Genomic DNA, 115,343 nt, shown 5'->3' with positions numbered 1-115,343 from the left:
ATCCTATATCCTTGCGTTTGTTTGTCTTGCGCAAGCAATTGCATTGTAAAACACAATGTACAGAAGAAAATAATATGTGCTACATAGTTTTTCACGGTTCAAAGATAGGCGAATTGATGAAATATAGTTTTTCTTTTTGATAATTGATGATTGTCCGTTTGTATTTTAAAAATTCATACCCTAAAATACCATCTACGGAAGTACCATAAGCGTCCCGCATTTTTCGCAAATTAGTCACTATAGTGTACATTGGTCCAACGCCCAAACTATCATTTAAACGAAAGTCATACAATTTTCCTGCCAAGACACGTATTTTTTTGTTTCCAGCACCTACAAGAGATAATCGCTTAATGGGACGAAATTTTTCAAGAACTCTCGTATGAACACTTTTATTTAATTGGTTGAATTCTGCACCTGTATCTAATGCAAAGCGAACTTCTTGTTTATTAATAATACCTGTAAGTACAATCGTATGTTTTTTAAGTTGAAAATGAATGCTATCGTTGATGGTTTCTGCGTAGACTTTTTTATCGAAACGTTCTCCGTATTTGTCGACACGAGACAACGTAATTTGATTCAAATACAAATCGATAAAAACTTCATATTCTTTTAAAATATTATACCCAATTATGCCCAATAAATGCATTTTTTTGCTCTTTTCGATATGAGAAAGATCAATAATATCTGATTTTTTATTTTTTAAATTGAAATTATGAAGAATGAATTCGCTAAGATTTCGTTCGTATGGTTGGTCAATGATGCGAGTTACTCCTGAAGTATTGTTTCTTTTTTTTCCTAAATAATATCCTTTGGGAAAATGAACTTTATTTAAAACCAATCGTTCTGCGCCTGTATCAATGATAAAATTACCTTTTTGATTGAGAAATTCGGCTTCTACTACAATAAGTTGATCTATAATTTTAAAAGGAATTCTAGCTGTATAATCGTTGAGAAATTCGGCTTTAGGAAATGAAATTTGGATAGGATGCTCTTCATTACTCGCAAATGCAATTACGGAATAAAGGATGAGCATTGCCAAGGTAATGCCTTTTTTCATGGTTCATTTTTGATTGATGATATATTGTAATAGACGACTTAATCCTAATTTTGTTGCAGTTTTTACACAATTTAACAAAATGTAGCCTTGCTAAGAATCTTAATAGTAAACTTTCCAACGTTATAAATCTATATAAAATGATAAATTAACAACAAATACGAAGTTTCCAATTATCAATGATGTACTGCGGCAAATGCTTGAATTTTATTCCAAGTGTCTATTGCATTTTGACCGGTCCAACCATGTCCTTCTTCAGGATAAAAAGTAAACTCATGTGTTACACCCAGAGCTGTCAATCGATTGCTTAATCCACTTCCTTGCGAATTTGGAATTAAGGGATCTTGGCCACCATAAAATAATGCTGTTGGTAGCGCAGCAGACGTTACTTGATGATATGGACTAAATCCTTCCAAAAACGTAGTTACTACTTGTGTTCCGAGTAAATCTATATACGCTTGAATGGTAGGATCGGGATTATTTAAATATGCTTCGTCGGTTAAGTTTGTAGGGCCCACAATACTGACAACCATATTTACATCGCCAAAAGTATCGTATGCATAACTCCATAATAATGATAAATGACCACCAGCACTCACACCCAAAAAGGCATATTCTTCTGAAATAATATAACTTTCATTCTTCGTTTTCAAATCGTTGATTAATGCAGTAATATCATCCAATTGCATAGGAAAAGGAGACGTTGTACTGTTTGCCAAACGATAATTTATATTAACAATTGCATATTCAGGCATATCTTGTTGTATCAACTCAACAAATTCGTTCATATCAGCTTTATCACCACTTGTCCATCCACCGCCATGTACCAAAATCATTACTTTGGTGGCAAGAGTTCTATTTTGAGGAAGATAAATGTCATATACTTGTTCAGTGTCTGCACCATACGAAACATTTAAAAAAGTTTCTGCAACAATGGTTGATGGATTGTTTGGAGTGGGAGCAGTAAGTATATCTGAATCTTCTGTACTACACGAAAAATGTAAAAAAAGCAAAAAACATGTTACGACAGTTTGGAACGATTGTTTCATAATAAACGGTATTTTGTAATGCGAACGTAAGTTCGTAAAAAATAGTATAGTGCTTTCTTAATGTTTCTATAAAATTTAATCAAAACAAACATTCATAAGTATATAAATATCAGTCAACAAGGGAGATTGTGATTAGAATGTATATTTTAACTAAAAATAAATTACTTTTGTATACCTAAGAAGTATCGAAATGGCAGAGTTCATCAAACTATATAACGAAAATCCAAATCCACGAGAAATAAAAAAAGTCGTGGATATATTGCGTGATGGTGGATTGGTCATTTATCCTACCGATACCGTATACGGTTTGGGTTGTGATATTACTAATACCAAAGCGCTAGAGCGTATTGCTCGCATCAAGGGAATAAAGTTAGAAAAAGCAAACTTTTCATTTATTTGTAATGATTTGAGCCATATAAGTGATTATGTTCGTCAAATTGATACAGCGACTTATAAGATTCTTAAAAAAGCCTTACCAGGACCTTATACGTTTATTCTTCCAGGAAATAATAATCTTCCTAAAGCATTTAAAAAGAAAAAAACGGTTGGAATTCGTGTGCCAGATAATACCATTGCACGTACAATTGTTAGTGAGTTAGGTAATCCAATTGTATCTACTTCTATATATGATGAAGACGATGTAATTGAATATACGACCGATCCAGAATTGATACTAGAAAAGTGGGATAGCCTTGTAGATGCAGTAATTGATGGCGGTTATGGAGATAATGTAGCTTCTACCATTATTGACCTATCAGGATATGAACCTGAAGTAATTCGTGAAGGAAAAGGAGATATTGATGTAATTCTTTAAAAATTTTTAAAAAGTATAGTGAAAAAGAAAACCGTTAAAGCATTCTTACTCATCATTCTTGCATTAGGTGTAGTAGGTTTTATATTGATATATCCTAAAGGATCCATGTATTTTTATGGAAAAAAAACAGCTTCAATTCAGGAAGAAACAACTTTTTATGTTCCTACAGGTGCTACTTTCGAAGAAGTTTTGGATAGCTTACAAACTAAAAAGATGATAAGCGATATAGAAAAGTTTCGAAAATATGCCAACTTCCGAAACTTAAAACAAGCGACTCTTGAAGCAGGAAAATATGTTTTTCCAAAAAATGTTAGTTACGGTAAAATTGTTGAAGACCTACGTCAAGGAAATGGAGAAAAAGAAACACAAGTTACGTTTACTAATGCTCGAACTAAAAAAGAACTTGCCGAAAAGATTGCACTAACCGTTGAATTGACCGCAGAAGATATATTGCAACTGATTACAGACGAAACATTTACAAATAAATACGGATTTACTCCAACAACCATCAACACAATGTTTATCCCAAACACTTACAATGTATATTGGGACATTTCGGCAGAAGAATTAATTGCAAAATTAGCTAAAGAATACAAGCGTTTTTGGACTCCTGATCGTCAGGCAAAAGCGAAAGCAATGGGATTAACACAAACAGAAGTTTCTACTTTGGCTTCTATTGTGGTTTGTGAAACCATTATGATGGATGAAGCACCTAAAATTGCAGGTGTATATGTTAATCGTCTTAAACGTGGAATTCCGCTTGATGCAGATCCTACGTTGGTTTGGGTGTTAGGAGATTTTACCATAAAACGCGTTTTAAACAAGTACAAAGAATTAGATTCTCCCTACAATACCTACAAATACAAAGGTTTGCCTCCTGGACCAATTTATATTCCTTCCATACAGTACATTGACGCAGTGTTAAATTATGAAAAGCACGATTACATCTTTTTCTGTGCTAAAGAAGACTTTTCTGGTTATTCCAACTTTGCAAAAACCAATCGCCAACACGAGATTAATGCTCGTAAATATCACAAGGCACTTAACGAACGAAATATCTATCGATAATGTCAGCATACAATCGCAGAGATTTTACAAAATTAATAATGCTTGGTGGCATAGGTTATACGCTATTTTCCTGTGTTGATGATGACAAAAAACAAAAGAGTACAGTAGTTGAGGAAAAAGAAGAGGCATTTACAGTGTCCCAACTGCTTCCAGAAAATGTAAAACTTTACCAAAAAGCAGACGAAGGATATCAAGAATTAACCGTTCGTTTTAACAAACGTTTTCAGCAATCACCTACCTATATAGCCCAATGCTTTACAACACAAGGAGTTGCCGATGCTATCAAATTTGCTCAATATAAAAACCTAAATGTTGTTGTAAAAAGTGGCGGACATAGCTTTGAAGGCTTTTCAAGTACAAACAATGGACTTGTGGTTGATGTTTCTGCGATGAAAAAAATGGAGTGGAATCCTGATCATAGTGTGACTATTGAAGCTGGTTGTGTACTAAAAGAAATGTATGATGAATTGCTGCCAAAACAACGAATTTTACCTGCAGGATCCTGTGCAACTGTAGGTGTGGCTGGGCTTACACTTGGTGGTGGCTATGGTTTCTTTAGTCGTAAATATGGTTTAACATGTGACAGTTTGCAAGCAATCACTATAGTGGATGGAAACGGCAATATTCGTCATGAAAGTGGAAATTCGGCTATTTTAAAGGCGTGTAAAGGTGGTGGAAATGGAAACTTTGGCGTAGTAACAAAGATGAAATTTAGAACATACCAAGCACCAAATTTTTTCCAAGCATTTCGTTGTAAATCATATAAACTAACAACCGATAGGGCTAAAAAAATACTTGAAGAATGGTTTTATCATACTCAAAAACTACCTATTAGCGCTTTTTCAGCTTTTGTACTGAACGGAACTACACTCACTATTTTGATTACAAACTATACGGATGATGTAAAGAATGTAATGCCAATGTATGATGCTTTAAAGAAAATTTCAGACAAGGCTACTGTGGGAAGTAAGCGACCGCTAGCACGTGCACTGACTTCTTTTTATGGTGTACAACATCCTATATATTTTAAAAATGCTTGTGCTGGTATGTATAATGACTTTTCTAGTATTGAAGGATGTTTAGATAATGTATTGTCTAAAGTACTATCATCTAAAGGATTAATTTATCAGATTAATACTCTTGGAGGAAATATTAATTCTGAAACTGCCGAAAAGCAATCTGTGTTTCCTCACAGAAGTTATTCGTATTTATCAGAATTACAATCGTATTGGGAACAGCCATCTCAAGAGGCGAGTAGATTGGCAATTTTTCAAGAAGTGCAACAATTGTTTTATGATCATGGAATCAGAGCGCATTATCGAAATTATCCAGACAGTAACTTCAAAGACTTTGAAATAGCATATTATGGAAAATATTTATCTGAGTTAAAAGAAATTAAAAAACAATTAGATCCTGACAATCGTTTTCAACATCCGCAAAGTATTTCGTTATAATTTATTGAAATAGATTTTTTATCTCCAAAATAAAAAAGCACTCCCAAAAGGAGTGCTTTCTCTTTATAAGCCTAAAAACTATATTATTTTCCTTCTGCGGAAAGTGTTTTCATTTCTTTCTCAATCATGTCGTAAAACTGATCAATTTTAGGTAACACGATAATTCGTGTACGTCTGTTGGTAGCTCTATTTTCTGGTGTATCATTTTCAACCAATGGAACATGGTAACTACGTCCAGCAGCGATTAGTTTTCCAGGATCAACACCTAATTCTTGTAATACACGAACAACAGAAGTAGCACGTTTTACACTCAAATCCCAGTTGTCTTCTAATACACCACGATCGTAAGGAACATTGTCAGTATGACCTTCTACCATACATTCGAAATCAGGTTTGCTATTTACAACTTTTGCTACTTTTCCTAATACTTCTTTAGCTCTAGAAGTTACTTTGTAGCTTCCACTTTGGAACAACAATTTATCTGCAATAGAGATAAATACAACACCTTTTTCAACGTTGATTTCAATGTCTGGATCGTCAATTCCAACAGCTTTTTTCAAGCTAGAAACAATAGCAAGCGTTACGCTATCTTTTTTGTTCAATGCATCTTGCAAACGAGAAATTTTTAAATCCTTTTCTTTTAAACTCTCTAAGGATTTCTCAAGGTTTTCAGCACCTTTGGTTGTCAACACAGTCATATCTTTCGTGTTTTCAATCAATCCTTTATTTGCTTCTTTTAAGTCTTTTACTTGGTCTTGTAATGTTTCAGCTTTTGCTGTGGCAGAGGCTTTTTCTTCCAAACAAGCATTCAATTTAACAGTTGCAGAGTTTAATAAATCCTGTGTTTCTTTTTGTCTCGCTTCTAAAGCGGCATAGTCTTTTTTAGAAACACATGATGATAGGAGAATAGACGCTGTGGCTGCCAATAAAAAAATCTTCTTCATAAATGTTTTATTAAAACGGTTTTTTGAAATTATAACTCCAAAAATATTAAAAATACAGTTGATATAAGAAGTATTAACAAAGTTTTAAAACTCTTAAGTAAAGATTTTTTAACACCTAAAAAAAGAGGTCAATACGTTGATAAAAAAGAGGTCTTTAGTCTTTTTTTATGCATTTTTCGCAAAATAGGTGTATGCGGCTTTTAGGGTTGACACATCCACTAGAATTTATTTTTTCTCTTCAAAAAATAACAATATCAATTTGTAATGATATTACAGCCTCTATTTTATAAAATGGGCTTTGTATAAGTTGTTTTAACTGAAAATCCACTCTAGTTTTATGATAGTTTAACACATAAAACAAATTATTTATTATGAAAAAAAAGAGTCTAAAATTATTAAATGTTAATAAAGAAAAGATTTCGAATCTTAATAAGATTTCAGGAGGAATAGCTTCGTATTATAGTCCTTGTGAATATACACCTACGTACTTATGTGATTATAAGACAAACTTTCATGGTATGTGTAGGTATAATGGAACCTATGCTTCAGGATGCGGAAGCCCATGCTAATGAGTATAAGACGAACTTAGGTTCGTCTTTTTTAGCTATGTACGTCAGAAAATACTTTCTTTTCTTTTATAAAATAGCTGTATATTATTGATTTGTGGTTGAAGTAGTGTTTTTGCTGTGTTTTTCCTCGCTTTGCTAACATTTTAGAAATTCGTGCGTAAAAGTGAAAATGTGCTTTTAAGATGGCAAAAGTATGTTTAAATTTCAATTGAAAAGCAAATTGAATGCCCGCAATTCCGTCCAAAACCAAACGTGTAAAAATGATTGGGAAAATAGTGCCTTTAGGTAAATTTTTGACCAGCATACATAGCGAATTCCTAAAATTTAAGTAGGTTTTCCGAGGATGTAAACTGTCTAAAGTAGCGCCGCCAACATGATACACCACACTTTTAGGAATGCAAACCGTTTTGTAACCAAGGTTAAAAGCTCGCCAACACACATCAATTTCTTCTTGGTGGGCAAAAAAATCTTCATCAAAACCTTGTAATTCGTGAAATACTTCTTTTCGTATAAAAAAACACGCTCCAGAAGCCCAAAAAATATCTTGTGTTGTGTTGTATTGCCCCTTATCTTCTTCAAGTGTGGTAAAAATACGTCCGCGACAAAACGGATAGCCGTATTTATCTATAAAGCCACCGCTAGCACCTGCATACTCAAAATGAGTTTTTTTCTTAAAATCTAAAATTTTAGGTTGAATAATAGCTGTTTCAGGATGAGATTGAAAATGTGATTTAATAGGAGTAAGCCAATTTTCAGTTACTTCCACATCAGAGTTTAGCAAGCAAAAAATAGGTTCTTCTACAAAAGGTAACGCATCATTATATCCTTTAGCATATCCGCCATTTACGTCATTTTGGATAATTACTACTGATGGGAAATTTGCCTGGATATAGGCTACAGAATCATCGGTTGAGGCATTATCTGCTACATATACAGTCGCTTCTTTAGAAAATGCCACTACACTTGGGAGAAAATCTTTAAGTAATTTTTTCCCGTTCCAATTAAGTATGACAATGGCAATCTTCATGTTTGTACTGAGTTTTGTATCTTAAAATGATACATTTATGTTTTGCTATAATCTGGAATATTTCTTAAAAAATGATACTGTTTAGCTTCATAATCCATAGTACAATAATAATGATTTAGTCCGTTAGTGACCATTAAATATTGAGATTTTAGTACCATATTGTATCGCGCTATTTGATCAAAAGTATTTTGTAGAATTGGTACTGTACTTCGTTTGCATTCAACCACTAAAAAAATACTTCCATCTGAATTAAAAATGACGATATCGTATCTTCTTTTTAATCCGTTGAAGATGAGTTCTTTTTCAATATTTATAAGACTTGAAGGATATTTTTTTTCTTCAATTAAAAATTGAACTACGTGTTGCCGCACCCATTCTTCAGGAGTCAGCACCACAAACTTTTTCCGTATTGCATCAAAAATATAGATTTTATTTTCCCTATTTTTGAAGCGGAATGTATATTTTGGAAAATTCAATAGTTCCATAGCGCAAAACTAACGATTCGTACATCGAAAACCAATACAATTCCACATTTGTCACAACACATGGAAGAAGCAAAACAGATTGTTATTGATATACAGAAAGGAAATATAAAACCTATCTACTTCTTGATGGGAGAAGAATCTTATTATATTGATAAAATTGCAGCCTATATTGAAGATAATGTTTTAGCAGAAGAAGAGAAAGGGTTTAACCAAATGATTTTATATGGTCGTGATGTAACGATAGAAGATATTGTATCGAATGCAAAGCGTTATCCAATGATGGCTGAACGACAAGTTGTAATTGTGAAAGAGGCGCAAGATCTTTCAAGAACTATTGAGAAACTTGTTGAGTATGCTGAAAATCCGCAACCTTCTACAGTATTAGTTATTTGTTACAAGTATAAAAAGATTGACAAGCGCAAGAAACTTCATAAAGTAATTGCGAAAAATGGCGTGATGTATGAAAGTAAAAAACTGTACGAAAATCAAGTTGCAGATTGGATTCGTAGAGTATTGGCTGGGAAAAAATATCACATAACGCCGAAAGCAGCACAGATGTTGGTTGAGTTTTTGGGAACAAATTTGAGCAAGATTGATAATGAACTCGAAAAACTAAAACTCATTTTACCAAAAGGAAGTGAAATAACTGCTGAAGCTATTGAAGAAAATATAGGAATTAGTAAAGATTATAACAACTTTGAACTTCGAAAGGCGATAGGAGATGGCGATATTAAAAAAGCATTTCAAATTATTACGTATTTTTCTGAAAACCCAAAGGATAATCCAACAGTGGTAACGGTTTCACTACTTTTTAACTTTTTTTCTCAATTGTTGCAATACCATGGGTTGCGAGATCAAACCCCTAGAAATGTAGCTTCTGTGTTAAAAATCAATCCGTATTTTGTGAAAGAATATCAAACAGCAGCACGTAATTATCCTATGAAAAAAGTGAGTGCAATTGTAGCTACACTTCGTGAAATGGATGTAAAGAGTAAAGGAGTAGGAGCAAGTAATCTTTCTAATGGAGATTTGTTGAAGGAGTTGCTGGTAAAGATTATGAATTAGTTTTTTTCTGATAGATTAATGTAATTCTACATTTTGAAGATACTTTTATCTACGCTGCATTAATATCAATTTGAAAATTTTCCATTAAAAAAGTTCCAATCATCTGTTTGGCAAGTCCTACAAACTCTTCTTTTTCATTTAAAAAACCTTTAAGTATTGCTAATTCTTCTTGAAGACTTTCTACAAAAGTATGTGTATCAGGATTGTCGGGATCGTAAAATGTATTAACATTCCGTAATTCACGTTCTACACGTTTCATTTGTCGTGAAATATCCACTATCTTTTTTTCTCGTAAATGCACCAACGGAACACGTTGCAACGAATATATTTTGATAGAAGCCAACGCTCTTTTCTCAATCAAGTCGTTTGTTTTTTTAGCTCGAATTACACCCGATTCTATATCGTATTCAAAATAATCTTCAGGATCTTCTACTGATGGATTGATTAACAATCGTACATTTTCTTCATTCTCTAAAAGATCGGTATGCGTTTTTAAACGTAAGTTTTCATCTAACAAGGGAAATTGATTCATTTTTCCAACCGATTCTAATTCTACAGCATTCGCTAACAACTGTTTCGATTTCTGATTGCAATTTCTACACGATAAAAACAAATTATTCCAATCTGCCGCTAACCAATAATACCCTGGTTTAATCATTTTTTTCTTGGTTAATTTTGCAAGCTGTTTTTTACTACCTGTTGGCGCTTCCCCACAATGTGTACACACTTTATTTTCTACTATTCCATCACTGTATTTGGGATATTCTTGTTCGCAATGTTGACAAACTTTGTATTCAAATTCAACACCGCCTTTAGGTCTAAAATGCTCAATATCGCCTACATGAGCATGCAAAAAGATGCTTTCGCAATAGGCGCACTTGTTTTTGCTTAATTTTTTTAGTGCTTCTTTCACATTTTCAAGCTTGTAAGCGTTGTATTTGTCATACGCTTTATCTCTGTTTGCACTTGTATAATGCGCAATTGCTTTTGCGAGTTCTTTTTTTCCCGCACCATTTTCATCTATCAATTCTTCTGGTGCGTTAACCAAATTTCTATCAATGAAAATCATACACTACTTTTTAAGATCCAAATTTTTCCAAAGATCTTGTACTTTAGAAATAGTTTGTTGTTTAATATCTTTTGTCTCTATTTTTAGATGGTTTTGACGAATGTTTTTAGCGATTAGCTCATCTACAGCTTGATACACTAATTCTTCTCGTAAATCGCTTCCAAAACGCATATATTTTTGTTCATCAATTTCTTTTTTCAATCGAACGATTTCACTTTTCTGAGAATCTGTTCTATCTGTCTCTGAAATTGCTAATAAATCGTAGTACGATTTGAATAAATCTTCGGTAGCTGCATCAATCGTACTATTCAATCCAAAAAATTCGGACGTTAACAATTGATCCACACGTAAACTACTCGGATTAGGAAGGTCATTCAACGCTTCAATAGTATTCTCGCTATTTCGGCGTAACACTACCACTTCATTATTTTTTAAACCACGCAAACAGAGTGGTTCATGTGTTGTTATTATAAATTGAATTTTTGGAAACGTTTTGCGTAAACGATCTACAATTTCCATCTTCCAACGAGGATGCAAGTGCGTACCAATTTCGTCAATAAGAACAATTCCTTCTGCCAATTCATATACTACGTTTTCTTGGGAGAGTGTGTAAATCATATCAATCGCTACGGCAAAAATAGATTTATAGCCATCACTCAGATGTTTGATATTAATCCGATCGCCAGTTCGATGGTATTTGATGAGTATTTCCTTATTCTTGATACTTCGTTGAATAGAATCTAAGTCGTCAAGTAATAAAAGATTTTTAAGTGTTTTAGAAACTTGATCGAACGTTTTACGATCACTATTTAAAAACCATTCTTTTGCATTAGATAATGAGACTGACGCGTCAAATAAATTTTTAATTTTTATGTAACTCGGATGATTTTTTTCGGGTTCTAATTTGCCAATAGGCAATAGGCGAGTAGAGCCATATCCTATAATAAATGCTGGTGGTTTTTGAATATTAGCAATTAGTTTATTAGATTTTTTATTGTAGGTCACTTCAAAAAAATCGGCACTTCCTTTCCCATATACTCGTATATGTCCTTTTTGTTTCCCATATTTTAACACATCATTTACTTCAATTCCAAGCGCATCCAAATAATTTTGTCCCATCAAAGCCATAGCAATCGCTTTGAGTACAGAACTTTTCCCTACACCATTTTCTCCCAAAAAAACCAACCAAGGCTCGGCACTTGTATCTTCTGAATAGGCAGGCAATTCTAGAGTTAAGTCAGAAAAGCATTTAAAATTGTGCAATTCAATCTTGTCTAGATACACATTTTTTAAAATACTTGTAAAATATTGGTCGTCTTTTTTATTAAAAATAGTTTTGTCTGTTTTGGGAGCTTTGGTTTTATCTCTTTTAAAGCCTCGTGGCGTTTCTTCTAACGGAAATTCTAAAGATTCAAAAACATTATCACTTCCAGAAATTGGTTCTTGAGCAGCAAAGTCTGGAGGCATTTGTTGTTGTTGTTGTTGTTGTTGTTGTTGTTGTTGTTGTTGTTGTTGTTGTTGTTGTTGTTGTTGTTGTTGTTGTTGTTGTTGTTGTTGTTGTTGTTGTTGTTGTTGTTGTTGTTGTTGTTGTTGTTGTTGTTGTTGTTGTTGTTGTTGTTGTTGTTGTTGTTGTTGTTGTTGTTGTTGTTGTTGTTGTTGTTGTTGTTGTTGTTGTTGTTGTTGTTGTTGTTGTTGTTGTTGTTGTTGTTGTTGTTGTTGTTGTTGTTGTTGTTGTTGTTGTTGTTGTTGTTGTTGTTGTTGTTGTTGTTGTTGTTGTTGTTGTTGTTGTTGTTGTTGTTGTTGTTGTTGTTGTTGTTGTTGTTGTTGTTGTTGTTGTTGTTGTTGTTGTTGTTGTTGTTGTTGTTGTTGTTGTTGTTGTTGTTGTTGTTGTTGTTGTTGTTGTTGTTGTTGTTGTTGTTGTTGTTGTTGTTGTTGCTGATTAAGGTATGACTGTATTTGACTGGTAAGACCTGAAATAATTGAAGCAATTTCTTTATCTTCTAAATAGTTTTTAATTAATGCTTTTCGATATGCTAGATGATTTTTTTTAGAAGTTCCGGTTAGTATATCGTTCCACTCTTCAGCAATAGCATGCGAATTTTTGTTGTTTTTTCGTAAATTTTCTACGTCACGTTGTATATCACCTGCAACTCTTTGTCGTTCAGCAATCAAATCACGCCTATTGAGTCCTAAAATTTGAATAGTTGCTTCTGCTTTTTGCTTAATCATTTCACCAATAGTAGGTGTAAAAGTTATATTTGATACGGATACCGTATACTTTTCCGTTGCAGGTACGATTTCATGAGTGTCAAAGTTGAAATAAAAAAACTGACTTGGTTCATCAGTACAAGGATCAATCAAGTACGCATTTTCTTTTTTGAAGAGAGTTTCATGCGGAGTTTTTAGAGGAGCTCTTTTTCCTTGCACAGGAAATATATTCGATTTAAAACGTTGACAGCTATGACAAGCAGCATATAAATTCTCCCATTCATAGGTTAACCACCAATAATGATCGGCATCAATTTCTCTACTGTCAAATCCTTGCGAGTAGCTATCTGGTCGAAATCTATGAACATACGAATCGTATCCAGATTTTAAAGCCATTAAATGCGATTCGCAATAGGCACACTTATGATCAAACAATTCCATAACAGCAGTGATTACTTCAGTATGTAAATAACCCACTGAATAGGTGCGTTGTGCTCTCGTGTTTTTGTGTAAATTATAAAAATCACTGATTTCTTGCTGTAAGCGTTCGTATTCTTTAGAGTGAAAGAATTTGGGTTTAGGTATACGAGTTCTGTCAATTTTAATCACAACAATAAATTTTGGAGAATTAAGGTATTTGTTTACATAAAGTACGTGAATATTTCATAAAAACTAAAGAAAAGAGTGAAAATACAGTGTTTTTCCCCTATGTTCACTTTTGAAGAATTAATACTTTGTATACTCTAAAAAAGGCATGTAACATCTCATACAATTAGTAAATGAAAACCAAGAAGCAGACTGAAAATAAGGAGAAGACAGCACAAGTTACACAAAGAAAAAAACAAAGTGCCTTTGTAAAACCTAAAGCAGATGCAAATAGTTTTACACCTCCATCTACAGCTTCTAAACCCAATAATGGATTGCCTACTCATTTACAATCAAAGATGGAAAGTTCATTAGGGCAAGATTTTTCAACGGTTTCTGTTCATACCAATTCTCAAAAAGCAGTTCAGATGAATGCCCGTGCTTTTACACAAGGAGAACAAGTTCATTTTGCGCCAGGAGAATTCAATCCTAATTCTTCTCAAGGACAAAATTTAATTGGGCATGAATTTACACATGTAGCTCAACAACGAGCGGGTGTAGTAAAACCTACTAAAATTTTACAAAAAGGAATAGCTTTAAATGATAGTCAACATTTAGAAAAAGAGGCTGATTCTTTAGGGAAGAAAGCCATTAAAGGAGAAACAATTTCTAAGTATCGTGGTGTAAAAGCTTCTTCAACAACAACTGTGCAGTCAAAAGATGCTAATATGCCTATCCAACGCCTTATTAAATCGCCATATCCTTGGACGGGAATTGTAGAAAATGCTTTGCTTCTAGCTTTACGACATGCTCCAAGTGGTGATACTTTGGCAGACTTACCAGACGGAACGTTAGTTAATGTGATTGGAAATTCAAGTGGATGGTTGAATGTAGAAGTAGATACAAGTCAATCAGGTATTATTTTAAATGCTGAAGGCAGAAGGCGACTTTCAGGAAATATTCTTACTGGATTTTGTGGGCATAGCTATATAAATGACGCTACAGTTTCAGCAATGAGTGGAATGGTAGGTAATCAAGAATGGAAAAACCCAACAGCTTCAGATTTTTATCAATATTTTGTTGTTGGAGGAGGAACAGGAACTTTACCAAATACTGCGAGTATGAATTGTTGGGAAAGTATAATGTATGCAGCATATGTGACCAACCAAATTGATACTGCTTGGATTCAAGCTTTTTATGGTGCTGCTATGCCAACACCTAATCCAACGGCTTCTATATGGGCTGCTTTGGGTTGGCATGCAGGTTTACCTATGTTAACTTCTTCAGGAGGTGCTGCGCCAACTCCAAACGTAGGCGATTTGATATTTTATACGCCAAGTGGTGGGTCAATGCCAAGTCATGTTGCTTTGTACGTAGGAAATGGGGAAGTAGTGAGTTTGTGGAACCAACCAAATAATGATAAATCGGTACAACGAATTTCTATAACAGCACTTTCAGGTGATATTCAGTTTAATACACCACCTTGGTAAGATTTATACTCTTATATTTACCTATCTTACTACTATGAAGAAAACTATTTTATATTTATTATTGATTTTTAATTACAATTGCACGCAAATGGAAAAAGCAGCATGTTTTAGTACACAAACATTCACTGAAATTACCAAATTGATTCAAGAAAAAGGAAGTGAAATGATTTCTAAAGAACACTTGGTGATGGATAAAAGTATGAATGGAAAGGAATACTTAGTAGGAAACTTTTATTTGATTTTGATGACAACAAATGACCAAGATGTCATTATTATTGCTGACAAGAATCATCAAATTCCAAGCTTTACTTGTAGTGTAAACAATAATGAATTAATTTTTTCTGCATACGAATCTCGTTTAGATAATAAAAAAGATAGTGAACAGCGAGAAAAGATTTGGTGCGAATTAGCATCAGAACTTTTATAAACTAGTTTTTTAACTATTGATTAATGTCACAATAGCGTTGGCTAACTGTTCAGCGGCTTTTTCATGTTTTCTAAACCACAATTCAGGTTCTATCAACTCTAACTCTGAAATTGCCAGTGTATTTTCATTATCCCAAACCATATCTACACGAGCATAAATAGGTTTCTCTATACAAGCTTTCACCGCTTTTTCGGCAAATTCAATTTCTTGAGGTGTAGCGTTGTATTCATGCACACTTCCTCCAAAGTCATCTTGTACTCTGAAATCGCCGGGTTTGGCTTTTTTAAGTATTGCATGCGTATAGTTCCCATTGATAACCATAATAGATATTTCTCCTTTAGTAAGAATTTGTTCCATGAATGGTTGTAGCATCATTGCTTCATTGGCAATCAAATTTTTATGGATAGATTCATGTACAGCAATCGTTTCTGAATTTAATTTATATGTATGACGAGCAGCGCCAGAAATACACGGTTTAAGGACTGTTTTGCTCCAAGAAAGTTCATTGTGAATTTGTTGTAATGTGCGCGTATCTCCTTTTTCAATAAAATAGGTAGGAACAATAGGAATTCCCGCATTATGAAGGTCTTGTAAATAATGTTTATCTATATTCCAACGAATAATTTTTTCAGAATTTAAAAGTATTGTTTGCTGCGAAACCTTTTCCAACCAAGTAGAAAATTCTTTAAATCGATCAAAATAATCCCAAGTTGTTCTAAAAAGAATATATTTTGTAGTTCTCCAATCAAACGTAGAATCGTCCCAAGCTAGTCTTTTAACATATAAACCATCGTTTTTTAATGCATTTGTCACAAGTTGATCTTCTAATAAAACATTATTTACATAATCAGTACGTTCTGTAGGATTTATATAGCGTTTGTCAGTTAGTACCACAACATCAATAGGTTTCATAGCAGGAATTATTTTGATGACACAAATATAAAAAGCCTGTATTAAAAACAGGCTTTTGAATATAAGTTGTTATACTGATTAGTTGATAAATGGATTGGAAAATTTAGGATCAACAGTGATGTTTTCATCTGTTAATGTGCGCATAAAAGCAACTAAAGCATTTTTTTCAGTTTGAGTTAAGTTCATGCGTATTGGTTGTCCATTAGGTGTTCGGAGTCTATTGTCTAAAGCAGGACCATTTTGAATACCAGAATTGTAAAACTCAACAACTTCTTCTAAACTAGAAAATCTTCCATCATGCATGAATTGAGCAGATGAAGCCACATTTTTTAACGAAGGAGATTTGAATAGAGTTGTTTCTCCCGCATCCAAACCGTTACTTCTAGAATTGGCAGCTAGTGAAAAAGTTGGTAATTGATGACATGCCGCACAATTAATGCCACCTTGATTATTGGTGAAGAGTTGTTTTCCTAAATTTTCTTCTGCGGTAAATTGAGGAAAGTTTTGTCCAATTCCGTTGCCTGGAGCATTTGGGTTATATACTTGTGCAAAAGCTTGATCAAACTTGCTATCGGTTGAAACCATACAACGAATATACTGCGCTAAAGCTCGCTGCATTCGATCTTCAGTAATTGTAGCATCACCAAATACCATTTCAAACAATGCAGGATAATATTCAATCGAGTTCATTTTTGTAATCAGGGCAGCAATACCTCCATTGCTAGCATCAAAACCCATTTCAACACTATTTATCAAAGGCTCTGTAGTTTGATCTTCTAGAGTTGGCGCTCTTTTATCCCAAAAAAAAGAGATTCCTTGGTAAAATCGTGCGTTTACTAATCGCATTGAATGCGCACTTGTACTATTTACACCATCAAAACCAGTACTAAAACGCTCATTATCGGTAAAGGCAATTCCTTGTTGATGACAACTTGCACATGAAACCGCATTGTTGATACTTAACTGTTTATCAAAAAAAAGAATTCTTCCTAAAATTGCTCCAGTATCTGTTGCTTGATTAGTTGTAGGTTCATTATGATTATTGATGCTATTTAAGTAATGAATTGGATATTCTGGACTACTATAATTTGGTAAGTCGTCAAAATTAATTGAAAAATACAGAGACATGTCAACGCCATTCACATTAGAATTTACAGGAATTGTGGGATTATTAGTTTCTTCAGGAATTTCTGTATACACATCTTCATCAGAAGAGCATGCGCAAATTGACAATGCTAAGCAAACAAATACGTACTTTTTCATAAGAGGAAGGAATTTAAAATTAGCAAGTAGTATTTTTTCCATAAGCAGAAATTCACATTGGATTAGGATTTATTGATTGTTAGACCTTAAACTTATGTTTAGGTTTAATTTTCCAATCAAAAAATTACCACCAAACAATAAAAAACAGAGAGTAAACGTCTTTTCTTTTTTGCCAGCATAATACAGAACGATTGGTTTCTAATTGCTCTTTTAGAGTCGCTTTAATAGTAGGTAAACTGTGCCAAGTATTGTTTTCTGATGGTTCCATTCCCCACATTTTTTTAGGAGGAAAATAGTAAGTTGTATCAGGAGTATGCAATTCGATAAAAGTGGGAAAGTTTACATAATATCCTTTAATTGCTTTTTGATAATGAGGATGGATAGTGCCTGAAAAATGATATGGAATAAATAGATATGCCAACATGCACAATTTTTGAGAAATGTGTTCTATATGCAAATCGTGTAGAACAGTTTTAGTGTGTTCATGATAGAGTAGTGGAAATTGTTTTTCTTGTAGTTTTTCAATTTTTTCACGTAATGTATCTTTTCGATTCGGTCCAATCCAGTTATCATATTGATTAGAAGAAATAGTTGGGTCGAGCAAATAAAATTTGTAGGCAAACTCCACATGAAAAAAAGAATTAGTCGCTTTTTCTTGAATAATAAAATCTAACTCACCAATAGTTTGCTTGTTTTGGATAATTTGAACATTTTCATGTATTAATAAATAATTAGATGAAGAACGAATTAATTGCGCCACAATTTTTTCAATCAATTGTCCTAAGCGCACATTGGTTGCAATCTCAACTATATCAACCTGTACATTTTTTAATTCTGATATTGTAAAACTAGGGAAGTTGGTTACTTCTTCTTGTAAGTTTACCGCATGTAAGACAGATTGTATGCGTGCAGATTTTTTCACAAAAATAATCTTATTAAAAGAGGCTGTCTTTAGAGTTCGGTTTGATAAAAACGTCACTTCACAAGACAGCCTCTTTCATGTGCTTTTATAAAATAATGTTTAATACATTTTTGGGAAATCCGTTGGATTAGCTTCATGCATGATGGCATATATTTTTTCAAAAATATCTTCTGTAGAAGGTTTTGAAAAATAATCACCATCAGTTCCATATGCTGGTCTGTGTGCTTTGGCTGTCAGTGTTTGTGGTTTGCTATCTAAGTATTGATATGCATTTTGTTCGTCCAAAATATGTTGTAGGATGAAAGCAGAAGCTCCACCAGGAACGTCTTCATCAATAACTAACAAGCGATTGGTTTTTTGAACACTTTTTACAATATCGTGATGAATGTCAAAAGGTAATAGTGATTGACAATCAATGATTTCAATATCTATTCCGACAGTTTGTAATTCTTTGGCAGCTTGTTCAACAATTCGTAAGGTTGATCCATACGAAACTACGGTTATATCAGTACCTTCTTTGATAGTTTCAACAACTCCAACAGGTGTTTTAAATTCTCCTATATTTGTTGGTAATTGTTCTTTTAATCGATATCCATTTAAACATTCTACGATGAGCGCTGGTTCATCACTTTCAAGCAAAGTGTTGTAAAAACCTGCTGCTTTGGTCATATTTCTAGGTACTAGAACGTGAATTCCTCTTATGGAATGAATAATTGCTCCCATTGGAGAGCCTGAATGCCAAATTCCTTCCAAGCGATGTCCGCGTGTACGAATAATTACAGGTGCTTTTTGTTTTCCTTTGGTACGGTATTGTAAGGTTGATAGATCATCACTCATAATCTGCAACGCATATAATAAATAATCCAAATATTGAATTTCTGCTATGGGGCGTAATCCTCGCATAGCCATTCCAATTCCTTGTCCGAGAATGGTTGCTTCTCTAATTCCTGTATCCGAAACACGCAGTTTTCCGTATTTCTCTTGCATACCTTCAAGGCCTTGGTTTACATCGCCAATTTCTCCTGCATCTTCTCCAAAAATTAATACTTCAGGATATTTTGAGAAAATGGCATCAAAATTATCTCTTAAAACAATTCGCGCATCAACTTCTTCAGCAGCATCATTATAAGTTGGTGCTTCTTCTTTGATGTTCAACACACTTTTAGAAGATTCACTATATAAATGCGAACTGTATTTTGGCTGAATTTTATCAAAATAAGAAGAAATCCAATCGCTTAGTGCCTTTTTTTCAGCAGTATCTTCTCCAATTACCAAACGCAATGCTCTACGTGCAATTCCTGCAATTTGCTTTCGAATAGGTTCCGCAATTTTTTCAAGTTCTTCCGTAAGTTTCTGAATAAAAACCTTGTTAGAACTTGAAGCAGCCAACTTTTCTAGTAAATAAACAACTTCTGCTTGTTCTTCCTTCATTGGAGCTACAAAAGCAGTCCATGCTGCTTTTTTTCCATCACGAACTTGTTTTTTAATATCTTTTTCAAGTGCTTTTAAATTTTCATCAGTTTCAATACCATTTTCAACAATCCACTGGCGCATTTTAGCATTACAATCATATTCAGCTTCCCAAGCTAGACGATCTTTACTTTTATAACGTTCGTGTGAACCTGAAGTAGAATGTCCTTGTGGTTGTGTGACTTGTTGTACGTGAATCAATACAGGAACATGTTCTGCACGTGCAACATCTGAAGCTTTTTGATAAGTAGCAATTAATGAAGGATAGTCCCAACCATTTACGGTAAATATTTCATATCCTTTTTCAGAGGCTGTACGTTGAAATCCTTTTAAGATTTCAGAAATATTTTCTTTGGTGGTTTGATGTTTAGCATGTACAGAGATTCCGTATTCATCATCCCAAACACTCATTACCATAGGAACTTGTAATACTCCTGCAGCGTTGATTGTTTCAAAGAACAACCCTTCACTTGTACTAGCATTTCCTATTGTTCCCCATGCAATTTCATTACCGTTATCAGAGAATTTTTCAGCATTTATACCTTCAACATGTCTATAAATTTTGGAAGCTTGTGCGAGTCCTAATAATCGAGGCATTTGTCCCGCAGTAGGAGATATATCGGCGCTTGAGTTTTTTTGTTGTAATAAGTTTTTCCATTCGCCATTTTCATCCAAGCTATGCGTAGCAAAATGACCGCCCATTTGTCTTCCAGCCGACATTGGTTCTACCTCAATATCAGTATGAGCATATAAACCAGCAAAAAATTGTTGAATATCTAGTTCTCCTATTGCCATCATAAAGGTTTGATCACGATAGTAACCAGAGCGAAAATCACCATTTTGAAATGCTTTTGCCATGGCTAATTGCGGAACTTCTTTTCCGTCACCAAAAATTCCAAATTTAGCTTTTCCAGTAAGCACTTCTCTACGACCTAGTAAGCTACATTCACGGCTGATAACAGCTGTAGTATAATCTTGGATGATTTCTTCCTTGAATTGGTCAAAAGAAATGTCTTGTGTATTTTCAATTTTTGCTTGCATAATTCTCTGAATTGAAGTGTTGCAAATCTAACAAAAAGTGAGCAGTTTTACAATAGGCTAGTATGCTAAAAAAATGAAAATATTATAATAAAAGAGCGGTTTGATTGCGATTTATTCAATTTTACTTAGAAAATAACTTTTTGACTGATAATTGTTTAATTTTTTATTTTTTTGATTTTCAGTCTAGTTTTTTAAATAGTATCATTTTTTAAAACCACTTTCTAGTAAATAGTTTTGTGAGTGTTTTTGGACTTAAGGTCACGATGAAACGAATGCGTTGGTCAAAGTCAGGTTGCGCAATTTCCCAACCATTATTGGAATATACAGGAATGTATAATTCAAAATAGTCTGGGACTAAATTAAGACGAATACCAGAATCATACACAAAACGAGCATTTACCCCGTTATTTTTTAAGATTCCTACATCTCCATATGCTTCAATCCATCGCCATATACTGTAACTTGCATTGGCAGTTCCAATCCAGTCATTAGAGAATGGATCGGATAGTTTTGATTTGAAACCACCTTCAGCAACAATTAATTGTTGACTAAACAAACCAGAATCCTCTGAACGTCCGTAATAGTTATAATCGAATAAATAATCGGTAGGTCTATCAAGTGCAAAACTGAAAAAATCTGAGCTTGTATCGTTAAATAAAAATTTTCCAAAGAAGAATCGGACATTTAACTGACGATTGTCTTGAAAAAGTTTTCGGTAGTTTAAGTTGAAAGAAACTTTTGAGAAACGTTTGGCTAATTGGAAATCAGTAAACCAAGTAAAATGACGAATAGGGTCTGGATTAGAATATACATATCGTGCATTAAACACACTATAATTTGGTTCATTTTCAATAACTCTGTCTATTCGTGTAGGTTTGTCACGCTGTACGATGACATATCTTAAGTCGATAAATTCTTTCTGATTAGATCTGAAATCAGGATCTCTAAAACCAAAAGTAACTTTAGGAACCAATCGTGTGTATGCTAAATCTTCTGCATAATGGTAGTAATTTCCACCCATCGTAAAACGCACAAAATATAAATCGCTTCCCGCACTTTCAATATCATGACGATAAGATATACTACCAGATCCAACAAATTGTTTGGATCGTAAACCGTACGAAGGTTTAAAATCGTACAATAAACGTTTTGTTAGGAATGTTTTGTTGTAAAATCGCATTCCTGGTGTAAAACCATCATATAAGTTGAATTGGGCAATTGGCACAAAGAATATTTGATTGTAATGAGGGTTTTCAGCATCTTTAAAAAAGGTAAACTTTAATTTTTTATTGTTTGCAAAAAAACCATTTAGTGATTTCCAGTTATCTCTTTGATTAAATTCAGGGATAATTTTATCATAGTTTAATACCAATCGATCAATATTTTCTCGTGGAATCGTAATTGTTTTCTTTTCTCCAATATCTGTTACCCAATATTTAGAAACTACAGAATCATTTTGAAGTCCAAAGAGTGAAATAGGGAAGTTCCCATCATATTTATTTTTAATTGTTACCTGTAATGAATCGTCAAACTTTTCTACTTTTTTGATTTTGTAATCAATTCGTTTACGGGCATCCACATAATTATCAAAAAACCACTCAATATCTTTAGGAGCTCTAGCTTTTAAGAGATTTTCAAAATCTGAACGATTCGATTTTTTTAATCGGTTTTTTGCATAAAACTCTTTTATAAACTCATCAATGACTTGTTCGTTAAAATATGCTTTTAAATATTTAAGTCCGACACCTGCTTTGTACTTGTTTCCAATATTATTGTTGAATTTAATCAATGAATCTTTGGAAGTACTTAATGGTTGATCAATATTTTTGCGCGCCATTAACATGAATAGAAAAGGATATTGATCGTTGAATTCTAATTTTGCAAATTCATAAGAACGAACGCCCCAAATTTTTGACAATCCGCCAGCGAGCTTCATATTTGGGTAATAGGTTTCTGCATATAACATCAACATATACGTTTCTAATGCATCAGAAATCCATTGTTCTTTACGAGTATCCATCCATATTGATTCTTCAAGATTTTCTTCTAGGATGGCTTTTAATACTTTCATTTCATATTGAAAGTTATCTGTAAATGGTCGTATGAAAGAAGGTAATTGACCTAAACCGTATACTGGATTTTTTTTGTTGTCAATTTCTGTGATTAACATGTTTTTCCGTGGAAATTCTCCCAAGTTTTCATGAATAAATTGCACCACTTTATCGATAGCAATGGCTTGTTGTTTTTCGTCCAATCGATACGGATCTAGATTGGTTGTGATGGCAACTTTATTTGTTTCAAATGTTTTAAAATTCGAGTTCTGACGTAGAAATATTCGAATATCTTTTACATTTTTGGCAGAAAGTTGAATCATGCCGCTTCCATCATCTACGGAAGTGTCAGCACTTGAAATTACATCAAATTTTTCAGGATAAATTAGAGTAATATTGTGTTCTGCTTGTTCTGTGTATAAATCATCTAGATTTTTATTGCTATAAAGTTTCCAATCATTGTTATATGCAGCAGGAGTTATATACCAATAGCGCAAGCTATAATCTCCATTATTTTCATATCCGTAACGTGTAAATTCATCACTTGGAAGCTTGACTTCGTAATTCAAATCAAAAACAATAGATTCTCCTGGTTGTAGAGGCGTTTCTAGTATAACTTTGATAATGTCAACTTGTTCAGGGATTCGTTCCCATTTTAACGATTTTCCATTTACCTTAATCTCGTCAATAGTGGTATGTCCTCTTTTTTTCTTTCTCGCCAAATGAAAATTACGATGGTATTCTTCGGCAAAGCGTCTGGCTAGTGGCGTATTTTTATCAGAAAAAGCATGATTCCAATCATTTAAGTAAATTTCGGTAAGTGTTTTTCCTGTTTCATTGGGATACGTGATTTTTTGTATAACATTAATTCTGTTACTTTCAGCGTATAGGGTAGCAGTAACTGTATTTTTATGCTGTCCAAAAGCAAAAAAACTCAGTAATAATAGTAGGTAAAAGGCGGTAAGAGTTTGTTTTGGGTTCAATTATCTTTTAATAAATTTTTTAGTTTCTTTTAAGTTATCAATTTTTAAATAGTAAATGCCTTTTGGTAAAGTGGAGACATCTACAGTGGTAATATCGTAATTTTCTGCTTTTCCAGCGATCAATTTTCGTGCTAAAATATCATATATCACATATTCGTTATTTCTTTGGTTAGAATTTAACAAAAATGACAGCTCTTGATTGGCTATATTTCCTTGTATGAATTGAAAAGAGTGGTTCGCAGTATATTCATGTGTATGTAATAAAGACTCGTTTGTTTGCAATTCCATCACAACAGGCAAATGGTCGCTCATATTGTACAAAGCATCTCTAAGCGATTGCGAATAATTGATAGTTGCACCTGATAAAGCGGCGCAATCACTCGAATTGATTGCGCTGTTGAAACAGTTTGGATTTATATTATTTCCATACGATTTATACGAATCAGTCACATAATACAAATCTGTATTGGTGAGCATATTTTCAGAAGTTAGGATAAAATCAAAACGATCGTCAAAACCTCCAGAAGCACCGCCCAATCCACTTTGTGTTCTAGTAGATTGTGTAAAAACATCAATGAAAGAACTATTTGTATGCCAATCACCCAAACGATTAATAGGGTCTATAAGTGTTATAAAATTAGTTGGATCGGTAAGTTTATTGAATGTAATATCATTACTTGTATATAAATTCAAATCACCAGCAAAAATAACTTTACTGTTTACATCAAGTGCAGAAAAATATGAAATTAACTGTTCTACCATCAAGAAACGACTGATTTCATCTTCGGGTGAATTTCCAGCTTTTAAATGGCCTACAAACACTTCTAAGTTAATAGGATTTGTTGATTGATTTACAGTGTTGAGTTTAAGTGTGTAACGATTAAAATCGCGAATGGTTGTTTGTATAATATCTTGCCCTTCCAAAATAAATTTTGAACTATCGTAATAAATCAGGTTTTGTAATAAATTGGAATTGCCAAAGTTATCATCAGAAGTATTTGTAAAAAAAACGGCTTGCGCATAATTAGGGTTGATAGTTTGTAACCGGTTTAAAATCAACCCTGCACCAAAAGCATCGTTTAACTCACACACCATAAATAAATCTGGTTGATAGTCGGTAATGATTACTTCCAAATCATCCAAACGGTTGATAGAGAGCTCAGGAAAATTCAAGAGATTGTAAAACATTAATTTTACATTCTCTTGTGCATTTAATGGTAATAACCCTAAGCAAAAGCTTAGTGTGAGTATTTTCCTTATCATTTTCTTTTTGGGGCAATTATTCTACAAAACGTATATTTTAAAAGTTTGGACTTAAGTTGTACTTTCTGTAGAAAGCATCTAAAATATCCAACACTTCATCTTCATTATCTACAATATGTATGAGATCAAGATCGCCTGGACTAATGTTTGCAAATCGGTCTAGTAAAGTTTCTTTTACCCAATCCATTAAACCTGACCAGAATTCAGTTCCAACTAAAATAATAGGGAATTTGTCTATTTTTTTTGTTTGAATTAGTGTGATTGCTTCAAAAAGTTCATCTAAAGTTCCAAATCCACCAGGCATGACTACAAAACCTTGCGAATATTTGACAAACATAACTTTACGTACAAAAAAGTAATCGAAGTTAATATTTTTATCTGCGTCAATGTATGGATTGTCATGTTGTTCAAAAGGAAGTACAATATTCAGTCCTACTGAAGTTCCACCAGCCAAATGAGCTCCTTTGTTTCCCGCTTCCATAATTCCTGGTCCACCTCCAGTAATAACTCCGTAGCCGTGATCTACAATTTTTTGTGCAATTTTTTGCGCAAGTTGGTAATACTTATTATCAGGTTTGGTTCGAGCTGAACCGAAAATAGATACACAAGGTCCAATGAGACTCATTTTTTCGAATCCGTTAACGAATTCGCCCATTATTTTAAAGAGTGCCCAAGAGTCATTCGTTTTTATCTCATTCCAACCTTTGTTGTTCTTTTCTTTTCTCATGTTCTATTTAATTTTTTATCAAAACGTGCTAAGATACTATTTTATGTACAAATGTCACGGAACTTTTTCATCTTCTTAACATATCAAAACAGGCAGTTTTGCAGGAAACTAGAAAATTGTTGGGAATCAGTAGGTTTGAGGTTTGAGAAATGTTTTTTATGCTTTTTTTTTAGTGTAGAGTGGTTTTCGGCTATGAGTAGTTGTCCAATGATTTCCCATAGAGAGTTCTTTAAAAAGACTTATAATGATCTCGTTTTTATGAAATTAGGAACTTGTGTAATGGCTACCATTGTTGTGCATAGTTTTTATTCTTCCACGACTCCGATAAACATTAAATATTCAATTTCGGCATTATAGATTTCAAGTAATTTTTTTAAGTTCATAATATTTCTCCTTTTTTCAAGAGTTTCATCAAAATTTTACACAACGGTTTAGTGCATGGCTCTTTGCGGAAAACCAACTATGATTTTCCACCGTAACCGAAAGATAGCAATAACGGCTGAATTTCGATTAGGAAATTCAGCCGTTATTGCGCTTACACGTTGTTGGTAATAATTTTTTTATTTTCCGCAATAAGGACAACTACTTGTGTTTAAAGGTCCTAAACTTTTTCTAAATGACTCGTTTATTGTCTTTTTTTCGCTGTAGTCTTTTTCTTCAAAGTCCTTTATGAAGTCACGAACTTCTTTTCGACTATCCCAGTCTAATTCCGAATAAACTGTCAGAAGTCTTTTTACTTTATCATCCATTAAATAATAGTTTTTGAATTATGTTTCTTTTGAATTTTCCGCAAACTTCACAATTAGTTGATTCCATTGATAATGTTTTTTTTTTACATCCAACACATTCTCTTTGAAATTCACGAAGTGCGTATCTCATTCCTTTTCTTAATTCTCTATCTTTTAAATTAAGTTTTGAATCTTGGTCAGAACGAGAATTATATTTTGTTTCTAATATTTCTATTAGGTGTTTTAGTTTCTCAATTTTCTTTGGCGGATTTTTCCCGAGTTTTTTAAAACTTTCTGATAAATTACTATAGTCGTTGGTAGCTTCTAGAGAATAGGATAAATTTTCGCTCCAGCTATTTACTATTGAAAAAACAGAAATTATTAATTGAAAAATAGTTAGAGGAATAGAGATTTTAATAGTCTGTTTTAAAATTTCAGAGTCAAATCCATATCCTGAAGCTGTTGCACCGATTGTTACAGGAACTACAATTCCAAGTATTGTCAAAAATCTAATCCATCTATTGTAAAAAACAGCTCGTTTCCCGAAAATATAACTTTTCCCAAATGAGTGAATAGCTTTTTCCCAAGCTTCATTTCTTAAATTTTTTTCTTCTTGCGTCATATTTTCAAATTACTGCCAACGGTCTCGTATAACCGTCAGTTACGGTTTTAAAGTTAATGATTTTCGGTTAAGAACTGGCGTTAGCAATTCCGAGTGGATTCGGACGTAGTCGAATCTGCTGTAATTGCGGTTATACATTGTTAACTAAAGTTTTTTATTTTTTCAGTGGCTTCTTTCAGTTTCTCTGAATTAAACCCTTTTGTCAATTCAGTCAGAATCAGTTTTTCCTTTATTTCGTTTTCCAATCCATTTAATGACTTATCATCGTCGATAATTAAAAAGTATGATAATTCAAATTCCACAATGAATTTTAAAACTTCTTCTTTTCGGTTTTTACAATTCATATATTCTGGTAAAAATCCAACAATCTTATTTTTTATACCACGATTTTTGAAAATCAGATTGAATTCTGTTAGACTTTTTACAGTTCGTCTTGTCGAACTCAACCAAATATCAAACTCCGCAAGAGTGAGAAGTCGGTTCAGATTCTCAACGCAAGATTCATTAAAATCAGAATATCCATCCGAGTGAATTCTGTCAGCTTCCCAACTAGGATTTGTTATTAAAACTCCATCTAAATCTAATATCAAGTGCATTTTGTTCAAATTGTAGATAACATACGTATAACAAGAATTCCTGTTTACATACTAAATTTGGTTTATGACAAGAACTCTTTATGTAATAAGTTCTCGTTGTTTTTTTATAAATGTAGAACAAAACTTATATATGTACAATGTGGTTTTCCGTAATTAAGAAAAAATAACGTACAAATTTATAGCAATAGATTCCGTCCTATATTTCGACAAATTCAGCACAGGAACTTCTATTGTGCTCAGTACAACACATTTCGACTGCGCTCAATGTGACACGTAGGAATGACAAGAAGTATGTATTGATAAAAAATAAAAAGGCAACGATTTTACGAAGCTTTCAATAAAATCTTCAATTTTTATTATTCCATTAGAAAATTCGTAATAAAAATGCTCCCGAAACCTTCTCGCAGTCGGGCAACAAGTTTTCTTGAATAGTTGGAGTTCTATTGTATAAGAGAATAAGTCCTTTTTTAAGGAAGTTTACGTTCACTTAGCTAAGTTCCTTTTTTAAGAAGCGTGCGGTGTGACTTTTTTTGTGTTTGGCAACTTCTTCCGGAGTTCCGGTAACGACAACTTGTCCGCCACCTTTTCCACCTTCATAACCTATATCAATGATATAATCTGCCATTTTAATGACGTCCATGTTGTGTTCTATAACAACAATTGTATTTCCCTTGTTGACCAATTTATTTAATACTTCCATTAAAACACGAATATCTTCAAAATGCAATCCTGTAGTAGGTTCATCTAAAATATAGAATGTATTTCCGGTATCCCTTTTGGATAATTCTGTTGCGAGTTTGATGCGTTGCGCTTCTCCTCCAGAAAGCGTAGTACTTTGTTGACCAAGTGTAATATAACCTAGTCCGACATCTTTAATCGTTTTTAGTTTTCTGTGAATTTTTGGAATATGTTCAAAGAACGAAACAGCTTCATTCATTGTCATGTCTAATACATCTGCTATTGATTTTCCTTTGTAGCGAATTTCAAGAGTTTCTCTATTGAAACGTTTTCCTTGGCAGGTTTCACATTCAACATATACATCAGGTAAAAAGTTCATTTCTATGACACGCAATCCTCCTCCTTGGCAGGTTTCACAGCGTCCACCTTTTACATTGAAGCTAAATCTTCCAGGTTTGTAACCGCGAATCATGGCTTCTGGTGTTTTGGCATATAAACTTCTTATTTCACTAAATACTCCTGTATAAGTTGCAGGATTGGAACGTGGCGTTCGTCCGATAGGCGATTGATTGATGTCTATTACTTTGTCAATATGTTCTAACCCTTTAATGCTTTTATATGGCATTGGCTTTTTTACCGCATTAAAAAAATGAGCATTTAAAATAGGGTATAGGGTTTCATTAATTAATGTAGATTTTCCACTACCAGAAACGCCTGTTACTCCAATCATTTTTCCTAAAGGAAACTCTACTGAAACATTTTTTAAGTTATTTCCACTGGCTCCTTTTAAGATTAGTTTTTCTCCATTTCCTTCTCTGCGTTTCTTCGGAACTGCAATTTCTTTTGTTCCATTAAGATAAGCAGCAGTGAGTGTTTGGTGTGTTAATAGCTCTTTAGGACTTCCTTCAGAAATGATTTTCCCTCCGTGTCTTCCAGCGTGTGGACCAATATCAATCACGTGATCTGCACGTTCAATCATATCTTTGTCATGCTCTACAACAATCACAGAGTTTCCGATATCACGTAACGATTCTAAGGAATTGATTAGTTTTTCGTTGTCACGTTGATGCAATCCAATACTAGGTTCATCTAAAATGTATAAAACACCTACTAATTGCGAACCAATTTGCGTTGCGAGTCGAATGCGTTGTGCTTCTCCACCAGAAAGAGATTTAGAGCTTCTGTTGAGTGATAAATAATTAAGTCCGACATCCAATAAAAACCGTAAACGAGCTTTAATTTCTTTAACTACTTCACTAGCAATCGCTTTTTGTTTTTCAGATAGTTCATCCATCAAATTGTCAAACCAGTTGGCTAATTCGACAACATCCATGTTGGCTAGTTCGGCGATATTTTTTCCATTAACTTTAAAATAAAGAGATTCTTTTCGTAAACGAGACCCATCACACACAGAACAATTCACTTTATCCATATAGTTTTTTGCCCAACGTTTGATAGAAGAGGAGTCGCTATCTTCGTATTGATTTTTAATAAAACTTACAATTCCTTCAAAATCAATTTTATAGTCACGTGTAACACCCAATGTTTTACTTACTACAGAAAATTTTTCATTTCCTCCATGTAAAATGACTTGCAGTGCTTCTTTAGGAATATCTTTTATTTGGTCGCTCAATTTGAACTCATAACGTTCTGCAATAATTTCCAATTGCTTAAAAATCCAAGATTTTTTAAATTCTCCTAGAGGAGCGATACCGCCACCTTTGATAGTCGCTTTTTCATCAGGAATTACTTTACTTTCGTTTACTTCATGAAGTGTTCCCAGTCCATTACAATGCGGACACATTCCTTTGGGTGAATTAAATGAGAAAGTATTTGGTTCTGGGTTAGGATAGGAAATTCCTGAAGAAGGGCACATAAGGTTTCTACTAAAATAACGAGCTTCTTTGGGCGCATCTTGGTCAATCACCATCATTACATCATCACCGTGATACATTGCTGTTTTAATAGTTTCGGTAAGTCGTTTATCGTTATCAACACTCTCATTGATAACCAATCGATCGATAACAATTTCAATATCGTGTGTTTTATAACGATCTACTCGCATTCCTTTTTCAATATCGAGAATTTCACCATCTACACGAACTTTTAAAAATCCTTGTTTTCCTATATTTTCAAACAATTCACGATAATGCCCTTTTCTAGAACGGATAATAGGAGCCAAAATATTGACACGTTTTCCGCTAAAGTCTTGAAGAATTAATTCTTTGATTTGTTCGTCACTATAACTCACCATTTTTTCGCCAGAATTGTAACTATATGCATCGGATGCTCTGGCAAATAACAAGCGTAAAAAGTCGTAAATTTCAGTAATTGTGCCAACGGTAGATCGAGGGCTTTTGCTTGTCGTTTTTTGCTCGATGGCGATAACAGGAGATAAACCGTCAATTTTATCAACGTCTGGACGTTCCAAACCACCTAAAAACTGACGAGCATACGCAGAGAAGGTTTCTATGTAACGTCGTTGTCCTTCGGCATAGATAGTATCAAAAGCTAGTGATGATTTTCCACTTCCCGAAAGTCCAGTAATAACTACCAATTTCTCTCTAGGAATCGTGACATCGATATTTTTTAGATTGTGAACTCTAGCTCCTTGTACTTCAATGTTTTCTTCGTAATTCGTCATAGCTTTTTTGCAAAAGTGCAAAGGTACGAATTTTAGAAGCAGTTGTGAAATAGGAGGAATTGTAATTAATTACTTTTTTTAAAGAAGGCTTTCCAGATCAAGAAACTATAAATGATGATAGGAATCAAAACGCAAATAATTACTGACGAAGCTACATAATTGCTACCAAGATCGTTAAATAGGTTCAAAAAATCAACGGATCTTTGGAATAACCAATTGCAGAAAATTGAAAAATTAGGAATGAGAGCTAAGAAAATCGCCACAAGGATACTAAAGATGATCGTGAATTTTCGTTGTTTGTAAATTTTGTCGATTAGGAGCGTCCACGAAAGTGGTATAAGAATAAACCATATGATGATATTGACTTCTTTATAGGTAAAGCCTGTTATGTTAGAAAGCGTCATTAATAGCTCATAGGTGAAGTGAAATATCTCATTCATAAAGTAAACATATAAAAAAACTCCGAAACGTTTGCTTCGGAGTTTAGAATATGTTGATTGAAAAATTAATTATTCAATAATTAATTTTTTAGTGACTGTACGTTCTTGATCGGTTACAGTTAATAAGTACATTCCAGCACTTACATTTTTCAATGAGATATTTTCATTGAATGTTGAAGTTGCATTGTAATCTTTAGTATGTACTAATCGTCCAGCAATATCGTAAACAGCTACATTAATATCTTCCCCTGAAGAAGAAGTAAATGATAGTGAGAACTCTCCTTTGCTAGGGTTTGGATATAGTGAGAAATTCTCTAATGTAAATTCTTCATTACCTAAAGTAACCGTTGTAGTTGTTGTACACAATTCAATTGACCATTCGTTTACAGTTCCTGCATCTCCATTAAAGAAATCTACAAACACTAAGTTCCAAGTTCCAGAAGGGTTTTCTCCAACAAAACCAGCCATTGAGTTTGCAGGAGCATACGTTCCCATTGTAGGAGAAGCACACACAATTGCAGGTTCACCATCCTTTAAAGTAACGTCAATATTTCCATACTGTGCATCGTTACATGTACGTGACCAAATATTTGCAAAGCTACCACTTGGAGCTTGTAATTGCATTACCAAGTCTCCAATCCAAGCGTGTGTAACATCAGTACTTATACGCATATCTGTAATTGGAGTAGTTTCAGTAACAGTAACAGGAACAAATACTGGTGCTCCTTGAACATTTGACCCTGTACTATCAGGAATTGGCGTTGAAATTGGACCAGTAGTATATGTATTACACACGGTGTTTTCAACAACAGTAGCGCCAATAGAGAATGATTTAGAAATTGCAAAGAAAATGTTTCCTACCGCTTCTATTTTAATTCTACAATAAGGCTCAAAAGTAGCATCTGGGAATGTTACTGATTGTGAACCATCATTTGGCGTGTTTGCAACTAATACTGTATCAAAGTTTAAACCTCCATCAGTAGAAAGTAAGATATTAACGTTTGCTGTATTGATACCATTAGCCGTAGTTCCAGCTACATCCCAAGTGATAGTAGTACTAGCTCCAGTAGCAAAACTTTCGTTTGTTGTATTTGGTGCAGTCACTCTAAAAGGACCTGTATTAGCAACCGTTACTGTCATATCGTCTCTATTAGTTTGTCCACCGTTAGGAGAACCATTGTCTCTTACAGTCAAAGCAAAGTTCATCGTTCTTGCCACATTAGGAACTACTTCCCAAGCTGGAGTTAAGTTTTCAAGAAGAATATCAGATAATTGAGGAAACGTACGATCTCCTGTTGTCATAGGAGAATACGATCTAAACTGAGGTCCAGTAGTGTTTGTAGCCGATGGAACACCAGCTACTGTTCCTGGATCTACTTGTTCCCAGCAATATGATAGAGTAGTACCATCTGGATCTGTTGCAGTTCCAGATAATGTGAATGCTGTTCCATAAGGAATGGTATAATCTGATCCTGCATTTACTGTAGGAGCTGTATTTCCGTTTGCCGTATTGTTTGAACAAACTGGTTCAGTAGTAGAAGCAATTCTAGCATACATATTGTCAATACTAATAGCATGGAAATGATCATCACTGTTATTTTGAATATCATCAGATCCACAGATTCCTGCGTAAGCCATAATAGTTGTTCCACTACCAGGCTCTACAGAGGTAGCTGCATTTCTGTTACTACCAGAACAGTTTCCTTGGCTACCGTTGAATGTATGTGGAGCTCCAAATTGGTGTCCCATTTCGTGTGCTACGAAGTCAATATCAAATGGATCTCCTACTGGATTTGGTGAACCAGTTACACCAGCTGCTTTGGCATTACTGTAACAAATTCCTCCAAGAGAAGCTAAACCACCACCACCAGTTGTAAATACGTGTCCGATGTCATAGTTTGCTATTCCAATATTAGCATTTACAATAGATACATTTTGATTAATTAATTGTCCTGCATCACTATCAGTATACCCATCATTTTCAGCTAAAAAGATAATACTAGTATTATCTACCAAAGTCATTGTTAATGCAACATCTCTTTCAAAAATTGCATTTACACGCGTCATAGTTACGTTCATTGCAGCCAATACTGTAGCTCTTTTTACAGCATCTGTAGCAGCAGCTTGCCCGGCAGCATTGATATGATAGTTAGCATATTCTTGCGTACAAGCTAGCGCCAAACGAAAAGTTCGTAATTGACCGTCGTTTGCATTTTCTGCCATGTAAGGACTGCTAGGAGCAGCTCTGTTTTCCGTACTATCATCAACCATACATCCTATACGATCTGCCAAGTCTCTATACAGATTTTCTTTTGCATACATTACATATGTTTGTAAATCTGTAGTTAACGGATCAATGTAAAATGTTTTTCCAATAGTTTGTACTACCGCATGAAATCCAAATACAGTTGTTGAAAAACGTACAATAGTTCCTGTGTTTTCTCTACTCACACCCACATACGATTGAATCTCAGGGTAGTTTGCAGCAAAAGAAGGTTCCATGATTGAAGCATTGTATACTTCAAAATTCTCCATTTTTCCTTCAGCTCCAGGAAATTGAACTACGATTTCTGATGAAATATTCAAATCTCTATCAGGAGCATCTGCAAGTAATTGTTTTAAAGAGTTAAGATCTAATGTATATAGATCATATTTGACTGGAGTAGAAGTTCTTTCCAGTAATTCATCAGGCTGAAAACTAGTTTTATCAGTCTTTTTCCAAAATGATTTTCCCTGCGAAAAACCAATAATGGGAAGTAATAATAATATAAAAAAGTAGTTCTTTCTCATAATTTTAGATTAATTAGTTTAATAAAAGTGGGTTAAAGTTAATTCTTTTTTTAAAATACAGTTATAAATGATTAACAATTCGATAGTTTTTATTGTTAAAATTTAACAGATTAGTTATTTTTCATTCCAAGCTTTGATATTTTCTAAATTTAGATCTAAAATGAAGAGTTTATGAGTACTGGATAATTGTATTCCACTCTCCATTTTTTTCCAGTCTTCCCAACTTGCATACAATCCACCAATAGGAATAATGTTTACCCACATTTGATAACCAGTTGGACGTCCATTTTCGTCTAAAAACCATAAGTATGAATCGCCAGGAGTTGTACCTCCAGCATTGTATGTGATTAAAAGTCCTTTTTTGCCAGCTTCATTAGTTGCAATACTTCGCGAAGTATTCGAATCAAATACTTTGTAGGGAGCTACTAACCAAAAAGAATCGTTGTGAAAGTAGGATAAGGCTGTTTGTATATAGGCTTTCTTTTTGTTTGGTTCAATATTTTTTCCTTCAACAGTAACTGTGCTATTGTTGGGCGTTTTTAAATCAAGAGTTACTTGTATTTCATCCCATGAAACATTCACTTTGTATTGATCTTTATCCCAAATATACTTATGTCCTCCAGGAAACGTCCAACTGAGATAGCGTGTATTTTGAAAAGCTTCATAATTGAGGGCTGTAAGCATTTTGTTTGCGAGTGCATCTGCTTCTGCACTTTCTACACCTTTTGGTAATGGTTCATTGTACTTTATATAAACATAGCCAAAAAGTAATACAAGTATGACGATTAATGCTAAAAGAATTTTTCCTGTAATTTTTAAGAGTTTTTTCATGAAAGGTGTTTACATATTAGTCTTTGAATCTCCTAAGGTCAGTACTTTTGAATGTCCATTCAGGAGTGTAAATAGTTCCTTCGGTAGCTTTGTACCATGGACTAATTTTTGAGTCATTTCTATTTACAAGAATTTGAGTTTCTTGCGCAGGCATATAACTTTGGGCAATCATAAAGAGTTTTTCATTTTGTTCATTTTTGGCAACATCTACCACAATGACAGCATGTCCATAAGGATTTCCTTTTTGAATAAATACATCTCCTACTTGAATATCTTTTATGGAAGTAACTTCTTGAAGCTCTTTTCGTAAAGAAGCAGTGTTGGCATACGCAAAGATATAATTCATATAGCGTCTAAACTTTTTATATGAATAATCTCCTTTTGCATATTTTAAAAAATATCTAGGTTTCCCATCAGAAACAAATGTAAAATGAATGTCTTGTAAGCGTTGCTGTTCAAATAGAAATTCTCCGCGTAAGCGCATTACAGCGTCAGCACATTGTTGTAAATCGCGCGTGCCAATTTCCATATCAACTACAGAAATGTACACATTCATGTTATTTTTGGCACGCCCGTCAAAATACATCACTTTACTAGCAATTGGTTTTAAAGGAAGTTTACGCAAATAGGAGCCAAAATGATTTTCTTTTAGAATGACACGATTATAGTTATCGGGAGTATTAAATCGTTCTTCAATTGTTTTACCTTCAGGATTGATAACGCTTTTTTGAAGAATAGTTTCTTTTTGTAAAGCAAGATGTGTTGACTTTTTGGTCGTTTCTATACAACTCCATATACTAATACAAGTAAGAAAGAAGATGAGAATATTTTTTAGAGAATCCATGGGTGGATATCGCATTGGATGTCTATTTTTACCTTTTGAAGATTAAATTTACAAAAAAGCAACGCAATAATTAGAAAAAACAACAATTAACTATATAGAATATGAAAATTTTAGGAATCAGCTCTCGGATTAAACATCCAACATATGGATTAGGTGTCGTAACCAATGTTACTTCACAACATTATTGGGTAACTTTTATCGAGAGTGGATTAGAGACAATTGCTATTGATGGCGATTTTGAAGTGATTGAAGCTGTTGAAGATGAAGTGGACAGTATAAGTTTTTATGAAATTGAAACCATTTTACGCAATATGCTGAAAAAATGGTCGGATGTTTCAGAAATTGTTCCGATTGGAGACAAGTGGAAAGGAGGAAAGCTAATTTTAGAACCAGGAGATTCTAATTTGCAAAGCAAAGAATTACCAATTGACAATTTCTTTCATAAAATTGTAATGGTGCGTGATAGAATTCGTGTTATGGAACAGAAAATTAATTCAAGCAATTTAGAAGAGCAAGAAAAAATTGATTTGCAGCAATACATTACTCGTATGTATGGTAGCTTAACAACATTTAATGTGCTGTTTAAGAATAAGTCACAGCAATTTGTAGGTTCGCGATCAAAATAATTTTACACTGTAAAATAGAAAGTGTTTTCAAGTTTTACATACTGCTTAAAAAGGGATAAATTCACTAAGTTTGTCCCTTTTACTAATTAAACATATTGATAAATCTATAATCGTCTGATTGCTTCACGTTCACTTAGTGGAGCTAATGGAGTGTTTTTTACAAAAGAGAGGACCGCTTTGGGCTGCACTTTTCCGTATTCACGTAATGCCCAACCAATAGCTTTTTGAATAAAAAACTCACGAGAATCTTTATGTTTATAACATTGATTAAATAATTCTTTTTCATTTGTAGCATCTTTATACCCCAATTGAAATAAAATCGCTGCACGATTTAACCATATATTATTACTTTCTGAATACGCATCAATCAAAGTTCTTTTTTGAGAAGGAAACAAAAAAAGATAGTGTCCTAAAATATGTTTTGATATAAAATCTACAGTATCCCACCAAGAATGGGTTGTGATTAATTTTGTAATCAATTCCGAATCTTCCTCAAGATATTTTTTTCGTGCAAATTTATCCAAAAGTTCCATTGCAGAGTATTGATATTCTCGTTGTGGCAATTGATACAATACTTTTACAACATCACGAACGTGTTCTTGAAGGAATGTTGTATGTTCTTTTATTACTTCTTTAAGCAACTGTTTCCGAATAGGCGCTTTGATACCGTGAAAAGGAAACAAATGTCGCATGTAGGCTTCCATTTGTTGCTGTTGCTCGGTATTTGCATTTGTGGTATAAACTTTTTGAAGTTGAGTAATGAATTCCATGCGCATAACATTTGTTCATTTTTAAGCCATTGAATAGTTTTAAAAATGGATTGATGTGAAAATTGTATCTAAAAAGTAATGGATTAATTTAAAACCCCACTGCTTTATCATCTCCACGTGGATCGGCACCACCTTCTAAGGTGCCATCGGGTAATATTAAAATGCCTTCTACTTTTCCAATAACAGGACTGTTTGTGGCATCAATTGTATAGCCTAAAGAGGTTAATTCTGCTTGCAAAGCTTCGCTAAATCCATCAGGTTCCATTTTTATAGTGTCAGGTAACCATTGATGATGAAATCGAGGCTGATTTACAGCTTCTTGCATACCCATGTCATATTCATGAACGTTAAGAATGGTTTGCAATACTGAAGTAATAATAGTGGAGCCACCCGGAGTTCCAACAACCATGTATAACTTTCCTTTCTTTTCTACAATTGTGGGAGTCATCGAACTTAACATACGTTTTTCTGGAGCAATACTATTCGCTTCTGCACCAACTAACCCAAACATATTGGGTTCACCTGGCTTTGAACTAAAATCGTCCATTTCGTTGTTTAAAAAAAAACCTAATTCTTCACAATATAACTTAGAACCATAGGCACCATTGATAGTAGTTGTTACAGAAACAGCATTACCAAATTGATCTACTATAGAATAGTGTGTTGTTTCGTTACTTTCTATAATTTCTATATTTCCGTGTGCTACTTCAGTAGATGGTGTTGCTTTCTTAAAAGAAAAAGACTGCATGCGCTCTTTGATATACGCATCACTTAACAGGGTTTCAGTTGGAATTGTAACAAAATCGGGATCGCCTAAAAAATAATTTCGATCGGCATAGGCACGACGCTCAGCTTCAGTGATTAGTTGTATAGATTTGACTGTATTATGTCCATATGTATCTAAATCATAGGGTTCAATTGCTTTCATAATCTCCGCTAGGCAAATACCGCCACTTGAAGGAGGTGACATGGATATAATTTGCAAGTCGTCATAGCTAAATGTAATTGGTGTGCGCCATTTTGCTTCATACTTAGCCAAATCTTCCAAAGTCATAATTCCGCCTGAGCGTTGCATAAAATCGACTAAAATTTGGGCTGTTTTGCCTTTGTAAAATTCATCTCTACCATTTTTTTGAATACGTTCTAACGTTTTTGCCAATTGTAATCGTTTGATTGTGTCATTGGTAGTCCATGCTTTTGCAAGAAAGAAGTTACTATCATTTACTTTTACGAATGCATCACGATATTTTTCTAGTCGTTTTTGTTGTTTATCTGTCACAACAATTCCTTTTTTTGCCAAAGCAATTACAGGAGTAATCAATTCTTCTATAGGAAGTTTTCCATATTTTTCATGTGCAGCAAAAATACCAGCAATATTACCAGGAATGCCCACTGCCATAGCTCCAAGCGTACTTTTGTCAGGAATTACATTTCCTGTTAACGAATCGAGATACATGTTTTTGTGTGCAGCCAATGGCGCTTTTTCACGGTAATCTAAAGCACCTATAGAGCCATCTTCCAAACGATACACCATAAATCCGCCACCACCCAAACTTCCTGCGTATGGATAGGCAACGGCTAATGTTAATTCGACTGCAAACATCGCATCAAAAGCATTACCGCCTTTTTGCAAGACTTGTGTCCCAATTTCAGAGACTTCCTCACGAGCAGAAACGACCATTGCATTTGTAGCTAGTACGCCGGTTACTTTTTGTTGTTTGCATGCCAATATTGTGCAACTAATAAAACAATACAATAAAAATCTATTCATGTTGTAACGCTGTTAATTTTAGTTGTGAAAATTCGATTAATTCCTTAAAAAAAGAAGTGAATTCAGCTTCAAATTCATCATAAAATTCTTGAAGTTCTACAACAGCCAAATTCATTTTAGAGCGATTTTGTGTTCTACGATTCATACCTTCCAACACTTTTGTAATACCCTCAATAGAAGCATAACTTAATAGCCAATTGTCGTGAATCATAATTGGTAATAAACGTTGAACATTAGGAGGTAGTAGGTCAAAATTATCTTCCAATAAATGGTAAAAATTATCTACAAAAACAGCGAGAGGAGTGGTAGAATACTGAGTCCAGTTTTTAGCAAGAAAATGATCGTATAAAATATCTACAATCACACTACTGTAATGACTGTAGTTTTTATGCAACCGTTTGGTGCTTTGTCTTACAATAGGATGCGCATCGGTAAAAGTATCTATGTGTCGATGCAATAAAATACCTTGTCGGATTTTGGTTGGATACATCTCATACTTTCGCCCACGAACACTATCGGCAATAAAATTCCCAATTTTTATATCGTCATCATCACTAGAAAGATATATATGTGCTAAAAAATTCACGTCTTGTTTTTTGAATCTTGTTCCAATTTACACAAATATTTGTTTTTAGAATCACGAAAATGTGAAGTAACGGATGCGTTTGATGTAAAAATGATAGAGAGTTTGGTCTTTTTTGAAGTGTAGGACGGGTTTTTGGTAGTATTTTCAATGTTTTGAAAAAAAATAAGAAATTATTTTAGGCGTAGTTTTTTAATAAAAAAGCAAGAAAATAGTTTTTTTGAAAGTGACTTTTCTTTTGTTTCTTATTTTTTTTTACACAAAGAAATTGATAATAAAAAACACACGAAGTCTCTTAATGATATATGTCTTGATCTTTTAAAAGATTACGAAATGATTAATACTATTATTGAACCTCCAATTTCCATCAATATCTTTTATATTTGCGTGAATTAAAATTAGATAAAACATGACATTGATCAAATCCATTTCAGGAATTCGAGGAACGATAGGAGGAAATGTAGGAGATAATTTGACTCCTATTGATGCCGTAAAATTTGCCAGTGCCTACGGGACTTGGTTAAAAAACGAGTATAACAAGTCGCAACTCACAGTAGTAATAGGTAGAGATGCACGAATTTCTGGAGAAATGATTCAAAGTCTCGTTGTAAACACCTTGGTTGGACTAGGAATTGATGTAATTGATCTCGGATTGTCTACAACGCCTACGGTAGAAGTAGCTGTTCCGTTAGAAAAAGCTGATGGAGGAATTATTTTAACTGCCAGTCACAACCCAAAACAATGGAATGCCTTAAAATTATTAAATCATAAAGGAGAATTTTTAAATGGTGATGATGGGGCCAAAATTTTAGAAATTGCTGAAAGTGACGATTTTAATTTTGCAGAAGTAGACCATCTTGGAACTGTGACACCAAACGATATTTATATTGACAAACACATTGAAGAAGTACTTAATCTTCCTCTGGTTGATGCGGCAAAAATCAAACAAGCAAACTTTAAAGTGGTGGTAGATGGTGTGAATTCTACAGGAGGAATCGCTATTCCGAAGTTGCTACATGCATTGAATGTTGATGTCGTAGAATTGTATTGTGAGCCAACTGGGCATTTTCCACACAATCCAGAGCCGTTAAAAGAGCATTTAACCGATATTATGGAACTGGTGGTAAAAGAAAAAGCAGATTTCGGAATTGTAGTCGATCCAGATGTAGATCGTTTGGCATTTATTTGTGATGATGGTGAAATGTTTGGTGAAGAATATACTTTGGTTGCTTGTGCTGATTATGTATTAGGAAAAACCAAAGGAAATACGGTTTCAAACTTGTCGTCGTCACGTGCGTTACGTGATATCACAGAGAAACATGGAGGAAGCTATGAAGCGAGTGCTGTTGGAGAAGTGAATGTTGTAATTAAGATGAAGGAAATGAATGCTGTGATTGGAGGAGAAGGAAACGGAGGAATTATTTACCCAGAACTTCATTACGGACGTGATTCGCTAGTAGGAGTAGCTTTGTTCTTGACACATTTAGCAGAAAAGAATATGACTGTTCGCGAATTACGTGACAGTTATCCAAGTTATTTTATGAGTAAGAATAAAATCCAGCTCACGCCACAATTAGATGTTGATGGAATTTTAAAAGCGATGGAGGAGAAGTATGCTAATGAAAATGTAACCACAATTGATGGTGTAAAAATTGACTTTCCTGAGAATTGGGTGCATTTGCGTAAATCGAACACAGAACCTATCATCCGAATTTATACAGAAGCAAAGTCACAACAAGAAGCTGATGAACTTGCACAACGCATTATGAACGAGATTTCTGCGATTGCAAATTTGTAAAGTTAAAGTGAATTAAAAATATAACTAGAAAAGCTGCCTTTTTGGTGGCTTTTTTGGCAGAAAAGAGTGTTTATCATTCTAAATCCCTTTATTCTTCATTAATCCACTCAATTACTTTGTAAATAGGTTGTTCATTTGTCTATTCAATTTGAGTGTTTTTTACCATCGATAATATTTATTTCTCGCTCAATTCATAATTTGGAATGGAGATATTCTTAACAAAAATTAACCCGTCATACATTTCTGAAAACTTTTTAGGGATTAGATAATATTTTTCAGGATTAAAACCTGATGCTCCTAAGATTAATTGTTTACTTTTCTTGTTGAAAAACTCGGACGGAATATTTTTTGAAGCATTACGCATATCTATAAAATAAATATCTTCTTTAGCTTCAAATAATGTTTTAGAATATGTTTTTCGAAAAGGTTCATCTATCTGGTAAGTTTCCCAGTAATTTGGTTCGTTTTTTCTTACCACAAAACCTCGTAATGTTCCCTTGCCAAAATCAAAACCAACACTATAGTAATCATCTTTATAATGTTCTTTTAGATGTGCTCCCAAGTTAATCCAGCCACTTCCGTGAGAGAGCATTTCTTTATTGTTTATGTGTTCGTTATGAGCCCAAATAAACGCTTTACCATTTGACGTTTCATTCTCTATTATCCATTTAACATTTTCAAACATCATTAAATCACGAACAGTACTTTTAGAATTTTGAAGATAGTAAGTATATTTAATCAAGTAGTTCAAAGCTCTAATTGTTGAAGTAAATTCCTTGTGACTATCGTTATTAACATTCTTTTGGAAGTCACTTAAGATACGTTCAATCTCTTTCAATTTTGGAATTTTCTTATCAGCCCAATCGGTCTTTTTGTTGTACTCTATTTTTTTATTTGCACAAGCATCAGCTACAGAAAGAAGTTCCTCACTCATTGTTATATTATATTTTTTAACTAAATAGCGTATTTCATTATTTATGTTTTGTACATTTTGTATGTCCATTCCATAAAAACGAATTTTTTCATTGTCAGTTTTTGTTAAATTATAATTTCTTATCCATTTTAACAGGTTGACAACTTCTTTACAGTGCCAAGGATAAATGCTGAAATTTTCAGCAATGGTTTCAACGTTTCCTTTTCCACCACTAATCCATTCATTGATTCCAAATTCTGAAGTATAAGAATCCTCAATGATAAAAACTTTAACATCTTGGTTTTCTACCAGAAATTTGAAGAATTTAGTTTTAATATCGAAAAACTCTTTTCCGTGGTGAGTGGCTTCACCAAATCCAAAAATTTTTGCATTTTCAAATTTCTTAGGAATATTGCTTTTAAAAGTTATAAGTTGTGTATCAGGATTAGCATCTTCAATTTTAATGGCATTTGCATTAATCCAATTTACAACCTTAATGTTTTGGCTATATGTTGGAAATGATAGAAAAAAATAAATGAATACTATATATATTCTCATCAGTAGAATGTTTGCTCTAAATGTTTTGAAACGTGTCTCTATATAAAAAGTAGTGGGTTTTTAAAGATTCAACTAACTTTTCCAGTTCTTTTTTTTCTTAAACACTTGTGAATAGTTATTTTTATATGTGATGTTGGTATACGTTTTTACTTTTCATTTACCCAATTTAAAAAATCTATAAAGACATCATTAAAATGCTCTTCAAATTTTCCGTTTCTTATTTCTTTTCCAAATACGTGATCTAAATTTGGGTAAGCTTTAAAAGTTAAATTATCTTTTTGGTGTCTTATAAACTCTATTGGTATTAAGTAAGCCGATTCAAGTGCTACTGCCTGATCTTTTGTTCCGATTGCTGCGAATATTGGCTTTTCAATTTGCAATAAATTTTCAATTGGTGGCTCCGAAAAACCACTCCATCTCCTATAACTGTTGTTATTTCCTTGCCAAAATTTGTCAGTAGCATTTGGGTTAGCCATAATATTTTTTAAATCGTTGAATAATGAATCAATTTTCAGTTTGGCTTGCTCTTCAGTCAGTTTTCCTTTATCAACATCTTTCCTAATGAAAGTTACAAAGTCAACAAATTGTGTATTTCCTCCACCTGACCAATATCCAAAATGTGTTATATATTTGTTTATTGTTCCCAGTTTCGCAACAACATCACTACCCTCAGAATGTCCAAGTGCTATAATTTTTTGGAACTGATTTTTATGATTTTTTAGTAGATTATCAATTACTTGATCGGCTTGGAAAGCTCTGTAAGCCAAAGTCTGATTCGCATAATATACTTTTGGAACAGGAAATTCTTTATCCATTTCTGTTAAGAAAGGGAATCCCTTTTTTGAAATTACCACAAGCAGGTAATCGTCAGGTAAGAGATTGAAATCAAGAGGGATGACTGTTCCTACATAAGTTTTTCCATCTTCTTCCATTGTTTGGTACAAAGACATTGCTTTTGAACCTTGAATATATAGCAATAGATTTTTTGTTGAGTTGATACCGTTTTTAGAATAAGTATGATAATTTATTGTGTCGTTTTTTAGAACAACCGAATGATGCTTATACGCTTTAATGATTTTTGTTCTTTGTGCGAAAGATATATGATAAACACTTAAAAATAGAACTATTATGAATAATCTCATTTTAATTATTTTGTTTGATGACTGACTGAATAAGAAAACTATTTGTAGTAAATTTTATTATGATAAATAAACGATTTTTTTTAATAATTTGATGTTAATATTGTCATCATATAAATTAGAGATAAATTTAAAGACAGGTATATTTTATGCTTTACTGTTTATGATAAAAGCATGAATCATGCCAGACAACCATGCTAATAATGTTAAGATTGCGTTTGCTAAAAAAGTCCCACACATTCCGTACTTTAAGCCTCTATATCATAACTTGTTGTAACAAAACACAAAAATTACTACGTATAGTTTAGGGAATTATAAAAAATAGAAATGGAAACAACATATACAGACTGGAAAAAACAACAGATTGCACGCATTGATCAAAAAACAGCTTCGTATGACGAAGCACAACTAAAAAAGGCAGAAATCCCCTTTATTAAACGATTGTTAGAAAAGATGACAACGCATGCAAAGTCACAAAAATCCTTAAAAGAGTTTCAGTATGAGGTAGAAGCATTGGTAGAATTGATTCCAACTCAAAAAGCATTAGAAAATAAAGAAACTCGTAGGCCGTATTGTAAAAAGAAAAGTTCAATTAAAACAACTGCAGCAATCAAGCACAAGTTAGTTCACAAAGGATATTATGTAAGTTATTGGATGCCTTTAGGAATGGCATTGGGACTGCCTTGGGGATTTGCTCTAGGAAATATAGCTTTTGGATTGCCTATTGGGTTGGCTATCGGATTAGCCATCGGAGCAGGATTGGATCAAAAAGCTGCAAAAGAAGGTAGAGTAGTGTAATATATTATTTTTGAAACTCTGGAGGCACTTTGTCTCTATGTTTCCACCGTTTATGAATCCAAAAATAATATTCTGGAGCTTCGTATAATTGTTTTTCCAACTTTTGATAGAATAGCTTTGTACCTTCATACTCAGGAAGGTCGTTTATATTTTCTTCTGCCAACGGAATGAAAGTTGCTTGGTAATGTCCTCGTTTTACTTTTTCTATTTTAAAATAAATAAAAGGCATTTGAAAACGTCTGGCGAGTACCTCAAACCCAGTAAAGCAAGGAACTGTAACTCCCATAAAATCAGTCCAAAAATACGTGTTTTGAGGTTTTGGAGATTGGTCACTTACCATAAAGTAAATTCCTAGTAATCCTTTGTCTTGGTTCTCTTTTATGATTTTGAATGTTTTCTTGGTAGGAATTAATTCTGCGTCCCATTTACCACGAATATCACGAACAAGTTTATCAAAGTATTTGTTTTGAAGTTTTTTGTATACACCAAATCCTTTAAACGATACATAATCACTTAAAATATTCATCCATTCCCAATTGGCATAATGCCCAGAAAGTAACATAATACTTTGCCCTTTCTGTTCGTAAGCTTTTAATAATTCTACATTGGTAAAAGTGAAACGCTTTCGCAATGATGCATTCGAAATAGTTAATGATTTAATCATTTCACAAAACATATCGCATAAATGGTGGTAGAACTTTTTTTCAATCTGTAATCGTTCAGCCTCACTTTTTTCAGGAAACGCTAAAGCAAGATTTTCTTTGACAACTTTTTTACGATATCCAATGATATAGTAAACGAGAACATAACAAAAATCTGAAAATAAATACAGTAAACGAAATGGAAGAATAGAAATCAACCAGAGAATTGGATATACTAAAATGAATGCGATTAATTGCATGTGCACACTAGATTTTGGCAAATATAGCTATATTTGAAACGTAATAAAGGCTATTTACAAATGAATTTAGATTTAGTAACCATAGGTGTAATAATTGCAAATGTTTTGGCATCACTGAAAGGATTTGAAGATTATGAATTTCAAAGTAAGTATTTGTTCAATGTGGGAGCAATTAAACGCGGAGAACATTTACGAATGTTAACTTCTGGATTTTTACATGCAAACCCGATGCACTTATTTTTTAACATGCTTACACTGTATTTTTTTGCTCCTATTGTTGTGCATCAATTTGGCGCAGTTCACTTTCTATTAATTTATTTAGGTAGTTTATTATTAGGGAATATTTTATCCTTCTATTTTCACAAGGATGAATACCATTACAGTGCATTAGGCGCAAGTGGAGCTGTTTCTGGAGTGCTCTATGCGGCTATTTTATTATATCCAGATATGAATTTGTACCTGATGTTTATTCCAATACCAATCAAGGCTTATATTTTTGGAATTTTTTATTTAGTATTTTCCATATATGGAATGAAAAAGCAACTTGGAAATATTGGGCATGATGCACATTTTGGAGGTGCTGTTGCGGGTTTCTTACTGGCAATTTTGCTTCGTCCTAGTATTTTATACACTGATACGTTAATTGTAATCTTTTTGTTGATTCCAATTATTGTATTGTTTGTAATGAATAAAACAGGGAAAATATAATTGCTCTGATAACTGCAAATTTATAGCTGTAGCTTTTACAGAAAACGTATTTAAATATTTCGAACATAGTCGGAAAATTGTGCAAATTAATCGTTGCAAGCATCACAGTACAGTTCTTTGACTTTTATCCATAAAAAAACCACGTTTATTAACGTGGCTTCAATTGTTGTGGGGAGAGCAGGATTCGAACCTGCGAAGGTAAAAACCAACAGATTTACAGTCTGTCCTCGTTGGCCGCTTGAGTATCTCCCCAACGCTATTTTGTTATAAAATCGGTTGCAAATATACTATTGTTTTTGATGCACGCAAATAAAAATTTAGCGTTTTTTCAAATTAAAAATTAAACAGTTGATAATCAGTTTTGAAATTTTTAAAAAAATAGTATTTCAAACAACTTATTTCCCTAAAAGTTCTTTGACTTTGGCTTCTAATTGCGCTCCACGTAGGTTTTTGTCAACAATTTCTCCTTTTTCGTTCAAAATGAAGGTTGCAGGAATAGAGCGTACATTATAAGTTCGGGCAATGTTATCTCTAAAACCATCCAAATTAGACACTTGTGTCCACGTCAACCCATCTTGTTTTATAGCTTGAATCCAAGCTTCTCTAGCATTTTGTTGATTGGGACGACCGTCTAAAGAAACACCTATAATCTCCAATCCGTCCTTATGATACTTTTCATAGAGTTTAACTACATTCGGATTTTCTCTACGACATGGACCACACCAAGCCGCCCAAAAATCAATGATTGTTACTTTTCCTTTTACATCTTGTAATGAAATTGTCTTCCCGTTAGGAGTAGGAGCAGAAAAATTAGGCGCTACAGAGCCAACGGCAGCACGAAGCATTTCATTGGATCGTATAAATAAATCTTCTGCGATACGTGTTTTTTTCATGTCTGCAGGCAATGCATCGTAAAAACTTTTAGCTTTTGCTGGCGTAGTAAATTTATTTCGCAACAAACGATTGACTAACATCACAGATATGTAAGAAGTAGGATGCTCTTTTACATAATCTTCTTGATATTGAATCGCTTGTTTTTCTAATGAAGAGATTTCCTCTCTAATGCTGTTTGTTGCTATGCTATCTTTAGCTTTTACTGCAATAGCATAACGCTGACGGACATTTTTGATTTTATCAGCCAATACTTTCGAATTAGCTATAAAATCTACATATTCTTGGTTGTGCTTTCCTCCTGATACTTTGGAAGTTACTAAGCTGTCTTTATGTGCTTCTACCTTTACAGAAGCGTTTTCTAATAATAAATTAATGTTTCCTTCTGCGCCATTTATGTAGATAAAACCTAATTCAGGATGATCTACTTTTCCAGTAAAGGTAAAACGACCGTTTTGAACGATTGCTGTATCTTTAGGTTGCGGAACACCTTTATCATTCGGAACTTTCAAAAATGCACGAACACCATCAGGTATTCCTTGAATAGTAGTTTCTATTGTATAACCTTCTCCTGTATTGTTAGTTCCTTCTTGACAAGAAATAAATAGTAACATACTTGTTAAACAAGCGATTAAAAAAGTTTTTTTCACGTTTGTATACATTTTTATTGAATGATTTAATTAATAAAGCACGCAAATTTAATTAAATGAGAAGAATTACCCTAGTAAAAAACTAAAACTGATAACGCACACCAATAGCATAGTCTAAATCTAGATTGTCGTTGAATCCATCATCAAATCCTATTTCAGGGCGAATATCTAATGAGAGTGCTAATGGAAAGTCAAACGAATATTCAATACCTATGTCACCTGCCAGAAATACAAAAAAACCGTCGTTGGTAAGTTCTCGATTGCTGCTCCAGCTACCAATTCCGCCGCCAGCACCGGCATACCAATTAAATTTTCCATCTATGTTCCATAACCATTGATATAAAGAAGTAAGCTTGAAAGCATCATATTCGTCACTGTCTTTCCAACCTAAATCCAATTCAAGTCTATTATTGTCCCAAAGAGCACGTTGATAGGAAATTTCAGTGCCAAAACCATTGTTTCCGCCAATACGCAAGCCCAAAGCATTCTCTGAAATTTGTTGTGCAGATGCATGATATCCCATAAATAGCATGCTTACCAAAAGTAACTTTTTCATGTTTATAAATTTTAATTAGACACAAATTAATAAAGCGTAATTTTGGTTGAATTGTCAGTCTGTTTAAGTTGTTGATATTTTCTTGAAGATACCAACATGGTTTGTTATTTATAACTAAAAATTAAGCATTATATTGCCGAAAAAATTACAAAAAGTATACAAAGTAGGCGCATGAAAGCAAGATTAGAACAGTTACAATCAACTTTTGAAGGAACTTTATTTTATGATGATCTTCACAGAATTTTGTATGCTACAGATGCATCTGTGTATCGCAAACTTCCGTTAGCAGTAGCTTATCCCAAAACAATTGATGATTTAAAACAATTGATATCTTTTGCGCAAACGCATGAAACTTCTTTAATTCCTCGAACTGCAGGGACTTCGTTAGCAGGACAATGTGTTGGAGAAGGAATCGTTGTAGATGTATCTAAACATTTTACACAAATTATTGATGTAGATGTTCTTGCTAAAACAGTAGTTGTGCAACCTGGTGTAGTACGAGATGAATTGAATGCACATTTACAACCATTCAATCTATTTTTTGGACCTAATACATCTACATCTAATCGTTGTATGATTGGTGGTATGGTAGGAAATAATTCCTCAGGAACAACCTCTATAAAATACGGTGTAACAAGGGATAAAGTATTGGCAATGGATGTATTGCTTTCCGATGGAAGTGAAGTCACTTTTGGAGAAATTTCTACAACCATATTTCATCAAAAAAGAAAGGAAAAAACACTTGAAGGAGCTATTTATCAAAGCATCTTTGAGATGCTTTCTGATGAAGATGCGCAACGAATGATACTAGCTGAGTTTCCTAAAAAAACTATCCATAGGCGAAACACAGGATATGCAATTGACGAATTGTTACAAATGCAGCCTTTTTCTGAAAATGGAGAAACGTTCAATATGTGTAAACTGTTGACAGGAAGTGAAGGAACACTCGCATTTACCACAAAAATAACGTTGCAATTGGATGATGTGCAACCTGAAAAAAATTGCGTAATTGCTGCTCACTATCATAGTATTGAAGATTGCTTACAGTCAGTTTCCTTGACCATGCAACACAACTTGTATACGTGCGAAATGATGGATAAAATCATTCTCGATTGCACCAAATCTAACGCATCACAAGTAAAAAATAGATTTTTTGTAAAAGATGATCCGCAAGCGATATTGTTGTTAGAATTACGTTCTGATACTGAAGATGCCCTAGAATTACAAACCAATGCTTTAATTCAATCGCTAGAAAGTGAAGGGAAAAGTTATCATTTTCCAATATTAAAAGGAAAACAAATTGGGCAAGCAATGGAACTACGCAAAGCAGGATTAGGCCTGTTAGGGAATATTGTAGGAGATAAAAAAGCAGTTGCTTGTATTGAAGACACTGCTGTTGCATTAGAAGATTTGGCAGATTATATTTCAGAATTTACCGAACTTATGAGAGGATACCAGCAAAAAGCAGTGTATTATGCACATGCTGGCGCAGGAGAATTGCATTTACGCCCCATATTAAACTTAAAGAAAAAAGAAGATGTAACGCTTTTTAGAAAGATTACACATGACGTGGCTCTATTGGTTAAAAAATACAATGGTTCTTTTAGTGGAGAACATGGCGATGGTATTGTACGTGCAGAGTTTATTCCTCTTATGATTGGAGAAACGAATTATGAATTATTAAAAACACTGAAGGCAACTTTTGATGTAAACAATATCTTTAATCCAGGGAAAATTGTTGATGCAGCTAAAATGGATACTTCGTTACGTTATGAAATTGACCGTGATGAACCAGAAATTGATACAATTTTTGATTTTTCCGATAGCTTAGGAATCTTGCGAGCTGCCGAAAAATGTAATGGTTCAGGCGATTGTCGTAAACCTGCAAGTTTTTCAGGAACTATGTGTCCGAGTTATCGTGCTACTACCAATGAAAAAGATACAACGCGTGCACGTGCCAATGCACTTCGCGAATTTTTAACGCAATCGGAAAAGGAAAATCGCTTTGACCACTCAGAATTGAAGGAAGTATTTGACTTGTGTTTGAGTTGCAAAGCCTGTGCAAGTGAATGCCCAAGTAATGTAGATGTCGCTGCTTTGAAAGCTGAATTTTTATATCAATATTATAAAAGTAACCAACCAACGTTTCGTGACAAATCGTTTGCGTTTTCTACTAAATCCAATCGATTGGCGAGTAAATTTCCGAAGTTATCAAATTTTGTAAAGAGCAACGGATTCACTTCAAAAATCATCAAAAAAAAGCTAGGAGTTGCGCCAGAACGCACATTGCCTTTAAATTCAAGTAAAACATTAGATAATATATTAAAAAAGTCTTTAAATCAGCTTAATACAAAAAACAGAAAAGCTAAAAAAGTATATCTTTTCAATGACGAGTTTACCAATTACTTAGAATCTGAAATAGGAGAGGATGCCATTGTACTTTTGTCTGCATTAGGTTATGAAATTAAATATGTTCCCCACAAAGAAAGTGGACGTACATTCATTTCAAAAGGATTTTTAGCAGAAGCAAAAAAAGTTGCAAATCACAACATTGCTGTTTTTAAAGATGTGCTTGATGAAAATACAGTGTTGGTAGGTGTAGAACCTTCTGCAATTCTCACGTTTCGTGACGAATATATACGTTTGGCAGACAATCAAAACGCAGCAAAGAAAATTGCAGCACACACGTATTTGCTAGAAGAATTTTTAGCAAATGAAATTGTAGCTGGCGAAATTTCTGCGGAAGCGTTTACTGAAGAAGTAAAAGAAATTAAAATTCATGCACACTGTTATCAGAAAGCATTGTCTAATCAAAAATATACATACGACATTTTGAATCTTCCTAAGAACTATAAACCCACTATTATTGCTTCGGGTTGTTGTGGTATGGCAGGCTCGTTTGGGTATGAAAAAGAGCATTATGAAGTAAGTATGAAAGTAGGTGAACAATCTGTATTTCCTGCGGTTCGAGCATCACAAGCAACTACAATTATTGCAGCTAATGGAACGAGCTGTAGGCATCAAATTAAAGATGGAACACAAAGAGAAGCTTTGCATCCTATTACAATTTTGCGACGTGCCTTAAAATAAAAGACACATTTTAATCTTCAACCATATATGAATTTAATTCCTGAATATTTTCAGAAGTGTCTGAAGAAGGAATTCCTAAATCTATATTAAAATTAGCTAACAGCGCAACGGTTGTTGGGTTAAGTTGGTAAGAAAACTGAGAGTCAGACTTGATAATACCAACATTCGCTGCATAATATGTCTTCATATGAATAATGTCTTGTGCGTCGAGAATAGAAATTGTTGTCGGGATTCCAAAAACATCTATTGAAGTACTGATGGAAGCTTCTACATCAATATCGACAACATTTATATTTGAATATGAATTTCCAGCTACTGTCAGTGAATTTAATTCGTCTGTTTTTACAGAACTCACGGTATAATTAACCGTAATAGGCACTCCTTGAAAGTTTTGCGTAAATGTATCTGAAGTTGTATATAACAATTGATTGTTAGTAGCATTGCTATCAAACAATACAAGATTTTCAAAATTGATTCCTGCAGTAATTCCATTAATAGGAATGCTAAAACTACTATCAATAGTGAGAGCAGTTCCTTGCTCGGTCAAAGTCCCTGTAGTTAGCATGTTGTTCATAAAACCAAACCCAATATTTGTTGTATTCACACCTAGAGTAAACGAATTTCCACTTCTAGAGGCTACATACAGCGAATCAATCATAAGTTGATTACTTCCATTACCATTGGGTACAGTTACATCATATTTCCAATAATTAGCAGGTGTCGCAGGAAAATAATTTCCACTTTGTGATTGACTAGAATTGGTATCGTCATCGCTTCCGCAAGATACAATCAAAAAGAATGTGCAGAATGCAAAAAAGAGAGCGCTTTTTTTCATTGGGTTATTTTAGGAAAACAAGTTACTAAAATTCACAAAACTGCAAAAGAAAACTTAAAAACGACAAGAAATTTATTTGAAAACCTTTGTTTTATTATGGTTTTTTCATGATGGTAATAGCAGCCAATAAATCTTTGTAATCCATTGATTTGAGTTCTTCGTCTGCATAAAATGCTGTCAATCGATCTTCGGAATGGCGATACAATTTCCAACGATTTTTATGATACTCTAAAGCAGTTAAATTTTCAATCCAGTCACCAGAATTCAAATAAATACAAGAACCTTTTCGGTTCATCTTTTTTTCCATACGCGGCTGGTGAATATGTCCACAAACCACATATCCGTACCCATTATCAATAGCTAAATCGGCTGCAACTTCTTCAAAATCATTAATGTACTTTACTGCTTTCTTTACACTGTTTTTAATTTTTTTAGACAATGAATACTTTTCTTTGCCAAATTTGACTAAAAACCAGTTAATGACACTATTTAAGCGAATCAACAAATCATAGCCCCAACCACCAAGTTTTGCAATCCATTTTGCATTTTGAATAGAAGCGTCAAAAACATCTCCGTGAAAAAACCAGGCTTTTTTTCCGTTCAATTCTAATACAAGTTTGTCTACCAAAGAAAAGTTGCCTAATCTAGTGTCTGAAAAACGACGCAGCGATTCATCATGATTTCCAGTAATGTAAATTACTTCAACACCTTTTGTTGAGAAATCAATCAATTTTTTAATAATCTTTAAATGCGTTTTTGGGAAATAACGTTTTCTAAATTGCCATATATCGATGATATCTCCATTCAAGATGATCTTTTTTGGATCAATACTATTCAAATAAGAGAGCAACTCGTCAGCATGACAACCAAATGTTCCTAAATGCACATCTGAAATGACAACAAGATCGATTTTACGTTTTTTCATGAATAATTTTTACAGCACTACAAATAAAAAGCAAAGGCAATTTACAGATGAAAAAATACTGTTAAGCTTAGATGTTTGAATGTTAACAATTTATCAATAGAAACGGTCAAATGTTAAGTTAATTTTAAGCATTTGTTGGGTTTTTAATTCTGTTAGTTTAAATTTACCTTTGTTAAAAAATAGCTATGGCAGGAAATACTTTCGGATCAATATTCAAATTAACAACTTTTGGAGAATCGCACGGCGCTGCAATAGGAGGAATTATTGATGGTTGTCCTGCAGGATTGTCATTAGATATGGCACAAATACAAGCGGAGCTAGACCGTAGAAAACCAGGACAATCAGCTATTGTTACACAACGTAAAGAACCAGATACGGTAGAGTTTTATTCGGGTATTTTTGAAGGAAAAACAACGGGAGTTCCTATTGGATTTGCGATTCATAATACCAACCAAAAATCACACGATTATTCACATATCAAAGAAACGTATCGTCCTTCCCATGCGGATTATGTATATGATCAAAAATATGGGCATCGGGATTATCGTGGCGGTGGGCGAAGTTCTGCTCGTGAAACGGCTAGTAGAGTGGTAGCTGGTGCTATTGCAAAGCAGCTATTGGCAGACATAAAAATACATGCGTTTGTATCGTCTGTTGGGAATATAACATTGGATACACCTTATCATGAATTGGATTTTTCTTTGATAGAAAGTAATCCTGTACGCTGCCCAGATCCTGTAAAAGCTGCAGAAATGGAAGAACAAATTCGACAAATTCGTAAAGAAGGAGATACTATAGGAGGTACAGTAATGTGTGTAATTCAAAATGTACCCATTGGTTTGGGAGAACCTGTGTTTGATAAACTCCATGCAGAATTAGGAAAAGCCATGCTGTCAATCAATGCGGTAAAAGGTTTTGAATATGGTAGTGGCTTTGAAGGAGCCAAAATGAAAGGTAGTGAGCACAATGATATTTTTAATGCTGATGGAAGCACAAAAACCAATCTTTCTGGCGGAATTCAAGGTGGAATTAGTAACGGAATGGATATTTACTTCAACGTCGCATTCAAACCTGTAGCAACTATCATGCAAACACAAGAAACAATTAACAAAGAAGGTGCTATTGTTGAAATGCAAGGTAAAGGACGTCACGATCCGTGTGTCGTACCGCGAGCTGTTCCTATTGTAGAGGCTATGGCAGCGTTGGTGTTGGCAGATTATTATTTACTTAATAAAACCATCAAGCAATGAGTGTAAAAGACTTTTTTATTGCTGTGATCAAGATTATAGCCCTTTTTTTATTCATTGAAGGAGTCGTAGTTTTCATGGCAAATACTGTTTTTGTGGTACAGATAAGTGAAATAGATTTGATTATTGGCTACTTAGCAATTGCTCTCACTTTTTTTGCACTGGTTTTATTAATGCTTGCAAAAGCTAGTCAGATTGTTCAATTATTTCAATTAGACAAAGGATTTTCTACGGAACGGTTTGACTTTTCAAATCTTCAGGCGAAATATATCTTTAAAATGGTGCTCACAGTCTTAGGTTTATACATGGTATTTATGAATTTACCGCATATTTTAATGAATCTTTATATATTGGTAAAGAATAATATAAATACATACGGATTTGAGTTTAATAGTATACAGAGCACAAAAGAAACTTTATACATAAGTTTATTATATGTATTCGTAGGGATTGCGATTCTTTCTTTAAGAAAATCTATTACAAATATGTTTAACCCAACCTCAGAAAAATAGTCGTTTCAATAGAAATTTTTACATACGCATGAAAAAAATAGCTTTACACTGGAAAATATTAATAGGAATGGTTCTTGGCGTACTTTTCGCCTTTATTTTATTATCCACTTCTTGGGGAAAAGAAATGGTCATTCTAAAAGAAATTCCAGCCTCTCAAGAAATTGTTCAAGAAATTGTAAATGGAGAAATCGTTTCTTCTGTTAAGGAAATAGAAGCTAAAACAATCAAAACTACACGTGCGGAATATTTTATAAGTCGTTGGATCAAACCTTTTGGAACAATCTTTATCAATCTCTTAAAATTAATTGCAGTTCCATTAATTCTAGCCTCTTTAATCAAAGGTGTTTCTGACCTAAAAGATATTGCTAAAATTAAGAAAATGGGATTGCGTACTATTTCAATTTATGTAATCACAACATTGGTAGCGATTATTATCGGATTAGGAATTGTAAATACAGTACGCCCTGGTGCAGGAATGCCAAAAGAAACAATTGAAAAAATCAAGCTTAAATATGCAGATTCTGATGGTGTTAGTGATAAACTTACCAAAGCTGCAGCGCAAAAAGATGCAGGACCATTACAGGCTTTAGTAGACATTTTTCCGCAAAATATCTTCAAAGCAATGGGTGAAGCTAAAATGTTACAGATTATTTTCTTTGCACTTTTCGTTGGGATTTGTTTGTTATTGATTCCTGAAAAGCAAGCCAAACCGATGATTGACATTTTTGATTCACTCAATGAAGTCGTCATGAAAATGGTCGATTTGATTATGTTATTTGCTCCATATGCTGTATTTGCCCTATTGGCCAATGTAATTGTTGCTTTTGATGATCCTGAAATACTATTGAAATTACTGTCATACGGATTGTGTGTAATAGGAGGATTGATTTTGATGATTATTTTTTACTTAATCATCGTGAGTGTGTATACTAAAAAATCACCATTGTGGTTTTTACAACAAATAAGCCCTGCCCAATTACTGGCATTTTCCACAAGTTCAAGTGCTGCTACCTTACCAGTTACTATGGAACGTGTAGAGGAGCATTTAGGAGTTGATAAAGAAGTTTCTGGATTTGTATTACCTGTAGGAGCTACAATCAATATGGATGGAACAAGTTTGTATCAGGCAGTTGCCGCAGTTTTTATCATGCAAGTTCTAACACCAGGCGACATTACTTTTCAAACGCAATTAATAATAGTGTTTACAGCTTTATTAGCCTCTATTGGAAGTGCTGCTGTTCCTAGTGCGGGAATGGTAATGTTGGTTATTGTGCTAGAATCGGTAGGTTTTGCACCAGAATTGTTGCCAATTGGACTTGCATTAATCTTTGCAATCGATCGTCCGTTGGATATGTGTAGAACTACAGTAAATGTAACAGGAGATGCTACAGTGTCTATGCTTGTTGCAAAATCATTAGATAAGTTACACGATCCACACCCTAAAAATTGGGATGATAATTACGAAACTTCCAAATAATATGGTAAAGTCTACAGAATTTACTATATTTTCTGGAAAATAACCAATCAAAAACACTTACATGAATATCTGTTTTTTAATGTATCCTTGGGAACAAATTGATCCTGAGAATGATACAAGTTTAGCTTTGATTAAAGAATGTGTTAAAAGAGGACATGGAGTAGCCACCTGTTCCCCCTCAAATTTAACCATTCGAGATAGTGTGACGAATGCTTTTTGTACCGTTATTGGTCGGATGGATAAAGTGCCTAATTCTCTAAAATCGTTTTATGCGAAAGCTACTTTACGAGAAGAAATGCTTCCATTAGCAGGGTTTGATGTAATATTTATGCGAGCCAATCCGCCGTTAGATCCAATCATGTTGAACTTTTTAGATTCGGTAAAAGATGATGTTTTCATTGTCAATTCTTTAGAAGGTATGCGTGAAGCTAATAATAAACTGTATACCGCAGCTTTTGGTGATGCTCATAGCAATATTATTCCAAACACACATGTTTCTAAGAATAAAGACTATTTAGTACAACAAATTAAAGAGTCCAAAGCGGATAAAATGATTTTAAAGCCTTTAAATGGTTTTGGTGGTTCGGGAGTAATATTAATTGAAAAATCTGCAATGAATAACATCAAATCATTGTTGGATTTCTATATAACCAATAGTGATGGTACATCTAATTATGTGATTCTTCAAGACTATATTGAAGGAGCTGAGCATGGAGATGTACGTATCTTATTACTTAATGGAGAACCCATAGGAGCAATGCGTCGTGTACCAGGAAGTGACGATCATCGTTCAAATGTAAGTGCAGGAGGAAGCGTGCAAAAACACACACTTTCTAGGGCAGAAAAAGCCTTGTGTAAACAAATAGGACCTAAACTAGTTAAAGACGGCTTATATTTCGTAGGAATTGATGTAATTGGTGGAAAATTAGTAGAAGTCAATGTGATGTCACCAGGAGGAATTACCTATATAAATAAAGTCTATAAAATTCGTTTGCAAGAAAAAGTAATTGATTTTATAGAAAGTAAAGTAGTAGATAAGTTACAAGCGTTTGACAGACGTGTTCGCCTACGCAAAACAGTAGATGATGCTTAAAAAAATACACATAACAAGCCCAATAGTTTCTACAGATTGGTTGCAAGAACATCTTCATGCAACCAATCTTGTCGTTTTAAACGGTACGATTCCACGTGTAACAAGTACAAATATTTCAGAGGAAACTCAACAAATCCCCAAAGCTCGTTTTTTTGATATTAAAAAGAAATTTAGCCAAGAGGATGCGTTATTTCCAAATACAATGGTTTCTGTTGAAACTTTTACTAAAGAAGCTCAAAAATTAGGCATTCATCAAGACAGTGCTATTGTGGTGTATGATGAATTTGGAATTTATTCTTCTCCAAGGGTTTGGTATATGTTTCGTGTTATGGGATTTGATAATATAGCAGTCTTAGATGGAGGTTTTCCTACATGGAAAAAAGCCGGATATTCATTGGAAACAAAACGTACGTATATTGGAGAGTATGGAGATTTTCAAGGAAAAGATAGCTTGTATCTCTTCAAAAACTATAAAGAAATGCAACAAGAAGTTTTGAATCTTGATAGTCTAATTATAGATGCACGTTCTGAAAATCGTTTTACAGGTAAAATTCCAGAACCTAGAGCCGGATTGAGAAGCGGACAAATTCCTAATTCTAAAAATTTACCATATACAAATGTATTACGCAATTATTCGTTTAAAAATGCAGAGGAAATAAGAGCTATTTTTGAAAAATTTTCTAAAAGTAACCCCTCATTTATATTTTCCTGTGGCTCAGGAATTACAGCTTGTATCTTGGCTTTAGCTGCTGAAATAGCTGGATACCATAACTTTTCAGTATATGATGGTTCATGGACAGAATGGGGCACATTATCTACAGAAATCAGTATGAATACTAGTAATTTATAACTATTTGACATTTAAACAGTATTGAAACTATGAAAAAATTAACGATTGATCAAATAATATCTAATATTCAACGAGAACAATGCTTTGAAGCAGTTTCAGAGGAATATTCTTTTACCATAAAAATTGATAAATATGTGCCATATGTGTGCGGAGCAGTACACGATGGACATCAATTTAGACGTGAGTTATGGGACAATTGTTTGCATACTGAATATGAGCGTTGGTTTGAAGAAGATCCAGCTACAAAACAAATGGTGCAAACTCATCCTATTGTAATTGCAGGAATGGATTCTCGCTTTGAATACGATCTAAATAGAGCTCCAGAAAGTGCTATTTATGAAGATGCATGGGGAAAACAGCTTTGGCGTAATCCGCTTCCAGTGCAAATGAAGCAGAAAAGCTTGGATAAGCACGCGAATTTTTATAAAGTCGTACATGCTTTAATTGAAAAACTTGAGGAAAAGTTTGATATTTGCATTGTGTATGACATGCATTCTTATAATTGGAGACGTTGGGATAGAGAAGTGCCAACATTCAACTTAGGAACAGGAAATGTAGATAACGAACGTTTTGGTAATGAAATAGCTCTGTGGCAACAACTATTATCGGAGATTAAGCTACCACACGGAATCGTTTCTACTTCTAAAATTAATGATACTTTTCAAGGAAATGGTTATTTCTTAAAATATATTACACAACACTTTTCGAATACTTTGGTATTGGCTACAGAAGTGAAAAAAATATATTGTGATGAAATTGAACAAATTATGTTTCCTGAAGTAGTTGCAACAATTGAAGAAGCACTAAAAAAACTAATTCCAACGCATGTAGCACAGTTTTTACAAAAACACGGGTAGTAAAGAGCGAAACGAATGAACGATATACATGTAGTCGATAAAATACTTTTTGATATAGATCAAAATATTGACAACTTAGTTAAGCAAGTTGAATTGTTGAGTTATGTAAATCCAATTAATATTGAAGAAGCGAAGGCAAAATTCTTCAAATCCAAATATTTAAAAGATCCTGAATTCAAATATCCTCCAATCAATTTTGATCGTTTCCGATTGCATCGAGAATTATTTGCTCAACCTATTGAGCTTATAGAAGATACACATACTAGAGAATTGTATGAAGATATTATTTATGCGTACTCCGGATTGATACAGTGTATTGAAACGATAGGTACAAAAGATAAGTTTTACTATAATAGTTTGCGTTCTTTTGGAACGCCAACAGAACAAGATGTTGAAAATGCTAAGTTTATCCTGCATTTTGAAGAAGAAAACGAAAGTGAAGCACAATTTCAACCTAAATATTCACCAGAAGAAACAGAACAACTATTTAGAAATTATTCAAAGCAATACGATTTTACCTATCAGATAAAATTTTCGGCAGATATGAGTGCGATTGCTATGGTATTGAATAATATCAAAACGTTAGTAATTAATAAAAAGCACACATTTTCAGAGAACGAAATTTCTGTATTAACCAACCATGAAATTGGTGTACACATGGTAACTACCATGAATGGATTGTTGCATCCATTAAAAATATTTTCGAATGGATTCCCAAATTATGAGGAAACACAAGAAGGACTAGCTGTTTTTGCTGAATACATGAGCAACAATTTAACAGTAAAGCGTTTAAAAGAGTTGGCTTATCGTGTCATTGCTGTTGATAGCTTGGAAAAAGGGTATTCTTTTTCGCAAACGTTTCGAATGTTTATTAACGATTATGATTTAGATCGTGAAACCGCTTTTACGATATCAACTCGAGCACATAGAGGTGGAGGATTTACAAAAGATTATTTGTACTTAACGGGTCTTAAAAAAATCTATGATTATTACAAGTCTGGGAAAGACATGCATAAATTATTACGTGGAAAAATTACGTTAGATTATTTGGAAAATATAGAATCGTTGGCAAAAAATGGCTATGCTGTGCCATCCAAGCATCTTACAGACTCGTATAAACAGAATAAAAACACCAATACAACTGTAGATTTTATCCTAGAAAATCTCAAATAGAAAATTTATCGCTTCAGCGTAAAATGTCCTGTGTACGTTTCTCCATTGCTAGGTCTTTCTACCATAAACCAATAATCGTCAGAAGGTAATTGTCGACCACGATAGTTTCCGTCCCAACCTTGTGATTCTGGATCAATAATTGTTAAAAGTTTTCCGTAACGATTAAAAATATGGATTCGTAAGTCTGGTTCGTATTCTGAAGAAATAATTTGCCAAAAATCATTGTATCCATCATTGTTAGGCGTGAAGAAACCAGGATAAAAAAGTAGATTTACCAATTGGGAAACCACGCCACAGCCATTTTTATCTCTTACAAAAACGGTTACATTTCCAGGAGATAAATTGGTAAATACAGGACTATCTTGATAATCAAATCCATTGATAGAATACTCATAATCACCAATTCCTTCTACAAAAACTTCAAATTGATTTTCGTACAGTGTCCAATCTTGTATGCTAATGTCTGTAATGACAGCTTCATCAGATTCAATTACGCGAAACGTTTGTGTATTGCTACAACTTACTTCAGGTGATGAATTATAATTTGTGGTTACTGAAACAGTGTAAATTCCTGCTTCACTAACAGTAATTGCTTGTGTCATTTCTCCAGAGCTCCATAAATACTCGTCATAACCGCTATCTGCAATAAGCATTACAGTCTCGTTTGTGCAGACATAAGTAATAATTTCTTCAGTATTTACATTTGGAACAGGCTTTACTTCAATAAAGAATGAAGTAGTGTCATAGCAATTGGGCTCATCATTATTTTCGATACGAACAAAGATTTCTTGAGGATTAAAATCGTTCATGAAATTGGTTGACAATGCATTACTGTCTGAATCAGCGTCTGCTTGAGATATATGATATGTAATAGAGTAACCTGCAAGTTGCCCATCAGCAATTCCATCATTTTGTAATGATAAGTTAAATAATTCTATTCCATCATTACTTACATCATCACAAATAATCATGTCTTCAACAGGATTCGCAGTATAAGAAGTTCGCAATGCCAATACTATTTCGCTAACGGTAAAGCATAGCGTATTTGTGTCATTTTCTTTTCGAGCATATAAAGTTTGAAAATCACTTTGCAATATATGGTTTGTTGAAATTCTATTCATGTCATCAGTAGCATCCATAGCCGTTTCATAATAATAAATATCAAAAAGACTACTACTTTGTGTATCAAGTATTTGAGAGTTAAACTGTGTTAAGCTAATTGTTTCTTGGCCATCATTGAAGCTATCACAAATTGAAAAGTTGATGGTCGCACTTTGTGTTGCGGCTTCTGAGATGAGTAACTGAAAGTTTGCTATTTCATAACAATCAGGGTTGTTAACATTGTATACTCGTGCATATATTGATTGGTTGTCATTTGTACTATTATAATTGGTAGATAATGGATTTACATCATTAACGGCATCATCCATCGTTTCATAATAACTAACAGCAAATGTGCTTCCAGAAGGTTGTCCCGTAAGTGCTTCAGCATCTTTGGTACTGAGATCAAACATTTCTATATTATCGTTAGACATGTCATCACACACTATATAATCACTAATAGTTGGCTGTGTAGGGTTTTCATATACTGTAATATCTCGTGAAAGTGATATAGATTGATTGGAAGACGTTGCAGTTACAGAAACGGTGTAGTTTCCGGGAGTCGCATATGTATGAGAAGGATTTTCAACAGTCGAAGTGTTGCCATCTCCAAAATTCCACATAATTGATACAATTGCTTCGTTAGAATTTACAGAAAAGATGGTTGGATCTCCCAAACAGTTTTCAGAAACCTCAATTCCTACATTAAAAAATGACTGTATAAAAGGTGGTAGTCCTTGTTTACACTGTCTGCCTGCCAAATCAACGCCTTGATTTACATAATTGCATGCAGCTCCATCTGCCTCAGGGTTATTTATAACGCCTACATAGGGACGATCGGGCCTTGCGTAATATATTTTTCCATCAACTCCAAGTTGTAATGCGCCACGTTCTTGAACTTCTGTATGAATTTGTACTCTGGAAGCTTGAATATTAGTAGCATTTAAATCAAACTGAAACAAATAAGAGCTACTTGCTGATATATTTCCAGACGAGACATATACTTTTGTCGAATTCAACGAAAATTCAGCACAATATCCATCGCCCAATATTCCTAATTGCGCTACCTCACTACTTACAGCACCTGTAACATTATCAAACCTATGATAACAAACATGATTGAAATCTTGATTACAATTAATGATTTTTTGAGAATCGGGAGAAATTTTCAAATAGCCTCTTCCATCGCTGGAACTACAATCGTTGTAGGTAGACCGAATTGAGTTTACATCAATTCCTGTGTCAGTAATACGGTATGCGTGGTAAGTATTATAATTGAATTCAGTTCCATTAGGTCCTGCATATGAAATTACCCAAAACCCATTCCCATCGTCATTAATTGCAGCAATTTTTTCGGCACTTCTTTGCAGTAATAATATGTTTTTTTGTCCAGGAACAATATCGCCATTTCCTCCATTAAGAGAAAGATCTACGACACTATAAAATAATCCTCCATCAGCAGAAGTGGCACGTACACAAAAAACATAATATAGATTTGGTTGATTAGGATATGGAACAATGATACCAGATTGAGAGCTTGATGGATCTCCTTGTAAACCAGTTCCGTTAGGCATGATAGTATGGTTTTTATCCCAAACGGTTATTCCGTCTGTATAAAACAATAATTGACCAGCACTGTTAGAAATTGTAGCGCAACCTTCTAATGTATTAAGTTGTCCATCTGTAATAGCCACAGGGCTTCCTGAATTAAAATCTAATCCAGCATTCTGCCCAAAATACCAAATATTAGCTTCTCCTTGCGAGAAAACTAGAAAAACATTTGTTAGTACAAGAGTTAAGAATAGTAGTTTTTTCTTCATGCTGGTAGTAAAACAACTTAAAAATTAGTATTCGAGTTTAGCGGGGAATACGTAAATCTAGCATAAATATTTAACAGAAGTTGTATTTATTCGTTGAAATGTTAGATTCTATCGTACATAATTGAGTTAAAATAATGTCTATTTTTTGTAAAATAACTATAATTATCACATTTGCCCGAATAAAAACATTCTTCCGAATTGGTTTGCCAAACTTTTCTTATCTTAAGTTTTAAAAACTAGAAAACACATCATGTCATACTGGATTATAGGAGGTATTGTTTTTATTTTTCTTTATATCATGGCCAATGTCGTGCTCTATTTTTTGCAAGAGCGTTTTATTTTTAAAGCAGAAAAATTACCAAGCGATTTTGAGTTTGCGTATGAAAATCAATTATTTGATGAATATAATATTGAAGTAGACCCAGGTGTAAATATTAATGGAATTCACTTTAAAGTTCGTAAACCTAAAGGTGTTGTTTTGTATCTCAAAGGGAATTCACGAAGTATAAAAGGTTGGGGAAAGTTCGCAATCGATTTTACTCGTCATGGTTTTGATGTATTAATGGTAGATTATCGCGGATATGGAAAAAGCACAGGGAAACGCACAGAAGCTGGTATTAAAAGAGATCTTCAGTATGTATATGATCGATTAAAAGAACAAGTAGATGAACAATATATTACATTATATGGACGCTCTTTAGGTTCAGGTTTTGCTACTAAATTGGCTTCTAATAATAATCCTAGGCTTCTCATACTAGATGCGCCTTATTATAGTGTAAAACATATTACCAAACGGTTTTTACCTATCATGCCTATGTCATTACTTTTGAGATTTCCGATAAAGACGTATCGGTGGATACAATACGTAAAATGTCCTATCAAAATTATTCATGGAACAAATGATAAATTAATTCCTTTTAAAACAAGTGTAAAGCTGTCTAAAATCAATCCAAAATGGGCAAGACTTTACCCAGTAATTGATGGTGGACATAATAATTTGCACACATTTCCACAATACCATCGGTTTCTTGAAGAGATTTTACACTCGGAATTACCCAAAGAAATTGACCCTAAAAATTCAAGTTTGAATTTTAGAAGAAAAAAAATCTAAATGAGACAAGTAAAACGTATTGGTATTGCTATCATTGCAATATATTTGCTGAGTATTGGTATGCTACTGAATTTTCAAGAAAAAATCCTATTTCAAAGTGAAACACTTTCTCAAGATCATGTGTTTACATCGTCGGTTGCTTTTGAAGAATTATATTTAAAAGCTGAAGATGATGCCATAATTCATGGATTGCATTATAAACAAGCCATGCCGAAAGGCGTAATTTTATATTTTCATGGCAATGCTCGCACGTTAGAATATTGGGGAAAATGGGCAGAACAACTTTCGGAACAGTACAACTATGATGTCGTTATTATGGACTATCGTGGTTATGGAAAAAGTATTGGAAAACGTAGCTATCGCGCCATGTTGAATGATGCTTTTTTATTTTATAATTACTGTCAAGCAAAATTTTCTACTGAAGAAATTGTAATCTTTGGGCGTTCACTTGGCGGAGCATTTGCGACTCATGTGGCGCAACAAAAAGAAGCTCGATTGTTATTGTTAGAATCAACGTTTACAAGTGTTTACGATGTTGGGAAAACGAGATTTTGGTTTTTACCATTAAAATGGTTACTGAAGTATCCTTTTCAAAATGATCAAAATATTCAAAACATTGCATTGCCAACATATATCATTCATGGTACTGAAGATGGTGTTGTTCCGTATGAACACAGTCAGCAATTACTAGAAAAGGCTAGGGCTTCCACAAAAAAACTTTACACCATCAACGAAGGGTTGCATAATGACTTGATTAGTTATCCTGCATATTTTAATGCGTTAAACGAAATTTTGCATGATGCTGCTAGATACTCAAATTAACAAGACTAATTATATTTTTAGTTTAAGCTTCTTTTCTGCCAACGCGCAAGTTTAGAAACTCCACCATTAACGAAAAAGCAATAGCAAAATATAAATAGCCTTTTGGAATTGCTCCAACAGTTTGACCAAATACCTTTAAATGTGAAATATGTGCCGATTCTGCAATTAGCATAAATCCAATAAGAATTAAGAAAGACAATCCTAAAATTTGAATGGAAGGATTTTTATTGACAAAGTTCCCCACAGGGTTTGCAAATAACATCATAATTACCACAGAAGCCACTACAGCAATAATCATGACCAACAAGGCATCGTTTGGATTATTTGAAATTCCGTTTGTCATCCCGATAGCCGTTAAAATTGAATCAAAGGAAAACACAATGTTAATCATTGTAATCTGAACAATAGCTTTGGTTAGCGTTGTAGCGCGTTGTTTTTTTACTTCTCGTTCGTCATGCTCACGATCTACTACTTTTTCATGAATCTCTTTGGTGCTTTTATACAGGAGAAAAATTCCGCCCAAAAATAAAATTACCGCTTGCCAACTAATGCCTCCTGATATCCAACTTTTATTAATATACCAAAAAGGCGCTTTCATGGCAACCAAAAGTGAAATCCCAAAAAGAAGTACTATCCGCATTACCATAGCCAAAATGAGTCCAATATTGGTAGCTCGTTTTCGTAAGTGATCAGGTAACTTTCCTGCCGCTATAGATATAAAGATAATATTATCAATTCCTAATACGATTTCTAATAAGGTAAGAGTAATGATTGCTGCCCAAACGTCTGGATTTGAAAAAATTTCGAACATAATTATTGTAGCTTTTTTACGGTGCCTCGTTTTTTTGTAGTTGGATCTTCTAAAAGAGAATATTCTAGCAAATAAGAATCTTCTGTAGTAGAAATAATTTTCATTTGAATGGCCTTACTATCTGCATAATCTTTAGGATGTAACTTTTGACCAATAAATTCACATTCAGTTACCCATCGAATTGTAAATGTATCAATTCGATTCTCATAATAATCAATACTCAAAGTATCAGTCCGAACAGATTTTCCAGTTTTTGTTTCGCCATTAATTTCATAAGTAAATTCAAATGTACCTTTATGAAAATCTTTGCAATTGCGTTCTGTTTGGTAACAAGACATCATCAATACAGAGATGAAACTACATAAAATGATTTTTTTCACAAGAATGCTTTTTTTCGTGAATGCTCTACAAAGTAACTAAAAAATAAAAGTGGAAGGAAAAAAGGTTCTCATTATTTTTGGTAATCTTCAAAAGTTCCATCGGTGTAAAAAATTACAATTCTTTCAATTGTTTTTCCTGTGGTCACATTTTGTGGTTGCCTTTCGGCAGAAATAGGATCATCCAACGCTAGTGTGTGTTGTCGCGTATCTTCTTTTGGTAGCATGGAAACCATTGGTGGAGGAGTTATTGATTCTCTAGAAGTAACTGTTCTCGGAAAATTACCTTTACCATTCAATAACCAATACAATTCTACTTCGGGAAAATTTTGCAAAATTTTCATTACAAATTCCAAACTAGGTTTATTTCTACCAGATAAAATATGTGAAATACTCGAACGCTGAACACCTAGTTTATCTGCAAAAGCAGAAGCTGATAAATCGTAATATTCAATTACTTTTTTAAGTCGTTTGGTAAAATCTTCTATGTTTATCATTGTAAACGGTAAATAGGATAATGAGATGTTTACAAAAGTAAATAGAATCTTTTGAATCTACAAAAAAAGTGTAAAATTGAATATTTTAAGTAAAACTAACAGTTTAAATAAAACAATTTAACTAATTGATTAATAGTGGTATAATGCATTTAAAAGTAGTTGAGCGATATTCTACTTGCATAACATACTATTTAGAGAAGTATTCAATCACAAAGTGTTTATAATTGTAAACAATAAGAACAATTCTTATTGTTTACAATTGTAAAATATACATTGTTTACATTTGTAACGCAAATTATTTTTTAACATGTTTACACATTCACTCGCTGCTTGGTATCAAGCAAATTTTGAACAGCACATTACAGGTCGATATATTACATTACAGCACATTACTCCTTTAATTAAAAAAGCAGCGTCTTATTCTCAACTAAACAATATTGGAAACTCTGTCTTAAACCGCCCAATACATTCTTTGACTATTGGAAATGGCTCTAAAAAGATTTTAGTATGGTCGCAAATGCACGGAAACGAATCGACTACTACCAAAGCGGTGTTTGATGTATTGCAATTCTTGGCTAGTGACGATGCAATTGCTCATTCAATTTTAAGTAATTGTACCTTATGTATCATTCCGATGTTAAATCCTGATGGTTCATATGCATATACGCGTTTAAATGCTAATGAAATAGATTTGAATCGTGATGCGCAACTACAATCGCAACCAGAAAGTAAAGTGTTGAGAGCTGTATATGATAACTTTCAACCTGACTTTTGCTTTAATCTTCATGGGCAACGCACTATTTATAGTATTGGGAATCATCATAAATCGGCTATTATATCATTTTTAACGCCCTCTGAAGACGAAAAACGCACGGTTACAGCTCAACGTACCAGAAGTATGGAAATCATCGTTAAAATGAATGAAATGCTTCAAAAAATCATTCCCGGACACGTAGGTCGTTATGATGATGGATTCAATTTAAACTGTGTAGGAGATACATTTCAATCACTAGGAACACCTACAATACTTTTTGAAGCTGGACATTACCCAGAAGATTATCCACGTGAAAAAACAAGAGAATTGCTCTTTTATGCAATGTTAGAGGCAATTCAATACATATCAACCAATGAGATTACAGGGAAATTTACGGATGATTATTTCCAAATTCCTGAAAATGGAAAAGAGTTTTATGATGTTATATTGAAAAACGTGTCGACAGATATGGGAGAGACTTTTGATTTGGGAATTATGTACAAAGAAGTACTCATAAATGAAAAAATTCACTTTCAACCAGAAATTGAGGATAAAAAAATGTTAAAAAAATCCTTCGGACACAAAATCATTGATTTTCAGGAGTCAATCGCTGAGAAGTATATATTTCAATCGTTTTCGCTGCAAAAAAGTGTGGAGGAATTTTTAAGAAAATTCAATAAAATTGACAATTAGTTAACATATCTTATAGTGTTTTATGCATTATTATTCGATTTTTTTTGGTTTTTTTGCATTATCTTTAAAAAATAATATAAGATAATCATGGCAAAATTTAGGTTAGATGAAGTGGATCATCAGATATTGGACATGCTGATTGAGAATACAAGAATTCCATTTACAGACATCGCAAAAAAATTATTAATCTCTGCAGGAACTGTACATGTTCGTGTAAAAAAATTAGAAGAAGCAGGTATCATCAAAGGTTCTTCTTTAACATTAGATTACCAAAAATTAGGGTATTCGTTTATTGCGTATGTAGGTATTTTTTTAGAAAAAACCTCGCAAACAAAGTTTGTGTTAAATAGAATACAAGAAATACCATATATTACGGTAGCGCATATCACGACTGGAAAGTTTAATATTTTCTGTAAAGTACGTGCAAAAAACACCAAGCATGCAAAAGATATCATTTTTATGATTGATGATATAGATGGTGTTTCACGCACTGAAACAATGATCTCTTTAGAAGAAAGTATTAATGATAAAAACCGTTTAATGCACTCTATTTTTAACGATCTTTAAAAAAACGAAAAGATAACATGCAGCCCTTGCACTTTTCGTGTGAGGGTTTTTTTATACCAAATCCATCCTTTTTAATATCACAACTCATGTCTCGCAAACCAAAACTAGAACGTTTTCAAGAAAATGTATCATCAAAATACCAAATCTATAACAGTATTTTTATGACGCTTCCGTTTGACAAGATTTCAAATACAGGGGTTTTACTGCCTTTATTTAGTGAAATTTGTGAACAAGAATACGCTAAAGACAAAAATCCAACGGAGATTGTTCATAAATTTTTTGAGCGATATGTGGAAAGTAATAAGTCTGAAAATGAAAAAATAAACCTTCTTTTTCGATTCATACAATACATTGAACGTCAAGTGGTTCTATTTGATGCGGTAGAAGATGCAGCTTTCCCAATTGTAAACAATATGGATGGCCGAGGAACACTAAGGAATATAAAAGAAGAAGCGGAAGAAAAGCAAAAAATGGATGCATTAAAAACGTATTTGAAACGTTTTAAAATTCGTCCCGTGCTTACGGCGCATCCTACACAATTTTATCCAGGACAAGTGCTTGGAATCATTACAGATTTAGCGGAAGCAATAGAAAAAGATGATTTATTGACCATCAAGAAATTGTTGGCTCAGTTAGGGAAGACTCCTTTTTTCAAAAAAGAAAAACCGACGCCGTATGATGAAGCGGTAAGCTTGATTTGGTACTTGGAAAATGTATTTTATCATGCTGCGAGCAAAATTTACAACTATATTCAGCAAAACATCTTTGAAGATGAGGAATTAGACAACCAAATTATTGATTTAGGCTTTTGGCCTGGTGGCGATCGTGATGGAAACCCATTTGTAACTACTGAAATTACATTGAAAGTTGCAGATCGTTTGCGAAATACGATTCTGCTAAATTACTATCGTGACATCAGAGCATTGAAGCGCAGACTAACATTTGAAGGTGTTGAAAAGCGTTTGGCGCGTTTAGAACGAATGCTTTATAACAATGTGTATTTAAGAAAAGAAGAAGGAATGTTGTCGCTTCAGGAGTTTGAGACTGAATTAAAATCTATTAGACAAGTAGTTATCTCTGAACATCAATCTTTATTTTGTGCAGAAATAGACGACCTTATTAACAAAGTGAAATTATTTGGGTATCATTTTGCTATGTTAGACATTCGTCAAGATTCTCGTGTGCATGAAGGAGTATTTGAAACGATTGTGGAAACGATGAAAAATAGAGGAGATGAGCTATTCACATTAGATTACTCAAACGCAACTGAAGAAGCAAAAATTAAGGCTTTAACGACTGTTTCTGAAAAGATACAAGCCGATTATTTTACTGATGAAATTACCCATGCTACAATTTCGTCCATTTATGCAATGAAAACAATTCAAAAACGTAATGGAGAACGTGGAGCAAATCGATATATTATTAGCAACAATCAGTCGGCACTACACGTTATGGAAGCATTTACCATGTTGCGTTTATGTGATTGGAAAGAGCCAAATGTAGACGTGTCACCTCTATTTGAAACAGTTCCTGATTTACAAGCAGCGAAAGATGTAATGCGAACGCTATATGAAAACACAGTGTATGCAGCTCATTTAAAACGCAGAGGGAACAGGCAATATATCATGTTAGGTTTCTCTGATGGAACAAAAGACGGAGGATATTTGATGGCAAACTGGAGTATATTTAAGGCCAAAGAAGAGTTAACTGCTGTATCACGAGAGTATGGCATCAAAGTTATCTTTTTTGATGGTCGTGGCGGGCCGCCAGCTCGTGGAGGAGGAAAAACACATCAATTTTATGCCTCGTTAGGAAGCACTGTAGAAGATGAAGAAATTCAATTGACGGTACAAGGGCAAACTATTAGTTCTAATTTTGGTACATTGGAATCATGTCAGTACAACTTAGAGCAATTGTTGAGCTCTGGAATCTCAAATGAAATATTTTCAAGTACAAAGGCAGAGTTTTCATCGAAAGATAAAGAAACTATGGAAACACTAGCTTCTGTAAGTTATGATACATATGTAGCTTTTAAACAGCATCCTATGTTTTTGCCGTATTTAGAGCGAATGAGTACATTAAAATATTATGCTAAAACCAACATTGGAAGTCGTCCTTCCAAACGTTCACAATCTAAAGAATTTAAGTTTTCAGATTTACGAGCAATTCCCTTTGTAGGGAGCTGGAGTCAGCTAAAACAAAATGTACCTGGTTTTTATGGCGTTGGAACTGCATTGGAACATATGGAAAAAAATGGAAAGTTTGAAGCGGTAGAAAATTTATATAGAAACTCATCCTTTTTTAGAACGTTACTTGAAAACAGTATGATGAGTCTTACGAAGTCTTTCTTTAAGTTAACCTCCTATATGCAACAAAATAAAGAGTTTGGAGAATTTTGGACGATTATTTTTGAAGAATTTGAAAGAAGCAAGCGCATGTTGTTAAAAGTTACAGGATATAACGAATTAATGCAGAATCAACCAGCGGGAAAAGCTTCAATTCATGCACGAGAAAAGATTGTATTGCCTTTATTAACAATTCAACAATATGCATTGCGAAAAATTCAAGAATTGCAAAAAGAACCAACCATTAACGAAAAAGAATTAGCGGTTTACGAAAAAATGGTAACACGCTCACTATTTGGTAATATTAACGCAAGTCGTAATTCAGCTTAAGGAAAGTAACCAATATTCATATATTTCATTGCAAACTCCTGTTAGTTTTAGTGCTTGTGTATCGCATTTCTAAAACTTGAAGGAGTTTGTTGCGTTTTATGCTTAAATAATCTAGAAAAATAGGAGTAATCTTCAAACCCTAAACGATTTGCGATTTCATTAATAGTTAGTTCAGGAGTAAGAAGCAATCGTTTTGCTTCCAAAATAATCCTATCTGTAATGACTACTGTTGCTGTTTTTTGCAAAGTTTCTTTGCAAACCCGATTCAAATGTTTTAAAGTAATATGCAATTTAGAAGCATAAAATGAAGGCTTTTTTTCAAACATATAATAGTGCTCAAGTAAAGCTTCAAAATTTTGCAAAATGGTGTGGTATTTATTGGTTTGTAAAGGGTTGGAGTAGATGTAGTGACGCGATAGTTCAATATAAATCAAGTCTAACATATTTAAAACAGCATGCTCTTTATATAAATTCGTTGATGAATATTCGATTAAAGCTTTTTCAAAATAGTAGGAGATGTTTTTTGTTTGTTTTTCATCCAAAATTAATTCTGGCGTATTGTAGGTAGAAAAGTAAAAAGGGTAATCATTGATCTGTTTGTGCTTAAAATGCACATTATAAAATTCTTTAGAATGAAATACAATATATCCATCAATATCTTTTGACAAGTTCCAATGATGCATTTGACCAGGTTGTAAAGCAAACACACTGCCGGGAATAATATTAAACTTATGAAAATCAACAACATGAGAGCCTGTCCCTTTGGTAAAAAGTACCAATAGATGAAAATCATGTCTATGAGGTTTTTCAATAAAAGGATGCGTACGCAAATGCTCGCTAAAATTGTTACAATACAAGTGATTGCTACTTTCTTGCTCTTTAAATTGTGAAATATTGTAAACAGGTAACAACTTCATTTTTATAAAAAATGTCCTTTTTGTGCTATTAAAAGCGAAAATACAAACTTTATTCAATATGGTTGAATACTAACTTTGCTCAAAATTTTATAGTGATGTGGAGAACGCTACAACATATGTATAAAGGAACTTGTCCTAACTGTAATAAAGGAGAAATTTTTAAACAAAAAGGAGTTTTGTATAAGTTTAAAATGCCAAAAATGAACGAATATTGTTCAATTTGTGAATATAAATTTGAAAAAGAACCGGGATATTTTTATGGTGCTATGTACGTGAGTTATATGTTGACTGTTGGTGAAGCAATTGTGTTTTATTTCATGTTGTCATACATTTTTCAATTTGAAGATAATTTTAAGATATTCATAATGATTGCGATTTCAATGATTGGATTGTCTTTTTTTAACATGCGTATTTCTAGAATAATTTGGATTCATTTGTTTAAAAATTGAATTTGTTTCGACTAAGGCTGTATTGAATCTTTTAAGATGATAAAATAAATAGTATATTCAACACACAAAAATTGCGACCAGTCTCAATAGAAAACGTAAATATTATGATGTCATTTCCAGAAGTTACCGAGTATAATTCGTATTATGAACAATATATTCAGCATCTAAAAGAAGAAGATGTAATGACTGCTTTTATAGAAGGTTTAGAAGATGTAAATGAATTAATGGCTTCATTAACAGAAGATCAGTTAAGAAGTGCTTATGCGGAAGGAAAATGGACCATAAAAGAAGTGTTACAGCATTTGATGGATACAGAACGTATTTTTTGCAATAGAGCATTACGTATAGCGCGAAATGATAAAACAGAGCTACCAGGATTTGATCAAGATGCGTATGTTCCTTTTTCGGAAGCAACTGAGCGAAATAGTATGGAATTGCTGCAAGAATACAATTCAATTCGACAAGCGACCATTACTTTGTTTAAGAGTTTCACGGAAAAAATGACCACAAGAACTGGAACTGCAAGTAATAATACAGTTTCTGTTCGCGCCTTGGCTTATATTATAGCTGGACACGAAAAACATCACTTAAACGTCATTAAAGAGCGTTACTTATAATTTTATTCTTCAGAAAAATCATTAATAATCTCTTCAGGAGCAAGATCTTCAAACTCATCTGCTTCAATATTGGTCATTGTATAGTGTAGCTTGCTACTAACTTTGACTAGGTAAATTGTGTCTTCTGTTCGTACTTCTACAGCTTCAATAGTGTTGTTGTGATGATCGTCAAACTTAATAATATCACGATCAGAATAACCGCCAGGATAGCGATCTTGTAACAATTGAAGAATCTCTGGCGTCAATTTTTTATAATCTATAATTGCTTTTCTCATAGAAATAATTATTAAAAATTAATACTACGGTTATAGGTACATAAAGGGAATCTCCTGCCAATAAGAGTATTCTAAAAATACAACTATTTTTTTGTAAAAGAAAAAAATAGTGTCAGCTTCGTGTGTTTTTACTGTTAAGAATTATAATACGCAAATGCGTCAAGAATAGTAGCATTGGAAACAATTTTATCCAATACAGGTGAACCAATGTCTGTTAATAATACAAAATTGATGTTTCCATGCGAATTCTTTTTGTCGTATTTCATTAACTCAATAATCGATTCATAATCAGAAGAATCAAATTCAATTTTTCCGTACATATCTATAATTGCATCTTTGACTTTAGCTAATTTCTCTTTTGGAAAGTGTTCTTGTACGGTAGAAATATAACAAGCTAAAACCATTCCAATGGCAATGGCTTCTCCGTGTAATAAGGCTTCTCTCGTTTCGTGTGTTAAAAAGTAGGATTCAATAGCGTGTCCTAAGGTGTGTCCGAAATTCAATATTTTTCGTAGTCCGTTTTCTTTAGGATCTTTTGTTACTACTTCATTTTTGATTTTTACAGAGTCATAAATTAATCTGTCAAGGTCTTCGAGAGTAAAATTAGAAAGATCAATTAATTGTTGCCAGTAGGTTTCATCATAAATAAGTCCGTGTTTTAGCATTTCTGCCAATCCACTACGCATTTGATTTGCAGGTAACGTTTCTAGAAAAGCAGTATCAATTAACACCATTTCAGGAGAATTGATAACGCCAATTTGGTTTTTTAACGTGCCTAAATCGATACCTGTTTTTCCTCCAACGGAAGCATCAACCATTGAAAGTAGGGAAGTAGGTACATTGATATAGGCAATACCGCGTTTAAATGTAGAAGCTACAAATCCACCAAGATCTGTAGTCATTCCGCCGCCAACATTAATTAATAAACTTTTTCGGTCGGCATCAAGTTCAGACAGTGCATTCCAAACACCAACCGTTGTTTCTATATTTTTATGAATTTCTCCAGCAGGAATTTCTATAATTTCCATAGAGACTTCACTTTCTAGATGTGCCATAAAGTGCGGAAGACAATCTACATGTGTGTGTTCATCAACTAAAATAAAAACTTTTGAATAATTGCTAGTTGCCAAATGTTCGGCAAGAGCGGTGTAACAATTTGTGTTAAAATGAACGAAATAGTTTGCGGCTTGGATAGAATTCATCATTAAAAAAAACAATTATGAGAAGCAAAATAAAGCCTTTTTTACACAAAAAAATAATAATTCTATAACTATATTTGTGCTTGTAATTATTTGTGAATGGAACCAATTTTCAATAACACTGAGAACGCATTTGCGTTAAAAACAGATTCTCAACTTGAAAGAGCTTATTTTTTATTCAAATTAATCTCAAACCAACCTTTAGTTCGTATCGGAACGGCAGTAACTAATTTTGCAATTAAAGCACATTTACCTGTCGAAAACCTGATAAGAGCAACTGTTTTTGACCATTTTTGTGGAGGAACGACTGAAGAAGAATGTTTGCCAGTTGTAGACAACATGTTTGAAAAAGGGGTGTGTAGCGTATTGGATTATTCTGTTGAAGGGAAAGAAGAAGAAGCGCAATTTGATGCAACATTGCAAAAGATTAATAAAATCTTGCAGTTTGTAAAAGAAAAAGAAGCTATTCCATTTGCAGTATTTAAACCTACAGGATTTGGTAGAATTAGTCTCTATGAAAAAGTGGGGAATAATACACCATTAACAAATGAAGAAAAAGCCGAATGGGAACGAGTAATCAATAGGTTTGACACAATTTGTAAGCGTGCTCATGAAATGGATGTCGCATTGCTTATTGATGCAGAAGAAAGTTGGATGCAAGATGCTGCAGATGCAATTGTGGCCGATATGATGCGTACATATAATAAAGAAAAGGCAATTGTATACAATACTTTACAAATGTATCGATGGGATCGAATGGAATATTTGAAGCAATTACATATTGATGCAAAAGCTCAAGGATTTCATATTGGAATGAAGCTAGTACGTGGCGCATACATGGAAAAAGAAAACAATAGAGCTAAGGAAAAAGGGTATACTTCTCCTATTTGTGTTTCCAAAAAGGCTACTGATGAAAACTTTGATACAGCTGTAGAATATATGCTTGATAATTTAGATTGTATGGCGGTTTTTGCAGGCACACACAATGAAGAAAGCTCATACAAGCTTGCTGAAATTATGAAGGAAAAAGGAGTTGCAAATGATGACAAACGTGTGTGGTTTGGTCAATTATACGGCATGAGTGATCATATTAGCTTCAACTTGGCTAATGAAGGATATAATGTTGCAAAGTATTTACCTTTTGGACCTGTACGTGACGTGATGCCTTATTTAATACGAAGAGCAGAAGAAAACACATCTGTAGCAGGGCAAACCTCTAGAGAGTTGAGCTTATTAAAGCAAGAAAAGAAGAGGAGAAAGTTATAAAACTTAATTTACCATTTGTATTTTTTGGATAATGGCCGTGCTGTCACAATTATAAACTGTTAATTCGATTTCCTTATTGCGAAGCATACCTTCAATGATGTATAATTTGCAAGAATCAACCTTGTTTTTACTTCTTGAAAAATCAACGTCGCCATCTCGTAAAATATTCGATATTTCAGTAGTGTCAATTTCGTTGTTATCAATTAATTGACGAATTTGCGGAGAAAACATACGGTTTTTGGCACGAATATTTTTGAGTGTTCGTGCATTAGGTAAATAATCAAATTCACATTTTACTCCACGACCACGAACTAAAAAAGCGAAAATTACTAATCCAATCGCAACACCACCAAAATAAAACCCTAAACGCCTTAATAGACTACTATTCATATCTTAAAACATTAATAAATTGATATCTCTGTAAGGAAGATCAAACCAATCCGCTACCGATTTGTTGGTCAACACTCCGTGGTAAAAATACAACCCATTTTTTAAACCTTTGTCAAAACGTAGTGAATTTTCTAATCCGCCATCTTCAGCTATCTTTAATAAATATGGGGTAAAAATATTACTAATTGAAACAGAGGCAGTTCTGGAGTATCGCGCAGGAATATTAGGAACACAGTAATGTATTACTCCATGTTTCTTAAATGTAGGTTTATCATGAGAGGTAATTTCACTTGTTTCTATACAGCCGCCCATATCAATACTTACATCGATAATGACAGCATCTTTTTTCATATGTTCTACCATTGTTTCGGTAACAAGGATAGGAGATCTGTTTTTCCCACGTACAGCGCCAATCAATACATCGCAGCGTTTTAAGGCTTTAAGTAAATTTTTTGGTTGTACTGTTGATGTGTAAATAGGTCTGCCTAAATTGGTTTGTATGCATCGCAGTTTTGTAATGGAATTATCAAAGACTTTTACATTGGCTCCAAGCCCTAAAGCAGAACGAGCTGCAAACTCACCAACAGTTCCTGCTCCAATAATAACTACTTCTACAGGAGGAACTCCACTTATGTTACCTAGCATTAATCCGTTGCCATCATTTACATTTGCCATTAACTCAGAGGCAATCAAAACGGAAGAAGTTCCTGCTATTTCACTTAAAGAACGAACTGCTGGATATGTTCCGTCTTCATCACGAATATATTCGAAAGCTAGTGCTGTGACACGTTTACTAGCTAAAACTTCAAAATATTTTTTTGATCGTGTTTTAATTTGTAAAGCTGAAATAAGAATCGTTTGCGGATTCAATAGTTTTAACTCATCTAAAGTAGGTGGTTCAACTTTTAAAATAATAGGGCAGGAGAATACTTTTTGCGTGTCATTAGTGATTTCTGCTCCAGCTTCTGTATATTCTTTATCAGAAAAATTAGCTTCTTTTCCCGCGCAGCTTTCAATTAACACCCGATGTCCGTGCGCTACAATAGCTGCAACCGCATCTGGAGTTAAACAAACACGTTTTTCTTGATAGGAAGTTTCTTTAGGAATCCCTATAAATAATTCTTGTTTATGTTTTAAAATTTCAAGAGTTTCTTCTTGTGGAAGCAATTGTTGTTTGGTAAAAGGTGATAAAGATTCTGCCATGAAGCATTCCGATTGATTAAAACATGAAGTTACAAATAAAAAAGAAGTAATAAACGCTATTTATTCTCTTCTTTTTGTTGTTCTTTTTCTTTTCGTTCATATTCAGCCAGTTCGGCATCTATTTTTTTAAGATCAATATTATACACATATTTATCAAATAGTTTTATTCTGATAAAATATACTGTAGGAATAATAATCATCATAACAGGAATAACGTAATAAATTTCTGTTTCATCTAAATTATTTTCTTGCTTAATTACGCTTACGATTTGAAAAGTGTACATTGCGATTGGTATCAGTATTATATGATACCACCAATCACGACTTGTGAAAAACCAAAGAATTAAAAACAATAAAGGAATTGCTTTTTGCATGAATAACCAGCCGACCAAGCGAACATTTTCTTGGTAATTACTTTCAAAAGAAAAATAAGAAGTCTCCCAAACCTTAGTGTCTGGAAGACTTTCGTATAAATAAAATATATATGGTGAAATACCTATAATTATAGCCAATATACTACCCGTGACGAGGGATTTTGACTTTTTGCGGGTCGATTGTTTCTTGTGTTTCGTATGGATTGTCTTCATCAGCAATACTGTCTGGGTTACAAGATACAAATAATATTGTTGAAAAAGCAGCTAGTAATAAAAAGTAGATCTTAGTTTTCATATGATAATTAGGTTATTTAGTTTAACGATGAGTCAAACTTATTAAATAACCAACTAATTATCAGAAAAATAGCAATATATATTTTCTACGTACTTTTGTTAGTTAAAACTAATTTTAATTGAGTACGTAGAAAATACAATTTATTATAATGTTATCGTAAGTAATTTCGCTAATATACGAATTATTTTAATTTATCACTCTCAGATACTTCTTTTTCCTTACGTTCATATTCTTCGAGTTCTGCTTCTATTTTTTTTAGGTCGATACCCAAAACTAGTTTGTCAAATAATTTAATTCTTATTAAATAAACTATTGGCACTACTACCATCATGATAGGTATTAACCAATATATCTCAATTTCATCAACCTTTAAAGAATTTTTATATAATGCATTGACTAGCTGAAAAGCATACATTGCAATCGGAACTAATATAATATGATACCACCAATGCTTGCAAGTTAAAAACCAAAGTATTAGCAATAGCAAAGGAATTATTTTACTTAAATACATCCAAAAGGATATATATAAATCTTGATAACCATTGCTGGTTATGGTAAACCAATTGGTTTTCCATACATCTCCATCAGGAGAATATTCATATAAATAGTAAAGAAAAGGAGATATAAATATTAAAAAAATTATTAAGGAATCAATTAGTAGTTTTTTTCTAACCAACGTTCCCTCTTGTGATATCTTTTTTATTGACTCCTTGTTCTGTTTGGTATGGGTTGTCTTCATCAGCAATGCTATCTGGATTACAAGATACAAATAAAATTGATGATACGGCTGCTAACAGGTAAAGGTAGAATTTAGTCTTCATGTTTGTTTTAGTTTATTTAGTTTAACGATGTGTCAAACTTATGGAATAACCAAACGTTCCCTTTAAAATAAGCATAATATATTTTCTACGTATTTTTGTTAGTTTTACTTAAAATTAACAGGTTACATAGAAAATAGTATATTAGTGTATGTCAATGAACTTCTTGTTTTTGAGTTTCTGCTGTTGTGTTTTGTTGCTCTTGTTCGTCTTGTTCTTTACGTTTGTATTCCTCTAATTCAGCTTCAATCTTTTTTAAGTCAATTCCATATACTAATTTGTCAAATAATTTAATCCTTATTAGGTAAACAATAGGGACTATTATCATCATTATTGGAATAACCCAATATATCTCTAATTCATCAAAATTTTTAGATTCATCGTTTATAGCCTGAATAAACTGAAAAGCAAACATTGCAATTGGTATTAATATTATATGATACCACCAATTTTTACAAGTTAAGAACCATAAAATAAGCAGTAACAGAGGTATTAATTTATTCATGCAAACCCATGCAACTATTTGTACATTTTTATAATAATTACTTTCAAAAGTAAAAAAGGGAGTCTCCCATTTGGCGTCTATCGGGACACTCTCATATAATTGAAATAGATATGGGGTAATTGCTATTAAAACGGCTATTATAGACGATCTTATTAATCTTTTTCTAGTTAACTTGTCTTGGAGTTTTAATCTTACTTTTTTCGACTCCTTGTTCTGTTTGGTATGGGCTGTCTTCGTCTGCAATGCTATCTGGGTTACAAGACACAAATGTTACTGATGCCAATACGACTGCTCCGAATAAATAATTTCTTAATTTCATTTTGTTTTAGGTTTTAGTTTTACGATGAGCAAACTTATCTAATAAACAAATGATTTTCAGGAAATTATCATATTTTATTTTCTGCGTATTTTTATCAATTTTTGACTTTTATAAAGTCTATCAGAATTTTCATTCAATATACTGTAAAAGTCACTAATTTGTCAGTCTTTTCGGTTAAATATAGGTTATAGTTCTACTTTTTTCGATTAAGTGTTTAATTTTTTAGATGAATGAAACGCTTTTCTTCCTCTCTTTTTTCAATAAATATTTCTGTAATAGTATTAGGCAAAAGGTTTTTAATACGTTCTGGCCATTCTATAAAACACCAAGCGTCACTGTATAAATAGTCCTCAATACCAATATCGTATGCTTCGGTTTCATCTTCCATTCGGTAACAATCAAAATGGTATATAATGTCATTAGGAGTGTGATATTCATTGACAATAGCAAATGTAGGACTGTTAGTAAGCTCATTCACACCCAACTTTTTAGCGAGAATTTTAATGAGTGTGGTTTTTCCCACACCCATGTCTCCGTAAAAAACAATGATTTTATGTTTAGTTTGCGATAAAATAGCTTCGGCTATTTCATCAATTTGTGAAAGCGTATATTCTTTTTGCACAAGTATATCTTTAAGTAAGGCTTTTTAGTCAAATTTAATAAAAAATCTATAATAGTGCATTAAATCACTTGCTGAGCAATAAATTTAAGATTCAATATGTAGTTGAACGTAATTATGTTCTTTTAATCTAAAAGAAATAAATGACCATATAAACTCAACTCATTTTTATTATTTTAAGTTGAATTTAAAAATCATTTAGAATTATGTTAAAAGAAATTTTAAGAATAGAAGGGGTTAGAAGGTTAACCAAAAAAGAAACAGGTAAATTATTAGGGGGAATTTGCAAGGCTTGTGTTAGAATTCCTGGGTCAGAACCAATGTCAGAAGAACAAAAAGCTGCTTGTGAAGCATGTAAAAGAGAAAATGGATTTTCTTAAATTATAAAGCCGTTTCATTCTTTTGAAACGGCTTTTGTTATTTTAGGCTTAAAACTATCTAGGTGATAAAACTACAAAAGGAATAATCATTTCTTCTAGCGAAACTCCACCATGTTGATACGTATTTCTGTAGTAACTTACATAATGATTGTAATTGTTTGGATATGCAAAAAATAAATCAGTTTTTGCAAAAATAAAGGAACTACTCATGTTGATTGAAGGTAAATGAATAGTGCTTGGATCTTTTGCAGCTAGCACGTCTTTTTGTTCATAAGTCAAACTTCTTCCCGTTTTGTAGCGTAAATTCAAACTTGTGTTTTTGTCACCAACAACCTTCGAAGGGTTTTTTACATTAATAGTTCCATGATCGGTAGTAATAATTAATTTAAAACCTAATTGCTGAGATTGTTGAATGATTTCTAGTAAAGGAGAATTTTTAAACCAACTTTGTGTTAAAGAACGATAGGCTTTGTCATTAGACGCCAATTCTTTTACTACTTCCATTTCGGTTTTGGCGTGCGATAACATATCTACAAAATTATATACAACGACAGTTAAATCATTATCTTTTTGAGATTTGAAATTTTCTGCTAATTTTTTTCCTCCTTTTAGGCTTGTGATTTTGTGATATTCATGCTTAATGTTGAGCCCCAAACGCTTGAGTTGTGCTTTTAAAAAATCGTCTTCGTGAAGATTTTTACCGCCATCATCTGTGTCATTTTTCCATAAATCAGGGTGTAATTTCTCCATGTCAGAAGGCATTAAGCCAGAAAATATAGCATTTCGTGCATATTGTGTAGCGGTTGGAAGTATACTTACAAAAGGAATTTCTTTTTCCTTTTTGTAATGTGTATTTACAGTCGATTCAAATGATTTCCATTGATCATATCGTAAGTTATCAATAATTACCAATAATGTTGGCTGAGCTTTACTAATTTCGGGAACAACGAGTTCACGAAACATTGTATGAGACATAATTGGTGCTTCCTCATTACCAAACCATTTAGGATAGTTTTTATCAATGAATTTTCCAAACTGCACATTGGCTTCATTTTTTTGAGATTCTAAAATTTCAAACATGCCAGAATCTTCGATGGCTTCTAATTCCAATTCCCAGTAAATTAATTTTTGGTACAATTCAATCCATTCTTCAATAGAATTGACCATAGCCAAATCCATCGCAATTTTTCTAAACTCTTGCTGATAGTTCGAAGTCGTTTTTTCAGAAACCAATCGAGAATGGTCTAAATTTTTCTTCAAGCTCAGTAAAATTTGATTCGGATTTACAGGTTTAATCAAATAATCGGCAATCTTAGAACCAATCGCTTCCTCCATTATATATTCTTCTTCACTCTTGGTAATCATTACAATAGGGAGATTACTTTGCTTTGCTTTCAACTCTGAAAGTGTTTCAATACCTGTTAGGCCAGGCATATTTTCGTCTAAAAACACAATATCAAAACTTTCTTCGTCAATCAACTCGATAGCTTCAGTTCCACTAGTGCATGTAGTAACGTTGTAATTTTTTTTCTGTAAAAAAAGAATATGTGGTTTCAATAGGTCAATTTCATCATCAACCCAAAGAATCTTGAATGTGCTCATGTAAATCTTTATTTAGTAAATTATTAGCAATGCTTGTAATTATAAACTTATATTTGTGCTTTGTCATAAAAAGATACGACTTGAATACCAGAAATAAGCTTAAAATTTTAAACGATCCAATTTACGGATTTATTACAATTCCCAATCCACTCATTTTTGATCTAATTGAGCACAAATATTTCCAACGATTGCGGAGAATTTCGCAAATGGGGATGTCGTATTTGGTATATCCTGGAGCACATCATACACGTTTTCATCATGCGTTGGGTTGTATGCATTTAATGCAAAAAGCGATACAAGTACTTTGTTTTAAAGGTGTTGAGATTTCTGAAGATGAAAAACAAGCCTTGTTAATTGCGATACTTTTGCATGATATTGGTCATGGTCCTTTTTCTCATGCTATGGAGCATAGTATAGTAAATAGTGTGCATCATGAGGAAATTTCCTTGCTTTTAATGGAACAATTAAATAAAGAATTTAACGGAAGTTTAACGCTTGCCATTGAAATTTTTAAAGGAAATTACCCGCGAAAGTTCATGTATCAGCTCATTTCTGGTCAAATTGATATGGATAGAGCAGACTATTTGAAGCGTGACAGTTTTTATACAGGTGTAGCAGAAGGAAATATCAATTCAGAGCGTATCATTACCATGTTAAATGTTGTGAATGACGAATTGGTTATTGAGGAAAAAGGAATCTATTCGGTCGAAAAATTCCTGGTTGCTAGACGTTTAATGTACTGGCAAGTATACTTGCACAAAACGAGTTTGGTGGCGGAGCAGTTATTAATACGTGTATTACAAAGAGCAAAAGAACTCACAATGCAAGGAACTAAGCTTACAGCGAGTGCTGCATTATCCTTTTTTATAAAAAATGAAATCTCTATTGAAAATTTTAACGAAGAAGTATTAGATCGTTTTGCTCAATTAGATGATTACGATATAATATCAGCAATGAAAGAATGGATGCATGAAGAAGATTTTGTTCTTTCTAAACTTTGCAAAATGATTATCAATCGTGACTTATTAAAAATTAAGGTTAAAAATAAAAAAATTGCTCCCAAAAGATTGGAAAGTGCTATACAAGAAGTGATGGAAACTTATAAATTAAGCAGGGAAGAAGCCTCTTATTTTGTGTTTTCAGGAGAAATTTCCAATCAAGCGTACAAAACCACTAGTCAAAATATTCATATCTATATGAAAACAGGGAAAATTCAAGATGTAGTCAAAGCATCCGATCAATTAAACTTAAAAGCGCTTTCAAAACCTGTGACAAAATATTATATATGTTTCCCAAAAGATAAACTTTAGTAGTTTTTTTATACTTTTGCCAGAATGAAGTTTACAGCGACACAAATAGCAGGTATTTTAGAAGGAGATATCGTAGGTAATCCAGACATAGAAGTATCTAAACTTTCTAAAATTGAAGAAGGAACAGAAGGATCTTTAACCTTTCTGGCAAATCCAAAATATACACAATATATATATAATACAAAAGCGTCTATCACTATTGTAGGGAAAGACTTTTCTCCAGAAGAAGATGTTGCTACTACGCTTATAAAAGTAGAAGATGCTTATAAATCGTTTTCCAAACTGTTGGAGTATTACAACAAAGTAAAACTCAATAAAGTAGGAATAGAACAACCTGTTTTTATTTCTGAAACAGCACAATATGGAAAAGAATTATATTTTGGAGCTTTCTCTTATATGGGCGAAAATGTAAAAATTGGAGATTATGTAAAGGTATATCCAAATGCATACATTGGCGACAATGTAACCATTGGAAATAATGTAATCATTTTTGCAGGAGCCAAAATTTATTCAGAATCTGTCATTGGAGATAATTGTGTAATTCATAGTGGAGCAATAGTTGGCGCTGATGGGTTTGGTTTTGCTCCAAATGAAAAAGGGGAATATCAAAAAGTACCGCAAACGGGAAATGTAATTCTTGAAGAAAATGTAGACATAGGGGCGGGTACTACAATTGATAGAGCAACGTTAGGATCTACCATTATTCGTAAAGGCGTTAAATTGGACAACCAGATTCAAATTGCACACAATGTAGAGATTGGAAAAAATACTGTCATTGCAGCTCAAACTGGAATTGCGGGTTCTACTAAAATTGGAGAGAATTGCATGATTGGCGGACAAGTTGGTATTGTAGGACATATTACTATTGGGAACAATGTTCGCATCCAAGCACAATCTGGAATAGGCAGAAATGTTAAAGATGGAGAAACCTTGCAAGGTTCTCCTGCATTAAATTATGGCGATTACAACAAATCGTACGTATACTTCAAAAATCTACCTAAACTTGCTAAATCAATCAATCAACTAGAAAAAAAGACAAACAACAATGAGTGAATCTATTGTTAAGCAAACCACTATCGCCAAAGAAGTATCTCTCAAAGGCGTAGGGTTACATACTGGAAAAGAAGTCAATCTTACTTTTAAGCCAGCACCTGAAAATCATGGATATGCTTTCGTTAGAGTAGATCTAGAAGGAAGCCCTGTGATTGAAGCAGACGCAAATTATGTTGTAAATACACAAAGAGGAACTGTGTTAGAAAAACACGGTGTAAAAATTCAAACTTGCGAACATGTATTAGCAGCATTAGTTGGGTTAGAAATTGACAATGTAAGTATCGAATTAGATGCTTCAGAACCTCCAATTATGGATGGTTCAGCTAAGTTTTTTCTGGAAGCTCTAGAAGAAGCTGGAATAGTAGAACAAGAACAACCTAGAGAAGAATACATTGTAAAAGATGTCATCTCTTATATTGATGAAGAAACTGGAAGTGAAATTACAATTATTCCTTCAGATGAATATCAAGTAACAACAATGGTTGATTTTGGTACAAAAGTATTAGGAACGCAAAATGCGACTCTAAAGCATATTTCTGACTTTAAAAAGGATATAGCAAGTTCTAGAACATTCAGCTTTCTGCATGAATTGGAAATGTTATTGGAGCATGGACTCATTAAAGGGGGCGATTTGAATAATGCAATTGTGTATGTAGATAAAGAACTGTCTTCAGAGACAATGGAAAAACTTAGAGTTGCTTTTGGAAAAGACACCATTGCAGTAAAACCTAATGGTATCTTGGATAATCTTACGTTACATCATCCTAATGAAGCGGCACGTCACAAATTATTAGATGTAATTGGTGATTTAGCACTAATCGGAACTCGTATTCGAGGAAAAGTGATTGCAAATAAGCCAGGACACTATGTAAATACGCAATTTGCAAAGAAATTATCGAAAATAATTAAGATTGAAAAGCGTAATAACGTACCTAGCTATGATTTGAATCAAGCTCCATTAATGGATATAAACCAAATTATGGCGATGCTTCCACACAGACCACCATTTTTATTAGTAGATAAAATTTTAGAGTTGTCAGATAAACATGTGGTAGGTGTAAAAAACGTAACAATGAATGAACCATTTTTTGTGGGGCATTTTCCTGGCGCACCAGTGATGCCAGGTGTTTTACAAGTAGAAGCAATGGCACAAACAGGAGGAATATTAGTATTAAGCACAGTTCCAGATCCTGAAAATTACTTGACTTTTTTCATGAAAATTGATAAAGTAAAGTTCAAACAAAAAGTTGTACCAGGAGACACTTTAATATTTAAAGCTGACTTGATTACACCAATTCGTAGAGGAATTTGTCACATGCAAGCCTATGCGTATGCCAATGGAAAATTAGTTGCAGAAGCAGAACTAATGGCACAAATTGCTCGAAAAAAAGAAGAAGATATTGCAAAAAAATAATTCATTTTGAATAAAAAATGTATTTTGCTGCAATCTTTAAGATAAGAAATAATTAAAAACTAGCAGATGAATCAACCATTAGCTTATGTTCATCCAGGTGCAAAAATCGCAAAAAATGTAGTGGTAGAGCCATTCACAACCATTCACAACAATGTAATTATTGGTGAAGGTACGTGGATTGGTTCCAATGTTACGATTATGGAAGGAGCGCGAATCGGGAAAAATTGTAACATATTTCCTGGAGCCGTTATTTCTGCACCGCCACAAGATTTAAAATACCAAGGAGAAGATACAATCGCCGAAATAGGAGATAATACCACTATACGTGAATGTGTAACAATCAATAAAGGCACATCTGATCGTATGAAAACAGTTATCGGTAAAAACTGTTTAATTATGGCGTATTGTCATGTCGCACACGACTGTATCGTAGGAGATAATTGTATTTTTTCGAATAATAGTACACTTGCAGGACATATTACTGTAGGAGATTATGTTATTCTTGCGGGAATGACTGCTGTTCATCAATTTTGTTCTATTGGAAACCATGCGTTTGTTACAGGAGGTTCTTTAGTACGTAAGGACGTTCCTCCTTATGTAAAAGCAGCACGTGAACCTTTATCCTATGTGGGAATCAACTCGGTGGGATTGCGTAGACGTGGATTCACGACGGAAAAAATTAGAGAAATTCAAAACATCTTCCGAATTCTCTATCAAAAAAATTACAACAACACACAAGCTGCTGAAATTATTGAAGCAGAAATGGAAGCCACTACTGAGCGCGATGAAATCTTACAATTCATCAAAAACTCGCATAGAGGTATCATGAAAGGATATATTACATCAAATTAATACTATAACATGGCAACGACTTCAGATATTAGAAAAGGATTGTGCATTCGCTACAATCATGATATTTTTAAAATCGTAGAATTTTTACACGTAAAACCAGGAAAAGGACCTGCGTTTGTGCGTACCAAATTAAAAAGTGTAACTACAGGAAAAGTAATAGATAATACGTTTTCGGCAGGACATAAAATCGACGATGTTCGTGTAGAAACTCATAAATTTCAGTACTTATATAAAGATACCGAGGCATATCATTTTATGAACACTGAAGATTATACACAGATTAGATTACAAGAATCTGCTCTAGATGCACCAGACTTATTAAAAGAAGGTGAAGTGGTGACAGTATTAATCAACTCAGAAGATAATATGCCATTATCTGTAGATATGCCTGCTAGTGTTATTTTAGAAGTAACACATACTGAACCAGGAGTAAAAGGAAATACAGCTACCAATGCAACAAAACCTGCTACGGTTGAAACAGGCGCACGTGTTAACGTTCCTTTATTTATTAATGAAGGCGATAAGATAAAAATTGAAACTGAAAAAGGTTCCTATATGGAACGAATGAAAGACTAACATATTCTAAAGCGCAATGATTACATTGCGCTTTTTTTGATATTTACCACATATATGAAATTTCCTAGAATATATACACTAAAAGAAATCGCAACAATCATCGATACTTCTTTTGTGGGAGAAGAAACATTTCCGGTACAAGGCATGAACGAAATTCATGTGGTTGAAGAAGGAGATATTGTATTTGTTGATCACCCTAAATATTATGACAAAGCGTTAGAGTCAAAAGCTACGATTGTGTTGATCAATAAAGAAGTAGCTTGCCCTGAAGGAAAAGCACTATTAATTTCTGAGGATCCATTTAGAGATTTTAATAAACTAACTGATCATTTCAGACCTTTTATCAGTGCAAGTGCTGCTATTGCGCCAACAGCACAAATTGGAGAACGTACTGTCATTCAACCAAATTGCTTTATTGGTAACAATGTTACCATTGGAAATGATTGTATAATTCATGCCAATGTAAGTATTTATGACAATGCTGTGATTGGTAATAATGTTACAATCCATTCCGGAACAGTATTAGGAGCTGATGCGTTTTATTATAAAAAACGACCAGAAGGCTTTGATAAACTACGCTCTGGCGGAAGAGTTGTCATTGAAGATTATGTAGATTTAGGAGCGTTGTGTACAATAGACAAAGGTGTTACAGGAGATACTACAATCAAGGTAGGCACGAAAATAGACAATCAAGTACACGTGGGACACGATACTGTAATTGGTAAAAAATGTTTAATAGCTTCTCAAACTGGAATTGCAGGATGTGTAGTCATCGAAGATGAAGTTACAATTTGGGGACAAGTAGGAATTACAAGCGGAATTACAATAGGAGCAAAGTCGGTTATTTCGGCACAATCAGGAGTTAGTAAAAGTTTAGAAGGCGGTAAAAACTATTTCGGAACACCTGCTGATGACTTTAGAAAAAAATACAAAGAGATTGCCTCTATTCGTCAAATTCCAGAATTAATAAAAAAAATAGAAAAATTAGAAGAGTAAATAGTTTTCATCAAAAAAGTATTTGTAGATAATTCCTAAAAATACTTTACAAATACTATAAAAAAACTATTTTTGTTCAGCCAAAAAATAGAAAACACAATGAGCGTTTTAGTAAACAAAGATTCAAAAATAATTGTTCAAGGATTTACAGGAAGTGAAGGAACTTTCCATGCAGGTCAAATGATAGAATACGGAACCAATGTAGTTGGTGGAGTAACTCCAGGAAAAGGAGGACAAACTCACTTAGACAAGCCCGTTTTTAACACAGTTTCTGAAGCTGTTGAAAAAGTAGGAGCTGATACTACCATTATTTTCGTTCCGCCAGCATTTGCTGCTGATGCTATTATGGAAGCTGCTGATGCAGGAATTAAAGTTATCATCACCATTACGGAAGGAATTCCTGTAGCTGATATGACTAAAGTAGCTGCTTACATCGCAAATAAAGATTGTCGTTTAGTAGGTCCTAACTGCCCTGGAGTAATTACTCCTGAAGAAGCAAAAGTTGGAATCATGCCTGGATTTGTTTTCAAAAAAGGAAAAGTAGGAATTGTTTCTAAATCAGGAACATTAACTTATGAAGCTGCAGATCAAGTGGTAAAACAAGGATTAGGAATCACAACTGCAATTGGAATTGGAGGAGATCCAATCATTGGAACAACAACCAAAGAAGCTGTTGAATTATTGATTAATGATGACGAAACAGAATGTGTGGTTATGATTGGTGAAATTGGAGGTCAATTAGAAGCTGATGCTGCGAAGTGGTACAAAAAAAGTGGAAGTAAAAAACCAGTAGTTGGTTTTATTGCAGGAGAAACTGCTCCAAAAGGTAGAACAATGGGACATGCTGGAGCAATTGTTGGAGGAGCTGATGATACTGCTGAAGCGAAGAAAAGAATTATGCGCGAATGTGGAATTCACGTAGTAGATTCACCTGCTGAAATTGGTAAAAAAGTAGCGGAAGTGACTGCATAAACATTCCGTTTTTATATAAAAATAGAAGCGCATTATTTTAAAATAATGCGCTTTTTTTATGAGCTAATGCGTTTAAAATAAATAAAGTACATGGTTGATTTAGCACTTATAATTTATAAAAATGAAGCACTATCTGTTTTAAAGGAAACAATTAATCTCTAGTTTTGAAAACAGAATAACCATAATAAACAAATCATCGATACAAGAGACAATAATCGGTACGCGATTTGAATAAAAAAATCAAACATAGTCTTAGGTTAATAGATGTTTATTGTCACTGAATCGTGAAAAAAAGTGTAAAAGCGGACGACAATTTGTGGTTCGCTTTTTTTATTGTAAATGAATCATTCTTAAAAATCACAATACCATTGCAAAAAATAAAATATGTAACATTTATACTTTAAAATTGTGTATTATACAGAAATAAAACGTTAAAAATGAAAATAATTATAAAATAGTATATAATAATTATATTTTTAGCGTTGATAAACTATAGTTAATTAATCAAAAAATCTAAATGAAAAGAATTAATATTCTCTTGCTTATCGTGCTTACGTTCACGGTTTTAAGCTGTAAAGAAAAAAAAGGTGCCGATTCGTCTGCTGTAACGGTTGAAAAACATACAGACGCAAAAGGCTTCACGTATGAAACAGTATCGAATGATCCTACAGGATTACGCCTGTACACACTTGATAATGGTCTTAAAGTGTATTTGAGTAAAAATGATGACGAACCAAAAATACAAACGTACATTGCTGTACGCGCTGGTTCTAACTACGATCCTAAAGAATCTACAGGATTGGCACACTATCTTGAACATATGGTATTTAAGGGTACTGACGAAATCGGTACTTTAGATTGGGAAAAGGAGAAAGTATATCTTCAACAAATTTCTGATCTATACGAGCAACATAAAGAAACAGCTGATCCTGAAAAAAAGAAGGAACTTTATAAAAAAATAGATGAAATCTCTCTGGAAGCTTCAAACTATAGTGTCGCAAACGAATATGATAAAATGACAAGCTCTCTTGGAGCAACAGGGACAAATGCACATACTTGGTTTGAAGAAACGGTATACAAGAATAAAATTCCTGCAAATGAATTAGATAAATGGCTAAAACTAGAAAGCGAACGTTTCAGTCAACTAGTATTACGTTTGTTTCACACCGAATTGGAAGCTGTTTTTGAAGAATTCAATAGAGGACAAGATAATGATGGTAGAAAAAGCTATGCGGCAATGCTAGATGGTTTATTTCCAAATCATCCGTATGGACAACAAACAACTATTGGTACAGGAGAGCATTTAAAAAATCCTTCCATGGTAGCAATTCACAACTACTTTAACAAATATTATGTTCCAAATAATATGGCAATGGTTTTAGTGGGTGATATTGATTTTGAAGAAACAATTCAAAAAGTAGCAAATACATTCGGGAATTTAGAGAAAAAAGAAGTAACACATCCTACATTACCAAAAGAAGAGCCTATCAAATCTCCTGTAATTAAAGAAGTATTTGGTCCAACGGCAGAAAATGTATCAATTGCGTTTCGCGCTGACGGTGTAGATTCAAAAGATGAAAAATTTGTGATGTTGGCAGATATGATTTTAGCAAACGGAAACGCAGGTTTGATTGATTTGAATTTAAATCAGCAACAAGCTGTTCAATACGCAGGTTGTTCTCCAACATTCTTGAATGACTATGGATATCATCGTTTTTCAGGTTATCCAAAAGCTGGGCAAAGTTTAGATGAAGTAAAAAACCTGATTCTTGAACAAATTGAAAAACTAAAAAAAGGAGAATTTGAAGATTGGATGATTGATGCAGTTGTAAATGATTTAAAACTAAGTCAAACGCAACAATATGAAAACAGCACAGCATTGGCTTCGGCATATTACAATGCGTTTATTCATCATGAAGATTGGGCTAAAAAAGTAAAATTTTTAGACGAATTAAGAAAAATTACAAAAGAAGAATTGGTTGCTTTTGCTAATGAATTTTATCAAGACAATTACGTGGTAACTTATAAGCGTAAAGGAGAAGATACTTCTATTGTAAAAGTTGAAAACCCAGGAATTACACCTGTAAACCTTAATAGAGATAAGAGTTCTACTTATATGAAAGAATTCAATGCTATTGAGGCAACGTCGTTGCAGCCAAAATATGTAGATTTCAAAACAGCAATCAAAGAAACTGAAATGGCAAATGGCATCAAGGTTTCATACATTGAAAATGAGCAAAATGATTTATTTGATTTGAACATCATTTTTGATATGGGAAGCGATCACAACAAAAAGTTAGATCTTGGAGTTGGTTATATGGAATACTTAGGTACGGATACATATTCTCCAGAAGCGCTTAAAAAGGAGTTTTATAAACTCGGAATCAGCTATTACGTAAATACAGGTGCTGAAAAGTCGTATGTAGGATTAAATGGATTGAAGGAAAACTTAGCCGAAGGACTAAAATTGCTATCACACTTATGGAATAATGCGGTGCCAAACCAAGAAGCGTACGATAAATATGTTGCGCAAATTATCAAGGGTAGACAAGACAATAAAACTCGTAAAGGAAGTATTTTGCAAAGTGGATTAATGAGTTATGGGAAATATGGTGAAAATTCTCGTTTGCGTAACATCTATAATAATGAGGAATTGAAAAATATGAATCCTCAAGAATTGGTTGATCTTGTAAAAGACTTAAAAAACTTTGATCAACGCATTTTTTATTATGGTAAAGACGTGGATGCGGCAGTTGCAGCGTTGAATGAACACCATAAAGTAGCTAGTGAATTAAATGATTATCCAGCAGCTACTGAGTATGTTGAATTAGAAACTGGAGGAAATGTATACTTTGTAGATTATGATATGGTACAAGCAGAAATGTTATTCTTGGCAAAAGGAAATCCATTTAAACCAGAAAACATGGCCGCTTCAACACTATTTAATACATATTTCGGAGCAGGATTATCGTCGATTGTGTTTCAAGAGATTAGAGAATCAAAATCGTTGGCGTATTCTGCATATTCGTATTACGCGGAAGCTTCTGACAAAGATGACTCTAACTACGTTATGGCGTATATAGGAACACAAGCTAATAAAATGCCACAAGCAGTTGATGCGATGATGGAGTTGATGAATAATATGCCAGAAGCTGAAGACCAATTTAATGCAGCTAAAGAAGCTACACTGAAGAAATTGGCAGCACAACGTATTACAAAATCTAACATCTTTTGGACGTATGAGCGACTCCAAAAATTAGGAATTGACAAAGATCACAGAGAAGAAATGTATGAAGCTATCAAAAATATGACGATAGAAGACCTAAAGAAATTCTTCAATGAAAATATTAAAGGAGAACAGTACAATGTAATGGTGATTGGAAACAAAAAAGATGTTGACATGCAAGCGTTGTCGAAATTGGGTAAAATTCAAGAAATGGATATTGATTATCTATTCAATTATGAAAAAGCTCAAGAAATCAAACAATAAAAGTTTAATACTAAAAAAGCACTTCGAAAGAAGTGCTTTTTTTTTGTTATATATGCTAAAGAGTAACGATTAATATTATCCTTTTACTTTCGTTTGCATATTTTTATTTAAAAATTCAATCATAGAATTGTAAAAATCAAAGCGGTTTTCTTGGTTTCTAAATCCATGCCCCTCATTTTCTTTCAACATATATTCTACAGTTACACCATTATTTCGAAGTGCTTCTACCATTTGATCTGATTCAGCTTGAACAACACGCGGATCATTTGCTCCTTGCGCAACAAATAAAGCAGCTTTGATTTTATCTACATGAAAAACAGGACTGTTTTGTTTCATCATAATACTATCTTTTGTAGTTGGATCTCCTACCATTTCATATAGCATTTTCTTGTATGGCTCCCAATATGGCGGAATAGTTTCCATAAAAGTAAATAGGTTAGATACGCCTACATAATCTACAGCTGCTGCATATAAATCAGGCGTGTTGGTAATTCCTGCTAGTGTAGCATAACCACCGTAGCTTCCTCCGTAAATTGCAATACGATCTTTATCTGCAATCCCTTCATTAATCAACCATTGTACACCATCGGTGATGTCGTTTTGCATTTCTTGTCCCCATTTTTTAAAAGAACTTTCCCAGAATTTTTTTCCGTATCCCGTAGAACCTCTAAAATTCATTTGCAATACGGCAAAACCTCTATTAGCCAAAAATTGAACTTCTGGATTAAACCCCCAATTATCACGAGCCCAAGGACCTCCATGCGGATTTACAACCACTGGTAAATTTTCAGCTTTTACTCCAACAGGTAATGTCAAATATCCATGAATAGTCAAACCATCTCTAGAAGTATAGGAGATAGGTTTCATTGTTGCCATATGTTCAGAATTAATCCACGGACTTAAATCAGCTAAATGTGTAATGTTTTTTGTAGCTGCATCATAAAAATAATACGAACCTCTAGTTTTATCGTTTCCAGCGTACACTAAAAATTTATCTTCATTCTTATTACTTGAAGTAATATAATATTCGTTATCAGCACCTAATTTTTCTTCAAACATTTTAAAAAGGGCTTCTGCTTCTTTGTCTAAAAACTTTCTATTCAATTTAGCTCTAGTATAGTTGATAAATGTTGGTACTTTTCTTTTGGAAGAATACGAAATACCATCAACGTCAACTTCAGTGTCCATAAAAATTTCTTCGACTTCTTTATTCTCTTTAAGGTTATATTTTACCACAGCAGCTTTGTCTCTTCCTAAGTTAGAAACAGCATACACAATATCTCCATTGTCAAAATCAAAAAATTGAGGAGATAGTGTTTGTTTAAAATCGGTCGTAATAACTTCTTTAAAAGGTTCATCTTCAGAAGATCTATACAATATCGTATTATCAACTCCATTGGTCATAGAAGCCAAACGTAGTTTTCCATCATGATCAGTATTCCAATCTGTAATATTTCCAGGGTTTTCATATAATAAAGTCAACTCACCTGTATTGATATTCAATCGATAAGGATCAAACACTTGAGGAATACGTTTGTTCAATCCAATAATCATTTCTTCTTCATTATCTTCTAGCGCATCAATAATTTGTGAACGAACACCATCAAAAGGAGTCAAATCTTTTTCATTCGTTCCATCTTTATTTACCGCAAAAAGATGAAAGTTTTCATTTCCTCCTTTATCTCTAATGTACACCAAACGATCGTCACTGGCCCAGAAATAACCTGAAAGATCACGATCTTCAACACCTGTGACTCTAGTTACTTCTTCACTACCTATTTTTTGAACGTGAATATTCATTCGATCCTTAAATGGAGCTAAATACGCTAAGTATTCTCCATTTGGCGACAAACGATACGATGTTTTTTCGGAATTTTTAAAAAAATCTTCTACAGAAATTTTTGGAGCTGGTTGTAATTCAGCTACTTCGGTTTGTTTTTTGGTTTCCTCTTTGCAAGCTATAAAAAGCAAGACTAAGGAAAAAAGCAGTAGTTTTCTCATGATTTTGTTTTTTGTATGATATCTTGATACGACGATACATTGACAATCTTGTTACACTTTTATGCTATTTTTTACAAAATCGATTACTTATTTGTTGAATTTTTAAAAACTTAGCAATCTTTAAAGTGTGAATTCGTTATTATCAAAACCTTTGAGTATATTGTGAATATTCCTAAAACGAATTATTGCAAACCTAACTATTCTAACTATATTTGAAATAAATTAAAATCAACCATTAATTACGTATGAAATTACTAGAAGGCAAGACAGCCATCATAACAGGTGCGAGTAGAGGAATAGGAAAAGGAATCGCACAAGTATTTGCTGCTCATGGAGCAAATGTTGCTTTTACCTACAGTTCATCAGTAGAAGCAGCAAATGAATTAGAAAAAGAATTAAATGAATTAGGCGTAAAAGCAAAAGGATATCAAAGTAACGCTGCAGATTTTCAACAGGCGCAAGACCTTGCTGCTGATGTATTGAAAGAATTTGGTTCAATCGATGTGTTGATTAATAATGCGGGTATCACGAAAGATAATCTTTTGATGCGCATTTCAGAAGAAGATTTTGATAAAGTAATTGAAGTAAACTTAAAATCTGTTTTCAACATGACCAAAGCTGTGCAACGTGCCATGTTAAAACAACGAAAAGGTTCTATTATTAATATGAGTTCAGTAGTCGGAGTAAAAGGAAATGCTGGGCAAACAAATTATGCTGCTTCTAAAGCTGGAATTATCGGTTTTTCTAAATCGGTTGCTTTAGAATTAGGATCAAGAAACATTCGTAGTAATGTAATTGCTCCAGGTTTCATTGAAACTGAAATGACAGGGAAATTGGCTGAAGATGTGGTGCAAAGCTGGAGAGACGCAATTCCTCTCAAGCGTGGAGGAACTCCAGAAGATGTAGCTAATGTTTGTGTGTTTCTTGCTAGTGATATGTCAGCATATGTAACAGGACAAGTACTTAACGTAGACGGTGGAATGTTGACTTAAAACCAATATATATGAAAAAAGCACTATTTCTAATGGCAATATTTTTATTGTCATTCAATGCAGTAAATGCACAAACTTGGGAAAAATACAAAGCAGAAGATTTAGCTTTTGTGGCGTACTATCCAAAAGAGCCCAAACGAACTGTACAAAAAGTATCTACCGCAGTAGGAGAATTGGATATGCACATGATTATGCATGCACCAACCTCTGGAGATGACAATGCAGTATATTCAGTGATTCGTTCAGATTATCCTAAAGAACAATTTAAAGATGCTGATGATGAATACAATGCTACTGTTCTTAATGGTGCTGTAAATGGTGCTGTTTCCAACGTACAAGGAAAGTTATTATTTGATGAAAAAATAACTTTCAATGGGTATCCAGGAAGAAGTATTAAAATAGAAATACAAGGAGGTTTTATATATATCAATGCATATTTGGTAGAAAATTCTATGTTTATAACTCAAGTTATTTGTTTGTCAAGTAACGATGAAAACCCAAGTATTAAACGTTTCCTAGATTCATTTGAACTTATAAAAGTAAAGCAATAAAAAATACCCTAATTAAATATAAATGCAAAAAAATATCCTATTACTGGTATTTGCGTTTGCGTGTGCGCTAAATGTAAATAGTCAGGTGAGAATTGGCAAATTTGATCTTGCTGGAAAACACAAAAGCTTAAACAAAAAATCATTAGAGAAATTTAAAAATACCAAAACCTATTTCATTTTTGCTGAAAATGAAAGTCAAGGATATACCAAAAGTGATTATGAAAAAGTCCTTAATGAAGTTTGGGACGTTACAACTTTTGAAGTAATCACGGAAGACGAACTTTACGATGTGGCTAAAGAAAATGCAGCGTTTGCTCAATTTAATGCATTCTCTATAACCAGATATGGAAAATCAACCGTATCCGTTTTCTCATACCATGTCATTGATTTTTGGACGATTGATAAATTAAAAAAACTAGATAAAAAAGAAAAAAAGTTCAAGGCTAAAAAGAGTAGAGTTGCTGCAATTTATTTTACGCCTGATATTCACTCTCGACAAGAGATCGTAGCAGGAAAAACAGAGTTTAATGGTAATTTGATGAATTACAAACTCGGATATTTAAAAAACTACCTGCGATTCATTAATGACGGGCTGAAAGAAAATAAAAGCTTCAACATGTTTGATGAATCCGTAGATAAAGACAAAATTGGAGAACTAAAAAACAAAACGCTTTACTTCTCTGACGAAATGATCTATTCATATTCTCCTTGGAAAATTAAAGAAAAGGAAGATCAAATGACAGCAGAAGAATTGTTTGAAGACTACGAACACCCATACAAAGTTGTTTCAGACAAGGAAATAAATGATAAAATTCTCGCTAATGAAGACTTTTATTATTTAATGTATAATCAAGTTAACGGAATTAAAGTTATTTCTGTAGTTAACGGAAAAACAGGAGACATAATCTATTCAACCTATAAGATGCCTTCTTATAACTTAAAGTCTAAAGACTTGAAAAAATTATCAAAAAAAATATCTAAAAGTTAACTATTGCAAACGATCACCATCGTATATATAGCAATCGCAGTAGTAATATCAGCTTTCATAGCGATATTTCACTACTACTACAAAACGAAAAAACGCACTAAAAAATTAGTGCTTTTTTCGTTTTTGAGATTTCTTAGTGTGTTTGCTCTATTTTTATTAATTATCAATCCAAAATTCAAACAGAGAAGTTATTATACGGAAAAACCTGTGCTGACTGTCGCTATTGACAATTCTTCCTCTGTTCAAGCTTTGGGCTACAATCAGAAAGTGAAAAATTTTGTACAACAATTGCAAAATTCTAAAGAGCTACAAGAAAAGTTTGATATTGATACGTATATTTTTGATAAAGAAGTACAAAAACACGATTCGATTACCTTTTTAGGGACGCAAACCAATATAGGAAAAGCACTGAAAGATATACGTAACCTTTATAAAAATGCTATTGCACCTACATTGCTAATCACAGATGGGAATCAGACTTATGGAAATGATTATCAGTATATAACATCAGATTCTAAACAACCCATTTTTCCTGTAATTGTAGGAGATACGATTACTTATGTTGACCTGAAAATTTCTCAGCTAAACGCAAACAAATATGCATATCTAAAAAATAAGTTTCCTGTTGAAATTATTGTAAACTATACAGGAAATCAACCAATAACTACAAATGTATCTCTTACTGCCAATGGAAAACGATTGGCAAACAAGCAAGTCCATTTTTCGGCAACAAATACTTCAGAAGTAATCAACTTTAACATTTCAGCTTCACAAATAGGTGTACAAACATTTCAAGCAATAGTTCAACCATTAGAAGAAGAAAAAAACAAACAAAACAATTCCCGTTATTTTGCAGTAGAAGTAATTGATCAAAAAGTAAAAATAGCAATCGTTTCAGATATTATACATCCGGATCTTGGAGCTCTTAAAAAGAGTATAGAAAGTAATGAGTTACGTCAAGTAGACATTCTTAAAACAAGCGAAGTGTCTGATCAGCTAAATGATTATCAATTAATTATTCTATACCAACCTACTAGCTCATTTCGTTCGGTTTATGAGCGTATTCAGCGATTTGAAAAAAATATTTTTACAATTACAGGAACAAAAACTGATTGGAACTTTTTGAATCAAATTCAGTCAAATTTCAAAAAAAGAAAAATTTCAGAAACAGAAGAAGTTCAAGGACAGTTACATACTAATTATACAAATTTTTTAATTGATACTATTGATTTTTCAGAATATCCTCCATTAGAAAATACTTTTGGAAATGTAGAATTTAATGTAGCTCACGAAATAATACTTTCACAAGTCATCTCTGGTGTTTCTACTGAAGGAAGCCTACTTTCTACCTATACAGATAATGGAAAAAAAGCAGCCATTCTATCTGGCGAAAATATATGGAAATGGCGTGCGCAAAGTTTTCTCTCTCAAGGAGACTTTGAAGAGTTTGATACCTTTTTAGGTAAACTGATTCAGTATGTAGCGTCTAACAAAAAAAGAGAACGACTTACAGTAAATTATGAATCGTTCTACTATGGAAATCAGGCGATACAATTAACAGCTCAATACTTTAATCCTTCTTATGAATTTGATGAAAATGCTAATGTAACGGCAATCATTAAAAACACCGATACTGAGTTAATTACTACATATCCAATGCTTCCTGGAACGGGTTTTTACACAGTAGACCTTAATAGTCTGCCTCCTGGAGCTTACACTTTTACAATTCGCGTAGAAGGAAAAAACATAAGCAAATCTGGTAAATTTGAAATTTTAGCATTTGATATAGAACAACAATTTTTGAATGCTGATACAAAACGACTTCAAGCTATTGCAGAAAAAACAGAGGGTAAAGCATTCTATATTGACAGTAACTTTGAATCAATACGTACTGCATTAATTACAGATCAACGTTTTAAATCTATCGAAAAAAGTAATGAAAAGGTCGTATCTTTGATAGACTGGAAATATTTACTAGCTTTTATAGCGCTATTACTTGCACTAGAATGGTTTTTAAGGAAATATTACGGACTCATATAAAATAAAAACACATATTATGGATAAATTACCTAAAATTGGAATACCTATACTAATTGTTGCTATTGCTGTTATTATATTGATTGCAAAATCAGCAGTTACGATTGATGCAGGACACGCTGCTGTGTTATATAAAACATTGGGGAATGGAGTTGATTCACAAGATGAAGCTCTTCGTCCAGGTTTTCACTTAATTGCGCCTTGGAATAGAGTTATTGATTATGAAATACGTTTACAAGAAGTACCAGAAACTATGTCTGTACTATCCTCAAATGGTTTAGATATTAAATTAGATGCTTCAGTACAGTATATGCCTGATGTTAATAATTTAGGAAAATTGCATAATGAGAAAGGAGAAAGTTACCTTACTCGAGTATTACAACCAGCTGTAAGAAGTGCTGCTCGTAGTGTAGTTGGACGTTATACACCTGAACAATTATACTCAAGTAAACGTGATGCTATTCAGAATGAAATTTTTGAAGAGACTAAAAAAATCGTTGAAGATCAATATATTATTTTGGAAAGAGTTCTTATTAGAGATGTAAAACTACCTTCAACTATCAAAGAAGCAATTGAGCGAAAACTAAAACAAGAACAAGAATCATTAGAATATGAATTTAGACTGGTAACAGCCCAAAAAGAAGCTGAAAAAGTACGTATTGAAGCACAAGGTAAAGCCGATGCAAATAGAATTTTAAGCGCTTCTTTGACAGACAAAATTTTACAAGACAAAGGAATTGAAGCTACGATGAAACTGTCTGAATCTCCTAACAGTAAAGTAATTGTTATCGGATCTGGCGATAGTGGTTTACCAATAATTCTAGGCAATCAATAAAAAAGCATAACATTCAAAAAATAAAGGGAAACTGGCTTATAGTTTCCCTTTGTTGTTTATGAGTAATTTAGATTAAGAAAGCGTAAAATAAAAAGTTAGCTAACCTACATTTTAAAAATATATTAATCTTTTTTATTTGTCTGAACTTAAACGTTTACTAAAATCTGTATCACCACCTTTTTTCAACATATTTGCTTGTCCTTTCCAATCGTCACGTTCAATGCGGCCTGGAAAAAAAGAAATTAACTCTGTTACAGTTTGCATGTCTTCTTTATTGAATCTACTAATTTGCTCAAATGTGTAAATTCCAATTGTATTTAATTTCTCTTCAATAAATGGTCCGACACCTTTAATACGCTTAAGATCGTCTTTTTGAGAGCCATCAAAAACGCCAATTCTATCAAAATTTAATGGAGAATTCTCTATATCTACAACGGTTTCTTTAGAACTATCTACCGCTTTCCCTGAACGTTCACGTGTTTTTACAGCTCTAACACCTTCAGAAGGAGCATAATTAGTATTGATAATTTCGGCTTTTTTAGACTCACATTCATCCAACAACTTTTGATATTTACGTTTTGTACTGCGCTTGGAAAATATCCATCCAATTAAAAAACACCCAAAACCAAGTAAGAAAACAATAAAATATTCCCAACTTGAAACAGGTGCTAATTCTTGTAAAAATAAAAGTGGCATAATATCAATCAGTTATATTAATTTCTATTCGTCTATTCAATCGTTGTCCTTCCAATGTTGTATTGGGAGCTATCGGAGTGGTTTCTCCTTTAGAAAAAATGCTCAGTTTTTCGCCGTCAATTCCTTGTGAGATGAAATACTGCATTACACTTTTGGCACGTTCTTTACCATACCACATATTATCTTCTGCTTCACCATTACTATCAGTATGTCCGATAATTTGAACACGTTTTGTTGGATGCTTGGCTAAATAATTTTTAAGCTCAATTGCATATGCATTCAGAGTATTATCTGGAGTAAATGTCTTAGAGCCAAAACCAGCATATAAAATTTTAGAAGCTATGCCTTTGTCTATCGTATTAATACGTTCTTCAGACATTGTTTGGTATTCATAAGAAAACGCTTTTTCAAATTTATCTTCAGCAGAAAAATCAAAGTCTTGCCGTTGAGTTTGCAATACAATTCGATCAGGATTGATGCCAAAATTCTTTAGAATAGTTTTTACATTTTCTCCTCGTTTTATTGCATCAGTCCCTTTTTCTTCGGTATTAAAATATGAAGTAATAATTAATTCTTCTCGCTGATTTTCATTTAAGAAGTCAAAAAAAGACTGTAAAGAATCTTCTTTTTCATTCATTATTTGAATTGTGTCGCTATTTTTCGATATTAGAAAAGGTAAATAGGTAAGAGGCTTTTCTATCTTTTTTTCTTCTACCACTTTTGGCGTTGAAGTTTCCTCCACAACAGGTGTGTCACAAAGCTTTTTTACATTGCATTCGTAATAACGAACACCAAAATAAAGCCATGTACATAAGCATACAAAAGCAATAAAAAAATGTTTCATGAGTGGGTTGGCTATTAATGTTTCTAAAATTAAAAATTCATTTTGATTCCGCAATTGAAATTTGCTAAAAATCAATTTACTATCTCATATTTTCGATAAACAGCAAAAAATATTTTTAAAAAAACACTTGTGCACAACAAAAAATATTAGTTACATTTGTAGCAACAAAAAACAAAACATGTCATTTATTCAATTACATCATCATCATTTTCATACTTGCCCTCAAGCGAGCTGATAATGTAGTGAAGTAATTCAACATATATTAAAAACCCGTTTGAGTACATCAAACGGGTTTTTTTATTGCCCCAATTTTGTACTCGAGCATTACTAACAAATCTTATGAACAAGTTAAAAATTGCTATTCAAAAATCGGGGCGTCTCAACGAAGATTCGCTCAAAATTTTAAAAGATTGCGGGATTTCCATCGATAATGGAAAAGATCAACTGAAAGCCACGGCACGCAATTTTCCTTTAGAAGTTTTTTATTTACGAAATGGAGACATTCCTCAATATTTACGAGATGGAGTAGTAGATGTTGCAATTATAGGGGAAAATGTTCTTGTAGAAAAAGGAGAACAAATTGCGGTTGCAGAAAAGCTAGGATTTTCTAAATGTAGAGTTTCACTAGCAATTCCTAAAAATGATGTGTACACTTCTGTTAAAGATTTGGAAGGAAAGCGAATAGCAACCTCTTATCCAAATACAGTAAAAACCTATTTAAAGGAAAAAGGAGTTACCGCCGATTTGCACATTATAAACGGTTCGGTAGAAATTGCTCCAAATATCGGATTAGCTGATGCTATTTGTGATATTGTTTCTACTGGAAGTACATTGTTTAAAAACAATCTTAAAGAAGTTGAAATTATGCTTACGAGCGAAGCTGTTCTGGCAGTTTCTCCTAAAATACAAGCGGCTCAGAAAAAACTTCTCAATCAGCTGCAATTTCGCATTCAATCTGTACTTACAGCGCGCACATCAAAATATATTCTTCTCAATGTGCCAAATGAAAAAATTGAAGCTGTTAGTAAAATATTACCTGTATTAAAAAGTCCAACAATTCTTCCATTGGCTGAAAAAGGCTGGAGTTCACTACACTCTGTGATTAAAAAAGAAGATTTTTGGGAAGTCATAGATGAACTCAAACAAAACGGTGCAGAAGGAATTTTAGTTTGTCCAATCGAAAAAATGGTACTCTAATGAAAAAAATAATTAACCCACAACCAGAAACTTGGTCTACAATCCTCGAAAGACCCACACAAACTGTAGATGATATAGAAGCAACTGTTTCGCAAATCTTCTCGGAAGTACAAAAAAATGGCGATCAAGCTATCAAAAAATACACTTCATTCTTTGACAATGTTTTGTTGAACGACTTTGTTGTCAGTCAAGCTGAAATTAATACTGCAGCAAATACTATTTCTGATGAATTAAAAGAATCTATTGCGGTAGCCAAAGATAATATTACAAAATTTCACGCTGCTCAAGAAGCAAAAAAAGTTTCGGTTGAAACGATGCAAGGTGTACATTGTTGGCAAGAAAAAAGGGCTATTCAAAAAGTAGGTCTGTATATTCCTGGAGGAACAGCTCCGTTGTTTTCTACAATTTTAATGCTTGCAATTCCAGCTACCATTGCTGGCTGCGAAGAAATTATTTTATGTTCTCCTCCCAATAAAGAGGGAACTATTAATCCAGCAATATTATATACGGCACAATTGTGCGGAATTACTAAAATTTATAAAGTTGGTGGTATTCAAGCGATTGCCGCAATGACTTTTGGCTCAGAAACCATTCCGAAAGTATATAAAATATTTGGCCCAGGAAATCAATTTGTTACTGTAGCCAAGCAATTAGCCACCAAATATGGTGTAGCAATTGATATGCCTGCAGGGCCAAGTGAATTGTTAGTCGTTGCAGATGATAGTGCAAATGCTGAATTTGTCGCTTCTGATTTATTAAGTCAAGCCGAACATGGAACTGATAGTCAAGTGATTTTAGTAACAACTTCAAAAGAATTTTTGAATGCTGTAGAAACTGCCGTAGAAACACAATTAGACAAATTACCACGAAAAGAAATTGCGGCAAAAGCCATTGAAAATTCAAAACTTATTTATGTTGAGGATGATCAAACCGCATTGAATTTAATCAACGAATATGGTCCAGAACACTTTATCATTTGTATGAAAAATGAAGAATTCTACAGCAATGGGATACAAAATGCAGGTTCAGTATTTATTGGCAATTACACGCCTGAAAGTGCAGGCGATTATGCTTCTGGCACAAATCATACACTACCAACCAACGGATACGCAAAAGCATATTCGGGTGTAAACCTAGCCAGTTTTCAAAAAAGTGTGACGTTTCAAAAAATTACTAAACAAGGCATACAAAATATTGGAAAAGCTATAGAACAGATGGCTGCTGCAGAAGGGCTGGAAGCACACAAAAACGCTGTAACATTACGATTGAACAGTTTAATAAACTAAAAATGGGCACATTCAATTTAAATTCTCTCGTTAGAGACAACATAAAAACACTTAAGCCGTATTCTTCTGCAAGGGATGAATACAAAGCAATAGAAACCGATATGATATTTTTGGATGCAAACGAAAACCCATATGAAAATGGTGTGAATCGATATCCAGATCCCAAACAAAAAGATGTAAAACAAGTTCTTGCAAGCATCAAAAAATGTAATCCGAATCAAATTGTACTAGGTAATGGAAGCGATGAAATCTTGGACCTTATTTTTCGAGCGTTTTGTGAACCTAAAGAAGATAATGTTATCATACTACCACCTACATATGGAATGTACAAAGTATTATCAGATATCAACAATATTGAAACAAAAGAGGTGTTGCTATCAGCAAATTTTCAACCCAATATAAATGAGATTCTAAATAGGGCAAATGCAAAAAGTAAAATTCTTTTTCTGTGTTCTCCCAATAATCCTACAGGAAATAGTTTTGATGCACAAAGTGTTGAAAAATTACTCAAAGAATTTAATGGATTGATAGTGATAGACGAAGCATATACAGACTTTTCTAGAGAAAAAAGTTGGTTGAATAGGCTAGAAGAATTTCCTAATCTTGTCATTACACAAACGCTTTCCAAAGCGTACGGAATGGCAGGCATCAGATTGGGAATCTGTTATGCTTCGCACACTATCGTGGAAATTTTAAATAGAATTAAACCGCCGTATAATGTAAATGAACTCACACAGCAAAAAGCGTTGGAACGATTAGAAAATTATGAAAATGTAGAACGTGAAATTGCTAAAATCAATGCCAACAAAAAGCTACTACTTGACACATTGCCAAACATCTCTTTTATTGAAAAAATATATCCATCGGATGCAAATTTTATGTTAGTAAAGGTTGATGATGCGAATTTGCGGTACAATCAGCTAATTGAAAAAGGAATTGTTATCCGAAATAGAACCACGCAGCCTTTATGTGAAAATTGTTTGCGAATAACAGTTGGAACAGAACGTGAGAATCTAAATCTAATAAATGCATTCAAAGAAATTGCTTAAAAAAATATACCTATGAAACGAGTATTATTTATTGATCGTGATGGAACGATTATCAAGGAGCCTGCAGATGAACAAATTGACAGTTTTGAAAAGCTGGTTTTTTATCCCAAAGCCTTATCTGCACTACGTAAAATTGCGAATGAGTTAGATTTCGAATTAGTCATGATTACCAATCAAGATGGCTTAGGTACGGAAGTATACCCAGAAGAAACTTTTTGGCCTGTGCATAATTTTATGTTACAAACTTTAAAAGGAGAAGAAATTGCATTCAATAAGATTGTAATTGATCGAACATTTGCCAAAGATAATGCGCCAACACGAAAGCCTAATACAGGACTATTAACCGAATATTTTTCTGAAGAATATGATTTGGCAAATTCATTTGTCATAGGAGATCGTTTGACAGATATTGAATTAGCAAAAAATTTAGGAGCAAAAGGAATTTATATCAATGATGAAACATTTTTAGGAACAGACGAAATTACGGTAAAACGTTCTGAATTAGATAATTTCATTGCGCTAGAATCCAATAATTGGGACGAAATTTATGCCTTTTTAAAAGCCAAAGAACGAAAAGCATCTTTGACACGAAATACAAACGAAACGAAAATTCAGATAGACCTCAACTTAGACGGAACTGGAACTTCAAATATTGATACTGGAATTGCATTTTTCGATCACATGCTCGATCAAATAGCTCGTCACGGTCAGTTGGATTTACACATTAGTGTAAAAGGTGATTTAGAAGTAGATGAACATCACACAATTGAAGATACAGCAATTGCGCTTGGAGAAATCTTTGCAAAGGCGTTAGGTAGCAAGCTTGGCATAGAGCGTTATGGTTTCTGTGTGCCTATGGATGACTGTTTGGCACAAGTAGCCATTGATTTTGGCGGACGAAATTGGTTGGTTTGGGAAGCTGAGTTTAAACGTGAAATGATTGGAAAAATGCCTACAGAAATGTTTTATCATTTCTTCAAATCGTTTACAGATGGTGCTAAAGCGAATCTAAATATCAAAGCAGAAGGAATCAACGAACATCACAAAATTGAAGCAATCTTCAAAGCATTTGCCAAAGCAATCAAAGCTGCTGTAAAGCGTGATGTAGAAAAAATGATTTTACCATCTACCAAAGGATTGCTTTAAGAAATTATAAATGTCGAATATTAAATTTTCAATGTAAAAGTTGTTTTTTTCTAATCGTTAAATTGAGGAAAACTCTAAACGAATTTTGTATTGAGAACTACTTCGAAACATGACGAATAGAGAACAATGAACAACCAACAAAAATGAAAACAATCATCATAAATTACGGCGCGGGAAACATACAAAGTATCAAATTTGCTTTGCAACGACTTGGAGTAGAAGCTATTTTGAGTAATAAAGCAGCAGAAATAAAATGCGCAGACAACATAATATTTCCAGGTGTAGGCGAGGCGAGTAGTGCGATGAGAATGCTAAAAGAAAATGGTCTAGACACTATTATTCCAACTTTACAACAACCTGTATTGGGAATTTGTTTAGGTATGCAACTCATGTGTAATGCTTCAGAAGAAGGAAATACACAAGGATTAGGAATTTTCGATACAGAAGTTGTTCGCTTTTCCCAACATGTAAAAGTGCCTCAAATTGGTTGGAATACTATAAAAAATGTCAAAGGAACTCTATTTGATGGTATTCGCGAAAATGAATATATGTATTTGGTTCACAGTTTTTATGCAAAAAAATGCTCAGAAATGATTGCAGAAACTGAATATGATATTCCATATGCTTCAGCTTTACAGAAAAATAACTTTTATGGGGTACAATTTCACCCGGAAAAGAGTAGCAAAGCAGGTAGTAAACTTTTAGAAAACTTTTTAAAACTATAAAAAATCATGAGAATCATCCCAGCAATTGATATAATAGATGGAAAATGTGTGCGACTTTCCAAAGGTGATTATGATACTAAAAAAATATACAATGAACATCCATTAGAAGTTGCAAAACAATTTGAAGACGCAGGAATTCAGTACTTGCATATGGTTGATCTTGATGGAGCAAAAGCAAAACATATTGTAAACTACAAAGTGTTAGAGCAAATTGCTGGAAAGACCAATTTGCATATTGACTTTGGTGGCGGATTAAAATCGGATGAAGATTTGCACATTGCTTTTGAAAGTGGCGCAAAGCAAATTACAGGAGGTAGTATTGCTGTAAAAGACGAACAAAAATTTACATATTGGATTGAAAAATATGGTAGCGAACAAATCATTTTAGGTGCCGACGCAAACAATGAAAAAATAGCCATCAGTGGTTGGCAAGAAGAAAGCGAAGAAGAACTTATTCCGTTTATTCAAAAATATCAACAAAAAGGAATTCAGTATGTAATTTGTACAGATATAGCCAAAGATGGAATGTTAGAAGGACCATCATTTGATGTATATAAAAAAATTTTAAAAGTCTCTTCAAGCACTGCTAAAAACCAATTAAAACCTCTCAAGTTAATTGCTTCTGGCGGAATTTCAAGTTTTGACGAATTGCCTAAACTTAACGAACTAGGTTGTGAAGGTGTAATTATTGGAAAAGCAATCTATGAAAATAAAATTTCACTCAAACAATTAGAAACGTTACTCTAAAAAACATGCTTACAAAACGAATCATTCCGTGTTTGGATATTAAAAATGGGCGCACTGTAAAAGGTGTGAATTTTGTAAACCTTCGAGATGCAGGCAATCCTGTAGAATTGGCTAAAATATACGCAAATCAAGGCGCAGACGAATTAGTTTTCTTGGATATTTCTGCAACCGAAGAACGCAGAAAAACATTGCAAAAACTAGTATTAGACGTGGCTGCACAAGTAGATATTCCATTTACAGTTGGTGGTGGTATTGCTTCTATAGCAGATGTGGACAGATTATTGCAAGCGGGTGCAGATAAAGTATCCATCAATTCTGCGGCGGTTAATCGCCCTGAATTAATCAATGAATTGTCTTCTAAATTTGGGAATCAATGCATCGTAGTAGCAATTGACGCTAAACAAGTTGAAGGTGAATGGCTTGTGCATTTGGTTGGAGGAAAAGTTCCAACAAAAATAAAACTGTTTGATTGGGCTAAAGAAGTAGAAAAACGCGGAGCAGGAGAAATTCTGTTCACTTCGATGGACAATGATGGAACAAAAGATGGTTTTGCGAATGAAGCTCTCAAAAAACTATCTAAAATTGTTAATATTCCTATCATAGCATCTGGTGGCGCTGGAAATATAACACATTTTAAAGATGCATTTATTAAAGGAAATGCTGATGCGGCATTGGCTGCAAGTATATTTCACTTTAAAGAAATTGGAATCCCTGAATTAAAAATGAGTCTCAAACAACAAGGCATTAATGTGAGAATTTAATTCTTTTAAAATGCTGATTGTTGAATGATGAATTTTAAATTAACTTCAACACAACACACAATAAATAACTAAGAGCTAAACAAACAAAATGAACATCAACTTTAATAAGAATAACAACGGATTAGTACCTGTAATTATCCAAGATAATGAAACGAAAAATGTTCTCATGCTAGGATACATGAATGAAGAAGCATACAGAAAAAGTATTGAAACAAAAAAAGTGACTTTTTTCAGCAGAACAAAACAACGCTTGTGGACCAAAGGCGAAGAAAGCGGAAACTATCTAAACTTAGTAAGCATTCAAAATGATTGCGATGAGGATACCTTATTGATTAAAGTCCAACCTGTTGGCCCAACCTGCCACACAGGTTCTGACACATGTTGGAATGAAAAAAATACGATGTCGTTTGGTTATTTAAGTCAGTTGGAAGCTACCATTCAAAATCGCAAAGAAAACCAAGAAGATGAAAAAAGCTATGTAGCATCATTATTTCGAAAAGGAATTAATAAAATTGCCCAAAAAGTAGGAGAGGAAGCAGTGGAAACTGTAATTGAAGCAAAAGATGACAATGATGAATTGTTTTTAAATGAAAGTGCCGATTTATTATTTCACTACTTGATTTTGCTCCAAGCAAAAGGGTATAAACTGAACGATATTGTCAATGTATTAAAAGAACGTAAAAAGTAATGTACTAAAGGATGTACCAAGAGCTATTAGTATTTTGTATTTACTTACGATTCTTTTTAGATGTTAGTTGCTGTTTCACTTTTGGGTTATTCATGATTGATTTTTCAAAGCTTTCGAAATTCTCATAATTATTTGGAGAATCTTTAATTTGCTCATAAATAAACGACTTGTCTTTTTGAGGATAAATAATGATGGTTTCTCCAAATCGTATATCAAAAAGTTTCATATTTAATAACAACGTAGAAAATCCATCAGGACTTGCTGAAAATACCCAATCAAATTCATTGTCTTTTACTTTAAATGTTCCTTGTGCTGTTAAATAAGGATAATTTCGAGAATCAACTAATGTAGTTTCTTCAGCATCTCTATCATTTGTCAGTATCAGTAAAGTCAGTTTTTCAATTATTTTATCACTCTCAGGATTTTCATATTCTCCGATTCTTACGCCTTTAAAAATAGAAGAGTCTTTTTCAATTACAAAAGGAGTGCTAGCTACGGCATAATCATATTCTGCCACAGGAAAAGGAGATTTGTTTAGAGGGTAGCTTTTAAAAATGGCGACTATATACTACTTTTACCCAAATAGCATAAACCCTACTTCCTCCTAAAATATAAAATCTGTAAAATATTTCTTTAAAATGCTATATTTGTATAATCCAAAACTTATAGCAATGCAGGACAACATCAATTCTATCATAAACGCAATAAAAATCATTCAAAAGGAGAACCCTAAAAGCGAAGCAATTCCACTCTTAGAAGATGTGTTAAAACAGTCTATGAAGTTGTATGTATTAAATATGGCTTCCATGAGTTCCGTAGTAGACATGGAAGAAATCAAAGAGAATTTCAAAAACGGTTTAGAACTGTTAGAAATCTTTAATAAGAAGTAGTTATTTTTTCTTTTTGGTTGACTTCTTAATTTTACTGTCAACCTCTTTTTTATCAACGTTAGAAAGTCTTTGCATCATTTCATCAAAGTTCATGTCTACTTGTAAAGGCTTTTCGTATTTAGTTTTCTTTTTGTTCACTGTTTGCTTTTTTTATTTGGGTAAATTTAATTCTTCTTTTAGCGTATTTTATCGCATCGTTTGTGGATTGCATTGTTGCAATTAAACTATAAAAAAACAAAAAGCAAAATATAGTTATTAAAGTTTCATGAAATATAAAAGTTTTGCTTTCAGATAGTTTAAAGGCAATTATTACATATATTATTATCGAGTATAGTAATGAAACAAACAAACTGAAAACAGTCCACTTAAAAGTATTAATAAGCTTTGTAAAAAGTCCGTATTCTTCTAAAAAGGAAACAAACTCATCGTCACTAGCTCCTATTATAAAAGCTAATGCGGCAAAAAATATTGAAAAAACAATTGATATTACACCAATACCCATGCCTAATAAATCCTTTATTAATTCGCCTTTAGTCCAGCTCGGCATAAAAAACACACACAATATTGTAAGTGTAACAGCTATAATAGTGTCATAAGAATATATGTAAGTTCTAAATATTTCTGTTAACTTTTTTTTCATTTTTTAAATCTGTCTAAAATCTTCATAAACACTTTTTTAAGAGCTTTTAATTGGTCACTCTGCATTAAGTCTTTAAATATCTCTTTTTTTATTACTGATTCTTTCCTTTCAGTGCTTATTTCAACAGAATCTCCGTTTTCATCTGTTCCTTTTGCAACTACTTTTCCATACCCATCTTCTGCCATAGCTATTTTTGACTCGGTCAATTCATCAATAATCAAACTTTGATTTGGTTTTGCTTTTATTTTTTCACTATAACTACCTGCATTCATACTGTTTAAACGGTCATCTGTAACTTTCCAAATATCTCTATTTTCAGGATTTGAAGGTGTTAAATTTAACGCTATATTACTTATAGTTGTCATTTTTTTTAGGAAATTTACAAACTCATATTCATCATTTATTGGATATATTTCAGCATCTATTTTTAAACTGTCATCTGAAAGCATCAAAACACCTACAAATGTTTGGCAAAAAGCCTTAGGACTAATTATTTTACCATAAGGGTTGTAGGCTATAATATGACTTTTTTCCAATAGATAAAATCTTGATTTTCCTGATATAACATCAGGTATATACTCGTTTGTTATCTCATGTTCCTTTACAACTTCCTCCTCTTTTAAATCTTGTATTTTGACAAGTTCACCAGTATATATTTTACCTAAATCATCATCATTTATTTCTTCGACACAAAAAATACCATACTTATAATTGCTTTTTTTAGGTCTATAAAAAGAGTTTCCTTTTAATAGTGACTTTAAGTCTGTTTGTTTTTTGTTATTATAGTTTAATCTTCCAAAATAAAAAGTTTCCATTAAGCTAGTTGATTAGTTGATTATATGTTATTCGTGAATTACACAAAGATAACATATTATCAAAACGCTCAACACATGTAATATTTTTTGTATTGTATCTGTATTCAAATTCATCTACATAAGCGTCTAAATGCTTAGAACTTACATTGTGATATATTCCAATTATTCCACGCTTTAAAAGTGACCAAAAACCCTCAATTGTATTTGTGTGACACTTTCCTACTACATATTCGCCCTGTCCGTGTTTCACTATTTCATGAGCGTAAAGACTTGATAAACCGTTATACGCTTTCCATTCATCAGTCATAATTTTAGCGTCTAAACTTACGTTTTTAGTAATGATAGGCATAACAGTTGCTTTTGTTGTGTTTCGCACTCTCATAGCTGTTAAACGTCCGTTTCTTTCTACTAATCCAAATACAGGCGTTTTATCTTTTGTACTTCTACCTTGTGCGTTAGAAACTTTCTTATTTGCATGACGGTTTTTGTTCTTTCCGCCAATGTAGGTTTCATCCAATTCTACAATGTTCTCTAATGGCTTATTAAAAGACTTGGTACGTACTGCATAACGTATTCTTTGAAGTAAAAACCAAGCTGATTTTTGCGTGATTCCTAAATCTCTATGTAACTGCAAAGATGAAATACCTTTCTTATGTGATGTTATCAACCAAATAGCGGCGAACCACTTTTGTAATGGTATTGCGCTATTCTCAAATATAGTTCCTTTTGTTACTGAAAAAGGTTTGCGACACTTAGCACACTTATAACCGCTTTTCATAGTGTAAATCTTTTCGTCATTCTCACAATGAGGACAAACAACACCGTTTGACCAACGCATTTTAGCTAAATACTCTTTACAAACTTCTTTGTCTGAAAAGTGTATCATTACTTCGATTAAATTTGAAAACTTTTTTTGCTTAGATTTACACATAATAGATTGATTTACAATGTAAATATACGAAATTTATTTGGGTAAAACAAGTATATAATTACCTAAAATCATTACCAATGATGTCCAAATAATTCTTTGAGGTTTCCTACCGTAGCCCCAATATAAGGCACTTATAGTTTTTCCTATGAATTTCCAGCCTTTTAATTTTCTTCTTTTGAAATCGTGTTCTTTAACGAAATATTTTATTCCGCTATCGTCATCCCCTTGCTCAACATATGACTTTTTTAAAAGTTGATATGCATATAAATTATGGTTTTCAATAGCCTTGTCTTCGTGAACATTTACATCTAAAAATGTGCAACCATTCACCACAGGTGTAAATAAACCACCTATTACATCAATATTTCTGAACTCATTATTTGTGAAATCTCCGTTTAATCTACAATCATAAAACTGCCATTGCTGAATTTTAGAATTGTTAATTTGGAAATTATTCATAGAGCAATGGCTAAAGTTAAGTAAAGCCATATCTAACTCTGAAGCAGTCATATTATCACAGGCACAATAAGAACAACTCAAATTGCCTTCTTCTCCAAAAGAAATTCTCCCTTGAAGTCTTAATCCACAAAGATTTACGAATTCTAATCTTTTTCCTCGCATTAATATACCAAAGCCATTCACTGGAATGTCGATTCCCCCCATTTTTAATAATTCAAAATCTTTGGATGATGAATAAACATCAGCGTGAATAGAAACACTTTCTGAATCAAAACCAGGTGCTGTTCGAGAATTAATATATAGTATGTTTTCAGATTTCTGTCTACGCTGCAACCAATCGAGGTACGAATAAAATTCTGAAATTGGCTCGAAATGAAATTCCTGTCCTAAATACTGTTTTTTTCCTTCTAATTTGGTGTATGATACAACATTTCTGATAACTCCGTTACAGGTTTGTTTTGTTAAAAATAGTTTTCGTTTTTTAGACCATCTTTTTCTTTCAAGGAAAGGTGTTAGTTCTCCTGACTCAATTATTATTTTATCTGTTAAATTCTGGTCTTGTTTCCATTCTTTAAATAAAAGTAAATTGGAATCAAAGTGTTTTAAAAGCTTTGGGAAATCGTGAATTTGTCTCCACTTAATGAAGTGTTCTTCATCAAGCATCCATAAATCGATTATTTCAGGATTCGGATTGTCCTTAATTTTTTCAAAAAGTTCTTCAATACTTTTTTTTCTATCGATTAAATGTTGTCTTCTAAATTCATTCATTTGCTTTGGTCAGCATTACTGGCAACGTACGCATAACAGGAACTCCTCTTTGTATACCAAATTTTGGTATATAACAGGAACTCTACGTATAGCAACTTCTTGTTATTTTGTATAAATGTAAAATAAATACCACATACACACAATGAGGTTTTCCGTAAACTTCCAAAAAAATACTTTTAAAATATATAGTTATCGTAAAGAAGTGGCATTAAAATAGCTCAGTGCGGTTATATATGAATTAGTTGGTGTTTTTTAGACATTCGAATGGGTTGAGTAAATACTTCGTTGCGGTCTAAAATAGGGTCTATTCGGTTATACCACTGATAAATTGGGTTAGGGAAGTG

The 115,343-nt window shown here is 33.2% G+C and carries 109 protein-coding genes and 1 tRNA gene (1 of these 110 running past the window's edge); 50 read left to right on the top strand and 60 right to left on the bottom strand.

The genetic code is table 11. The features are described from left to right. From AA088_RS17745 to AA088_RS13900, 3 genes are all read right to left on the bottom strand, one after another. On the bottom strand, positions 1-95 hold the beginning of the coding sequence (locus AA088_RS17745; protein WP_157547234.1) for a hypothetical protein. The gene continues 880 nt to the left of window position 1, outside the view; only the first 95 of its 975 coding nucleotides appear in the window; the start codon lies at positions 93-95; its stop codon lies off the left edge, out of view. Continuing rightward, on the bottom strand, positions 92-1,057 hold the full coding sequence (locus AA088_RS13905; protein ID WP_046745627.1) for a retropepsin-like aspartic protease: 966 nt from the start codon (positions 1,055-1,057) through the stop codon (positions 92-94). Before AA088_RS13905 ends, AA088_RS17745 begins: the two co-directional genes overlap by 4 nt. Before the next feature lie 173 nt (positions 1,058-1,230). Next, positions 1,231-2,103, bottom strand: a complete 873-nt coding sequence (locus tag AA088_RS13900; protein ID WP_046745626.1) for an alpha/beta hydrolase — start codon at positions 2,101-2,103, stop codon at positions 1,231-1,233. Positions 2,104-2,293: 190 nt separating this feature from the next. On the opposite strand from AA088_RS13900, the gene AA088_RS13895 reads away from it, so the two are divergent. The 3 genes from AA088_RS13895 to AA088_RS13885 are packed head-to-tail and all read left to right on the top strand — an operon-like array spanning position 2,294 to position 5,439. After that, positions 2,294-2,917 carry an L-threonylcarbamoyladenylate synthase gene (locus tag AA088_RS13895; RefSeq protein WP_046745625.1) on the top strand — a complete coding sequence of 208 codons (624 nt, stop codon included), beginning with the start codon at positions 2,294-2,296 and terminating at the stop codon, positions 2,915-2,917. 18 nt (positions 2,918-2,935) lie between these two features. Continuing rightward, complete coding sequence (gene mltG / locus AA088_RS13890; RefSeq protein WP_082106763.1) at positions 2,936-3,985, top strand: endolytic transglycosylase MltG; 1,050 nt, start codon at positions 2,936-2,938, stop codon at positions 3,983-3,985. Beyond that, the gene (locus AA088_RS13885; protein WP_052752910.1) at positions 3,985-5,439 is read left to right on the top strand and encodes an FAD-dependent oxidoreductase; all 1,455 of its coding nucleotides are present in this window, start codon (positions 3,985-3,987) and stop codon (positions 5,437-5,439) included. Before mltG ends, AA088_RS13885 begins: the two co-directional genes overlap by 1 nt. 83 nt (positions 5,440-5,522) lie before the next feature. Here AA088_RS13885 and AA088_RS13880 read toward each other — a convergent pair whose 3' ends face one another. After that, entirely contained in the window at positions 5,523-6,383 is an 861-nt protein-coding gene (locus AA088_RS13880; protein ID WP_046745623.1) for an OmpA/MotB family protein, read from the bottom strand. Positions 6,384-6,754: 371 nt separating this feature from the next. Here AA088_RS13880 and AA088_RS18410 point away from each other — a divergent pair, with 371 nt between their 5' ends. Next, positions 6,755-6,952, top strand: a complete 198-nt coding sequence (locus AA088_RS18410; protein WP_157547232.1) for a hypothetical protein — start codon at positions 6,755-6,757, stop codon at positions 6,950-6,952. A gap of 31 nt (positions 6,953-6,983) precedes the next feature. On the opposite strand, the gene AA088_RS13875 is transcribed toward AA088_RS18410, so the two are convergent. Both AA088_RS13875 and AA088_RS13870 read right to left on the bottom strand, forming a co-directional pair. After that, complete coding sequence (locus AA088_RS13875) at positions 6,984-7,979, bottom strand: glycosyltransferase family 2 protein (RefSeq protein WP_046745622.1); 996 nt, start codon at positions 7,977-7,979, stop codon at positions 6,984-6,986. 35 nt (positions 7,980-8,014) lie between these two features. Continuing rightward, positions 8,015-8,464 (bottom strand): type I restriction enzyme HsdR N-terminal domain-containing protein, encoded by a 450-nt coding sequence (locus AA088_RS13870; protein ID WP_046745621.1) that lies wholly within the window; start codon positions 8,462-8,464, stop codon positions 8,015-8,017. 60 nt (positions 8,465-8,524) lie between these two features. Here AA088_RS13870 and holA point away from each other — a divergent pair, with 60 nt between their 5' ends. Beyond that, on the top strand, positions 8,525-9,529 hold the full coding sequence (gene holA / locus AA088_RS13865) for a DNA polymerase III subunit delta (protein ID WP_046745620.1): 1,005 nt from the start codon (positions 8,525-8,527) through the stop codon (positions 9,527-9,529). 49 nt (positions 9,530-9,578) lie between these two features. Here the strand turns inward: holA and AA088_RS13860 are convergent, their stop codons facing one another. Then, on the bottom strand, positions 9,579-10,598 hold the full coding sequence (locus AA088_RS13860) for an HNH endonuclease family protein (protein ID WP_046745619.1): 1,020 nt from the start codon (positions 10,596-10,598) through the stop codon (positions 9,579-9,581). Positions 10,599-10,601: 3 nt separating this feature from the next. Beyond that, the gene (locus tag AA088_RS18665; protein WP_046745618.1) at positions 10,602-13,415 is read right to left on the bottom strand and encodes an AAA family ATPase; all 2,814 of its coding nucleotides are present in this window, start codon (positions 13,413-13,415) and stop codon (positions 10,602-10,604) included. Positions 13,416-13,585: 170 nt separating this feature from the next. Between AA088_RS18665 and AA088_RS17740 the strand changes: the two genes are divergently transcribed. Both AA088_RS17740 and AA088_RS13845 read left to right on the top strand, forming a co-directional pair. Beyond that, positions 13,586-14,881 (top strand): eCIS core domain-containing protein, encoded by a 1,296-nt coding sequence (locus AA088_RS17740; RefSeq protein ID WP_052752909.1) that lies wholly within the window; start codon positions 13,586-13,588, stop codon positions 14,879-14,881. Positions 14,882-14,915: 34 nt separating this feature from the next. Next, complete coding sequence (locus AA088_RS13845; RefSeq protein WP_162199692.1) at positions 14,916-15,308, top strand: hypothetical protein; 393 nt, start codon at positions 14,916-14,918, stop codon at positions 15,306-15,308. 9 nt (positions 15,309-15,317) lie between these two features. On the opposite strand, the gene AA088_RS13840 is transcribed toward AA088_RS13845, so the two are convergent. The 14 genes from AA088_RS13840 to AA088_RS13775 all read right to left on the bottom strand — a co-directional run bounded on the left by AA088_RS13840 (position 15,318) and on the right by AA088_RS13775 (position 36,128). Continuing rightward, entirely contained in the window at positions 15,318-16,220 is a 903-nt protein-coding gene (locus AA088_RS13840) for an ATP-grasp domain-containing protein (protein WP_046745616.1), read from the bottom strand. A gap of 78 nt (positions 16,221-16,298) precedes the next feature. Then, entirely contained in the window at positions 16,299-17,483 is a 1,185-nt protein-coding gene (locus AA088_RS13835; RefSeq protein WP_052752908.1) for a cytochrome-c peroxidase, read from the bottom strand. Between the two features lie 124 nt (positions 17,484-17,607). Beyond that, positions 17,608-18,405: a DUF1853 family protein gene (locus tag AA088_RS13830; RefSeq protein WP_046745615.1), complete on the bottom strand. Its 798-nt coding sequence runs from the start codon at positions 18,403-18,405 to the stop codon at positions 17,608-17,610. A gap of 99 nt (positions 18,406-18,504) precedes the next feature. After that, positions 18,505-20,916, bottom strand: a complete 2,412-nt coding sequence (locus AA088_RS13825; RefSeq protein WP_046745614.1) for an alpha-ketoacid dehydrogenase subunit alpha/beta — start codon at positions 20,914-20,916, stop codon at positions 18,505-18,507. A gap of 208 nt (positions 20,917-21,124) precedes the next feature. After that, positions 21,125-23,950 (bottom strand): gluzincin family metallopeptidase, encoded by a 2,826-nt coding sequence (locus tag AA088_RS13820; RefSeq protein ID WP_241483420.1) that lies wholly within the window; start codon positions 23,948-23,950, stop codon positions 21,125-21,127. Continuing rightward, positions 23,951-25,213: a T9SS type A sorting domain-containing protein gene (locus AA088_RS13815; protein ID WP_046745613.1), complete on the bottom strand. Its 1,263-nt coding sequence runs from the start codon at positions 25,211-25,213 to the stop codon at positions 23,951-23,953. Positions 25,214-25,250: 37 nt separating this feature from the next. Next, entirely contained in the window at positions 25,251-25,940 is a 690-nt protein-coding gene (locus tag AA088_RS13810; RefSeq protein ID WP_046745612.1) for an LOG family protein, read from the bottom strand. Positions 25,941-26,500: 560 nt separating this feature from the next. Continuing rightward, the gene (locus AA088_RS13805; protein WP_046745611.1) at positions 26,501-26,689 is read right to left on the bottom strand and encodes a hypothetical protein; all 189 of its coding nucleotides are present in this window, start codon (positions 26,687-26,689) and stop codon (positions 26,501-26,503) included. Next, positions 26,682-27,290: a mobilome CxxCx(11)CxxC protein gene (locus AA088_RS13800; protein WP_046745610.1), complete on the bottom strand. Its 609-nt coding sequence runs from the start codon at positions 27,288-27,290 to the stop codon at positions 26,682-26,684. The genes AA088_RS13805 and AA088_RS13800 overlap by 8 nt, the downstream gene beginning before the upstream one ends. A 140-nt stretch (positions 27,291-27,430) precedes the next feature. Further along, positions 27,431-27,886, bottom strand: coding sequence for an HAD domain-containing protein (locus AA088_RS13795; RefSeq protein ID WP_046745609.1), 456 nt, complete (start codon positions 27,884-27,886; stop codon positions 27,431-27,433). A gap of 487 nt (positions 27,887-28,373) precedes the next feature. Further along, on the bottom strand, positions 28,374-31,208 hold the full coding sequence (gene uvrA, locus AA088_RS13790; protein WP_046745608.1) for an excinuclease ABC subunit UvrA: 2,835 nt from the start codon (positions 31,206-31,208) through the stop codon (positions 28,374-28,376). Between the two features lie 509 nt (positions 31,209-31,717). Continuing rightward, complete coding sequence (locus AA088_RS13785; RefSeq protein WP_052752907.1) at positions 31,718-34,438, bottom strand: zinc-dependent metalloprotease; 2,721 nt, start codon at positions 34,436-34,438, stop codon at positions 31,718-31,720. Between the two features lie 114 nt (positions 34,439-34,552). Then, positions 34,553-35,269: a hypothetical protein gene (locus AA088_RS13780; RefSeq protein ID WP_046745607.1), complete on the bottom strand. Its 717-nt coding sequence runs from the start codon at positions 35,267-35,269 to the stop codon at positions 34,553-34,555. A gap of 16 nt (positions 35,270-35,285) precedes the next feature. Next, complete coding sequence (locus tag AA088_RS13775) at positions 35,286-36,128, bottom strand: DUF4846 domain-containing protein (protein WP_052752906.1); 843 nt, start codon at positions 36,126-36,128, stop codon at positions 35,286-35,288. Between the two features lie 86 nt (positions 36,129-36,214). Here AA088_RS13775 and AA088_RS13770 point away from each other — a divergent pair, with 86 nt between their 5' ends. Further along, a complete protein-coding gene (locus AA088_RS13770) occupies positions 36,215-36,739 on the top strand; it encodes a hypothetical protein (protein WP_046745606.1) in 525 nt (174 codons plus the stop codon). A 104-nt stretch (positions 36,740-36,843) separates the two neighbouring features. Here AA088_RS13770 and AA088_RS13765 read toward each other — a convergent pair whose 3' ends face one another. From AA088_RS13765 to AA088_RS13755, 3 genes are all read right to left on the bottom strand, one after another. Continuing rightward, positions 36,844-37,509, bottom strand: coding sequence for a DNA alkylation repair protein (locus AA088_RS13765; RefSeq protein ID WP_162199691.1), 666 nt, complete (start codon positions 37,507-37,509; stop codon positions 36,844-36,846). An 88-nt stretch (positions 37,510-37,597) separates the two neighbouring features. Continuing rightward, positions 37,598-39,280 (bottom strand): gamma-glutamyltransferase, encoded by a 1,683-nt coding sequence (gene ggt / locus AA088_RS13760; RefSeq protein WP_046745604.1) that lies wholly within the window; start codon positions 39,278-39,280, stop codon positions 37,598-37,600. After that, positions 39,273-39,866 carry an acyl carrier protein phosphodiesterase gene (locus AA088_RS13755; RefSeq protein WP_046745603.1) on the bottom strand — a complete coding sequence of 198 codons (594 nt, stop codon included), beginning with the start codon at positions 39,864-39,866 and terminating at the stop codon, positions 39,273-39,275. The genes ggt and AA088_RS13755 overlap by 8 nt, the downstream gene beginning before the upstream one ends. Before the next feature lie 406 nt (positions 39,867-40,272). Here AA088_RS13755 and glmM point away from each other — a divergent pair, with 406 nt between their 5' ends. Continuing rightward, the gene (gene glmM, locus AA088_RS13750; protein WP_046745602.1) at positions 40,273-41,661 is read left to right on the top strand and encodes a phosphoglucosamine mutase; all 1,389 of its coding nucleotides are present in this window, start codon (positions 40,273-40,275) and stop codon (positions 41,659-41,661) included. Positions 41,662-41,836: 175 nt separating this feature from the next. Here glmM and AA088_RS13745 read toward each other — a convergent pair whose 3' ends face one another. From AA088_RS13745 to AA088_RS18035, 3 genes are all read right to left on the bottom strand, one after another. Then, the gene (locus tag AA088_RS13745; protein WP_046745601.1) at positions 41,837-43,132 is read right to left on the bottom strand and encodes an erythromycin esterase family protein; all 1,296 of its coding nucleotides are present in this window, start codon (positions 43,130-43,132) and stop codon (positions 41,837-41,839) included. 146 nt (positions 43,133-43,278) lie between these two features. Continuing rightward, positions 43,279-44,274, bottom strand: coding sequence for a dienelactone hydrolase family protein (locus AA088_RS13740; protein ID WP_052752905.1), 996 nt, complete (start codon positions 44,272-44,274; stop codon positions 43,279-43,281). A gap of 144 nt (positions 44,275-44,418) precedes the next feature. Continuing rightward, positions 44,419-44,511 (bottom strand): YqaE/Pmp3 family membrane protein, encoded by a 93-nt coding sequence (locus AA088_RS18035; RefSeq protein WP_082106761.1) that lies wholly within the window; start codon positions 44,509-44,511, stop codon positions 44,419-44,421. 87 nt (positions 44,512-44,598) lie between these two features. On the opposite strand from AA088_RS18035, the gene AA088_RS13735 reads away from it, so the two are divergent. Next, positions 44,599-45,069 (top strand): hypothetical protein, encoded by a 471-nt coding sequence (locus AA088_RS13735; protein WP_052752904.1) that lies wholly within the window; start codon positions 44,599-44,601, stop codon positions 45,067-45,069. A gap of 4 nt (positions 45,070-45,073) precedes the next feature. On the opposite strand, the gene AA088_RS13730 is transcribed toward AA088_RS13735, so the two are convergent. Beyond that, positions 45,074-45,970 carry a lysophospholipid acyltransferase family protein gene (locus AA088_RS13730; RefSeq protein ID WP_046745643.1) on the bottom strand — a complete coding sequence of 299 codons (897 nt, stop codon included), beginning with the start codon at positions 45,968-45,970 and terminating at the stop codon, positions 45,074-45,076. A gap of 60 nt (positions 45,971-46,030) precedes the next feature. Between AA088_RS13730 and AA088_RS13725 the strand changes: the two genes are divergently transcribed. Next, the gene (locus AA088_RS13725) at positions 46,031-46,678 is read left to right on the top strand and encodes a rhomboid family intramembrane serine protease (RefSeq protein ID WP_046745599.1); all 648 of its coding nucleotides are present in this window, start codon (positions 46,031-46,033) and stop codon (positions 46,676-46,678) included. Between the two features lie 169 nt (positions 46,679-46,847). Here AA088_RS13725 and AA088_RS13720 read toward each other — a convergent pair. The 3 genes from AA088_RS13720 to AA088_RS13710 form a co-directional block, all read right to left on the bottom strand. Then, a tRNA-Tyr gene (locus AA088_RS13720) sits at positions 46,848-46,930 on the bottom strand. A gap of 143 nt (positions 46,931-47,073) precedes the next feature. Then, positions 47,074-48,219 carry a TlpA disulfide reductase family protein gene (locus tag AA088_RS13715; protein ID WP_046745642.1) on the bottom strand — a complete coding sequence of 382 codons (1,146 nt, stop codon included), beginning with the start codon at positions 48,217-48,219 and terminating at the stop codon, positions 47,074-47,076. Positions 48,220-48,301: 82 nt separating this feature from the next. Continuing rightward, a complete protein-coding gene (locus tag AA088_RS13710; protein WP_046745598.1) occupies positions 48,302-48,775 on the bottom strand; it encodes a hypothetical protein in 474 nt (157 codons plus the stop codon). A 171-nt stretch (positions 48,776-48,946) separates the two neighbouring features. Here AA088_RS13710 and AA088_RS13705 point away from each other — a divergent pair, with 171 nt between their 5' ends. Next, positions 48,947-51,865, top strand: coding sequence for an FAD-binding and (Fe-S)-binding domain-containing protein (locus AA088_RS13705; protein WP_046745597.1), 2,919 nt, complete (start codon positions 48,947-48,949; stop codon positions 51,863-51,865). 10 nt (positions 51,866-51,875) lie between these two features. Here AA088_RS13705 and AA088_RS13700 read toward each other — a convergent pair whose 3' ends face one another. Then, positions 51,876-52,700: a hypothetical protein gene (locus tag AA088_RS13700; protein WP_046745596.1), complete on the bottom strand. Its 825-nt coding sequence runs from the start codon at positions 52,698-52,700 to the stop codon at positions 51,876-51,878. Between the two features lie 94 nt (positions 52,701-52,794). Continuing rightward, the gene (locus AA088_RS13695; protein WP_046745595.1) at positions 52,795-53,625 is read right to left on the bottom strand and encodes a UDP-2,3-diacylglucosamine diphosphatase; all 831 of its coding nucleotides are present in this window, start codon (positions 53,623-53,625) and stop codon (positions 52,795-52,797) included. 185 nt (positions 53,626-53,810) lie between these two features. Between AA088_RS13695 and aroC the strand changes: the two genes are divergently transcribed. The 7 genes from aroC (at position 53,811) to AA088_RS13660 (ending at position 60,834) form a co-directional block, all read left to right on the top strand. Continuing rightward, positions 53,811-54,875 carry a chorismate synthase gene (aroC, locus tag AA088_RS13690; RefSeq protein WP_046745594.1) on the top strand — a complete coding sequence of 355 codons (1,065 nt, stop codon included), beginning with the start codon at positions 53,811-53,813 and terminating at the stop codon, positions 54,873-54,875. Beyond that, positions 54,872-55,384, top strand: a complete 513-nt coding sequence (locus AA088_RS13685; RefSeq protein ID WP_046745593.1) for a hypothetical protein — start codon at positions 54,872-54,874, stop codon at positions 55,382-55,384. Before aroC ends, AA088_RS13685 begins: the two co-directional genes overlap by 4 nt. Before the next feature lie 28 nt (positions 55,385-55,412). Continuing rightward, the gene (locus AA088_RS13680; RefSeq protein WP_046745592.1) at positions 55,413-56,861 is read left to right on the top strand and encodes a dicarboxylate/amino acid:cation symporter; all 1,449 of its coding nucleotides are present in this window, start codon (positions 55,413-55,415) and stop codon (positions 56,859-56,861) included. Between the two features lie 61 nt (positions 56,862-56,922). Beyond that, complete coding sequence (gene gshB, locus AA088_RS13675) at positions 56,923-57,954, top strand: glutathione synthase (protein WP_082106759.1); 1,032 nt, start codon at positions 56,923-56,925, stop codon at positions 57,952-57,954. Next, the gene (locus AA088_RS13670) at positions 57,944-58,804 is read left to right on the top strand and encodes a sulfurtransferase (RefSeq protein ID WP_241483419.1); all 861 of its coding nucleotides are present in this window, start codon (positions 57,944-57,946) and stop codon (positions 58,802-58,804) included. Before gshB ends, AA088_RS13670 begins: the two co-directional genes overlap by 11 nt. Positions 58,805-58,833: 29 nt before the next feature. Further along, on the top strand, positions 58,834-59,661 hold the full coding sequence (locus AA088_RS13665) for an N-formylglutamate amidohydrolase (protein ID WP_046745590.1): 828 nt from the start codon (positions 58,834-58,836) through the stop codon (positions 59,659-59,661). Between the two features lie 15 nt (positions 59,662-59,676). Then, positions 59,677-60,834 carry a flavohemoglobin expression-modulating QEGLA motif protein gene (locus AA088_RS13660; RefSeq protein WP_046745589.1) on the top strand — a complete coding sequence of 386 codons (1,158 nt, stop codon included), beginning with the start codon at positions 59,677-59,679 and terminating at the stop codon, positions 60,832-60,834. Between the two features lie 5 nt (positions 60,835-60,839). Here the strand turns inward: AA088_RS13660 and AA088_RS13655 are convergent, their stop codons facing one another. Beyond that, positions 60,840-63,755, bottom strand: a complete 2,916-nt coding sequence (locus tag AA088_RS13655) for a T9SS type B sorting domain-containing protein (RefSeq protein ID WP_046745588.1) — start codon at positions 63,753-63,755, stop codon at positions 60,840-60,842. A 250-nt stretch (positions 63,756-64,005) separates the two neighbouring features. On the opposite strand from AA088_RS13655, the gene AA088_RS13650 reads away from it, so the two are divergent. Then, positions 64,006-64,866 carry an alpha/beta hydrolase gene (locus tag AA088_RS13650; protein ID WP_046745587.1) on the top strand — a complete coding sequence of 287 codons (861 nt, stop codon included), beginning with the start codon at positions 64,006-64,008 and terminating at the stop codon, positions 64,864-64,866. Next, entirely contained in the window at positions 64,867-65,688 is an 822-nt protein-coding gene (locus AA088_RS13645) for an alpha/beta hydrolase (protein ID WP_046745586.1), read from the top strand. It abuts the gene before it with no gap. A gap of 22 nt (positions 65,689-65,710) precedes the next feature. Here AA088_RS13645 and AA088_RS13640 read toward each other — a convergent pair whose 3' ends face one another. The 3 genes from AA088_RS13640 to AA088_RS13630 form a co-directional block, all read right to left on the bottom strand. Next, positions 65,711-66,499 carry a TerC family protein gene (locus AA088_RS13640; RefSeq protein WP_046745585.1) on the bottom strand — a complete coding sequence of 263 codons (789 nt, stop codon included), beginning with the start codon at positions 66,497-66,499 and terminating at the stop codon, positions 65,711-65,713. Between the two features lie 2 nt (positions 66,500-66,501). Beyond that, positions 66,502-66,879, bottom strand: coding sequence for a hypothetical protein (locus tag AA088_RS13635; RefSeq protein WP_241483418.1), 378 nt, complete (start codon positions 66,877-66,879; stop codon positions 66,502-66,504). A gap of 71 nt (positions 66,880-66,950) precedes the next feature. Continuing rightward, on the bottom strand, positions 66,951-67,373 hold the full coding sequence (locus AA088_RS13630) for a helix-turn-helix domain-containing protein (protein ID WP_046745583.1): 423 nt from the start codon (positions 67,371-67,373) through the stop codon (positions 66,951-66,953). A 307-nt stretch (positions 67,374-67,680) separates the two neighbouring features. On the opposite strand from AA088_RS13630, the gene AA088_RS13625 reads away from it, so the two are divergent. The 3 genes from AA088_RS13625 to AA088_RS13615 all read left to right on the top strand — a co-directional run bounded on the left by AA088_RS13625 (position 67,681) and on the right by AA088_RS13615 (position 72,062). Continuing rightward, positions 67,681-68,820 carry a M14 family metallopeptidase gene (locus AA088_RS13625; RefSeq protein ID WP_046745582.1) on the top strand — a complete coding sequence of 380 codons (1,140 nt, stop codon included), beginning with the start codon at positions 67,681-67,683 and terminating at the stop codon, positions 68,818-68,820. 87 nt (positions 68,821-68,907) lie between these two features. Further along, positions 68,908-69,387 (top strand): Lrp/AsnC family transcriptional regulator, encoded by a 480-nt coding sequence (locus AA088_RS13620; RefSeq protein WP_046745581.1) that lies wholly within the window; start codon positions 68,908-68,910, stop codon positions 69,385-69,387. Positions 69,388-69,473: 86 nt separating this feature from the next. Continuing rightward, positions 69,474-72,062, top strand: a complete 2,589-nt coding sequence (locus tag AA088_RS13615) for a phosphoenolpyruvate carboxylase (protein WP_046745580.1) — start codon at positions 69,474-69,476, stop codon at positions 72,060-72,062. Positions 72,063-72,109: 47 nt separating this feature from the next. Here AA088_RS13615 and AA088_RS13610 read toward each other — a convergent pair whose 3' ends face one another. Further along, the gene (locus AA088_RS13610) at positions 72,110-72,979 is read right to left on the bottom strand and encodes an AraC family transcriptional regulator (protein ID WP_046745579.1); all 870 of its coding nucleotides are present in this window, start codon (positions 72,977-72,979) and stop codon (positions 72,110-72,112) included. Positions 72,980-73,074: 95 nt separating this feature from the next. Here AA088_RS13610 and AA088_RS13605 point away from each other — a divergent pair, with 95 nt between their 5' ends. Further along, on the top strand, positions 73,075-73,428 hold the full coding sequence (locus tag AA088_RS13605) for a DUF983 domain-containing protein (RefSeq protein ID WP_046745578.1): 354 nt from the start codon (positions 73,075-73,077) through the stop codon (positions 73,426-73,428). Positions 73,429-73,532: 104 nt separating this feature from the next. Then, positions 73,533-74,045 carry a DinB family protein gene (locus AA088_RS13600; RefSeq protein ID WP_052752902.1) on the top strand — a complete coding sequence of 171 codons (513 nt, stop codon included), beginning with the start codon at positions 73,533-73,535 and terminating at the stop codon, positions 74,043-74,045. Positions 74,046-74,047: 2 nt separating this feature from the next. On the opposite strand, the gene AA088_RS13595 is transcribed toward AA088_RS13600, so the two are convergent. Together AA088_RS13595 and aroB are read right to left on the bottom strand one after the other, a co-directional pair. Then, a complete protein-coding gene (locus AA088_RS13595) occupies positions 74,048-74,320 on the bottom strand; it encodes a hypothetical protein (RefSeq protein WP_046745576.1) in 273 nt (90 codons plus the stop codon). Positions 74,321-74,454: 134 nt separating this feature from the next. Continuing rightward, positions 74,455-75,522, bottom strand: a complete 1,068-nt coding sequence (gene aroB / locus AA088_RS13590; RefSeq protein WP_046745640.1) for a 3-dehydroquinate synthase — start codon at positions 75,520-75,522, stop codon at positions 74,455-74,457. A 96-nt stretch (positions 75,523-75,618) separates the two neighbouring features. Here aroB and AA088_RS13585 point away from each other — a divergent pair, with 96 nt between their 5' ends. Then, positions 75,619-76,785 (top strand): proline dehydrogenase family protein, encoded by a 1,167-nt coding sequence (locus AA088_RS13585; RefSeq protein ID WP_046745575.1) that lies wholly within the window; start codon positions 75,619-75,621, stop codon positions 76,783-76,785. A gap of 3 nt (positions 76,786-76,788) precedes the next feature. Here the strand turns inward: AA088_RS13585 and AA088_RS13580 are convergent, their stop codons facing one another. From AA088_RS13580 to tsaE, 9 genes are all read right to left on the bottom strand, one after another. Then, positions 76,789-77,175 carry a DUF4258 domain-containing protein gene (locus AA088_RS13580; protein ID WP_046745574.1) on the bottom strand — a complete coding sequence of 129 codons (387 nt, stop codon included), beginning with the start codon at positions 77,173-77,175 and terminating at the stop codon, positions 76,789-76,791. 3 nt (positions 77,176-77,178) lie between these two features. Next, entirely contained in the window at positions 77,179-78,378 is a 1,200-nt protein-coding gene (locus tag AA088_RS13575; RefSeq protein WP_046745573.1) for an alanine dehydrogenase, read from the bottom strand. A 56-nt stretch (positions 78,379-78,434) separates the two neighbouring features. Beyond that, positions 78,435-78,890, bottom strand: coding sequence for a hypothetical protein (locus AA088_RS13570; protein WP_241483417.1), 456 nt, complete (start codon positions 78,888-78,890; stop codon positions 78,435-78,437). A gap of 4 nt (positions 78,891-78,894) precedes the next feature. Then, a complete protein-coding gene (locus AA088_RS18550; protein ID WP_162199690.1) occupies positions 78,895-79,047 on the bottom strand; it encodes a hypothetical protein in 153 nt (50 codons plus the stop codon). A 181-nt stretch (positions 79,048-79,228) separates the two neighbouring features. Next, entirely contained in the window at positions 79,229-79,723 is a 495-nt protein-coding gene (locus AA088_RS13565) for a hypothetical protein (protein WP_241483416.1), read from the bottom strand. Then, complete coding sequence (locus AA088_RS18400) at positions 79,716-79,868, bottom strand: hypothetical protein (RefSeq protein WP_157547230.1); 153 nt, start codon at positions 79,866-79,868, stop codon at positions 79,716-79,718. The genes AA088_RS13565 and AA088_RS18400 overlap by 8 nt, the downstream gene beginning before the upstream one ends. Before the next feature lie 151 nt (positions 79,869-80,019). Further along, positions 80,020-80,370 carry a hypothetical protein gene (locus AA088_RS18730; protein ID WP_241483415.1) on the bottom strand — a complete coding sequence of 117 codons (351 nt, stop codon included), beginning with the start codon at positions 80,368-80,370 and terminating at the stop codon, positions 80,020-80,022. 163 nt (positions 80,371-80,533) lie between these two features. Then, positions 80,534-80,689, bottom strand: coding sequence for a hypothetical protein (locus AA088_RS18725; protein WP_241483414.1), 156 nt, complete (start codon positions 80,687-80,689; stop codon positions 80,534-80,536). 214 nt (positions 80,690-80,903) lie between these two features. Next, on the bottom strand, positions 80,904-81,311 hold the full coding sequence (gene tsaE, locus AA088_RS13555; RefSeq protein ID WP_046745569.1) for a tRNA (adenosine(37)-N6)-threonylcarbamoyltransferase complex ATPase subunit type 1 TsaE: 408 nt from the start codon (positions 81,309-81,311) through the stop codon (positions 80,904-80,906). 203 nt (positions 81,312-81,514) lie between these two features. Between tsaE and AA088_RS18395 the strand changes: the two genes are divergently transcribed. Next, positions 81,515-81,688, top strand: a complete 174-nt coding sequence (locus AA088_RS18395; protein ID WP_157547228.1) for a hypothetical protein — start codon at positions 81,515-81,517, stop codon at positions 81,686-81,688. Positions 81,689-81,742: 54 nt separating this feature from the next. Here the strand turns inward: AA088_RS18395 and porX are convergent, their stop codons facing one another. Then, positions 81,743-83,290: a T9SS response regulator signal transducer PorX gene (gene porX / locus AA088_RS13550; RefSeq protein WP_046745568.1), complete on the bottom strand. Its 1,548-nt coding sequence runs from the start codon at positions 83,288-83,290 to the stop codon at positions 81,743-81,745. Positions 83,291-83,370: 80 nt separating this feature from the next. Here porX and AA088_RS13545 point away from each other — a divergent pair, with 80 nt between their 5' ends. The 8 genes from AA088_RS13545 (at position 83,371) to AA088_RS13510 (ending at position 93,953) form a co-directional block, all read left to right on the top strand. Then, positions 83,371-84,600, top strand: coding sequence for an HD domain-containing protein (locus AA088_RS13545; protein ID WP_046745567.1), 1,230 nt, complete (start codon positions 83,371-83,373; stop codon positions 84,598-84,600). 24 nt (positions 84,601-84,624) lie between these two features. Beyond that, positions 84,625-85,653 carry a UDP-3-O-(3-hydroxymyristoyl)glucosamine N-acyltransferase gene (gene lpxD, locus AA088_RS13540; protein ID WP_046745566.1) on the top strand — a complete coding sequence of 343 codons (1,029 nt, stop codon included), beginning with the start codon at positions 84,625-84,627 and terminating at the stop codon, positions 85,651-85,653. Continuing rightward, positions 85,646-87,067: a bifunctional UDP-3-O-[3-hydroxymyristoyl] N-acetylglucosamine deacetylase/3-hydroxyacyl-ACP dehydratase gene (locus AA088_RS13535; RefSeq protein ID WP_046745565.1), complete on the top strand. Its 1,422-nt coding sequence runs from the start codon at positions 85,646-85,648 to the stop codon at positions 87,065-87,067. Before lpxD ends, AA088_RS13535 begins: the two co-directional genes overlap by 8 nt. 66 nt (positions 87,068-87,133) lie before the next feature. Continuing rightward, positions 87,134-87,919 (top strand): acyl-ACP--UDP-N-acetylglucosamine O-acyltransferase, encoded by a 786-nt coding sequence (gene lpxA / locus AA088_RS13530; RefSeq protein ID WP_046745564.1) that lies wholly within the window; start codon positions 87,134-87,136, stop codon positions 87,917-87,919. 9 nt (positions 87,920-87,928) lie between these two features. Continuing rightward, positions 87,929-88,495 carry an elongation factor P gene (gene efp / locus AA088_RS13525; protein ID WP_046745563.1) on the top strand — a complete coding sequence of 189 codons (567 nt, stop codon included), beginning with the start codon at positions 87,929-87,931 and terminating at the stop codon, positions 88,493-88,495. Between the two features lie 54 nt (positions 88,496-88,549). Then, positions 88,550-89,491, top strand: coding sequence for a UDP-3-O-(3-hydroxymyristoyl)glucosamine N-acyltransferase (locus AA088_RS13520; RefSeq protein WP_046745562.1), 942 nt, complete (start codon positions 88,550-88,552; stop codon positions 89,489-89,491). Between the two features lie 99 nt (positions 89,492-89,590). After that, complete coding sequence (gene sucD, locus AA088_RS13515) at positions 89,591-90,463, top strand: succinate--CoA ligase subunit alpha (RefSeq protein ID WP_046745561.1); 873 nt, start codon at positions 89,591-89,593, stop codon at positions 90,461-90,463. 517 nt (positions 90,464-90,980) lie between these two features. Beyond that, a complete protein-coding gene (locus AA088_RS13510; RefSeq protein WP_046745560.1) occupies positions 90,981-93,953 on the top strand; it encodes a M16 family metallopeptidase in 2,973 nt (990 codons plus the stop codon). A gap of 75 nt (positions 93,954-94,028) precedes the next feature. Here AA088_RS13510 and AA088_RS13505 read toward each other — a convergent pair whose 3' ends face one another. Further along, positions 94,029-95,954 carry a S9 family peptidase gene (locus tag AA088_RS13505; RefSeq protein WP_046745559.1) on the bottom strand — a complete coding sequence of 642 codons (1,926 nt, stop codon included), beginning with the start codon at positions 95,952-95,954 and terminating at the stop codon, positions 94,029-94,031. 245 nt (positions 95,955-96,199) lie between these two features. On the opposite strand from AA088_RS13505, the gene fabG reads away from it, so the two are divergent. The 5 genes from fabG (at position 96,200) to AA088_RS13480 (ending at position 101,357) form a co-directional block, all read left to right on the top strand. Then, positions 96,200-96,946 (top strand): 3-oxoacyl-[acyl-carrier-protein] reductase, encoded by a 747-nt coding sequence (fabG, locus tag AA088_RS13500; protein WP_046745558.1) that lies wholly within the window; start codon positions 96,200-96,202, stop codon positions 96,944-96,946. A gap of 11 nt (positions 96,947-96,957) precedes the next feature. Then, positions 96,958-97,497 carry a hypothetical protein gene (locus AA088_RS13495; RefSeq protein ID WP_046745557.1) on the top strand — a complete coding sequence of 180 codons (540 nt, stop codon included), beginning with the start codon at positions 96,958-96,960 and terminating at the stop codon, positions 97,495-97,497. A gap of 22 nt (positions 97,498-97,519) precedes the next feature. Beyond that, positions 97,520-98,485 (top strand): hypothetical protein, encoded by a 966-nt coding sequence (locus AA088_RS13490; RefSeq protein ID WP_157547226.1) that lies wholly within the window; start codon positions 97,520-97,522, stop codon positions 98,483-98,485. A gap of 138 nt (positions 98,486-98,623) precedes the next feature. After that, positions 98,624-100,525: a vWA domain-containing protein gene (locus tag AA088_RS13485; RefSeq protein WP_241483413.1), complete on the top strand. Its 1,902-nt coding sequence runs from the start codon at positions 98,624-98,626 to the stop codon at positions 100,523-100,525. 16 nt (positions 100,526-100,541) lie between these two features. After that, positions 100,542-101,357, top strand: a complete 816-nt coding sequence (locus tag AA088_RS13480; RefSeq protein ID WP_046745554.1) for a prohibitin family protein — start codon at positions 100,542-100,544, stop codon at positions 101,355-101,357. A gap of 132 nt (positions 101,358-101,489) precedes the next feature. Here the strand turns inward: AA088_RS13480 and AA088_RS17735 are convergent, their stop codons facing one another. After that, positions 101,490-102,053: a hypothetical protein gene (locus AA088_RS17735; protein ID WP_052752901.1), complete on the bottom strand. Its 564-nt coding sequence runs from the start codon at positions 102,051-102,053 to the stop codon at positions 101,490-101,492. A gap of 4 nt (positions 102,054-102,057) precedes the next feature. Further along, positions 102,058-102,897 carry an OmpA family protein gene (locus tag AA088_RS17730; protein WP_157547224.1) on the bottom strand — a complete coding sequence of 280 codons (840 nt, stop codon included), beginning with the start codon at positions 102,895-102,897 and terminating at the stop codon, positions 102,058-102,060. A gap of 339 nt (positions 102,898-103,236) precedes the next feature. Between AA088_RS17730 and hisG the strand changes: the two genes are divergently transcribed. The 8 genes from hisG to hisIE all read left to right on the top strand — a co-directional run bounded on the left by hisG (position 103,237) and on the right by hisIE (position 110,496). Next, on the top strand, positions 103,237-104,094 hold the full coding sequence (hisG, locus tag AA088_RS13465; RefSeq protein WP_046745553.1) for an ATP phosphoribosyltransferase: 858 nt from the start codon (positions 103,237-103,239) through the stop codon (positions 104,092-104,094). Further along, entirely contained in the window at positions 104,094-105,380 is a 1,287-nt protein-coding gene (gene hisD, locus AA088_RS13460) for a histidinol dehydrogenase (protein ID WP_046745552.1), read from the top strand. The genes hisG and hisD overlap by 1 nt, the downstream gene beginning before the upstream one ends. 2 nt (positions 105,381-105,382) lie before the next feature. Next, entirely contained in the window at positions 105,383-106,429 is a 1,047-nt protein-coding gene (gene hisC, locus AA088_RS13455) for a histidinol-phosphate transaminase (RefSeq protein ID WP_046745551.1), read from the top strand. Between the two features lie 12 nt (positions 106,430-106,441). Then, positions 106,442-107,575 carry a bifunctional histidinol-phosphatase/imidazoleglycerol-phosphate dehydratase HisB gene (gene hisB / locus AA088_RS13450; RefSeq protein WP_046745550.1) on the top strand — a complete coding sequence of 378 codons (1,134 nt, stop codon included), beginning with the start codon at positions 106,442-106,444 and terminating at the stop codon, positions 107,573-107,575. A 143-nt stretch (positions 107,576-107,718) separates the two neighbouring features. Next, complete coding sequence (gene hisH / locus AA088_RS13445) at positions 107,719-108,300, top strand: imidazole glycerol phosphate synthase subunit HisH (RefSeq protein ID WP_046745549.1); 582 nt, start codon at positions 107,719-107,721, stop codon at positions 108,298-108,300. 6 nt (positions 108,301-108,306) lie between these two features. Beyond that, positions 108,307-109,047 carry a 1-(5-phosphoribosyl)-5-[(5-phosphoribosylamino)methylideneamino]imidazole-4-carboxamide isomerase gene (gene hisA / locus AA088_RS13440; RefSeq protein ID WP_046745548.1) on the top strand — a complete coding sequence of 247 codons (741 nt, stop codon included), beginning with the start codon at positions 108,307-108,309 and terminating at the stop codon, positions 109,045-109,047. A gap of 5 nt (positions 109,048-109,052) precedes the next feature. After that, positions 109,053-109,808 carry an imidazole glycerol phosphate synthase subunit HisF gene (gene hisF, locus AA088_RS13435; RefSeq protein ID WP_046745547.1) on the top strand — a complete coding sequence of 252 codons (756 nt, stop codon included), beginning with the start codon at positions 109,053-109,055 and terminating at the stop codon, positions 109,806-109,808. 88 nt (positions 109,809-109,896) lie between these two features. Continuing rightward, complete coding sequence (hisIE, locus tag AA088_RS13430; RefSeq protein WP_046745546.1) at positions 109,897-110,496, top strand: bifunctional phosphoribosyl-AMP cyclohydrolase/phosphoribosyl-ATP diphosphatase HisIE; 600 nt, start codon at positions 109,897-109,899, stop codon at positions 110,494-110,496. Positions 110,497-110,536: 40 nt separating this feature from the next. Here the strand turns inward: hisIE and AA088_RS13425 are convergent, their stop codons facing one another. Beyond that, positions 110,537-111,013, bottom strand: coding sequence for a hypothetical protein (locus AA088_RS13425; RefSeq protein ID WP_046745545.1), 477 nt, complete (start codon positions 111,011-111,013; stop codon positions 110,537-110,539). 154 nt (positions 111,014-111,167) lie between these two features. On the opposite strand from AA088_RS13425, the gene AA088_RS13420 reads away from it, so the two are divergent. Further along, the gene (locus AA088_RS13420) at positions 111,168-111,386 is read left to right on the top strand and encodes a hypothetical protein (RefSeq protein WP_046745544.1); all 219 of its coding nucleotides are present in this window, start codon (positions 111,168-111,170) and stop codon (positions 111,384-111,386) included. Here AA088_RS13420 and AA088_RS18390 read toward each other — a convergent pair whose 3' ends face one another. The 5 genes from AA088_RS18390 to AA088_RS13400 form a co-directional block, all read right to left on the bottom strand. Beyond that, positions 111,387-111,524 (bottom strand): hypothetical protein, encoded by a 138-nt coding sequence (locus tag AA088_RS18390; protein WP_157547222.1) that lies wholly within the window; start codon positions 111,522-111,524, stop codon positions 111,387-111,389. It abuts the gene before it with no gap. After that, positions 111,505-112,026 (bottom strand): hypothetical protein, encoded by a 522-nt coding sequence (locus AA088_RS13415; RefSeq protein WP_046745543.1) that lies wholly within the window; start codon positions 112,024-112,026, stop codon positions 111,505-111,507. Before AA088_RS13415 ends, AA088_RS18390 begins: the two co-directional genes overlap by 20 nt. Further along, on the bottom strand, positions 112,023-112,841 hold the full coding sequence (locus AA088_RS13410; RefSeq protein ID WP_046745542.1) for a DUF4747 family protein: 819 nt from the start codon (positions 112,839-112,841) through the stop codon (positions 112,023-112,025). Before AA088_RS13410 ends, AA088_RS13415 begins: the two co-directional genes overlap by 4 nt. Before the next feature lie 4 nt (positions 112,842-112,845). Continuing rightward, entirely contained in the window at positions 112,846-113,727 is an 882-nt protein-coding gene (locus tag AA088_RS13405) for an IS1595 family transposase (RefSeq protein ID WP_394332094.1), read from the bottom strand. A 78-nt stretch (positions 113,728-113,805) separates the two neighbouring features. Next, entirely contained in the window at positions 113,806-114,999 is a 1,194-nt protein-coding gene (locus AA088_RS13400; protein WP_046745540.1) for a hypothetical protein, read from the bottom strand. Positions 115,000-115,343: the final 344 nt, after the last annotated feature.

The organism is Kordia zhangzhouensis (genome assembly GCF_001005305.1).
Taxonomy (GTDB): Bacteria; Bacteroidota; Bacteroidia; order Flavobacteriales; family Flavobacteriaceae; genus Kordia; species Kordia zhangzhouensis.
The sequence above is the reverse complement of the archived record's forward strand: the minus strand, read 5'-3'. Positions and strand labels throughout refer to the sequence as shown.

Excerpts from the sequence above, each read along its gene's own strand:
- AA088_RS13700 (WP_046745596.1), bottom strand. The coding sequence starts at position 52,700 with ATGAAAAAAAGCGCTCTCTTTTTTGCATTCTGCACATTCTTTTTGATT.
- AA088_RS13490 (WP_157547226.1), top strand. The coding sequence starts at position 97,520 with ATGCAAAAAAATATCCTATTACTGGTATTTGCGTTTGCGTGTGCGCTA.
- hisIE (WP_046745546.1), top strand. The coding sequence starts at position 109,897 with ATGAACATCAACTTTAATAAGAATAACAACGGATTAGTACCTGTAATT.
- AA088_RS13895 (WP_046745625.1), top strand. The coding sequence starts at position 2,294 with ATGGCAGAGTTCATCAAACTATATAACGAAAATCCAAATCCACGAGAA.
- AA088_RS13905 (WP_046745627.1), bottom strand. The coding sequence starts at position 1,057 with ATGAAAAAAGGCATTACCTTGGCAATGCTCATCCTTTATTCCGTAATT.
- AA088_RS13860 (WP_046745619.1), bottom strand. The coding sequence starts at position 10,598 with ATGATTTTCATTGATAGAAATTTGGTTAACGCACCAGAAGAATTGATA.
- AA088_RS13785 (WP_052752907.1), bottom strand. The coding sequence starts at position 34,438 with ATGAGAAAGAACTACTTTTTTATATTATTATTACTTCCCATTATTGGT.
- AA088_RS13595 (WP_046745576.1), bottom strand. The coding sequence starts at position 74,320 with ATGAGAAAAGCAATTATAGATTATAAAAAATTGACGCCAGAGATTCTT.
- AA088_RS13730 (WP_046745643.1), bottom strand. The coding sequence starts at position 45,970 with ATGCAATTAATCGCATTCATTTTAGTATATCCAATTCTCTGGTTGATT.
- AA088_RS13600 (WP_052752902.1), top strand. The coding sequence starts at position 73,533 with ATGATGTCATTTCCAGAAGTTACCGAGTATAATTCGTATTATGAACAA.
- AA088_RS13725 (WP_046745599.1), top strand. The coding sequence starts at position 46,031 with ATGAATTTAGATTTAGTAACCATAGGTGTAATAATTGCAAATGTTTTG.
- hisB (WP_046745550.1), top strand. The coding sequence starts at position 106,442 with ATGAAACGAGTATTATTTATTGATCGTGATGGAACGATTATCAAGGAG.
- AA088_RS13815 (WP_046745613.1), bottom strand. The coding sequence starts at position 25,213 with ATGATAAGGAAAATACTCACACTAAGCTTTTGCTTAGGGTTATTACCA.
- AA088_RS13670 (WP_241483419.1), top strand. The coding sequence starts at position 57,944 with ATGATGCTTAAAAAAATACACATAACAAGCCCAATAGTTTCTACAGAT.
- porX (WP_046745568.1), bottom strand. The coding sequence starts at position 83,290 with ATGAGCACATTCAAGATTCTTTGGGTTGATGATGAAATTGACCTATTG.
- hisA (WP_046745548.1), top strand. The coding sequence starts at position 108,307 with ATGAGAATCATCCCAGCAATTGATATAATAGATGGAAAATGTGTGCGA.
- aroC (WP_046745594.1), top strand. The coding sequence starts at position 53,811 with ATGGCAGGAAATACTTTCGGATCAATATTCAAATTAACAACTTTTGGA.
- AA088_RS13615 (WP_046745580.1), top strand. The coding sequence starts at position 69,474 with ATGTCTCGCAAACCAAAACTAGAACGTTTTCAAGAAAATGTATCATCA.
- AA088_RS13585 (WP_046745575.1), top strand. The coding sequence starts at position 75,619 with ATGGAACCAATTTTCAATAACACTGAGAACGCATTTGCGTTAAAAACA.
- AA088_RS13880 (WP_046745623.1), bottom strand. The coding sequence starts at position 6,383 with ATGAAGAAGATTTTTTTATTGGCAGCCACAGCGTCTATTCTCCTATCA.
- AA088_RS13805 (WP_046745611.1), bottom strand. The coding sequence starts at position 26,689 with ATGGATGATAAAGTAAAAAGACTTCTGACAGTTTATTCGGAATTAGAC.
- AA088_RS13495 (WP_046745557.1), top strand. The coding sequence starts at position 96,958 with ATGAAAAAAGCACTATTTCTAATGGCAATATTTTTATTGTCATTCAAT.
- AA088_RS13870 (WP_046745621.1), bottom strand. The coding sequence starts at position 8,464 with ATGGAACTATTGAATTTTCCAAAATATACATTCCGCTTCAAAAATAGG.
- AA088_RS13825 (WP_046745614.1), bottom strand. The coding sequence starts at position 20,916 with ATGCAAGCAAAAATTGAAAATACACAAGACATTTCTTTTGACCAATTC.
- AA088_RS13680 (WP_046745592.1), top strand. The coding sequence starts at position 55,413 with ATGAAAAAAATAGCTTTACACTGGAAAATATTAATAGGAATGGTTCTT.
- AA088_RS13695 (WP_046745595.1), bottom strand. The coding sequence starts at position 53,625 with ATGAAAAAACGTAAAATCGATCTTGTTGTCATTTCAGATGTGCATTTA.
- AA088_RS13885 (WP_052752910.1), top strand. The coding sequence starts at position 3,985 with ATGTCAGCATACAATCGCAGAGATTTTACAAAATTAATAATGCTTGGT.
- AA088_RS13420 (WP_046745544.1), top strand. The coding sequence starts at position 111,168 with ATGCAGGACAACATCAATTCTATCATAAACGCAATAAAAATCATTCAA.
- AA088_RS13580 (WP_046745574.1), bottom strand. The coding sequence starts at position 77,175 with ATGAATAGTAGTCTATTAAGGCGTTTAGGGTTTTATTTTGGTGGTGTT.
- AA088_RS13770 (WP_046745606.1), top strand. The coding sequence starts at position 36,215 with ATGAAAATTTTAGGAATCAGCTCTCGGATTAAACATCCAACATATGGA.
- AA088_RS13625 (WP_046745582.1), top strand. The coding sequence starts at position 67,681 with ATGTTTACACATTCACTCGCTGCTTGGTATCAAGCAAATTTTGAACAG.
- AA088_RS13835 (WP_052752908.1), bottom strand. The coding sequence starts at position 17,483 with ATGAAAAAGTACGTATTTGTTTGCTTAGCATTGTCAATTTGCGCATGC.
- gshB (WP_082106759.1), top strand. The coding sequence starts at position 56,923 with ATGAATATCTGTTTTTTAATGTATCCTTGGGAACAAATTGATCCTGAG.
- hisC (WP_046745551.1), top strand. The coding sequence starts at position 105,383 with ATGGGCACATTCAATTTAAATTCTCTCGTTAGAGACAACATAAAAACA.
- AA088_RS13535 (WP_046745565.1), top strand. The coding sequence starts at position 85,646 with ATGAGTGAATCTATTGTTAAGCAAACCACTATCGCCAAAGAAGTATCT.
- AA088_RS18725 (WP_241483414.1), bottom strand. The coding sequence starts at position 80,689 with ATGAAATTAAGAAATTATTTATTCGGAGCAGTCGTATTGGCATCAGTA.
- AA088_RS13685 (WP_046745593.1), top strand. The coding sequence starts at position 54,872 with ATGAGTGTAAAAGACTTTTTTATTGCTGTGATCAAGATTATAGCCCTT.
- AA088_RS13650 (WP_046745587.1), top strand. The coding sequence starts at position 64,006 with ATGTCATACTGGATTATAGGAGGTATTGTTTTTATTTTTCTTTATATC.
- AA088_RS13745 (WP_046745601.1), bottom strand. The coding sequence starts at position 43,132 with ATGAGAATATATATAGTATTCATTTATTTTTTTCTATCATTTCCAACA.
- uvrA (WP_046745608.1), bottom strand. The coding sequence starts at position 31,208 with ATGACGAATTACGAAGAAAACATTGAAGTACAAGGAGCTAGAGTTCAC.
- AA088_RS13780 (WP_046745607.1), bottom strand. The coding sequence starts at position 35,269 with ATGAAAAAACTCTTAAAAATTACAGGAAAAATTCTTTTAGCATTAATC.
- AA088_RS18400 (WP_157547230.1), bottom strand. The coding sequence starts at position 79,868 with ATGAAGACTAAATTCTACCTTTACCTGTTAGCAGCCGTATCATCAATT.
- AA088_RS13620 (WP_046745581.1), top strand. The coding sequence starts at position 68,908 with ATGGCAAAATTTAGGTTAGATGAAGTGGATCATCAGATATTGGACATG.
- AA088_RS13735 (WP_052752904.1), top strand. The coding sequence starts at position 44,599 with ATGGAAACAACATATACAGACTGGAAAAAACAACAGATTGCACGCATT.
- AA088_RS13795 (WP_046745609.1), bottom strand. The coding sequence starts at position 27,886 with ATGCACTTGATATTAGATTTAGATGGAGTTTTAATAACAAATCCTAGT.
- lpxA (WP_046745564.1), top strand. The coding sequence starts at position 87,134 with ATGAATCAACCATTAGCTTATGTTCATCCAGGTGCAAAAATCGCAAAA.
- aroB (WP_046745640.1), bottom strand. The coding sequence starts at position 75,522 with ATGAATTCTATCCAAGCCGCAAACTATTTCGTTCATTTTAACACAAAT.
- AA088_RS13645 (WP_046745586.1), top strand. The coding sequence starts at position 64,867 with ATGAGACAAGTAAAACGTATTGGTATTGCTATCATTGCAATATATTTG.
- AA088_RS13800 (WP_046745610.1), bottom strand. The coding sequence starts at position 27,290 with ATGACGCAAGAAGAAAAAAATTTAAGAAATGAAGCTTGGGAAAAAGCT.
- AA088_RS13400 (WP_046745540.1), bottom strand. The coding sequence starts at position 114,999 with ATGAATGAATTTAGAAGACAACATTTAATCGATAGAAAAAAAAGTATT.
- hisH (WP_046745549.1), top strand. The coding sequence starts at position 107,719 with ATGAAAACAATCATCATAAATTACGGCGCGGGAAACATACAAAGTATC.
- AA088_RS13410 (WP_046745542.1), bottom strand. The coding sequence starts at position 112,841 with ATGGAAACTTTTTATTTTGGAAGATTAAACTATAATAACAAAAAACAA.
- sucD (WP_046745561.1), top strand. The coding sequence starts at position 89,591 with ATGAGCGTTTTAGTAAACAAAGATTCAAAAATAATTGTTCAAGGATTT.
- AA088_RS13610 (WP_046745579.1), bottom strand. The coding sequence starts at position 72,979 with ATGAAGTTGTTACCTGTTTACAATATTTCACAATTTAAAGAGCAAGAA.
- AA088_RS13665 (WP_046745590.1), top strand. The coding sequence starts at position 58,834 with ATGAAAAAATTAACGATTGATCAAATAATATCTAATATTCAACGAGAA.
- AA088_RS13705 (WP_046745597.1), top strand. The coding sequence starts at position 48,947 with ATGAAAGCAAGATTAGAACAGTTACAATCAACTTTTGAAGGAACTTTA.
- AA088_RS13810 (WP_046745612.1), bottom strand. The coding sequence starts at position 25,940 with ATGAGAAAAGAAAAGAACAACAAAGGTTGGAATGAGATAAAAACGAAT.
- hisD (WP_046745552.1), top strand. The coding sequence starts at position 104,094 with ATGAAAAAAATAATTAACCCACAACCAGAAACTTGGTCTACAATCCTC.
- AA088_RS17735 (WP_052752901.1), bottom strand. The coding sequence starts at position 102,053 with ATGCCACTTTTATTTTTACAAGAATTAGCACCTGTTTCAAGTTGGGAA.
- AA088_RS17730 (WP_157547224.1), bottom strand. The coding sequence starts at position 102,897 with ATGAAACATTTTTTTATTGCTTTTGTATGCTTATGTACATGGCTTTAT.
- AA088_RS13875 (WP_046745622.1), bottom strand. The coding sequence starts at position 7,979 with ATGAAGATTGCCATTGTCATACTTAATTGGAACGGGAAAAAATTACTT.
- AA088_RS18035 (WP_082106761.1), bottom strand. The coding sequence starts at position 44,511 with ATGTGTGGGACTTTTTTAGCAAACGCAATCTTAACATTATTAGCATGG.
- AA088_RS13520 (WP_046745562.1), top strand. The coding sequence starts at position 88,550 with ATGAAATTTCCTAGAATATATACACTAAAAGAAATCGCAACAATCATC.
- fabG (WP_046745558.1), top strand. The coding sequence starts at position 96,200 with ATGAAATTACTAGAAGGCAAGACAGCCATCATAACAGGTGCGAGTAGA.
- glmM (WP_046745602.1), top strand. The coding sequence starts at position 40,273 with ATGACATTGATCAAATCCATTTCAGGAATTCGAGGAACGATAGGAGGA.
- AA088_RS13630 (WP_046745583.1), bottom strand. The coding sequence starts at position 67,373 with ATGATAAACATAGAAGATTTTACCAAACGACTTAAAAAAGTAATTGAA.
- AA088_RS13660 (WP_046745589.1), top strand. The coding sequence starts at position 59,677 with ATGAACGATATACATGTAGTCGATAAAATACTTTTTGATATAGATCAA.
- AA088_RS18410 (WP_157547232.1), top strand. The coding sequence starts at position 6,755 with ATGAAAAAAAAGAGTCTAAAATTATTAAATGTTAATAAAGAAAAGATT.
- lpxD (WP_046745566.1), top strand. The coding sequence starts at position 84,625 with ATGAAGTTTACAGCGACACAAATAGCAGGTATTTTAGAAGGAGATATC.
- AA088_RS18730 (WP_241483415.1), bottom strand. The coding sequence starts at position 80,370 with ATGAATAAATTAATACCTCTGTTACTGCTTATTTTATGGTTCTTAACT.
- hisF (WP_046745547.1), top strand. The coding sequence starts at position 109,053 with ATGCTTACAAAACGAATCATTCCGTGTTTGGATATTAAAAATGGGCGC.
- AA088_RS13415 (WP_046745543.1), bottom strand. The coding sequence starts at position 112,026 with ATGAAAAAAAAGTTAACAGAAATATTTAGAACTTACATATATTCTTAT.
- AA088_RS13775 (WP_052752906.1), bottom strand. The coding sequence starts at position 36,128 with ATGCGATATCCACCCATGGATTCTCTAAAAAATATTCTCATCTTCTTT.
- efp (WP_046745563.1), top strand. The coding sequence starts at position 87,929 with ATGGCAACGACTTCAGATATTAGAAAAGGATTGTGCATTCGCTACAAT.
- ggt (WP_046745604.1), bottom strand. The coding sequence starts at position 39,280 with ATGAATAGATTTTTATTGTATTGTTTTATTAGTTGCACAATATTGGCA.
- AA088_RS13505 (WP_046745559.1), bottom strand. The coding sequence starts at position 95,954 with ATGAGAAAACTACTGCTTTTTTCCTTAGTCTTGCTTTTTATAGCTTGC.
- AA088_RS13655 (WP_046745588.1), bottom strand. The coding sequence starts at position 63,755 with ATGAAGAAAAAACTACTATTCTTAACTCTTGTACTAACAAATGTTTTT.
- AA088_RS18550 (WP_162199690.1), bottom strand. The coding sequence starts at position 79,047 with ATGAAAACTAAGATCTACTTTTTATTACTAGCTGCTTTTTCAACAATA.
- AA088_RS13845 (WP_162199692.1), top strand. The coding sequence starts at position 14,916 with ATGAAGAAAACTATTTTATATTTATTATTGATTTTTAATTACAATTGC.
- AA088_RS13710 (WP_046745598.1), bottom strand. The coding sequence starts at position 48,775 with ATGAAAAAGTTACTTTTGGTAAGCATGCTATTTATGGGATATCATGCA.
- hisG (WP_046745553.1), top strand. The coding sequence starts at position 103,237 with ATGAACAAGTTAAAAATTGCTATTCAAAAATCGGGGCGTCTCAACGAA.
- AA088_RS13605 (WP_046745578.1), top strand. The coding sequence starts at position 73,075 with ATGTGGAGAACGCTACAACATATGTATAAAGGAACTTGTCCTAACTGT.
- AA088_RS13640 (WP_046745585.1), bottom strand. The coding sequence starts at position 66,499 with ATGTTCGAAATTTTTTCAAATCCAGACGTTTGGGCAGCAATCATTACT.
- AA088_RS17740 (WP_052752909.1), top strand. The coding sequence starts at position 13,586 with ATGAAAACCAAGAAGCAGACTGAAAATAAGGAGAAGACAGCACAAGTT.
- AA088_RS18395 (WP_157547228.1), top strand. The coding sequence starts at position 81,515 with ATGTTAAAAGAAATTTTAAGAATAGAAGGGGTTAGAAGGTTAACCAAA.
- AA088_RS13840 (WP_046745616.1), bottom strand. The coding sequence starts at position 16,220 with ATGAAACCTATTGATGTTGTGGTACTAACTGACAAACGCTATATAAAT.
- AA088_RS13480 (WP_046745554.1), top strand. The coding sequence starts at position 100,542 with ATGGATAAATTACCTAAAATTGGAATACCTATACTAATTGTTGCTATT.
- AA088_RS13510 (WP_046745560.1), top strand. The coding sequence starts at position 90,981 with ATGAAAAGAATTAATATTCTCTTGCTTATCGTGCTTACGTTCACGGTT.
- AA088_RS13740 (WP_052752905.1), bottom strand. The coding sequence starts at position 44,274 with ATGAGATTATTCATAATAGTTCTATTTTTAAGTGTTTATCATATATCT.
- AA088_RS13575 (WP_046745573.1), bottom strand. The coding sequence starts at position 78,378 with ATGGCAGAATCTTTATCACCTTTTACCAAACAACAATTGCTTCCACAA.
- holA (WP_046745620.1), top strand. The coding sequence starts at position 8,525 with ATGGAAGAAGCAAAACAGATTGTTATTGATATACAGAAAGGAAATATA.
- AA088_RS13900 (WP_046745626.1), bottom strand. The coding sequence starts at position 2,103 with ATGAAACAATCGTTCCAAACTGTCGTAACATGTTTTTTGCTTTTTTTA.
- AA088_RS13405 (WP_394332094.1), bottom strand. The coding sequence starts at position 113,727 with ATGATACACTTTTCAGACAAAGAAGTTTGTAAAGAGTATTTAGCTAAA.
- AA088_RS13765 (WP_162199691.1), bottom strand. The coding sequence starts at position 37,509 with ATGGAATTCATTACTCAACTTCAAAAAGTTTATACCACAAATGCAAAT.